The organism is Ruegeria sp. BHSC029 (assembly GCF_059613085.1).
Genome location: NZ_JBXWRU010000002.1, coordinates 166,743 through 276,775, shown reverse-complemented (window position 1 = coordinate 276,775; position 110,033 = coordinate 166,743). Strand labels below are relative to the sequence as shown.

General features: G+C 61.6%; 118 protein-coding genes and 1 tRNA gene (2 of these 119 cut by a window edge). 73 read left to right on the top strand and 46 right to left on the bottom strand.

Annotation, left to right across the window (positions count from 1 at the left end; translation table 11 throughout):
* Positions 1–878: the 3' portion of an aminotransferase class V-fold PLP-dependent enzyme gene (locus tag AC2FML_RS05015; RefSeq protein ID WP_496782238.1), read on the top strand. 250 nt of this gene lie to the left of the window's left edge; 878 of the gene's 1,128 nt are visible here — the last part of the coding sequence; the start codon falls outside the window, past its left edge; the stop codon is at positions 876–878.
* 13 nt (positions 879–891) lie between these two features.
* Here AC2FML_RS05015 and AC2FML_RS05010 read toward each other — a convergent pair whose 3' ends face one another.
* The 3 genes from AC2FML_RS05010 to AC2FML_RS05000 form a co-directional block, all read right to left on the bottom strand.
* On the bottom strand, positions 892–2,088 hold the full coding sequence (locus AC2FML_RS05010; protein ID WP_496782236.1) for a UbiH/UbiF family hydroxylase: 1,197 nt from the start codon (positions 2,086–2,088) through the stop codon (positions 892–894).
* A gap of 74 nt (positions 2,089–2,162) precedes the next feature.
* On the bottom strand, positions 2,163–2,411 hold the full coding sequence (locus AC2FML_RS05005; RefSeq protein WP_093962490.1) for a hypothetical protein: 249 nt from the start codon (positions 2,409–2,411) through the stop codon (positions 2,163–2,165).
* A gap of 123 nt (positions 2,412–2,534) precedes the next feature.
* Complete coding sequence (locus AC2FML_RS05000; RefSeq protein WP_496782234.1) at positions 2,535–3,179, bottom strand: pyrimidine 5'-nucleotidase; 645 nt, start codon at positions 3,177–3,179, stop codon at positions 2,535–2,537.
* A gap of 101 nt (positions 3,180–3,280) precedes the next feature.
* On the opposite strand from AC2FML_RS05000, the gene AC2FML_RS04995 reads away from it, so the two are divergent.
* The gene (locus tag AC2FML_RS04995) at positions 3,281–3,928 is read left to right on the top strand and encodes a GntR family transcriptional regulator (RefSeq protein ID WP_093962488.1); all 648 of its coding nucleotides are present in this window, start codon (positions 3,281–3,283) and stop codon (positions 3,926–3,928) included.
* Here AC2FML_RS04995 and AC2FML_RS04990 read toward each other — a convergent pair.
* Positions 3,885–5,804 carry a glycosyltransferase family 2 protein gene (locus AC2FML_RS04990; RefSeq protein ID WP_496782232.1) on the bottom strand — a complete coding sequence of 640 codons (1,920 nt, stop codon included), beginning with the start codon at positions 5,802–5,804 and terminating at the stop codon, positions 3,885–3,887. The genes AC2FML_RS04995 and AC2FML_RS04990 overlap by 44 nt on opposite strands.
* Positions 5,805–5,893: 89 nt before the next feature.
* Positions 5,894–7,060, bottom strand: a complete 1,167-nt coding sequence (gene carA / locus AC2FML_RS04985) for a glutamine-hydrolyzing carbamoyl-phosphate synthase small subunit (protein ID WP_480753560.1) — start codon at positions 7,058–7,060, stop codon at positions 5,894–5,896.
* A gap of 183 nt (positions 7,061–7,243) precedes the next feature.
* On the opposite strand from carA, the gene AC2FML_RS04980 reads away from it, so the two are divergent.
* Positions 7,244–7,729, top strand: a complete 486-nt coding sequence (locus tag AC2FML_RS04980; RefSeq protein ID WP_170338416.1) for a GatB/YqeY domain-containing protein — start codon at positions 7,244–7,246, stop codon at positions 7,727–7,729.
* A 6-nt stretch (positions 7,730–7,735) separates the two neighbouring features.
* On the opposite strand, the gene AC2FML_RS04975 is transcribed toward AC2FML_RS04980, so the two are convergent.
* The 3 genes from AC2FML_RS04975 to ctaD all read right to left on the bottom strand — a co-directional run bounded on the left by AC2FML_RS04975 (position 7,736) and on the right by ctaD (position 10,684).
* On the bottom strand, positions 7,736–8,227 hold the full coding sequence (locus AC2FML_RS04975; protein ID WP_170366421.1) for a DUF2244 domain-containing protein: 492 nt from the start codon (positions 8,225–8,227) through the stop codon (positions 7,736–7,738).
* A 43-nt stretch (positions 8,228–8,270) separates the two neighbouring features.
* A complete protein-coding gene (locus AC2FML_RS04970; protein WP_170438771.1) occupies positions 8,271–8,870 on the bottom strand; it encodes a 2-hydroxychromene-2-carboxylate isomerase in 600 nt (199 codons plus the stop codon).
* A gap of 155 nt (positions 8,871–9,025) precedes the next feature.
* Complete coding sequence (gene ctaD / locus AC2FML_RS04965; protein ID WP_170337942.1) at positions 9,026–10,684, bottom strand: cytochrome c oxidase subunit I; 1,659 nt, start codon at positions 10,682–10,684, stop codon at positions 9,026–9,028.
* Positions 10,685–10,976: 292 nt separating this feature from the next.
* On the opposite strand from ctaD, the gene AC2FML_RS04960 reads away from it, so the two are divergent.
* Positions 10,977–11,396 carry an HIT family protein gene (locus AC2FML_RS04960; protein WP_093962481.1) on the top strand — a complete coding sequence of 140 codons (420 nt, stop codon included), beginning with the start codon at positions 10,977–10,979 and terminating at the stop codon, positions 11,394–11,396.
* On the opposite strand, the gene AC2FML_RS04955 is transcribed toward AC2FML_RS04960, so the two are convergent.
* Positions 11,377–11,823: a MerR family transcriptional regulator gene (locus AC2FML_RS04955; RefSeq protein WP_496782231.1), complete on the bottom strand. Its 447-nt coding sequence runs from the start codon at positions 11,821–11,823 to the stop codon at positions 11,377–11,379. The two genes, AC2FML_RS04960 and AC2FML_RS04955, sit on opposite strands and share 20 nt — an antisense overlap.
* A 77-nt stretch (positions 11,824–11,900) precedes the next feature.
* On the opposite strand from AC2FML_RS04955, the gene AC2FML_RS04950 reads away from it, so the two are divergent.
* Complete coding sequence (locus AC2FML_RS04950; protein WP_496782230.1) at positions 11,901–12,854, top strand: cation diffusion facilitator family transporter; 954 nt, start codon at positions 11,901–11,903, stop codon at positions 12,852–12,854.
* Between the two features lie 314 nt (positions 12,855–13,168).
* Here the strand turns inward: AC2FML_RS04950 and lipB are convergent, their stop codons facing one another.
* Together lipB and AC2FML_RS04940 are read right to left on the bottom strand one after the other, a co-directional pair.
* Positions 13,169–13,825 carry a lipoyl(octanoyl) transferase LipB gene (lipB, locus tag AC2FML_RS04945; protein WP_093962478.1) on the bottom strand — a complete coding sequence of 219 codons (657 nt, stop codon included), beginning with the start codon at positions 13,823–13,825 and terminating at the stop codon, positions 13,169–13,171.
* Positions 13,826–13,864: 39 nt separating this feature from the next.
* Positions 13,865–14,524, bottom strand: a complete 660-nt coding sequence (locus AC2FML_RS04940) for a DsbA family oxidoreductase (RefSeq protein ID WP_496782228.1) — start codon at positions 14,522–14,524, stop codon at positions 13,865–13,867.
* A gap of 142 nt (positions 14,525–14,666) precedes the next feature.
* Here AC2FML_RS04940 and AC2FML_RS04935 point away from each other — a divergent pair.
* The 10 genes from AC2FML_RS04935 to AC2FML_RS04890 all read left to right on the top strand — a co-directional run bounded on the left by AC2FML_RS04935 (position 14,667) and on the right by AC2FML_RS04890 (position 23,162).
* Positions 14,667–14,753: transfer RNA gene (locus AC2FML_RS04935), tRNA-Leu, on the top strand.
* A gap of 139 nt (positions 14,754–14,892) precedes the next feature.
* The gene (locus AC2FML_RS04930; protein ID WP_170358622.1) at positions 14,893–15,738 is read left to right on the top strand and encodes an arsenate reductase/protein-tyrosine-phosphatase family protein; all 846 of its coding nucleotides are present in this window, start codon (positions 14,893–14,895) and stop codon (positions 15,736–15,738) included.
* Positions 15,735–16,733 carry an ArsJ-associated glyceraldehyde-3-phosphate dehydrogenase gene (locus AC2FML_RS04925; protein ID WP_496782227.1) on the top strand — a complete coding sequence of 333 codons (999 nt, stop codon included), beginning with the start codon at positions 15,735–15,737 and terminating at the stop codon, positions 16,731–16,733. The genes AC2FML_RS04930 and AC2FML_RS04925 overlap by 4 nt, the downstream gene beginning before the upstream one ends.
* A gap of 38 nt (positions 16,734–16,771) precedes the next feature.
* Positions 16,772–18,007, top strand: coding sequence for an organoarsenical effux MFS transporter ArsJ (gene arsJ, locus AC2FML_RS04920; RefSeq protein WP_496782540.1), 1,236 nt, complete (start codon positions 16,772–16,774; stop codon positions 18,005–18,007).
* Positions 18,004–19,047: an ACR3 family arsenite efflux transporter gene (gene arsB / locus AC2FML_RS04915; RefSeq protein ID WP_496782226.1), complete on the top strand. Its 1,044-nt coding sequence runs from the start codon at positions 18,004–18,006 to the stop codon at positions 19,045–19,047. Before arsJ ends, arsB begins: the two co-directional genes overlap by 4 nt.
* Positions 19,048–19,155: 108 nt before the next feature.
* Complete coding sequence (dusA, locus tag AC2FML_RS04910) at positions 19,156–20,193, top strand: tRNA dihydrouridine(20/20a) synthase DusA (protein WP_496782225.1); 1,038 nt, start codon at positions 19,156–19,158, stop codon at positions 20,191–20,193.
* Positions 20,194–20,226: 33 nt separating this feature from the next.
* Entirely contained in the window at positions 20,227–21,051 is an 825-nt protein-coding gene (locus AC2FML_RS04905; protein WP_170337959.1) for a sulfite exporter TauE/SafE family protein, read from the top strand.
* Between the two features lie 59 nt (positions 21,052–21,110).
* Positions 21,111–21,830, top strand: coding sequence for a hypothetical protein (locus AC2FML_RS04900; protein WP_480635554.1), 720 nt, complete (start codon positions 21,111–21,113; stop codon positions 21,828–21,830).
* 33 nt (positions 21,831–21,863) lie between these two features.
* Entirely contained in the window at positions 21,864–22,592 is a 729-nt protein-coding gene (locus AC2FML_RS04895; RefSeq protein ID WP_170358655.1) for a SpoIIAA family protein, read from the top strand.
* Positions 22,593–22,943: 351 nt separating this feature from the next.
* Positions 22,944–23,162 (top strand): hypothetical protein, encoded by a 219-nt coding sequence (locus AC2FML_RS04890; protein WP_170358657.1) that lies wholly within the window; start codon positions 22,944–22,946, stop codon positions 23,160–23,162.
* A gap of 3 nt (positions 23,163–23,165) precedes the next feature.
* On the opposite strand, the gene AC2FML_RS04885 is transcribed toward AC2FML_RS04890, so the two are convergent.
* The 3 genes from AC2FML_RS04885 to ccmI are packed head-to-tail and all read right to left on the bottom strand — an operon-like array spanning position 23,166 to position 25,108.
* Positions 23,166–23,399, bottom strand: a complete 234-nt coding sequence (locus AC2FML_RS04885) for a DUF1289 domain-containing protein (RefSeq protein ID WP_170337967.1) — start codon at positions 23,397–23,399, stop codon at positions 23,166–23,168.
* 18 nt (positions 23,400–23,417) lie between these two features.
* Positions 23,418–23,882, bottom strand: a complete 465-nt coding sequence (gene ruvX, locus AC2FML_RS04880) for a Holliday junction resolvase RuvX (protein ID WP_170449523.1) — start codon at positions 23,880–23,882, stop codon at positions 23,418–23,420.
* Complete coding sequence (ccmI, locus tag AC2FML_RS04875) at positions 23,879–25,108, bottom strand: c-type cytochrome biogenesis protein CcmI (protein ID WP_496782222.1); 1,230 nt, start codon at positions 25,106–25,108, stop codon at positions 23,879–23,881. The genes ruvX and ccmI overlap by 4 nt, the downstream gene beginning before the upstream one ends.
* A gap of 175 nt (positions 25,109–25,283) precedes the next feature.
* On the opposite strand from ccmI, the gene AC2FML_RS04870 reads away from it, so the two are divergent.
* Complete coding sequence (locus AC2FML_RS04870) at positions 25,284–26,528, top strand: sarcosine oxidase subunit beta family protein (protein ID WP_170446577.1); 1,245 nt, start codon at positions 25,284–25,286, stop codon at positions 26,526–26,528.
* Between the two features lie 2 nt (positions 26,529–26,530).
* On the opposite strand, the gene AC2FML_RS04865 is transcribed toward AC2FML_RS04870, so the two are convergent.
* Entirely contained in the window at positions 26,531–26,692 is a 162-nt protein-coding gene (locus AC2FML_RS04865; RefSeq protein WP_170358663.1) for a hypothetical protein, read from the bottom strand.
* Positions 26,693–26,742: 50 nt separating this feature from the next.
* Between AC2FML_RS04865 and AC2FML_RS04860 the strand changes: the two genes are divergently transcribed.
* From AC2FML_RS04860 to AC2FML_RS04850, 3 genes are all read left to right on the top strand, one after another.
* On the top strand, positions 26,743–27,072 hold the full coding sequence (locus AC2FML_RS04860; RefSeq protein WP_170418161.1) for a sarcosine oxidase subunit delta: 330 nt from the start codon (positions 26,743–26,745) through the stop codon (positions 27,070–27,072).
* Positions 27,073–27,139: 67 nt separating this feature from the next.
* Entirely contained in the window at positions 27,140–30,154 is a 3,015-nt protein-coding gene (locus AC2FML_RS04855) for a sarcosine oxidase subunit alpha family protein (protein WP_496782220.1), read from the top strand.
* Entirely contained in the window at positions 30,147–30,713 is a 567-nt protein-coding gene (locus tag AC2FML_RS04850; RefSeq protein ID WP_170595462.1) for a sarcosine oxidase subunit gamma, read from the top strand. The genes AC2FML_RS04855 and AC2FML_RS04850 overlap by 8 nt, the downstream gene beginning before the upstream one ends.
* A gap of 55 nt (positions 30,714–30,768) precedes the next feature.
* Here the strand turns inward: AC2FML_RS04850 and AC2FML_RS04845 are convergent, their stop codons facing one another.
* Positions 30,769–31,155 carry a hypothetical protein gene (locus AC2FML_RS04845; protein ID WP_170438830.1) on the bottom strand — a complete coding sequence of 129 codons (387 nt, stop codon included), beginning with the start codon at positions 31,153–31,155 and terminating at the stop codon, positions 30,769–30,771.
* 105 nt (positions 31,156–31,260) lie between these two features.
* Positions 31,261–32,022 carry an FkbM family methyltransferase gene (locus tag AC2FML_RS04840; protein WP_170438832.1) on the bottom strand — a complete coding sequence of 254 codons (762 nt, stop codon included), beginning with the start codon at positions 32,020–32,022 and terminating at the stop codon, positions 31,261–31,263.
* A 97-nt stretch (positions 32,023–32,119) separates the two neighbouring features.
* Between AC2FML_RS04840 and AC2FML_RS04835 the strand changes: the two genes are divergently transcribed.
* The 3 genes from AC2FML_RS04835 to AC2FML_RS04825 all read left to right on the top strand — a co-directional run bounded on the left by AC2FML_RS04835 (position 32,120) and on the right by AC2FML_RS04825 (position 34,282).
* Complete coding sequence (locus tag AC2FML_RS04835; protein WP_093962459.1) at positions 32,120–32,719, top strand: superoxide dismutase; 600 nt, start codon at positions 32,120–32,122, stop codon at positions 32,717–32,719.
* 3 nt (positions 32,720–32,722) lie between these two features.
* Positions 32,723–33,604 (top strand): metallophosphoesterase, encoded by an 882-nt coding sequence (locus AC2FML_RS04830; RefSeq protein ID WP_496734513.1) that lies wholly within the window; start codon positions 32,723–32,725, stop codon positions 33,602–33,604.
* Between the two features lie 216 nt (positions 33,605–33,820).
* Positions 33,821–34,282 (top strand): host attachment family protein, encoded by a 462-nt coding sequence (locus tag AC2FML_RS04825; protein ID WP_170338489.1) that lies wholly within the window; start codon positions 33,821–33,823, stop codon positions 34,280–34,282.
* A 48-nt stretch (positions 34,283–34,330) separates the two neighbouring features.
* Here the strand turns inward: AC2FML_RS04825 and AC2FML_RS04820 are convergent, their stop codons facing one another.
* Positions 34,331–34,882 carry an LOG family protein gene (locus tag AC2FML_RS04820; RefSeq protein ID WP_496782218.1) on the bottom strand — a complete coding sequence of 184 codons (552 nt, stop codon included), beginning with the start codon at positions 34,880–34,882 and terminating at the stop codon, positions 34,331–34,333.
* Positions 34,883–35,008: 126 nt separating this feature from the next.
* Here AC2FML_RS04820 and AC2FML_RS04815 point away from each other — a divergent pair, with 126 nt between their 5' ends.
* The gene (locus AC2FML_RS04815; RefSeq protein ID WP_496782217.1) at positions 35,009–36,424 is read left to right on the top strand and encodes a LysM peptidoglycan-binding domain-containing protein; all 1,416 of its coding nucleotides are present in this window, start codon (positions 35,009–35,011) and stop codon (positions 36,422–36,424) included.
* A 76-nt stretch (positions 36,425–36,500) separates the two neighbouring features.
* A complete protein-coding gene (locus AC2FML_RS04810; RefSeq protein WP_496782215.1) occupies positions 36,501–38,306 on the top strand; it encodes an ABCB family ABC transporter ATP-binding protein/permease in 1,806 nt (601 codons plus the stop codon).
* 60 nt (positions 38,307–38,366) lie between these two features.
* On the opposite strand, the gene AC2FML_RS04805 is transcribed toward AC2FML_RS04810, so the two are convergent.
* Both AC2FML_RS04805 and AC2FML_RS04800 read right to left on the bottom strand, forming a co-directional pair.
* On the bottom strand, positions 38,367–42,143 hold the full coding sequence (locus tag AC2FML_RS04805) for an efflux RND transporter permease subunit (RefSeq protein WP_496782213.1): 3,777 nt from the start codon (positions 42,141–42,143) through the stop codon (positions 38,367–38,369).
* Positions 42,140–43,366: an efflux RND transporter periplasmic adaptor subunit gene (locus AC2FML_RS04800; protein ID WP_170431999.1), complete on the bottom strand. Its 1,227-nt coding sequence runs from the start codon at positions 43,364–43,366 to the stop codon at positions 42,140–42,142. Before AC2FML_RS04800 ends, AC2FML_RS04805 begins: the two co-directional genes overlap by 4 nt.
* A gap of 226 nt (positions 43,367–43,592) precedes the next feature.
* Between AC2FML_RS04800 and AC2FML_RS04795 the strand changes: the two genes are divergently transcribed.
* From AC2FML_RS04795 to AC2FML_RS04775, 5 genes are all read left to right on the top strand, one after another.
* Positions 43,593–44,264 (top strand): hypothetical protein, encoded by a 672-nt coding sequence (locus AC2FML_RS04795; RefSeq protein ID WP_496734521.1) that lies wholly within the window; start codon positions 43,593–43,595, stop codon positions 44,262–44,264.
* A 46-nt stretch (positions 44,265–44,310) separates the two neighbouring features.
* Positions 44,311–45,633, top strand: coding sequence for a PQQ-like beta-propeller repeat protein (locus AC2FML_RS04790; protein ID WP_170358689.1), 1,323 nt, complete (start codon positions 44,311–44,313; stop codon positions 45,631–45,633).
* 48 nt (positions 45,634–45,681) lie between these two features.
* Entirely contained in the window at positions 45,682–47,136 is a 1,455-nt protein-coding gene (der, locus tag AC2FML_RS04785) for a ribosome biogenesis GTPase Der (protein WP_170338000.1), read from the top strand.
* Positions 47,137–47,299: 163 nt separating this feature from the next.
* The gene (locus tag AC2FML_RS04780) at positions 47,300–48,286 is read left to right on the top strand and encodes a fatty acid desaturase (protein ID WP_496782211.1); all 987 of its coding nucleotides are present in this window, start codon (positions 47,300–47,302) and stop codon (positions 48,284–48,286) included.
* A gap of 90 nt (positions 48,287–48,376) precedes the next feature.
* Entirely contained in the window at positions 48,377–48,907 is a 531-nt protein-coding gene (locus AC2FML_RS04775; RefSeq protein WP_496782209.1) for a helix-hairpin-helix domain-containing protein, read from the top strand.
* 57 nt (positions 48,908–48,964) lie between these two features.
* On the opposite strand, the gene serS is transcribed toward AC2FML_RS04775, so the two are convergent.
* Complete coding sequence (serS, locus tag AC2FML_RS04770) at positions 48,965–50,257, bottom strand: serine--tRNA ligase (RefSeq protein ID WP_170358697.1); 1,293 nt, start codon at positions 50,255–50,257, stop codon at positions 48,965–48,967.
* Positions 50,258–50,342: 85 nt separating this feature from the next.
* The gene (locus tag AC2FML_RS04765; RefSeq protein WP_496782207.1) at positions 50,343–52,004 is read right to left on the bottom strand and encodes a mechanosensitive ion channel family protein; all 1,662 of its coding nucleotides are present in this window, start codon (positions 52,002–52,004) and stop codon (positions 50,343–50,345) included.
* A 203-nt stretch (positions 52,005–52,207) separates the two neighbouring features.
* Here AC2FML_RS04765 and yajC point away from each other — a divergent pair, with 203 nt between their 5' ends.
* From yajC to AC2FML_RS04715, 10 genes are all read left to right on the top strand, one after another.
* Positions 52,208–52,495, top strand: coding sequence for a preprotein translocase subunit YajC (yajC, locus tag AC2FML_RS04760; RefSeq protein ID WP_093962445.1), 288 nt, complete (start codon positions 52,208–52,210; stop codon positions 52,493–52,495).
* Between the two features lie 33 nt (positions 52,496–52,528).
* Positions 52,529–54,190, top strand: a complete 1,662-nt coding sequence (gene secD, locus AC2FML_RS04755) for a protein translocase subunit SecD (protein ID WP_496782206.1) — start codon at positions 52,529–52,531, stop codon at positions 54,188–54,190.
* Position 54,191: 1 nt separating this feature from the next.
* Positions 54,192–55,160 carry a protein translocase subunit SecF gene (gene secF / locus AC2FML_RS04750; protein WP_170366356.1) on the top strand — a complete coding sequence of 323 codons (969 nt, stop codon included), beginning with the start codon at positions 54,192–54,194 and terminating at the stop codon, positions 55,158–55,160.
* A complete protein-coding gene (locus AC2FML_RS04745) occupies positions 55,153–55,899 on the top strand; it encodes a TSUP family transporter (RefSeq protein WP_496782204.1) in 747 nt (248 codons plus the stop codon). Before secF ends, AC2FML_RS04745 begins: the two co-directional genes overlap by 8 nt.
* Positions 55,900–55,907: 8 nt before the next feature.
* Positions 55,908–56,261 (top strand): Mth938-like domain-containing protein, encoded by a 354-nt coding sequence (locus AC2FML_RS04740; protein ID WP_496782202.1) that lies wholly within the window; start codon positions 55,908–55,910, stop codon positions 56,259–56,261.
* Between the two features lie 94 nt (positions 56,262–56,355).
* A complete protein-coding gene (gene ccmA / locus AC2FML_RS04735; protein ID WP_170587276.1) occupies positions 56,356–56,970 on the top strand; it encodes a heme ABC exporter ATP-binding protein CcmA in 615 nt (204 codons plus the stop codon).
* Entirely contained in the window at positions 56,967–57,623 is a 657-nt protein-coding gene (gene ccmB / locus AC2FML_RS04730; protein WP_093962439.1) for a heme exporter protein CcmB, read from the top strand. The genes ccmA and ccmB overlap by 4 nt, the downstream gene beginning before the upstream one ends.
* A gap of 59 nt (positions 57,624–57,682) precedes the next feature.
* Positions 57,683–58,456, top strand: coding sequence for a heme ABC transporter permease (locus AC2FML_RS04725; protein ID WP_170438863.1), 774 nt, complete (start codon positions 57,683–57,685; stop codon positions 58,454–58,456).
* A complete protein-coding gene (gene ccmD, locus AC2FML_RS04720) occupies positions 58,453–58,611 on the top strand; it encodes a heme exporter protein CcmD (RefSeq protein WP_005982370.1) in 159 nt (52 codons plus the stop codon). Before AC2FML_RS04725 ends, ccmD begins: the two co-directional genes overlap by 4 nt.
* Positions 58,604–59,143 (top strand): DsbE family thiol:disulfide interchange protein, encoded by a 540-nt coding sequence (locus AC2FML_RS04715; protein WP_170366346.1) that lies wholly within the window; start codon positions 58,604–58,606, stop codon positions 59,141–59,143. The genes ccmD and AC2FML_RS04715 overlap by 8 nt, the downstream gene beginning before the upstream one ends.
* An 8-nt stretch (positions 59,144–59,151) precedes the next feature.
* Here the strand turns inward: AC2FML_RS04715 and AC2FML_RS04710 are convergent, their stop codons facing one another.
* Both AC2FML_RS04710 and acnA read right to left on the bottom strand, forming a co-directional pair.
* Complete coding sequence (locus AC2FML_RS04710; RefSeq protein WP_170418207.1) at positions 59,152–59,853, bottom strand: SDR family NAD(P)-dependent oxidoreductase; 702 nt, start codon at positions 59,851–59,853, stop codon at positions 59,152–59,154.
* Positions 59,854–59,962: 109 nt separating this feature from the next.
* Complete coding sequence (gene acnA / locus AC2FML_RS04705; RefSeq protein ID WP_496782200.1) at positions 59,963–62,653, bottom strand: aconitate hydratase AcnA; 2,691 nt, start codon at positions 62,651–62,653, stop codon at positions 59,963–59,965.
* A 226-nt stretch (positions 62,654–62,879) separates the two neighbouring features.
* On the opposite strand from acnA, the gene AC2FML_RS04700 reads away from it, so the two are divergent.
* On the top strand, positions 62,880–63,581 hold the full coding sequence (locus AC2FML_RS04700; protein ID WP_170358715.1) for a DUF1223 domain-containing protein: 702 nt from the start codon (positions 62,880–62,882) through the stop codon (positions 63,579–63,581).
* Positions 63,582–63,589: 8 nt separating this feature from the next.
* Here AC2FML_RS04700 and AC2FML_RS04695 read toward each other — a convergent pair whose 3' ends face one another.
* The 5 genes from AC2FML_RS04695 to purB all read right to left on the bottom strand — a co-directional run bounded on the left by AC2FML_RS04695 (position 63,590) and on the right by purB (position 68,024).
* A complete protein-coding gene (locus AC2FML_RS04695; protein ID WP_170338026.1) occupies positions 63,590–64,513 on the bottom strand; it encodes a lysophospholipid acyltransferase family protein in 924 nt (307 codons plus the stop codon).
* A gap of 118 nt (positions 64,514–64,631) precedes the next feature.
* Positions 64,632–65,732, bottom strand: a complete 1,101-nt coding sequence (locus AC2FML_RS04690) for a flagellar motor switch protein FliG (RefSeq protein ID WP_496782199.1) — start codon at positions 65,730–65,732, stop codon at positions 64,632–64,634.
* Between the two features lie 66 nt (positions 65,733–65,798).
* Complete coding sequence (locus AC2FML_RS04685; RefSeq protein WP_170438875.1) at positions 65,799–66,338, bottom strand: tetratricopeptide repeat protein; 540 nt, start codon at positions 66,336–66,338, stop codon at positions 65,799–65,801.
* 101 nt (positions 66,339–66,439) lie between these two features.
* The gene (locus AC2FML_RS04680; protein WP_141138470.1) at positions 66,440–66,592 is read right to left on the bottom strand and encodes an adenylosuccinate lyase; all 153 of its coding nucleotides are present in this window, start codon (positions 66,590–66,592) and stop codon (positions 66,440–66,442) included.
* A 127-nt stretch (positions 66,593–66,719) separates the two neighbouring features.
* Complete coding sequence (gene purB, locus AC2FML_RS04675; RefSeq protein WP_496782198.1) at positions 66,720–68,024, bottom strand: adenylosuccinate lyase; 1,305 nt, start codon at positions 68,022–68,024, stop codon at positions 66,720–66,722.
* A gap of 87 nt (positions 68,025–68,111) precedes the next feature.
* Here purB and AC2FML_RS04670 point away from each other — a divergent pair, with 87 nt between their 5' ends.
* The 3 genes from AC2FML_RS04670 (at position 68,112) to AC2FML_RS04660 (ending at position 69,481) form a co-directional block, all read left to right on the top strand.
* Positions 68,112–68,444: a hypothetical protein gene (locus AC2FML_RS04670; protein WP_170358721.1), complete on the top strand. Its 333-nt coding sequence runs from the start codon at positions 68,112–68,114 to the stop codon at positions 68,442–68,444.
* 112 nt (positions 68,445–68,556) lie between these two features.
* Positions 68,557–69,111, top strand: a complete 555-nt coding sequence (locus AC2FML_RS04665; RefSeq protein WP_244952358.1) for a hypothetical protein — start codon at positions 68,557–68,559, stop codon at positions 69,109–69,111.
* A gap of 10 nt (positions 69,112–69,121) precedes the next feature.
* Positions 69,122–69,481 (top strand): hypothetical protein, encoded by a 360-nt coding sequence (locus tag AC2FML_RS04660; RefSeq protein ID WP_170338034.1) that lies wholly within the window; start codon positions 69,122–69,124, stop codon positions 69,479–69,481.
* Positions 69,482–69,503: 22 nt separating this feature from the next.
* Here AC2FML_RS04660 and AC2FML_RS04655 read toward each other — a convergent pair whose 3' ends face one another.
* Positions 69,504–70,742, bottom strand: a complete 1,239-nt coding sequence (locus AC2FML_RS04655; RefSeq protein WP_170443113.1) for a bifunctional alpha/beta hydrolase/OsmC family protein — start codon at positions 70,740–70,742, stop codon at positions 69,504–69,506.
* Positions 70,743–70,979: 237 nt separating this feature from the next.
* Between AC2FML_RS04655 and AC2FML_RS04650 the strand changes: the two genes are divergently transcribed.
* A complete protein-coding gene (locus AC2FML_RS04650; RefSeq protein ID WP_170449565.1) occupies positions 70,980–71,174 on the top strand; it encodes a hypothetical protein in 195 nt (64 codons plus the stop codon).
* 3 nt (positions 71,175–71,177) lie between these two features.
* Here the strand turns inward: AC2FML_RS04650 and dddP are convergent, their stop codons facing one another.
* Positions 71,178–72,521, bottom strand: a complete 1,344-nt coding sequence (gene dddP / locus AC2FML_RS04645; RefSeq protein ID WP_496782196.1) for a dimethylsulfonioproprionate lyase DddP — start codon at positions 72,519–72,521, stop codon at positions 71,178–71,180.
* Positions 72,522–72,656: 135 nt separating this feature from the next.
* Between dddP and AC2FML_RS04640 the strand changes: the two genes are divergently transcribed.
* Positions 72,657–73,388, top strand: coding sequence for a heme-dependent oxidative N-demethylase family protein (locus AC2FML_RS04640; protein WP_496782194.1), 732 nt, complete (start codon positions 72,657–72,659; stop codon positions 73,386–73,388).
* Positions 73,389–73,425: 37 nt separating this feature from the next.
* Here AC2FML_RS04640 and AC2FML_RS04635 read toward each other — a convergent pair whose 3' ends face one another.
* From AC2FML_RS04635 to AC2FML_RS04615, 5 genes are all read right to left on the bottom strand, one after another.
* Positions 73,426–74,334 (bottom strand): hypothetical protein, encoded by a 909-nt coding sequence (locus tag AC2FML_RS04635; RefSeq protein ID WP_496782192.1) that lies wholly within the window; start codon positions 74,332–74,334, stop codon positions 73,426–73,428.
* A gap of 198 nt (positions 74,335–74,532) precedes the next feature.
* A complete protein-coding gene (locus AC2FML_RS04630; protein ID WP_496782190.1) occupies positions 74,533–75,327 on the bottom strand; it encodes a lytic murein transglycosylase in 795 nt (264 codons plus the stop codon).
* Between the two features lie 16 nt (positions 75,328–75,343).
* The gene (locus AC2FML_RS04625) at positions 75,344–76,180 is read right to left on the bottom strand and encodes an amino acid ABC transporter substrate-binding protein (protein WP_496782189.1); all 837 of its coding nucleotides are present in this window, start codon (positions 76,178–76,180) and stop codon (positions 75,344–75,346) included.
* Positions 76,181–76,322: 142 nt separating this feature from the next.
* Positions 76,323–77,729 carry a type I glutamate--ammonia ligase gene (glnA, locus tag AC2FML_RS04620; RefSeq protein WP_093962421.1) on the bottom strand — a complete coding sequence of 469 codons (1,407 nt, stop codon included), beginning with the start codon at positions 77,727–77,729 and terminating at the stop codon, positions 76,323–76,325.
* Between the two features lie 31 nt (positions 77,730–77,760).
* Positions 77,761–78,099 carry a P-II family nitrogen regulator gene (locus AC2FML_RS04615; RefSeq protein WP_093962420.1) on the bottom strand — a complete coding sequence of 113 codons (339 nt, stop codon included), beginning with the start codon at positions 78,097–78,099 and terminating at the stop codon, positions 77,761–77,763.
* A 169-nt stretch (positions 78,100–78,268) separates the two neighbouring features.
* On the opposite strand from AC2FML_RS04615, the gene AC2FML_RS04610 reads away from it, so the two are divergent.
* The 3 genes from AC2FML_RS04610 (at position 78,269) to tig (ending at position 82,809) form a co-directional block, all read left to right on the top strand.
* The gene (locus AC2FML_RS04610; RefSeq protein ID WP_496782187.1) at positions 78,269–79,861 is read left to right on the top strand and encodes an NAD(P)H-hydrate dehydratase; all 1,593 of its coding nucleotides are present in this window, start codon (positions 78,269–78,271) and stop codon (positions 79,859–79,861) included.
* A 308-nt stretch (positions 79,862–80,169) separates the two neighbouring features.
* Positions 80,170–81,291 carry a porin gene (locus AC2FML_RS04605; RefSeq protein ID WP_093962418.1) on the top strand — a complete coding sequence of 374 codons (1,122 nt, stop codon included), beginning with the start codon at positions 80,170–80,172 and terminating at the stop codon, positions 81,289–81,291.
* A 186-nt stretch (positions 81,292–81,477) separates the two neighbouring features.
* Positions 81,478–82,809: a trigger factor gene (tig, locus tag AC2FML_RS04600; RefSeq protein ID WP_170509249.1), complete on the top strand. Its 1,332-nt coding sequence runs from the start codon at positions 81,478–81,480 to the stop codon at positions 82,807–82,809.
* 226 nt (positions 82,810–83,035) lie between these two features.
* On the opposite strand, the gene AC2FML_RS04595 is transcribed toward tig, so the two are convergent.
* From AC2FML_RS04595 to rpsF, 6 genes are all read right to left on the bottom strand, one after another.
* Positions 83,036–83,899 (bottom strand): acyl-homoserine-lactone synthase, encoded by an 864-nt coding sequence (locus tag AC2FML_RS04595; protein WP_496782185.1) that lies wholly within the window; start codon positions 83,897–83,899, stop codon positions 83,036–83,038.
* Between the two features lie 95 nt (positions 83,900–83,994).
* Positions 83,995–84,696, bottom strand: a complete 702-nt coding sequence (locus AC2FML_RS04590; protein ID WP_170338055.1) for a helix-turn-helix transcriptional regulator — start codon at positions 84,694–84,696, stop codon at positions 83,995–83,997.
* A gap of 226 nt (positions 84,697–84,922) precedes the next feature.
* On the bottom strand, positions 84,923–85,405 hold the full coding sequence (locus tag AC2FML_RS04585; RefSeq protein WP_170372326.1) for a lytic transglycosylase domain-containing protein: 483 nt from the start codon (positions 85,403–85,405) through the stop codon (positions 84,923–84,925).
* A gap of 149 nt (positions 85,406–85,554) precedes the next feature.
* Positions 85,555–86,175: a 50S ribosomal protein L9 gene (gene rplI, locus AC2FML_RS04580; RefSeq protein WP_093962414.1), complete on the bottom strand. Its 621-nt coding sequence runs from the start codon at positions 86,173–86,175 to the stop codon at positions 85,555–85,557.
* A gap of 12 nt (positions 86,176–86,187) precedes the next feature.
* On the bottom strand, positions 86,188–86,415 hold the full coding sequence (gene rpsR / locus AC2FML_RS04575; protein ID WP_005608650.1) for a 30S ribosomal protein S18: 228 nt from the start codon (positions 86,413–86,415) through the stop codon (positions 86,188–86,190).
* Positions 86,416–86,443: 28 nt separating this feature from the next.
* Positions 86,444–86,797: a 30S ribosomal protein S6 gene (gene rpsF, locus AC2FML_RS04570; RefSeq protein WP_093962413.1), complete on the bottom strand. Its 354-nt coding sequence runs from the start codon at positions 86,795–86,797 to the stop codon at positions 86,444–86,446.
* 280 nt (positions 86,798–87,077) lie between these two features.
* Between rpsF and AC2FML_RS04565 the strand changes: the two genes are divergently transcribed.
* The gene (locus AC2FML_RS04565) at positions 87,078–87,587 is read left to right on the top strand and encodes a hypothetical protein (protein ID WP_244952357.1); all 510 of its coding nucleotides are present in this window, start codon (positions 87,078–87,080) and stop codon (positions 87,585–87,587) included.
* A 127-nt stretch (positions 87,588–87,714) separates the two neighbouring features.
* Positions 87,715–88,287 carry a YceI family protein gene (locus tag AC2FML_RS04560; RefSeq protein ID WP_496782183.1) on the top strand — a complete coding sequence of 191 codons (573 nt, stop codon included), beginning with the start codon at positions 87,715–87,717 and terminating at the stop codon, positions 88,285–88,287.
* 66 nt (positions 88,288–88,353) lie between these two features.
* On the opposite strand, the gene AC2FML_RS04555 is transcribed toward AC2FML_RS04560, so the two are convergent.
* Positions 88,354–89,583, bottom strand: coding sequence for a cytochrome b/b6 domain-containing protein (locus AC2FML_RS04555; RefSeq protein WP_496782181.1), 1,230 nt, complete (start codon positions 89,581–89,583; stop codon positions 88,354–88,356).
* A gap of 172 nt (positions 89,584–89,755) precedes the next feature.
* On the opposite strand from AC2FML_RS04555, the gene fabD reads away from it, so the two are divergent.
* From fabD to mltG, 7 genes are all read left to right on the top strand, one after another.
* Positions 89,756–90,694, top strand: a complete 939-nt coding sequence (fabD, locus tag AC2FML_RS04550) for an ACP S-malonyltransferase (protein WP_170366319.1) — start codon at positions 89,756–89,758, stop codon at positions 90,692–90,694.
* Between the two features lie 41 nt (positions 90,695–90,735).
* The gene (gene fabG / locus AC2FML_RS04545) at positions 90,736–91,473 is read left to right on the top strand and encodes a 3-oxoacyl-[acyl-carrier-protein] reductase (protein WP_496782179.1); all 738 of its coding nucleotides are present in this window, start codon (positions 90,736–90,738) and stop codon (positions 91,471–91,473) included.
* A gap of 210 nt (positions 91,474–91,683) precedes the next feature.
* A complete protein-coding gene (locus AC2FML_RS04540; protein WP_005982462.1) occupies positions 91,684–91,917 on the top strand; it encodes an acyl carrier protein in 234 nt (77 codons plus the stop codon).
* Positions 91,918–92,055: 138 nt separating this feature from the next.
* Entirely contained in the window at positions 92,056–92,595 is a 540-nt protein-coding gene (locus tag AC2FML_RS04535; protein ID WP_170366317.1) for a GNAT family N-acetyltransferase, read from the top strand.
* A 123-nt stretch (positions 92,596–92,718) separates the two neighbouring features.
* Entirely contained in the window at positions 92,719–93,462 is a 744-nt protein-coding gene (locus tag AC2FML_RS04530; RefSeq protein ID WP_496782177.1) for a 1-(5-phosphoribosyl)-5-[(5-phosphoribosylamino)methylideneamino]imidazole-4-carboxamide isomerase, read from the top strand.
* A gap of 195 nt (positions 93,463–93,657) precedes the next feature.
* Positions 93,658–94,923, top strand: coding sequence for a beta-ketoacyl-ACP synthase II (fabF, locus tag AC2FML_RS04525; RefSeq protein WP_170338075.1), 1,266 nt, complete (start codon positions 93,658–93,660; stop codon positions 94,921–94,923).
* On the top strand, positions 94,924–96,084 hold the full coding sequence (mltG, locus tag AC2FML_RS04520) for an endolytic transglycosylase MltG (RefSeq protein ID WP_496736662.1): 1,161 nt from the start codon (positions 94,924–94,926) through the stop codon (positions 96,082–96,084).
* Positions 96,085–96,200: 116 nt separating this feature from the next.
* Here mltG and AC2FML_RS04515 read toward each other — a convergent pair whose 3' ends face one another.
* Together AC2FML_RS04515 and AC2FML_RS04510 are read right to left on the bottom strand one after the other, a co-directional pair.
* Positions 96,201–97,451: a DEAD/DEAH box helicase gene (locus tag AC2FML_RS04515; protein WP_170358751.1), complete on the bottom strand. Its 1,251-nt coding sequence runs from the start codon at positions 97,449–97,451 to the stop codon at positions 96,201–96,203.
* 309 nt (positions 97,452–97,760) lie between these two features.
* Positions 97,761–98,060 (bottom strand): hypothetical protein, encoded by a 300-nt coding sequence (locus AC2FML_RS04510; RefSeq protein ID WP_170390426.1) that lies wholly within the window; start codon positions 98,058–98,060, stop codon positions 97,761–97,763.
* Positions 98,061–98,652: 592 nt separating this feature from the next.
* On the opposite strand from AC2FML_RS04510, the gene AC2FML_RS04505 reads away from it, so the two are divergent.
* Complete coding sequence (locus AC2FML_RS04505; RefSeq protein ID WP_496782539.1) at positions 98,653–100,023, top strand: DNA-packaging protein; 1,371 nt, start codon at positions 98,653–98,655, stop codon at positions 100,021–100,023.
* Here AC2FML_RS04505 and AC2FML_RS04500 read toward each other — a convergent pair whose 3' ends face one another.
* The gene (locus AC2FML_RS04500; RefSeq protein ID WP_496782175.1) at positions 100,024–100,866 is read right to left on the bottom strand and encodes an SDR family NAD(P)-dependent oxidoreductase; all 843 of its coding nucleotides are present in this window, start codon (positions 100,864–100,866) and stop codon (positions 100,024–100,026) included.
* Positions 100,867–101,058: 192 nt separating this feature from the next.
* Between AC2FML_RS04500 and AC2FML_RS04495 the strand changes: the two genes are divergently transcribed.
* The 15 genes from AC2FML_RS04495 to AC2FML_RS04425 form a co-directional block, all read left to right on the top strand.
* Positions 101,059–102,231 carry a phage portal protein gene (locus AC2FML_RS04495; RefSeq protein WP_496782173.1) on the top strand — a complete coding sequence of 391 codons (1,173 nt, stop codon included), beginning with the start codon at positions 101,059–101,061 and terminating at the stop codon, positions 102,229–102,231.
* Positions 102,224–102,448 carry a GTA head formation protein, RCAP_rcc01685 family gene (locus AC2FML_RS04490; protein ID WP_170370669.1) on the top strand — a complete coding sequence of 75 codons (225 nt, stop codon included), beginning with the start codon at positions 102,224–102,226 and terminating at the stop codon, positions 102,446–102,448. Before AC2FML_RS04495 ends, AC2FML_RS04490 begins: the two co-directional genes overlap by 8 nt.
* 26 nt (positions 102,449–102,474) lie before the next feature.
* Entirely contained in the window at positions 102,475–103,020 is a 546-nt protein-coding gene (locus AC2FML_RS04485; RefSeq protein WP_496782172.1) for an HK97 family phage prohead protease, read from the top strand.
* 34 nt (positions 103,021–103,054) lie between these two features.
* Positions 103,055–104,233, top strand: coding sequence for a phage major capsid protein (locus AC2FML_RS04480; RefSeq protein ID WP_496782170.1), 1,179 nt, complete (start codon positions 103,055–103,057; stop codon positions 104,231–104,233).
* A 177-nt stretch (positions 104,234–104,410) separates the two neighbouring features.
* Positions 104,411–105,010 carry a head-tail connector protein gene (locus AC2FML_RS04475; RefSeq protein WP_170438903.1) on the top strand — a complete coding sequence of 200 codons (600 nt, stop codon included), beginning with the start codon at positions 104,411–104,413 and terminating at the stop codon, positions 105,008–105,010.
* A complete protein-coding gene (locus AC2FML_RS04470) occupies positions 105,007–105,345 on the top strand; it encodes a head-tail adaptor protein (protein ID WP_170390419.1) in 339 nt (112 codons plus the stop codon). Before AC2FML_RS04475 ends, AC2FML_RS04470 begins: the two co-directional genes overlap by 4 nt.
* The gene (locus AC2FML_RS04465) at positions 105,342–105,755 is read left to right on the top strand and encodes a DUF3168 domain-containing protein (protein WP_170432088.1); all 414 of its coding nucleotides are present in this window, start codon (positions 105,342–105,344) and stop codon (positions 105,753–105,755) included. The genes AC2FML_RS04470 and AC2FML_RS04465 overlap by 4 nt, the downstream gene beginning before the upstream one ends.
* A 20-nt stretch (positions 105,756–105,775) precedes the next feature.
* Complete coding sequence (locus AC2FML_RS04460; protein WP_170443078.1) at positions 105,776–106,189, top strand: phage major tail protein, TP901-1 family; 414 nt, start codon at positions 105,776–105,778, stop codon at positions 106,187–106,189.
* Positions 106,189–106,509, top strand: a complete 321-nt coding sequence (locus AC2FML_RS04455; protein WP_170358767.1) for a gene transfer agent family protein — start codon at positions 106,189–106,191, stop codon at positions 106,507–106,509. The genes AC2FML_RS04460 and AC2FML_RS04455 overlap by 1 nt, the downstream gene beginning before the upstream one ends.
* Positions 106,506–106,724: a rcc01693 family protein gene (locus tag AC2FML_RS04450; protein ID WP_170390416.1), complete on the top strand. Its 219-nt coding sequence runs from the start codon at positions 106,506–106,508 to the stop codon at positions 106,722–106,724. Before AC2FML_RS04455 ends, AC2FML_RS04450 begins: the two co-directional genes overlap by 4 nt.
* Positions 106,702–107,364, top strand: coding sequence for an RcGTA-type gene transfer agent tail tape measure protein (locus AC2FML_RS04445; RefSeq protein ID WP_005982489.1), 663 nt, complete (start codon positions 106,702–106,704; stop codon positions 107,362–107,364). The genes AC2FML_RS04450 and AC2FML_RS04445 overlap by 23 nt, the downstream gene beginning before the upstream one ends.
* Before the next feature lie 15 nt (positions 107,365–107,379).
* On the top strand, positions 107,380–108,012 hold the full coding sequence (locus AC2FML_RS04440) for a DUF2460 domain-containing protein (protein WP_170338102.1): 633 nt from the start codon (positions 107,380–107,382) through the stop codon (positions 108,010–108,012).
* Entirely contained in the window at positions 108,012–108,905 is an 894-nt protein-coding gene (locus tag AC2FML_RS04435) for a phage/gene transfer agent baseplate hub protein (protein ID WP_170443072.1), read from the top strand. Before AC2FML_RS04440 ends, AC2FML_RS04435 begins: the two co-directional genes overlap by 1 nt.
* Complete coding sequence (locus AC2FML_RS04430) at positions 108,899–109,342, top strand: C40 family peptidase (RefSeq protein ID WP_496735523.1); 444 nt, start codon at positions 108,899–108,901, stop codon at positions 109,340–109,342. Before AC2FML_RS04435 ends, AC2FML_RS04430 begins: the two co-directional genes overlap by 7 nt.
* Positions 109,342–110,033: the 5' end (the start) of a baseplate multidomain protein megatron gene (locus tag AC2FML_RS04425; protein ID WP_496782167.1), read on the top strand. The gene runs 3,274 nt beyond the window's last position; 692 of the gene's 3,966 nt are visible here — the first part of the coding sequence; its start codon is at positions 109,342–109,344; its stop codon lies off the right edge, out of view. The genes AC2FML_RS04430 and AC2FML_RS04425 overlap by 1 nt, the downstream gene beginning before the upstream one ends.

Below are 110,033 nucleotides of genomic sequence, written 5' to 3'. Positions count from 1 at the left end.
TTTCGTATCGTTGGAGCCAGATCATCGAAACCGGGGGGCTGACGGCCTCGGCCACCGTTTTGAAGGCCCGTCAAACGGGGAATTCCAGCCCGTCGCCCTTTGCGCCGGCGCCGATCGACGAGGTGGTCGAAACCATTCGCAGCCAGCGACCCAGCGTGGTGTTTGCGCCGCATGTGGAAACCTCGGCCGGGGTCATTCTGCCGGATGACTATGTCACCGCGATGGCCGCTGCCGCGCACGAGGTCGGCGCGTTGATGGTGCTCGACTGCATCGCCTCGGGCTGTGCCTGGATCGACATGAAGGCCACCGGCGTGGACGTTCTGATCTCGGCCCCGCAAAAGGGTTGGAGCGCCTCGCCCTGTGCCGGTCTGGTCATGCTGTCCGACCGCGCCGAGGCGCGGCTGACCGAGACCACCTCGGACAGTTTCGCCCTGGACCTGAAGAAATGGCGCCAGATCATGCAGGCCTATGAGGGCGGCGGCCATGCCTATCACGCCACCATGCCCACCGATGCGCTGCGGGCGTTCCGTGATACGATGCAGGAGACCCGTGACTATGGGTTCGACAAGCTGCGCGATGCCCAATGGCGGCTGGGGAACGCGGTGCGGGCGATGCTGCGCGACAAGGGGGTCGTTTCGGTCGCGGCCGAAGGCTTTGGCGCGCCGGGGGTGGTGGTCAGCTATACCGAAGACCCCGAGGTGCAGAACGGCAAGAAATTCGCCGCGCTGGGCATGCAGATCGCGGCCGGCGTGCCGCTGCAATGTGACGAGCCCGAAGGGTTCAGCACCTTCCGTCTGGGCCTGTTCGGGTTGGACAAGCTGTATGATGTCGATGGCACGGTGGCCCGGCTGAAGCGGGTGCTGGATCAGGTGCTGTAGGCCGGAACGGGCTTTAGCGCACGCCGAGGCCCATCTGCATCAGCGTCTTGCGCACCACGGGCTTCGAATAAAGCGCGTTGAGCCCTGCGGCGCGCGCATCGCGCAACGGCCGTGCCTCGACCATCGAGGCGCGGTTCAGCAGGTCGATCCCCTTGACGCGCAGTTCGATCTCGGCATGGCGGGCCTTGTGATAGGCCTCGAGCATCTGGGCATCTCCCAGACCGTCGGGCCGGGTCTGGGCCAGGTCCAGAAGGCTGCGCAGATCCCCCAGTGACATGTTCAGCCCCTGCGCGCCGATCGGGGGCACCACATGGGCGGCCTCGGCCATCAGGGCCACGCGCTGGGCCGACAGGCGCTCGGCCGATTGGCTGATGATCGGCCAGATTGTCCGGCGCGAGGCCAGTTTCAGCGGCCCGAACAGGCCGCAGGACCGCTCGGTCATCGCGGCCTCGAATTCGGCCTCGGGCAGGTTCAGCAGTTCGATCGCGCGCGGGCCGCGCTCCATCCAAACGATCGCCGACGAGGGCTGGCCCTGCCAGTCGGGCAGGGGGACCAGAGTGAACGGCCCGCCGGACCGGTGGATCTCGGTCGAGACGTTTTCATGGGCGATCGGATGCGTTACCGCAAAGGCCAGTGCCTTTTGCCCGTATCGCGTGGTGTGGACCTTGATCCCCGCAGCCTCGCGCATGGGCGAGTTGCGGCCGTCGGCGGCGATCACCAGCTTGGTGCGGATGCGCGTGCCGTCGGACAGGCCCACACGCGCCTCGGCGGTGCGGGTGAACAGGCTGACGGTGCCGGTGCCGGGGCGGAAATCGACATTCGGCAGTTCGTGCAGCCGGGCCACCATCTCGCGCCGCAGCAGCCAGTTGGGCAGGTTCCAGCCAAAGGGTTGATCCGAGATATCGGCGGCGTTGAAATCGCGCACAACGCGCGGCTCGGGGATGTCGCCGCCTGCGTCCACGATGCGCATGATCTGCAGGGGCGCGGCGTGGGGTTCCAGCCGGTCCCACAACCCGCAGTGCTGCAGTAGGCCGTGCGCCGGTTGCAGAAACGCAGTGGTGCGCAGGTCGGACCCGTCGGCGTCGCGGTCGGTGACGGGCGGGGTCGGGTCCACGCAGATCACGTCGAACCCTGCGGCGCCAAATACGGCCGCCGCGGTCAGCCCGGCGATGCCGCCGCCGGAAATCAGGATGTCACAACTGTCGGTCATCGCGTCACTCTCCGTTGCCTGCGGACCCTAGTGCGGTTCTAGGGCCTGCGCCAAGTGACATCCTGTCCCGTGGTCTAGCCGCGTGAAATCAGGACCAGAATCAGGAACATCACCGGCACCATCGCCAGGGCCGGCAGATACAGGCCCGGCAGGCCGAACAACAGGGCCGAACAGCCCCACATGCTGACCAGCGCCGCAACGGTATAGCCGAGATCCTCGGGCTTGCCATTGGCCGCATCGCGGGCCAGCCAGCCAAACAGGGGAATTGCAAAAAGCAGGCGCTGCCAAAAAGGCAGGCGGCCGGGCATCTCGATCGCGGTCATCGGGCGTCTCCAGTTCTGTTCGTCGCTGAGCCTGATGTAGGAACGACTTTGCAGCTGCAGAATGCGCGGATCGTCGCAGTTTCGGGCTGCGCGCAGGCGCATTTCGTCGCAGTTTCGGGTGATTCAGATCAGGCGCGCGAGAAAGGCGGTCAGGTCATCGGTGTGGTGGTGGATGTGATCCGCGTCATGCGGATCGGGGGCAACATGCACGGTACGCATGCCCAAGTCATGCGGGGCCTTCAGGTTGCGAGGCTCGTCTTCGAACATCGCGGCGCGGTCGGGGTGGATGCCGTCGCGGGAAAAGACCGTTTCAAACGCGGCCTTGTCCGGTTTGGGCCGATACCCCGCATGTTCGACCCCATAGATCGCGTCGAACAGCCCATCCAATCCGCGTGACGCCAGAACCCGCTCGGCATAGGGCGCGCTGCCGTTGGTGTAGACGATGCGCCGCCCCGGCAGAGCCCGGATATGCGCGGCCAGAGCAGGATCGGGTTCCATGTGGCTCAGGTCGACCTGATGAACCGCGTGCAAGTAGGGCTCGGGGTCCAGGTCATGTTCGGCCATCAGCCCGGCCAGCGTGGTTCCGTGTTCGCGCCAATAGTGCTGGCGCAGCCGGTCGGCCTCGGCTCGGTCGACGCGCAGGGCTTCGACCACGTATTCGGTCATCAGCACCTCGATCTGATCGAAAAGGCGCATCTGTGGCGGATAGAGGGTATTGTCCAGATCGAACACCCATTGGGTGACGTGTGAAAATGCAGGCTTGACCATAGGCTTGGGTTTAGGCCGCGGCCACCGGGTTTTCAATGGCGCACTTGATTGCAGGCCCATGGCCCGGATAGACAGGTCCGAACGAGGAGAGACCCGACCCAATGAACCAGTCCCGACAGCCCCAGACCGATGCCTACAGCCTGATCCTCGAAGCGATCGACGTGGGTGTGTACAAACCCGGCGACCGGCTGGTGGAAAGCGAACTGGCCGAGCGGTTCGGCGTGTCGCGCACCCCGATCCGCGAGGCGCTGCAGCGGCTCGAGACGCAGTCGCTGCTGGAACGTGACGGGCGGTCGCTCATCGTGGCCTCGCTGGACCACAACCAGATGGCCGAGCTGTATGTCGTGCGGCGTGAGTTGGAAGGGCTGGCGGCCCGACTGGCCGCGCGCCACGCCACGGATGAGGAAATCAAAGTCCTGCAGGATATGGTCGAAGCCGATGACGCGCTTGTGGATGATCCAGTGGCTCTTTCCCGGGCCAACCGGCGGTTCCACGAGCAGATCCACCTTGCGTCGCACAACCGCTACCTTGTTCAGCAATTGGACCTTGTCCATCGCACCATGGCTCTGATGGCAACGACTTCATTGGCCGCGCAGGGCCGCGGTGAAATCGCTCAGAGTGAGCATAAGGGGATCGTCGAGGCGATCGCGGCTCATGACGAAGAAGCCGCCGACCGGGCCTTGAAGGAACATATCTCGGTCGCGTTCATGACCCGGCTGAAGCAGGATGCAATCCGGCGCGAGAAATAGCTGCCTCATCTGGCTGCGCTTCTTCGCTGGCGTGCCCGTGCTGGGTCTTGTCCCAGAAGAACGGTCTGACCGCCAGTTCCCACAGCGCCTTGTAGGCGGCTGCCACGCCCAAGGGGTAGTAGAGTGCCATGGTCGGGACCCACGGCAGCAGGAAACGGCGACCTCCGGCCAGCACGCCCAAGCCTCCAACTAGGATATTCGCGGCCTCGGCGGTCAGGAACAGGTAGACACAGGCGTGCAAGATTTGCGGTGCCAATACAGCTTCGAAGGGGTTCGTCATCCCCAAAAAGGTCAGCCAGAAGACCCACAGCACGGGGGCAAGCAGGAATTGTCCGACCGTTCCCAGGAAAAAGGCTTGGACACCCAGAAAGCGCCACATCCCCAGATCGCGCATCAATGCCAGGGGCGAGCGCATGTGGACAAGGTATGTGACCATAAACCCTTTGAGCCAGCGCGAGCGCTGCTTCACCCAAGGCCAGGCGCGGAAATTGGCCTCTTCATACGTGGCGGTATTCACGATTTCGGTGCGATAGCCCGCGCGGCTGAGTCGAACCCCCAGATCCGCGTCTTCGGTCACATTATGAGCGTCCCAGCCCCCCAATTCCAACAGCTTGTCACTGCGGAAGAAGAACGTCGTTCCGCCCAGGGGCACCACAAGACCCAACCGCGCGATTCCGGGCAGGATCACGCGGAACCAACCGCTGTATTCGATGGTGAAGCAACGCGAGCGCCAGTTGGTGCGCGGGTTGTAGTAGTCCAGAACACCCTGCAGGCAGACCACATCATCGGGCGCGCGGGCGAATTGCTCCACCACAGTCTCGAGTTGGTCTGGAAGAGGCGCATCCTCGGCATCCCAGACGCCCAAAATATCTCCTCGGCAGAAATCCAGCGCATAGTTCATCGCCCGTGGTTTGGTGGTCAGGTTGCCAAGATCGGGCACCTCCAGCGTTCGAATCCAGCTGGGCAGGGTGGTCTGCGCAAGCGCTGACCGGGTGACGTCGTCATGCTCTTCCAAGACCAGGATCACGTCCAACAGCGCCTTTGGATAGGTCAGGCGTTTCAGCCGTTGGATCAGCGCACCGGCGATTTCCCGTTCCTTGTGCAGCGGCACCAGGATAGACACGCAGGGCAGGCGGTGTTGCGCAAGCAGACCGCCTGGTTTCTCGGCCTTTTTGGGGAAGAGATACGATATCAACCCGGCTAGCCGAAGTATCAGGAACAGGATCAGTGTTGAAACTGCGGCCCAGAACAGCACGGATAGCCCGGCATTCGGTTGCAGGCCCAGGCCCGCAAGCGCAGCCAGAGCCAAGAGGGTCGGCAGGAGACGCGAGCTCGCAGTCCATGAGCGGCAGCTTTGCGAAAGCGGCGCCCGTGTTTCCGACGCCTCAGCCAAAGGTTTTGCGTAATGTCGGGCAATGGCTTGGTCGATGTCATCGGGTGCGGCCAGCACCGGAAGGACTGTCTGGGCGCAATCCGCCAACCCGGACCTTATTTCATCAAAGCGGTCTGGGTAGGCTGTCGCGACCAAGAGCACGGGCCCGACTCGCAGCCACGGAATGGCGTTGTGCGTCAGCCAGAACTGCATTGGGCGCAGCGCGCAAAGGTCAGCGGGTGGCGGCGTGTTTTCCAGATCGGCGATCTGCAGCCCATGTTGTTGGCCCAGCGCCAACAACACATCGCCGCGCGAGGCCATATGCTCGCCAACCAGAATTTCGCCCAGAGGAGCGTTCTGCCGCTCCTGCAGTTTCAGGGCGTGATCCAGTTGAGCGGGGGTGATCACCCCCAAGTCGATCAGGCAAGTGCCCAAAGGTTTGCGCGGGCCAATGCCGGAAACCGGGGTCGCAGGCCCGTGACCCAGAAAATTCAATTCAACCATCATAGCACCCTGCCCGAAGTGTCGGGTCAGAGTTGCTCAATCAAGGTTAATTCCGGGTTAACGTTGACGCGGCCCGCAAACCTGCGGGATTAAGCGCGCACTTTTCGGTCGGCCATGGCCGCGGCAAACCGTTCAAACAGGTAAAAGCTGTCTTGCGGGCCGGGCGAGGCTTCGGGGTGATACTGAACCGAATACACCGGGCGATCGGACATGCGGATGCCGCAGTTCGAGCCATCGAACAGCGACCGGTGGGTTTCAACCACCCCCGCAGGCAACGATTGGGCGTCGACCGCGAATCCGTGGTTCATCGAGGTGATCTCGACCTTGCCGGTTTCCAGGTCCTTGACCGGATGGTTCGCGCCGTGGTGTCCGTGGTTCATCTTGATGGTCTTGCCGCCCAACGCCAGTGCCAGCATCTGGTGACCAAGGCAGATCCCGAAAATCGGCAGATCCGTGGTTTCAAGTATTTCCTTGATCATCGGCACAGCATAAGTGCCTGTCGCCGCCGGGTCTCCCGGGCCGTTGGACAGGAACACGCCGTCGGGGTCGTGCGCCAGCACCTCAGCCGCGGTTGCGGTTGCAGGCAGGACCGTCACGTCGCAACCGGCCGAGGCCAGGCAACGCAGGATGTTCCGTTTTGCGCCGTAGTCCAGCGCGACGACCTTGTGCACGGGCGCTTCCTGACGCTGGTATCCGTCCGGCCAGGCCCAACGCATCTCGTCCCAGCGGTAGCTTTGGGCACAGGTCACGTCCTTGGCCAGATCCATGCCCTCCAGCCCGGCGAAACCACGCGCCGCTGCAACCAGGGCTTCAATGTCGAAGTTGCCCTGCGGGTCATGGGCCAGCGCGACATGCGGAGCGCCTTGCTGGCGGATCGCGCGGGTCAGCCGGCGGGTATCGACCCCACCGATGGCGATCCGGCCACGGCGTGCCAGCCAGTCGGTCAGCCGCTCGGCCGAGCGCCAGTTCGACGGCTCGGTCGGGTCCCACTTGACCACCATGCCCGCGGCGACAGGATCGGCGGTTTCGTCATCCTCGGGATTGACGCCGACATTGCCGACATGTGGGAAAGTGAAGGTCACGATCTGCCCGGCATAGGACGGGTCGGTCATGATTTCCTGATATCCGGTCATCGCGGTGTTGAAACACAGCTCGGCCACGGTTTGTCCCGTGGCGCCGAACCCGGTTCCGAAGAAGAGTGTTCCGTCGGCCAGAGCCAGACATGCGGTGGGCTTGGACGTGGCTTGATGGGCCATGGCGCGACTCTCCTATCGGGTAAATCGGCGCATAACTAAGGGGGTTGGTGCCTCGGGTCAACCCTGTTCAAATTTTGGGCTATTGTTGTTTTTCAATGATTTAGCCTTATCTGTCTGCTGTTGTGCCTCGGATTTTGTTTAGATATGTTCGGGGTTCCGTTGCCATGGGGATGGACAGAACAGATGGATATGCGAACTCGGGTGACCACTGCCCTGAAGCAAGCAATGAAGGACAAGGATGCCGAGCGTCTGTCGACGCTGCGGCTGGTCAATGCCGCGATCAAGGATCGGGACATCGCGCTGCGCGCGGCCGGAAACGAAGAGGCCAAGGGCTGCGATGACGCGGATGTTCTTGAGATTCTTGGGAAAATGAGCAAGCAGCGCAAGGAAAGCGCGCGGGCCTATGAGGAAGGCGGTCGTTTGGACCTGGCCGAGCGCGAACTGCGCGAGGTGAAAATCATCGAGGAATTCCTGCCCAAGCAGTTGGATGATGATGAGGTCGCAAAGGCCATCCAGACGGCGATCACGGCGACCGGTGCCGGGTCGATCCGGGACATGGGCAAGGTCATGGGCGAGCTCAAGGCCAACTACACAGGCCAGATGGACTTTGGAAAGGTGGGGCCGCTGGTCAAAGACCACCTGTGCGCAGCGTCGAACGGCGACTGCTGACGCGCTTTATTCAAGCGCCGGTTCGCGCAGCCGTATTACCAGATCATCATACAAGGCAATGCGTTCCTCCTCTGAGAGGAACGCGCCAATCTCGACCACCCGTCCTTCACCCGACAGGGTCACATAGTTCGGGACGGGTCCGCCGGCCTTGTGCATTTCCGGACGGGCCCAGTATCGATTGCAAGTCCATTCCTGCTGGCCGGTCCGGGCGCTGTGATGGATCAGGCGTGCTTGGGTTCCGGTAAGGGTCAGTACCTCAAACACGTTACGGGACCGATAGTTCGCCTGGATCGCAAGCCATAGGCCCGCCACCGTCAACAAAAGGAACGGCAATAGCCCCCACAGCAGAACCGATCCCAGAACTGCAAGCAGGGGAATCAGTCCAAACAGGAAAACCGATAGCACGACGGCCATCGCGCCGCGCGGCGGCAGGGAATTGTGCGGCCAAAGGCGCAATTCCTGTTCCGAGTTCGAGCTGTCGTTCCAATGGTAGGGCATATTGCAAAAATAGCGCCTGCTGATCCGGTGTCGATTGCCAATTTCAAACGACGTGTCCGACCCTCGCCCAGGACAGCGCATCCTCAAGCCGGTCGTCGCCCCAGAACACTTCGCCCCGCGTGACAAAGCTGGGCGCGCCGAATACGCCCAGGCCCACCGCCGTTTCGGTTTCAGCTTTCAACGCGGTTTCGATTTCAGGGCTGCGCGCGCGGGCCAGGACGGGCAGCGGGTCTAGCTGGCAGCGGAACAGAGCCTCGGACATGGCGTTTTCACTGCCGGCTTCGATACCATCCTCAAACCAGATCCTGTAAAGGTTTTGGGTAAAGCTCTTGCCCCATCCTTCCCGGATTCCCAGCAGCGCGACCTGGTTGGCCAATTCGAGGTTCGAAATCGGATAGGGGGCGGGCAGCTTGGCGTGGATATGGTACTTGGCTGCGCGGCGTTCGATGTCGCGCCACATGTAGGCCGACTTGACCGGTTTGCCCGCAAACGGAATGTTCTTCTGTTCAGACATGACCGCGCGCACGTCGAAAGGGCGCCAGTTAACCTGCGCCTGATGTTCTGCGCACCAGTCGTCCAGACGCATGATGGTCAGGAAACTGTAAGTGCTGCCGATGGAGTACCAGAAATCAATATCGGGCATGGTGACCTCGGAGATTGGCCGGACATGCGGCGCCCCAAGGATACCCGATTTTCAACGATATTGCGACCGCCCGCGGAATGCGATGGCCGATAGAGCGCGAACAGTAAAAGAAAAACCCCGCCGTGAAGGCGGGGTTTTCTGTTTTCGGGAAGGGATCAGTGCGCGTGGCCCTTGTCCCAGTCTTCCTGCTTGGGCAGCTGCTCGAACGTGTGCTCGGGCGGCGGCGAGGGCAGGGTCCATTCCAGCGTATCCGCGTATTCGTTCCACGGGTTCGGACGTGTTTCCTTGGCGCCCCGGAACAGGGCGTAGAACACGATCCCGAAGAACAGCAGGAACGAAGCGAACGAGACGAACGCTCCGATCGACGACACGAAGTTCCACTGAGCGAAGGCTTCGGGATAGTCGATATACCGGCGCGGCATGCCCTGACGACCCAGGAAGTGCTGCGGGAAGAAGGTCAGGTTTGCACCGATGAAGAACATCCAGAAGTGTACCTTGCCCCAGAACTCCGAGTACTGACGGCCCGTCATCTTCGAGAAGTAGAAGTACACGCCTGCAAAGATCGCGAAGACTGCACCCAGGCTCATCACGTAGTGGAAGTGCGCGACGACATAGTAGGTGTCGTGGTAGGCACGGTCGATACCGGCCTGCGACAGAACCACACCGGTCACACCGCCGACGGTGAACAGGAACAGAAAGCCGAAGGCGAACAGCATCGGCGTCTTGAACTCGATCGAGCCGCCCCACATGGTGGCGATCCACGAGAACACCTTGACCCCCGTCGGAACCGCGATGACCATCGTGGCCAGCATGAAGTAGGCCTGCTGGCGCAGCGACATGCCCACGGTGTACATATGGTGTGCCCACACGACGAAGCCCAGTGCGCCGATTGCGATGATCGCCCACACCATCGGCAGATAGCCGAAGATCGGCTTGCGCGAGAAGGTGGCGATGACGTGGCTGATGATGCCAAAGCCTGGCAGGATTACGATGTACACCTCGGGGTGGCCGAAGAACCACAGGATGTGCTGGTACAGGATCGGGTCACCGCCACCGGCCGGATCAAAGAAGGTGAAGCCGAAGTTGCGGTCCATCAGCAGCATGGTGATCGCGCCCGCCAGAACCGGCAGCGACAGCAGAATCAGCCACGAGGTGACGAAGATCGACCAGCTGAACAGCGGCACCTTGAACAGGGTCATGCCCGGGGCACGCATGTTCAGGAAGGTGGTGATCATGTTGATCGCGCCGAGGATCGAGGAGGCGCCCGATACGTGCACGGCAAAGATCGCCAGGTCCATGGACATGCCGCCTTCGGTCGTCGACAGTGGCGGGTACAGAACCCAGCCCACGCCCGAGCCGGCCTGGTCGTTGCCGCCTGGGGCCAGCAGCGAGGCGATGCCCAGCGAGGTGCCGGCGACATAGAGCCAGAAGGACAGGTTGTTCATCCGGGGGAACGCCATGTCCGGCGCACCGATCTGCAACGGCATGAAATAGTTACCAAAACCGCCGAACAGGGCGGGGATGACCACGAAGAACATCATCAGGACACCGTGATAGGTGATCATCACGTTCCAAAGGTGTCCGTTGGGCGTGCAGGGGTCGGCCATGAAGCCTTCCAGGCACATGTACTGAACGCCCGGATGCATCAGTTCAAGCCGCATGTAGATGGTCATCGCGACCGAGATGAACCCGGCAAAGGCCGAGAAGATCAGGTAAAGGATCCCGATATCCTTGTGGTTGGTCGACATGAACCACCGGGTAAAGAACCCGCGCTGGTCTTCATGATCGTGACCATGAATGGCTGCGTCTGCCATTTAGGTGCCTCCTGTTGCAAATAGACCGCGCAGCCGGACCTCTCCGGCGCGCGGGATTCCTGCTGGTTTTAGAATGCAAGGGGGCGGCCTTCAATGGCCGAGTTTGATCTGTATCAAGAATAATTGTCGCGGGGCAGGAGGACACCCGCGCGATATCGGCCTTGGATGACCGGTATCTGGGGATGATCGGGCGAATTGCAAGGACAGGGGCTGTCCAAGGGCGGAATCACGCCTTGACCCGCTGCGGGCTTGGCCGCAGAACAGCACGCAGCCCCTTTGTCGGAGACCCACCATGACCGCTTATGATCCCGAAAACATCTTTGCCAAGATCCTGCGGGGCGAGATCCCCTCGACCCGCGTCTACGAGGATGAGGACACGCTGGCTTTCATGGATATCATGCCGCGTGCGGACGGGCACCTTCTGGTGATCCCGAAAACGCCTTGCCGCAACGTGCTGGATGCCACACCCGAGCAATTGGCCGCAGTCATGACCACGGTTCAGAAACTGGCGCGTGCGGTCATGCGCGCCTTTGACGCCGAAGGGGTGACCATCCAGCAGTTCAACGAGGCGGCCGGAGGGCAGGAGGTGTTTCACCTGCATTTCCATGTCCTTCCCCGGCACGAGGGCGTCTCTCTGCGCCCGCCCGGCAAGATGGGCGATTTCGACGAGATCGCCAAACACGCCGAGCGCATCAGGGCTGCGCTGGCGTGACGGGTGGGGGCGCCTGATGCGTCGCTGAACAGGCATCGTGATCCCCAAACGCCTGCAAGACTGAGCAAACGTGGTCGTGCTGCCCGTCGCAGGCGGCTGCGATCCGGGCAAGTTCGGTCTCGAGCCGGCGCAGTTTTGCAATACGATCTTGCAGGTCCGCCAGTTGCCGCTCGGCGATTTCGTGTGCCCGGTTCAGATCGGCGCCTTGGGCGCCTTCCAATGACAGCAGGGCCTCGACATCGGCCAGTGGCAGTCCAAGATCGCGCGTGTGTTTGACAAAGTGCAGCCGCTCGAGCGCGGCGCGGTCATAGCGCCTTTGGTTGCCAGCGCTCCGTTCCGGCGGTGGCAGCAGGCCCCTTTCTTCGTAAAACCGGATCGTGGCGACTTTGACGCCTGTGCGCCGTGACAAATCCCCGATCGAGAACATTTTCCGCAATCCCCCTTGAACCTCTAGTCACTAGAGGAATTAGGTATGGACCATGACCCAGACAAGGACACGACATCATGGCGCATGATCATTCCCACGCCGGACACAAACACCACGCCCAAATCGACGCCGATGCCGGAGACGCGCGGGTGGCATGGGCCATCGCGGTCAACATGTTTCTGACGCTGGCACAGGTGGTCGGCGGAATCTTTTCGGGGTCGCTGGCGCTCATCGCTGACGCGCTGCACAATTTTTCCGACGCGATTGCACTGATCATCGCGTTCTTTGCCCGCAAGATCGCGCGACGCCCAGCCGACCCGCGCATGAGCTTCGGATACGGTCGGGCCGAAGTGGTCGCGGCGCTGGTCAACTATACCGCACTGATCGTCATCGCCGCGTACCTGATGTACGAAGGGGTGGCCCGGTTCTTTCAGCCCGAGCCGATTGACGGCTGGCTTGTGGTCTGGATAGCCATGCTGGCGTTGGTGGTGGATCTGATCACCGCGCTTTTGACCTATAGCATGGCCAAAACCAGCATGAATATCCGCGCGGCTTTTTTGCACAACGTTGCTGATGCGCTGGGATCGGTTGCAGTGATCGTGGCCGGGGTGGCTGTGATCCTGTTCAACTGGACCTGGGTCGACCCGGCCGTCACCATTCTGATTTCGCTGTACATCCTTTGGCATGTCCAAAGCGAAATCGGAGGAACGATCCGTGTTCTCATGCTTGGCGCGCCGCCCGATCTGGACCCCGAGGAGGTCGCCTCGGCCATTGAGGCAACGGACGGCGTGCGCGAGGTTCACCATGTCCACTTGTGGAGCGTGCAGGAAAACCAGGCGGCTCTTACCGCGCATCTGGTGGTCGAAGACTGCGCCTGGTCGCAGGCTGAAGAGGTGCGCGGTCTGGTGAAACAAGCAATGCGCGACAGTTTTGGGATCGGCCACCTGACGCTTGAGGTGGAAATGGCCGGTCGGGCCTGCCCACAGACCATGCGGTTCGGCCATGCCGCGGACCAATCAGGCGAAAACTGAGGCCCCAAAAACGAGAATTGCCGTTCCGATATGGGGTCGGAACGGCAGACTCGTAACCAAACACTTGATCGATTTTCGCGGGCTGGCCGCGATCACCGGTTAACATACCACTCACTCTTGAACGGTATGTTCATGATACCTCAAACTGCGGCTGTTGTGTGGAAGGAAGAAGGAGATTCCCTAAATTTTAAGGCAATTCGCGGCAATCTTCGGAAATTTGCGACCGTATTGAGAAACAGAAGAACCCTGCATCGAGGATTGTCGTTCCGCGGGGTCAGATTCTGCGATTCGAGACCATGGTCGATGCGAGGGGGTCAGGCCGCCTCGGGGCCGAAAGCCTCAGTAAAGGTTTTGCGCAGAGCCACATCGACATCGGCCATTGTCACCGGCAATCCCAGATCCACCAACGAAGTCACGCCGAACTCCCGGATGCCGCAGGGAACGATGCCCGAAAAATGCTCCAGGTCCGGTTCCACGTTTATCGAGATGCCGTGGAAGCTGATCCATTTCCGCAAGCGGATGCCGATCGCAGCGATCTTGTCCTCGGCCGGTTCGCCACTGACGGTCAGCGGCTTGTCCTTGCGCGGCACCCACACACCGACACGGCCTTCGCGGATTTCTCCGTGGACGTTGAACTCGGCCAGTGCCGAGATCACCCAGGTTTCCAGCTGTTTGACAAAGCGGCGGACATCATGGCCGCGCTTTCCAACATCCAGCATGACATAGACGACCCGCTGGCCAGGTCCGTGATAGGTGTATTCGCCCCCGCGCTTGCTGGCATAGACCGGGAATCGATCCGGGTCGGTCAGGTCTTGGGGTTTGGCTGATGTTCCGGCCGTATAGAGCGGCGGATGCTCCAAGAACCAGATGCACTCGTCCGCGGTTCCGGCCGCAATCTCGGCCACCCGCGCCTCCATGAAGGCGACGGCGGTGTCATAGTCGGTCAGTCCGTCGGTGATCTTCCATTCCATGCGCGCCTCATAGCCGTCCTGCTGTCCAAGCGAAAGAGGTTAGGCGGCCTCGGCCCGGCATCGCTGCAGGACCTGAGCGTAGGTCTCGGTGCCCTGCGCACCCGCCAGCAGGTACTTGCCGCCAAAAACCATTGCCGGAACTCCGGTGATGCCTCGGCTGGTCCAGAATTGTTGCTTTTGCCTTACCTGGCCTGCATGCGCGCCCGATTCCAATGCCGCGCGGGCGGCGTCTGGGTCGAGGCCGGCGGTCTGAGCGGCATCCAGCAATACCTCAACTTTCGAAACATCCCGCTGATCTGTGAAATAGGCCTTGAACAAGGCCAGCTTCAGAGGGTGTTGCCTGCCTTGCGTTTCGGCCCAGTCCAGAAGTTGATGTGCAGCGAAGGTGTTCACTATGCGGCTGTCGTCATTGAAATTGAACGTGAAACCCAAATCCGCACCTAGCGCGGTCAGCCGGTCTCGGGCTTGCTGGCTCTGCTCGGCGGTCGAGCCGTACTTCTCCATGATGTGCTCTCGCAGGTTCTGGCCATCTGGCCCCATTGCGGGGTTCAACTCGAACGGGTGCCACCGGAGCTGCGCCAGCACGTTCTCCTGCTCCAGCGCCAGATCAAGCTGGCGAAACCCGACGATGCACCACGGGCATACGACATCGGATACGATGTCGACTTGGATGACGGGGCGGGGATCGGGTGTGGTCATCGGATGCTCCTGCTGCGATGTGGCATCGGGTTTCATGACCCCACAGATATGGTTGCAGGCCGGGAATTCCAATGCGGTTGCTTTTGCCTCTTCACATCCTTTTGCCAAGCGTCTATACGCCGCCTACCAAGTCACAGGCAGTGCGGCCGTGGCGGAATTGGTAGACGCGCAGCGTTGAGGTCGCTGTGGGGTAACACCCGTGGAAGTTCGAGTCTTCTCGGCCGCACCATTTTCTTCAATATCAATTCACCCGTCGTTCCGTTTTGGGCGAGGGGCATCTTTGTGGCCAATCGTAAAATCTTGCCTGCGGTTTAAACGCGCCAAAAACGGGCACTTGATTTCGTCTGTAATTCGAATATCCATGAATTATGGAAAAAGTGATTCCCGACCGCCTGTCCACCTTGGGTCATCCGGCTCGGTTGGCCGTTTTCCGGCTGTTGATGCGCCGGTATCCCGATCGCATACCCGCGACCGAGATTGCCATGGCGTTGGACCTCAAGCCGAATACGCTGTCCAACTACGTAAACGCGCTGATGCAGGCCGGCCTTGTGACGCAGGAAAGGGTCGGGACGTCCTTGCGCTACTCGGTGGATATGGACGCCGTGCGGCAGACGTTCGATTACCTTCTGCTGGATTGCTGCCGTGGGCGTCCGGAACTCTGCGCGCCCAGTCCACTCAACGGCGTTGACGCGCATGCGGCCAAGGCCCCGCGTACCTACAACGTATTGTTCATATGCACCGGGAATTCCGCGCGTTCGATTTTCGCCGAGGCCCTGTTGAAGCAGCTTGGCGGCGACCGGTTCAACGTGTTTTCTGCCGGTACACGTCCGCGGTCCCAGTTGAACCCAGCGGCGCTTGAGGTGCTGCGGCAGAATGGGCACGACATCTCGGACCTGCGCGCCAAGAATGTAAGAGAGTTCCAGGCCCCGGGCGCGCCGAAGTTCGATTTCGTGTTCACCGTATGCAATCAGGCTGCGAACGAAGACTGCCCCGCCTGGCCCGGGCAGCCGGTCAGCGCGCATTGGGGTATGCCCGATCCGGTGAAGGCCGAGGGAACAGAGGCCCAAAAACGCCTTGCCTTCCAGCAGGCCTACGGCGCGTTGCGCAACCGGATCCTGACCTTTTCGTCGCTGCCGTTCGAAACCCTAGACCGTATGTCCCTTCAGAAGGCCGTGGATGACATCGGCCAGACCCATACCGGAGAAACCGCATGACCGTTTATGCTCTCAACGGCCTTGGCCGCATCGGCAAGCTGGCCTTGAAACCCCTGCTTGAGAAAGGCGCGCAGATCGCCTGGATCAATGATGCGGTGGGGGACCCCGCGATGCACGCGCATCTTCTGGAGTTCGACACCGTGCATGGCCGCTGGGCCGCCGACTTCAGTCATGACGAAAACTCGGTCACCATCGACGGCGTTCGGTTGCCCTTCATCGGAACCCGCAACCTGTCGGATCTGCCGCTTGAGGGCGTCGACGTCGTCATCGACTGCACCGGGGTCTTCAAGACCGAGGCAAAGCTGGCCCCTTACTTTGACGCCGGTGTGAAGAAGGTGGTGGTCTCGGCTCCGGTAATGGATGTTGATGCGGCCAATATCGTCTTTGGCGTGAACGAAGGCACTTATGACCCGGCGCGCCACCGCATCGTGACCGCGGCCAGCTGCACCACGAACTGCCTGGCCCCGGTGGTCAAGGTCATCCACGAGAGCCTGGGCATCCGGCACGGCTCGATCACCACGATTCATGACGTGACCAACACGCAAACGATCGTGGATCGCCCGGCCAAGGACCTGCGCCGTGCGCGCTCGGCGTTGAACTCGCTGATCCCCACGACCACCGGCAGCGCCACGGCGATCACCCTGATCTATCCCGAACTGAAGGGGCGGCTGAACGGGCATGCGGTGCGGGTGCCGCTGCTGAATGCCTCGCTGACCGATTGCGTGTTCGAGGTTGAACGCGAAACCACCGCCGAAGAGGTGAATGCCCTGTTCAAGGCAGCGGCCGAGGGACCTCTGGCCGGCATTCTGGGCTATGAGGAGCGTCCTCTGGTCTCGACCGACTATACCAATGACACCCGGTCCAGCATCGTGGATGCACCGTCAACCATGGTGGTGAACGGAACGCAGGTAAAGGTCTATGCCTGGTACGACAACGAGATGGGCTATGCGCATCGGCTGGTGGATGTCGCGATGATGGTCGGGGCATCGCTTTGACCAGCGCTTCCCAACGTCCCGACGGGCTGTCGGCCTATATGGCCGTCACGGCTGCCTATTGGGCCTTCATGCTGACCGATGGCGCCCTGCGGATGCTGGTGCTGCTGCATTTTCACACGCTGGGCTTTTCACCGGTTCAGCTGGCCTATCTGTTCGTGCTGTACGAGATCGCCGGGATGGCCACCAACCTGGCCGCCGGGTGGATCGCCGCGCGGTTCGGTCTGACCGCGACCCTGTACGCGGGGCTGACGATACAGGTGCTGGCCTTGCTGGCGCTGGCGCAATTGGATCCGGGCTGGACCATCGGTGTGTCGGTCGCCTTCGTGATGGTCGTTCAGGGCGCCAGCGGGGTGGCCAAGGACCTGACCAAGATGTCGTCGAAATCGGCGGTCAAGCTGTTGGCCCCCACCGAGGGCAACGGACTGTTCCGCTGGGTCGCGGTGCTGACCGGGTCGAAGAATGCGGTGAAGGGGTTGGGCTTCCTGCTGGGGGCGGCCTTGTTGGCCGGGTTCGGCTTTGCCGGCGCCGTGCTGGGCATGGCGGGGGTCTTGTTCCTGATCCTGGTGGCGGTGCTGCTGGCGATGCCGCCGGGGCTGCCCAAGGGCCGCAAGGGCGCTAAATTTTCCGAGGTCTTTTCGAAATCGGCCAATGTGAACTGGCTGTCCGCGGCGCGGGTCTTCCTGTTCGGGGCGCGCGACGTCTGGTTCGTCGTCGGCATCCCGATCTATTTCTACGCCGTGCTGTCGGATGGCAGCGAAGTCGGCAACCGCTCGGCCTTTTTTCTGATCGGCGGGTTCATGGCCTTGTGGATCATTCTGTACGGCATTGTTCAGGCTGCCGCCCCGCGTCTGCTGCGGGCAGGGGCGCGGGATGAGGCCGATCTGGTCGCAGCGGCGCGCAGCTGGGCCTGGGGGCTGGCCTGCGTGCCGGCCGTCCTGACGGTGGCTGCGCTGATGTCCTCTGGGCCCGCGCCGTGGCTGACGCTGACGCTGGTGGGTGGCCTGCTGGCCTTTGGCGCGGTCTTTGCGGTGAATTCCTCGCTGCATTCCTATCTGATCCTGGCCTTCACCCGGGCCGAGCGGGTGACGATGGATGTGGGTTTCTACTACATGGCCAATGCGGGCGGGCGGCTGTTGGGTACGCTGCTGTCCGGCCTGACTTATCAATGGGGCGGGTTGCCCTTGATGCTCGGGACGGCGGCCGCCATGGTCGCGCTTTCCGCCTTGGCTGCGGGGCGCTTGCAGCCCCACACAACTTCGGAGATCTCTGCATGAGCGTATTTGAACGGTATCTGTCCCTGTGGATCGCGCTGGCAATGGCCGCCGGGATCGCCATCGGCTCATTCGCGCCGGGTTTGGTCCAGGCCATCGCGGCGGCCGAGGTGGCCAATGTCAACCTGGTGGTGGCGGTGCTGATCTGGGCCATGGTCTATCCGATGATGGTGGGGGTGGACCCAAGCAGCCTGCGCGACGTGGTAAAACAGCCCAAGGGGCTGGCGATCACGCTGGTGGTCAACTGGCTGATCAAGCCCTTCACCATGGCGGCGCTGGGCGTGCTGTTCTTCGAATACGTCTTCGCCGACCTGATCGCGCCCGCCGATGCCCAGCAATATATCGCGGGGCTGATCCTGCTGGGTGCGGCGCCCTGCACGGCAATGGTGTTCGTCTGGTCGCATCTGACCAAGGGGGACGAGAACTATACCCTGCTGCAGGTGTCGGTGAATGACATCGTCATGGTCTTTGCGTTCGCTCCGATCGTGGCCTTCCTGCTGGGTGTGACCGACATTTCGGTTCCGTGGCATACGCTGGTCCTGTCGGTTGTCCTGTTCGTGGCGCTGCCCCTGGCGGCAGGTGTCTGGACGCGCAACCGGCTGGGCTCGGCCGAGCGGATCGAGGCGTTCCGCGACCGGATCAAACCATGGGGCGTTGTTGGCCTGATCGCGACCGTCGTCATCCTGTTCGGCCTGCAGGGGCAGGTGATCCTGGACCGCCCGATGGTTATAGCGCTGATCGCCGTGCCGATCCTGATCCAGTCCTACGGGATCTTTGCGGTGGCTTATGCGGCGGCTTTTGCCCTGCGCGTGCCGCACCGGATTGCGGCGCCCTGCGCACTGATCGGCACATCGAACTTCTTTGAACTGGCGGTGGCCGTCGCCATCAGCCTGTTCGGCCTGAATTCGGGGGCGGCTCTGGCCACGGTGGTGGGCGTTCTGGTCGAGGTGCCGGTGATGCTGTCGCTGGTGGCTTTCGCCAACCGGACGCGCGGCAGTTTTGCCGAGCGTTCGGAGCAATCTCCAACGGACGTCCGGGCCTAGCAATCCGACGGTGGAAATCCGGCGTCAAACAGTGGTAGACGCCTAGCGCGGACCCGGCTTGGCCGGGCGCCGCACTTTTGTCTGGGCCACAAAAAGGAACGTGCACTGATGGCTGGGTTTCAATCTCGGGCACATGCTGATCGCAGCGAAGTCACTCGCGCTGCGCGCTTGTCGGTTGCGCCGATGATGGATTGGACCGATCGGCACTGTCGGTATCTGCACCGTTTGCTCAGTGCTGAAACGCTTTTGTACACGGAAATGGTGACGGCCCCTGCTCTGGTACGGGGTGGAGCGCTGCATCTTCTGGACCATAGCCCCGAGGAACATTCCGTCGCTCTGCAATTGGGCGGATCTGACCCGCAGGAGCTGGCTCAGGCGGCCGCATTGGGGGCTGAGGCCGGATATGACGAGATCAACCTGAACTGCGGCTGCCCGTCGGATCGGGTTCAATCAGGAACGTTTGGAGCCGTCTTGATGAAAGAGGCGGGCCGGGTCGCCGATTGCGTGGCCTCCATGCGGGAAGTTGTTGATGTCGATGTCACGGTCAAATGTCGGATCGGCGTGGATGACCAAAACCCCGAGGACGTATTGCCCGACTTTCTGGATCGGATTCGCGCTGCCGGCTGTCGGCGCGTGACGATCCACGCCCGCAAGGCTTGGCTTCAGGGGCTTAGCCCCAAAGAAAACAGGGACATACCGCCGCTGGACTACGACCTGGTTCACCGGATGAAGGCTGATTTTCCGGATCTCCACATCTCGATCAACGGAGGCATCACGACACTGGCCGAAGCCCAGGTGCATCTGGACGCCGGACTGGACGGAGTGATGATCGGCCGGGCTGCTTATCATCAGCCGACCGATATTCTGGCCGATGCCGACCTGCTGATCTACGGGTCGGGGCAAAAGGCGGATCCGGTTGAAGTCGTGATGAAAATGCTGCCCTATATCGATCGGCATCTTGCCGGCGGGGGGCGGTTGCACCAGATCACCCGACATATGCTGGGATTGTTCACAGGACGCCCGGGCGCTCGTGGTTGGAGGCGTGCTTTGTCCGAAGGCGCGGTCAAAGACCATGCCGGACCCGACGTGGTTCTGGGCGCGCTGTCCCGCGTGGCACCGGATGCCGAGGCGGCGCAAGTAATTTAAGACGGCCCACGGGCCGGGGACCAAGGGGGACGGATGCCCGATACGATGTTGCTGGCCCAGATGCTGGGCCTTTTGCTTGTGATCGGCGCGCTCGCCGGTGTTTTGGCTGGCCTTCTGGGAGTAGGTGGCGGGATCGTTCTGGTGCCGGCCTTCTTCTACGCGTTTCAAACGCTAGGATATGGTGGCCCGCAGCTGATGCAGCTGTGTCTTGCGACGTCACTTGCCACGATCATCGTGACTTCGGTTCGTTCGGTGCTGAGTCACAACAAGAAAGGCGCTGTCGATTGGGATATTCTACGCGGTTGGGGTCCGGGTATCGCTGTCGGTGCGATTGTTGGCGTACTGGTCGCCTCGGCCCTGCGCACGGAAGCGTTGCAGGCGCTGTTCGGTATCCTTGGAATGGTGATTGGCGCCTATCTGGGACTTGGCAAGTCCGAATGGCGATTGGGTGATGCCATGCCCGGCGGGCTGAAGCGGTTGGTGATTTCGCCTTTGGTCGGGTTTCTGTCGGTGCTGATGGGAATTGGCGGCGGCAGCTTTGGGGTGCCCCTGATGAGCCTCTACAACACACCGATCCATCGGGCCGTTGCGACGGCCGCGGGTTTTGGCGTGATCATCGCCGTACCCTCGGTACTGGGCTTTCTGTTTCTGCCGATCGCAGCTGAACACCGTCCGCCGCTGACCATCGGCGCCGTCAATCTTGTGGCCTTTGGTGTGGTTGTTGCGATGACGATGATCACCGCGCCCTGGGGGGTGAAACTGGCCCATGCGATGGACCCCAAGCCGCTCAAACGCGTGTTTGCCGTGTTCCTCACGTTGGTGGCGCTGAATATGCTGCGCAAGGCAGTGGGGTGGTAAGGCCTTTTTGGTCACGGGGGTGGGAAGTATTCCCCTACGACCAGCCCATAGCAGACTGGGTGGCCCACGCCCTACCACTGGCGCAGCAGGCCGCCAGTGACCCAGCCCACCGGCAGTGGTTGGATTGCGAAGGCACCTGGTTCATCGGCGTCGATGCTCTGCCCAATGACGGGGCAGGGCGTGTCGGGGCCTCAGCCCCGTTGAGCGGGCAGGCTGTCGCGTTTCTGGATGAACACTATGGATCGATCGAATTGCACAAGGGGCAGGTCTCGGTCGTCTATCCCGGCTATCCGCGCCCGCGCAGGGGCGAGAACGAGGCGGCGGCCCGATACCGGGCCAAGCGCGACGCGGCGCATGTGGATGGCCTGAAACCCGGCGGCCCGGACCGTCGGCGCAAGATCGACGAACCTCACGCATGGGTCCTGGGTATCCCACTGACACAGGCGAGCGCAGATGCCGCGCCTCTGGTCGTTTGGGATGGCAGCCACAGGATCATGGGCGCGGCATTCCGGGCTGCGTTGGCCGGTGTTCCTCGCGCTCAGTGGGCGCAGACCGATATCACCGAGGCCTATCAGGCTGCTCGTCGCGAAGTGTTCGAAACCTGCCCGCGTATCGAAGTGTCGGCCTCGCCCGGCGAAACCTACGTGTTGCATCGCCATTGTCTGCATGGGGTCGCGCCTTGGGGGGCGGGGGCAACGGCGGGGCCGGACGGACGGATGATTGCCTATTTCCGGCCCGAGCTGCCGGGCGGTGTGGCCGAATGGATCGAATCCCCGTAACCTTCTGCCATTCTTTGGCTTTGGAGGCTCAAAATGATTACGGTCCACAAGAATTCCGACGGTGCATTGATCGAAATCGAATTGTCCGGCGAAGTTACAAGCGCCGATTACACAAGCACTCTGGTTCCCGCAATCGAGGCTGCGCTGGCGGAACATGACGCCGTCCGCCTCCTGGTTATCGTCGGCCCCGAGTTCAAAGGCTATGATCTGGGCGCTGCTTGGGAAGATACCAAGCTGGGCCTAAGCCATTGGCGCGGCTTCGATCGCGCCGCGGTCGTCGCAGACAAGGGATGGGTCCAGACCAGCGTGCGCCTGGCTGCGCCGCTGATGCCCTGTCCGGTGCAGGTATTCGAGCTGGCCGAGCTGGAAGAAGCGCGCCGCTGGATCCGTGAATCCCTGGGTGCGATCCACATTGTGGATTTGGGCGGGCCATGCGTGCAGGTCAGCCTTATGGGTAAGCTGGACCCCGAGGAATACGAAAAGGCCGAAGCCGATTTGGATTCCATCCTGGGTGACAGGGATGCGTTCCGGTTGCTGATCGATCTGAGGGAATTCGATGGCTGGCAAGGGCTGACCGCTCTGGCCGCGCATTTCCGTCTGGCCCGCGGTCACGTGGGAATGCTGGATCGGGCAGCCATCGTCGGCGACAAGGCATGGCAGAACATCGCGCAGCGCGTGGGTGGTCACATTCTGGGTACACGGACCCAGTTTTTCCCGTCCGAAGAGATTGAAAACGCCAAGGCGTGGCTGGCTGCCGGATGACGATGGCGCGCGGCCCGAATGATTGGGCCGCGCTGCGCGTCCGGGGCAAATCCTGGATTGACACATGACGCTGTCGCGGGCCGGTCCAACTTGTTACGTTACGTCCTTTTCGCCCAACCGCGAGGCGCGAAGGCATTGTAACTGTTGAGTCTCTCCGGCTGATTTGTCTAATTGGTAAAAAAATTGAAGCGCGACGGCAGGTTTTCCCCCTTTCTCAAGAGCCTGACTCCGGTATGCGCAAATCGTCGCTGCGGGCCGCCACTCACTCACGCATAGTCATACGGCTCGACCCCCCTTTTCCCGAGCTCTCGACCGGCCCGCAGCGACGCAGATTTATTCGGGAAGGCTCGTATGCGGCTGATCAAGTTTTTGAAAAGAAAATCCATGACCAGCGCGGCTGTCGAAGTTGATTTTCAGGAAGCCAGTCTTCGGCGGTCGCAGACCAGCAAGTCGGAAATCACCCGTTTGTTCCGCAGTGAATTGAAGGCCGGGCAACGGTCCGGTGTGAAGACATGCGCAGACTCTGCGAAAGATGAAGAAGACGGTCGGAAGACCGACAAAGCCCTTTGATTGTCAGGATTTGTCCAGACGGGCCGCGCGACCACCCCGTCTCTTGGCCAAGCGAGGCTTGCGGGCAGGCAGGTCATTCATGATTTCGGCGCGTTCCGAACTGTCCATTTTCGACCAGCGCGTGATTTCGTCGATGGTGCGATAGCAGCCGGTGCAGATACGCTCGGTCGGATGCACGACGCAGATCTGGACACAGGGGCTTTCGACCTCGTTCCTTTTCCAAATCATGTTCGTCATCGCCGGTCTCCGGGCTCGTTAAAGAAAGCGCAGCCTGTCCAGCGCTCCTTGCAGGATATAACCCGCCGCGACGTGGTCGATAACCTGTCCGCGACGTTTTCGTGTCGTATCCGCCTCCAAAAGTGCCTTTTCTGCCGCAACTGTGCTCAGACGCTCGTCCCAGAATCCGATCGGGATGTCGGTCAGTTGGGACAGGTTGCGGGCAAACGCGCGGGTTGATTGGCACCTTGGACCCTCGGATCCGTCCATATTCATGGGCAGGCCAAGAACGATCCCTCCGATCTCGCGGTCGGCAGCGATTTCCAGAAGACGGGCAGAGTCCAGCTTGAATTTCTTGCGGCGCACGGTCTCAAGTGGGCTGGCGACGCCGCGCATGCGGTCGGAAACAGCCACGCCGATCGTCTTTTCGCCGAGGTCCAGACCCATCAGCGCCTGCATCGGGGGCAGTGCGGCTGCGAAATCCTCGAACACATCGTGGATCATTGCGACAGACCAGCTTGTTGTGCGGCCGAGTTGATCAGTTCAAGCGCGGCAGGGTCTTCGGCAAACTTGGTCGCGGCTTCATCCCGGATCGCGGCGGCCTGCTCGGTTTCTCCCAGCACCCCCAACGCCGAGATCAGTCGGGCCCATTCCTGCGGAGAACCACCTTCGGACGCCAGCCGGTCCGACAATCCGTCAACCATGCCACGGATCATCTCTTGGCGCTCCTCGGGCGTCATTTCCGCCGCGGCTTCCATATCCGACTGGCTGGGGCCCGGACCTGCTGGTGCAGCCGCCATTTCGGGCGCGTTGAAGACGCCGGCGCGCCAGGCAAGTTCGTCGATCTGGGCGCGAATGGCGTTGGCCCAAGGCGCCCCCGGTGGCGCCGTGCGCAGCGTGTCCATCCAGACGCGATAGGCCTGGTCCGGCCGTCCGATCTGCAGCAGCATCTGTCCCCAGTAATAGCGGGCCGGTCCCGATTGCGGGTCGCGTTCCAGTGCCTGACGCAAGGCCGCTTCGGCTTCGGGCGAGACATAGCCCCCCGCCGCTAGGATCAGCATTTCTGCCAGGTTCGAATAGGCGTCCGCCGGGGCCTCATCCCCCATCAACTCGATTGCACGGTGTTGGGCTGCATAACCGGCCTGAAAATTGCCCGTGTTGGTTTCGTGTTGCGCCAACAGAATGTGCCCCTGAAGATCGTCCGGTCGGTCGGCCACGGTCGTGCGCAGCTGGTTCAGAAGGTTGGCATAGCTGTCTTCAAGCTGAGGCGCTTCGACGGGCGGGGCCATCTGCTCGGCCTCTTCCTGGCCGGGTCTGTTCTCACGCAGTTCGGCGGCCATCTCCATGCGCGCTGAAAGCGGCTGATCAGGGTATCCGGCAGCGCCCAGTTGGTGGTACAAAGCAAACGCTCCGCCGATCAGAACCAGGGCAACGAACCCGATGGCGGCCAACCGAACAGTGGTCGACGGCCCGGTCGTCGCGTCACCGGTACTGATTTGCGCGTCGGCGGCCAGGATACGGCGCGAAATCTCGGTTCGAACTCGCTCGGCGTCGGCTTTGGCGATCACTCCGCGGGCCAGATCGCGATCAACGCTGGCCAGCTGTTCCTTGTAAACCCGCAGATCGTAGGCCGCTGGATGTTCCTGTCGCCGGCGGGTTCGGGTCAGGCCAAAGGCCAGGAATGCGGTGATCGACAGCGCAAAGAGCAGAAGCAGAACCCAGAATGTCATGATCTCTCCGGAATTGTTGCCCTCACTTAGACCTGCGCGCGCCCAGAAAAAAGGGACAAATGGCCGCGAATGGCCTACATGTCGCAATAGTGCGATATTGCGGCGCTGTACGGCAGGGGTAATCTGTCGCCGCACGGCATATCTTCGGCCAATCACGAACCGGACGGATTCGCTCATGAAACACTATTCAGCCTTTGCCGTAGCGCGAGAGGCGCTGCGCTATCACACCGGATGGGAGCGCGCCTGGCGTTCGCCAGAACCCAAGAAACGGTATGACGTGATCATCGTCGGTGCCGGCGGGCACGGTTTGGCGACGGCGTATTATCTGGGCAAGAACTACGGTATCCAGAACGTCGCAGTGATCGAAAAGGGCTGGCTGGGCGGCGGCAATACCGGGCGGAACACGACCATCATCCGCTCGAACTATCTCCAGGACCCGTCGGCGGCGATCTACGAAAAATCGCGCAGCTTGTACGAGGATCTGAGCCAGGATCTGAACTACAACGTGATGTTCAGCCCGCGCGGCGTGATGATGCTGGCGCAAACCCAGCACGAGGTGCGCGGCTATCAGCGTACGGCGCATGCCAACGCCCTGCAGGGGGTCAAGACCGAATGGATCGAGCCCGAGCGCGTAAAGCAGCTGGTCCCGATCATCAACATCGACGGCCCGCGCTATCCGGTCCTTGGCGCGCTGTGGCAAGAGCGCGGAGGTACCGCACGCCACGATGCGGTGGCCTGGGGTTATGCGCGTGCCTGTTCGAATATGGGTATGGACATCATCCAGCAGTGTGAGGTTACGGGCGTCCGGTCTGAAAACGGTCGCGTCACAGGGGTCGAGACGACCAAGGGCGCCATCGAATGTGACAAGCTGGGCATCGTGGTCGCGGGCCATTCGGGCCAGCTGGCCGAGATGGCGGGCTTCCGCCTGCCGGTCGAGGCGCTGGCCCTGCAGGCGCTGGTGTCCGAGCCGATCAAACCCTGCATGGACGTGGTGGTGATGGCCAACACCGTGCACGGCTACATGTCGCAATCCGACAAGGGCGAAATGGTGATCGGCGGCGGCACTGACGGGTTCAACAACTTCACCCAGCGCGGTTCGTTCCATCATATCGAAGAAACCGTCCGCGCCCTGGTCGAGACCTTCCCGATGATCTCGCGCCTCAAGATGCTGCGCCAGTGGGGTGGCATCGTGGACATGACCGGCGACCGCTCGCCCATCCTGTCCAAGACGCCGCTGGGTGGTTGCTTCATCAATTGCGGTTGGGGCACCGGCGGGTTCAAGGCCATCCCGGGTTCGGGCTGGGGCATGGCGCAGCTGATGGCCACCGGACATTCCCCGCTGACCGAGGCGTTCTCGCTGGACCGGTTCAAAGAGGGCCGCTTCATCGACGAAAGCGTCGCCGCCGGGGTCGCGCACTGATGTCAGTCGCCCCAATGTGCTCCGTGAATGGTTTCAGAACTCTTCGGGCTGTCAGATTTTGGCTTGATGGCCTTCTTTTCCTCAGACCGGAAAATGAAAAACGCGATCAGCCCAAAGACGGCAAGCGTGCCGGCAACGGTCAGAATTATGGTCAAAATATCCATACCCTCGACTTGGGCGTGTGGTCGAAAGAATTCAAGCAAGGAGTAGCCACATGCTGATCCTGAAGTGCCCCTATTGCGGCGTCGACGCCGAAGAGACCGAACTGACCGCCGGTGGCGAAGCGCATCTGAAACGCTTCGGTCCCGGGGCGTCGGACGACGATTTCCATGACTATCTGTTCATGCGCGAAAACCCCAAGGGCGTGCATTTTGAACGCTGGCGCCACAGCAACGGCTGTGGCAAGTGGTTCCATGCCGCGCGCTGCACGGCGACGCTCGAGGTGTTCGGCACCTATTCGGCCCAGGTCACCGAGCCGCCGCAGGAGATCCGCGATGCGATTTCGGCCAAACGGCCGGGTTGGACGTGGAGAGAGTTCTCCTGATGCTTCGTCTTTTCAAGAACACATCCGCCGGAGGTCTTGGTGCCTCCACCTGCGAAAGGTCCGCAACATGAGCACCCGTCTCGCAAATCAAGGTCGCCTGATCGACAGATCGAAACCGGTCACGTTTTCATTCAACGGTACCGCGATGCAAGGCTATCAGGGCGACACGCTGGCCTCGGCCCTGCTGGCCAACGATCAGATGATGGTCGGCCGGTCATTCAAATACCACCGTCCGCGCGGCGTCGTGGCCAGCGGCGCCGAGGAGCCCAACGCGCTGGTCGGTTTGGGGCAGGGCAACCGGTTCGAGCCGAACCAGCGCGCCACTACGACCGAGCTGTTCAACGGCCTGACCGCGATCTCGCAGAACCACTGGCCCAGCCTGGAATATGACATCGGCGCGGTGAACACGGCTCTGGCGCGGTTCCTGCCGGCGGGGTTCTACTACAAGACGTTCATCCACCCCAAGCCGTTCTGGAAACATGTGTACGAGCCGTTCATCCGCCAGTCCGCCGGTCTGGGCAAGGCGCCCGATAAGGACAGCCGCGACGCGGATACCTATGAACACTTCTATGCCTTCACCGACGTATTGGTGATCGGCGGCGGTGTTGCGGGCCTGCAGGCGGCCAAAGCCGCCGCGCAATTGGGCGCCAAGGTCATGCTGATCGAGCAGACCGCCTATTGGGGGGGGCGCGCGCCTGTCGACGGCGGCACCGTCAACGACGAGCCTGTGGATAAGTTCGTGGAACAATTGGTTTCCGAACTCGAAACAATGGGCAACGTCACCATGCGGTCGCGCTGCATGGGGGCTGGGGTCTATGATCACGGTTACGTGCTGGGATACGAGCGTCTGAACGACCACAAACCGGGCACCCAGGGCCCGCGCCACCGCCTTTGGCGCATACGCGCCAAACAGGTCGTTACGGCGACCGGTGCGATCGAGCGCCCGCTGTCCTTTGCCGGCAATGACGTGCCGGGGGTGATGTTGGCCTCGGCCATGCGCGACTATGTGGTCAACTGGGGCGTGACCCCGGGCGAGCGCGTGATCGTCGCCACCAACAATGACGACGCCTACCGCACCGCGATCATCCTGAAACAGGCTGGCGTGGATGTGTTGCGCGTCGTCGATGCCCGTCCCTCGGCCGGGCCGCTGGCGGACGAGGCGCGCAGCCTCGGTATCCGGGTCGATCCCGGCAAGGCCATCGCCAAGGTCAAGGGCGGCAAGCGGGTCAAGAAGGTCGCGATCTGCAACCAGGAAGGCATCGGCGGCGCTCGGGAAGAGGTCGAATGTGATGCGGTCGCCATGTCGGGCGGCTGGTCTCCGGTGGTGCACATGTGGTCCCATTGCGGTGGCAAGCTGATCTGGGACGAAGCCAACGCCCATTTCCGCCCCGACCCCGACCGTCCGCCGCTGGGCGCGGATGGCGCAGGCTTTGTTGTGGCCGCAGGCTCGGCAAGCGGGCCGCTGGCGCTGGGCGAGGTGCTGGCCGATGCCCACGCCGCGGGTAAGGCCGCGGCCAAGGCAGCCGGCTTCAAGCCGAAGAACACCAAGGCACCGCAGGGCGAGGCCGAGACCGAAGCGCCCATGCAGGCCGTTTGGCTGATGCCCGCCAAGGCCGAGGTGCAGCTGCGCATGAAGTCGTGGCTGGACTTCCAGAACGACGTGAAGGTCTCGGATGTGCAATTGGCCGCGCGCGAAGGCTATGAAAGCGTCGAGCACACCAAGCGTTATACCACGCTGGGCATGGCGACGGATCAAGGTAAGCTGAGCAATATCAACGGTCTGGCGATCCTTGCTGATGCGCTGGAGTCGGAGATTCCCAAGGTCGGCACCACCACTTTCCGCCCGCCTTATACGCCCATCTCGATGGGAGCCATTGCGGGCGAGGCGCGCGGCGAGGTGTTCCAGCCGATCCGCCGCACGCCCATGCATGACTGGCATGACCGGAATGGTGCCGATTGGGAGCCGGTGGGCCACTGGCGTCGCCCTTACGCCTATGTCCGAGCCGGGGAATCCGTGCATGACGCGGTGAACCGCGAGGTCAAGAACACCCGTGAAAACCTCGGGCTGTTGGATGCCTCGACCCTGGGCAAGCTGATCGTCAAGGGCCCGGACGCGGGCAAGTTTCTGGACATGATGTACACCAACATGATGTCCACGCTGAAGGTCGGCAAATGCCGCTATGGCCTGATGTGCTCGGAAAACGGCTTCCTGATCGACGACGGCGTCGTGGCCCGCATCGACGAGGACACCTGGCTGTGCCACACCACCACCGGCGGAGCCGAACGCATCCATGCCCATATGGAGGAGTGGCTGCAGACCGAGTGGTGGGACTGGAAGGTCTATGTCGCCAACGTGACCGAGCAATACGCCCAGGTCGCCGTGGTGGGCCCAAACGCCCGCAAGGTGCTGGAGAAGCTGGGCGGCATGGATGTCAGCCGCGAGGCGCTGCCCTTCATGGAATGGCGCGACGGCCAGATCGGCGGCTTCGACTGCCGGGCCTACCGCATCTCGTTCTCGGGCGAGCTGTCCTATGAAATCGCGGTTCCCGCCAGCCAGGGGCAGGCCTTCTGGGATGCCCTGATGGAGGCCGGGAAAGAGTTCGGCGTGATGCCTTATGGCACGGAATGTCTGCACATTCTGCGGGCCGAGAAGGGCTTCATCATGATCGGCGACGAGACCGACGGCACCGTGATCCCGCAGGATCTGGGGCTGCACTGGGCGATCTCGAAGAAGAAAGAGGATTTCCTGGGCAAGCGGGCGCAGGAACGCTCTCACATGACCGACCCGGACCGCTGGAAACTGGTGGGTCTGGAGACTGTGGATGGATCGGTTCTGCCCGACGGTGCCTACGCGGTGGGCGAGGGCGTGAACGCCAACGGTCAGCGCAACGTGATCGGGCGTGTGACCTCGACCTATTACTCAGCCAATTTGGGCCGGGGCATCGCCATGGGGCTGGTCAAGAACGGGCCGAACCGCATGGGAGAGGTGATCGAATTCCCGGGCACCGACGACAAAATCTACAAGGCCAAGATCGTGGACCCGGTGTTCTACGACAAGGACGGGGAGAAGCAGAATGTCTGAACCCATCAGCGCACTGAACCACGCAAGCTTTGACGGCATCGCCCGGATCGAGGAATGCGGCCTGCAGGGGATGATCACCCTGCGCGGCGATCTGTCCGACAAGCTGGTGACCAAGGCGGTCAAGGATGCCACCGGCCAGAAGATGCCCGGCCAGCGCGAGGCTTTCGTCGATGGCGAAAACGGCGTCTGCTGGATGTCGCCGGACGAGTTGCTGGTGCTTGTTCCCTACGCCGAGGTCGAGGCCAAACTGGCCGCCATGCAGGACGCGCTGAGCGGTGTGCATGCCTTGGCGGTCAATGTCTCGGACGCGCGGGCGGTGTTCCGGGTCTCGGGATCGACCGCGCGTGAGGTGCTGGGCAAGGTTGCGCCCGTCGATTTCTCGTCCGATGCGTTCCAGCCCGGCCAGATCCGGCGCACGCGCCTGGCGCAGGTTGCGGGGGCGTTCTGGATGGACGACGCGGAATCCTTTCGCGTGGTGTGCTTCCGATCGGTGGCGGATTACGTGTTCAAGCTGTTGAAGGTTGCGGCGCAGCCCGGCAGCGAGGTCGGATACTACTGAACCCGACCCCACCTTGGCAGAAAGAGCAAGCCCCGGACATCACCGGGGCTTTTCATTATTTGAAGGCCTCGCATCTGCCGGTTCCGTAAGGTTTGTTCGATGCCCCGACATTCACGAAACTGCCGCTCACCTTCAGCCCGCCATCTGCCGCAAGATTCGCCTGATAGCGCATGCGAATGGCCTGACCTTCGGTGCTTTTGAGCGTCACGTTCCAGATCATCCGATAGCCCTTGGACCCACGATCCCGAAGCTGCGCGTTGGTCCAGTCATGGTAGTTGCTGGCGGCTTGGGCCGTGCCGGCCTCGGGGTCGATTTGAAAGGCATATTCGGGTGCAACCCAGCCGTGGCTATCCTTTTTCGTAATCGTGCACTTGTAAGCCGTGGGGGATGCGGCAGCCGCCTGTGCTGTCAGGGCCGCGGCGAGAAATGGAATAAGTCGCAAGTCAATTTTCCTGTAATTTCAATGATCAATACAGGAAAATGAACACTGCGTCGTCGGGTGTTCAAGGGCAAACTCTCGTTTGCGTAGAGTTTCCGTGACGGAACTCTATTCCGTGAACAGGACGCTGCGGTACTGGGTCAAGGCGCTCGGGCTCAGCAAGTCCTGGGCCGAGATTGGGCGCCCGGCTTCATCGTGCATGTTCGAGTAGAAAGACAACGTCGCAAGCAGGGCTTCGACCTGTTCGGCGCGATTGTTTTCGCCCAGCAGGGGCGCGTGCAGCGACAGATACAGGGCTGGCTTCTGCTCCCGCAGCCAGTCGGCGAGCGTCGGCAGCACCGCAAACTCCGCCCCTTCGATATCCATTTTGACCAGCGAAATGCCTGTCAGGTCCGTCGCTGTGGCGAACTGGTCCCAGATGATGGTCAGGGCATCGGTTCCATGCGCGCCGTCATGCAGCAGCGAACTGGTCGAGTCGCCGCGCTCGCCCCTGACTGAAGCCATGCGCGCCACGCCGAACCGGTCGGACAGCGCGACACCGAAGGCCGAGGCATTGCGGATGTCGTTCAGGTCGAGGTTCCAAGCCAGATGGCGAAAGGCGGTGGGGTCGGGTTCGAAACACCAGACATGTCGGGCTTTGCGCGCGCCATAAAGAACCGTGGGCCCGATCCAGGCGCCGATGTCCAGATAGTCGCGGTCGGGCGACAGGTGCTGGTCCAGGACCGCGAAAGTCTCGGGCTCCCACGCGCCGCTTGAGGCCTTGCGCCAGAATTTCGAATGGTAGGGGTCCAGCCGGAACGGCTCGCCGTTCAGGTTGCCTGCACAATGACCGCGGGCGCGGTAGAACATCTTGCGCGCCTGCGTCAGCATCGCGGACCTCCGGGTTTTCTGCGCTCGGGCCTTGACCTGCGGCGGTTGCCAAAGCATTTAACCTTGGGAACGCAACACAAATTTACAGGGGGCCGAGATGGCTTTTGAACTTCCTGATCTTCCTTATGCACATGACGCGCTGGCAGCCAAGGGCATGTCGGCGGAAACGCTGGAATATCACCATGATCTGCACCACAAGGCCTATGTCGACAACGGCAACAAGCTGATCGCCGGGACCGAGTGGGACGGCAAGTCGCTGGAAGAGATCATCGTCGGCACTTATGACAAGTCGGCCGTCGCACAGAACGGGATCTTCAACAACATCAGCCAGCTTTGGAACCACAACCAGTTTTGGGAAATGATGGGGCCGGGCGAGTCCAAGATGCCGGGCGAGCTGGAAAAGGCGTTGGTTGAAAGCTTCGGTTCGGTCGAGGAATTCAAATCGCAGTTCAGCGCGGCCGGTGCCGGTCAGTTCGGTTCGGGCTGGGCGTGGCTGGTCAAGAACGCCGACGGTTCGCTGGCGGTTACCAAAACCGAAAACGGCGTGAACCCGCTGTGCTTCGGCCAGACGGCGCTTCTGGGTTGCGACGTGTGGGAGCACTCCTACTACATTGACTTCCGCAACAAGCGCCCGGCTTACCTGTCGAACTTCCTCGACAACCTGGTGAACTGGGAAAACGTTGCATCGCGGATGTAACTCTTGACCCGACGAGGGTTTATCAAGGGCCTGCTGGCGGTGACGCTGGCAGGCCTTGTTGTTTCGCTGTACGGGTTCTTTATCGAACCGGCTATGCGGCTGCGGGTTCGCAAATGGAAGCTAAAGCGCGCGGACTGGACGGCACCTCCGCTGCGGATCGCGGTCATCGCCGACCTACATGCCGGCGAGCCATTCGTTACCCTGAAGCGTATCAAGCAGGTCATAAGGCGCACAAATGCGCTGGATGCCGATCTGGTCTTGCTGCTGGGGGATTTCACCGCCAGCCACAGGATGGTTTCGAAACCTGTCGCGATGGCGGACATCACCGCGGTTCTTGCCGAGCTGACCGCGCGCCACGGGGTTTTCGCGGTTCTGGGAAACCATGACTGGTGGGATGATACGGCCGCGCAACGCCGGGGCGGTGGGCCCAACTTATATGCCGATGCATTGGCTGCGAGTGGCATCCCGGTCCTGTCCAATTCTGCGCAGAAACTGGATGGTCCGGGAATCTGGCTGGCAGGCCTCGAAGACCAACTGGCGATCGTGGAGGGCAATGGGCGATACCGCGGCCTGGACGATCTGTCCGGCACGTTGCGGCAGATTACCGATGACGCGCCCGTCATCCTGATGGCGCATGAACCGGACATATTTCCCCAAGTGCCAGATCGCGTTGCCTTGACACTGTCCGGTCACACGCATGGTGGGCAAATCAGACTGTTTGGGTGGTCGCCCGTGGTGCCCTCGCTGTTTGGCAATCGCTATGCCTACGGCCCGGTGCGCGAAGGTGGAAAGGATCTGGTAGTTTCCGGCGGCATTGGGTGCTCGATCCTTCCGGTCCGGTTTGGTGTTACACCCGAGATTACGCTTGTCGAAATTTCGGCCTGATCCGCGCTTCGGGTGGAAACTTGCCGACACGTCAACTTTTGCGCGCATGCGCCGTTGCAAGACGCCAAAGAGTGATTAGCTGATAGTTGCGGGAGGAGAGAACCGCCAAAACCAAAACAATGAGGGAATAGCTGCCGAATTGTGCCGTGGGTGCAAGGTGTTGGCTGTTCTTGTTAGGGCGGAGGACGGCCACGAAAACCACAACAGGAGATCGCAATGGTCGCACTTGCACAGGGTACTTGGGTCATCATCGCCGACGGGGAAAAAGCACTGTTTACTGAAAACGTGACGGATGCCGAGAACCCCAATTTGGTGGTCGTATCGGTTGAGGAACATGATCATCTCGCCGCGCGGAGCAAGCCCTCGGATCGGGCGGGACGGCGAAATGATACCGGGCCGAACCAGAAATCTGCGGTGGAGGAAGACACCTGGCGCACTCACGCCAAATCCCTGTTCGTCCAGGATGTGGCCAACCTGCTCAACAAAAAAGGGCTGAAGGGCGCGTACAAGCGGCTTGTTCTGGTTGCCAGCCCACAGGTCCTGGGCCTGCTGCGCCGGCGCCTTCACAGCGAAGTTCTGGCCAAAGTCGTAGCCGAAGTCGACAAGACCCTGACCAATCATCCACTGCACAAGGTCGAAAAGGTGCTGCAACGCCAACTGCGCACCTCGACCGCATGATCTAGCTAGTTCGGGACTCACGGGCGGGGAAGCCGCCCGTGACGCCTATTATTTCAATAACTTGCGCAATTCGTCCATCGCGGACTCGGCGTCGTCGACCCAGGTAATGAAACGGGCCAAGGAGGCATCCGCAAAATCTGCGTCGATCACCTGATCCAAAAGCGTGTGAAGCGCGTCCCAGTATCCGTCCACATTCATCACCAGAATGGGTTTGTCATGCAGGCCCAACTGGCGCCAGGTCAGTGCCTCGAACAACTCGTCCAACGACCCGGGTCCGCCGGGCAGCACGACCACGGCATCCGCATTCATGATCATGACTTTCTTGCGCTCGTGCATCGTTTCGGTGACCACGAAACGCGTCAGATCTGTTTTTCCCACTTCCCGCCGGAGCAGATGAACCGGTATCACGCCGAAGGTTTCGCCTCCGGCCGCTTGCGTGGCCCGGGCGACTTCGCCCATCAGGCCCACGTCACCCGCACCGTAGACCAGCCGCCAGCCTTCGGCGGCCAGCAGCCGTCCAAAGGTGCCTGCGGCCTTTGTGTAGGCCGAATTCGCGCCATTGCGTGACCCGCAATACACACAGATCGATTTCTGGGACATCAAACAGCGACTCCGGGGTTGTGTCAGAGGTTTTGACCCGTGATAGCGGGATTGGTAAATTGGCTCAACCGTTCGGCGGAAAGCTTTTGAGTCAAGGCATTTGCGCTGCGGAGTGAAGGAAAAAACATGGACGCCAAATCGGGAAGCGGTAGGTCGGGTGCATTCGTCTGGGGTATCCTTGCGGGTATCTTGGCTGTGATTGGCGCCGGGGGCTTGTATCTTTCGGGTGTCTTCGGTCCTGCGCCGCAGTCTGAACAGTCCACTACGGAAGAGGCCGTCGCCGAAAGCGCCAGCGAAGAGACGACTGAGCCAGCCGCTGCACCGGCACCAAGCCCGGATGCAGAGGACTCGCAGGTCGTTGCGGAACCTGACAACGCGGACGAGGTTCAGACCTCGACCGAGACCGAAGAAGCAACCGCGCCGGAAGCCGAAGAGAAAACTGCGACTGACGAGCAGACTGCGCAGGACGCGACGGTTGAAGAACAGCCGGCAGAGGCTGCTCCCACACCCGAGGCTAACGCGGCCGCAACTGCTCCTACGCTCGACCAGATATTCGTGGAGCCTGACGGCAATGCGCTGCTGTCCGGCAAAGGCGACCCGGGCAGTCAAATTCGTATCCTGCTGGATGGCGAGCCGATCCACAGCTTCACTGTCGATGGCAGCGGCCAGTTCGCCGAGTTCGTCACCATCCCCTTCAGCGAGGCCGCGCGAGGTCTGGTTCTTGAAGCCGGTGACGGTACCCGGTCTGCGCAATCGGATGACTATCTGATTGCCGCGTTGCCCAAGCCGCCTGCGCCACCCGCTAAGGACGAGCAAGTCGCCAGCACGGACACCGAAGCGCAGGATGAAACGGCGGAACAGCCGTCTGCGGCCGCAGTCGCAGAGGACACCGAGGTCGCGCAAGCGGACGAGACCGTTTCCGGGGCGCAGGACGAAGAAGCAACCTCACCCGAGGCCACGACCGAGACTCAATCCAGCGAAAGCCAGCAGGTGGCCGTTTTGCGGTCCGGTGAGGAAGGGGTTGAGCTTGTCCAGTCGCCGTCGTCCGAAGACGCGTCGCCCGAGCAGGTTTCGCTTGATACGATCGGCTATTCCGACGCTGGCGATGTCCAATTGTCCGGCCGTGTGTCCGAGGGTGCTGCGGTTCGGCTCTATCTGAACAACAAGCTGGTGGCCGACATCACGCCAGAGCAGGACGGTGATTGGCGCGGGGAAATCCAGGAAGTCGATCCTGGTGTCTATACCCTGCGCGTTGACGAAGTCGACACGGACGGAACGGTGCTGAGCCGTCTGGAAACGCCATTCAAGCGCGAACCGGTTGAAGTTTTGCAGGCGGCCGAGGCGCAGGATGCGGTGCCGGGCGCCGACCAGAGCACGCCGATCCGGTCCGTTACCGTGCAGAAGGGCGATACCCTGTGGGCGATCTCGCGAGAGCGTTTTGGCGACGGTGTTCTGTATGTCCGCCTGTTCGATGCGAACCGCGACCTGATCCGCGACCCCGACCTGATTTATCCGGGCCAGGTCTTCACCATCCCGGAATAAAGGCTTAGGTCTTGCGGGGCCGGGTTTTCGTCCGGCCTCGAAGCTTTCCGGGTCAGACATGAGAAGACTTGCGCCTATGCATTCCGCAGACATGCCACAGATGGACGAACGCAAGTCGGGTTGGCTGACTATCCGAAAAGTGGCTCCGTACCTGTGGCCCGAAGATGAGTCGTGGGTCAAACGGCGGGTGGTCTTCGCGATGGCCATGCTGGTTCTGGCGAAGTTGATCGCGGTCTATACGCCGATCCTGTACAAAGGCGCGGTTGACGCGTTGGCGGGCGAGGGCGTGCCGCCTTTGGCGCTGGGCGCCGTAGGGCTGACCGTGGCCTATGGCGTGGCGCGGATGATGACGGTGGGGTTCCAGCAGTTGCGCGATGCGCTGTTCGCGCCGGTGGGGCAACGCGCGCTGCGGGCGCTGGCGCTGGAAACCTTCCAGCACATCCACCAGCTGTCGATGCGCTATCATGTGACCCGCCGTACGGGCGGCCTCAGCCGGATCATCGAGCGCGGGGTCAAGGGCGTGGAGTTCCTGCTGCGCTTTCTCCTGTTTTCGATCGGCCCTCTGATCCTTGAACTGCTTCTGGTGGCGGTGGTTCTGATGTGGCTGTTCGACGTCTGGTACCTGGTCGTGGTGGCCGTCACCATCGCGCTGTACATCTGGTTCACCTTCACGGTCACCGAATGGCGCGTGAAGCTGCGGCGCGAGATGAATGACCAGGATACTGAGGCCAACCAGCGCGCCATCGACAGCCTGCTGAATTTCGAAACCGTCAAGTATTTCAACGCCGAACGGCGCGAAGCTGAACGATATGACGTGTCGATGAAGGCCTATGCGCAGGCCGCGTTGAAAACGGCATACTCGCTGGCCTTCCTGAATTTTGGACAGTCCTTCCTGATCACTTGTGGCCTGATCGGAGTGATGGTTTTGGCTGCGATCGGCGTTCAGAACGGATCGCTGACGGTGGGTGATTTCGTGATGGTCAACGCCTACATGATCCAGATCACCGTGCCGTTGAACTTTCTGGGCACCGTCTATCGCGAGATCCGGCAGGCCTTGGTTGATATGGGCCAGATGTTCCAGCTGCTGGAGCAGCCGGCCGAGGTAGGGGACAAGCCAGACGCCAAACCGCTGCAGATTACCGAAGGCCGGGTCGAACTGGACGATGTGCATTTCGGCTATGACCCGGACCGCGAGATCCTGCGCGGCGTCTCTCTGGTGGTGCCGGGGGGGCAGACCGTGGCCATCGTGGGCGCGACCGGCTCGGGCAAATCCACCATCGGTCGGTTGCTGTTCCGGTTCTACGACGTGACCCAGGGCGCGTTGCGGATCGACGGGCAGGATGTGCGCGACGTGACGCAGGAAAGCCTGCACGCCGCCATCGGCGTGGTGCCGCAGGATACAGTGCTGTTCAACGACACTATACGGTACAACATCGCCTATGGCCGCGAGGGGGCCTCGCAGGCCGAGATCGAAGCCGCCGCAAAAGCCGCCCAAATCCACGACTTCATCATCTCTCTGCCCGAGGGGTACGAGACCAAGGTGGGAGAGCGTGGCCTGAAGCTCTCTGGCGGCGAGAAGCAGCGCGTGGGCATTGCGCGGACGCTGTTGAAGAACCCGCCGATCCTTCTGTTGGACGAGGCCACCAGCGCGCTGGATACCGACACCGAGCAGGACATCAAGGATGCCCTGGCCCGCGCCGGCGAGGGGCGTACGGTGATCACCATCGCCCACCGCCTGAGCACGATTGCCGAGTCCGATCAGATCGTCGTTCTGGAAAAGGGCGAAATCATCGAGCAGGGCACCCACGACGAACTGCTGCGCCGTGAAGGGCGTTATGCCCAGCTGTGGAACCGCCAGCAATCGGATACGCAGGCGGCCTGAAACCGCTTCAGCTAGGGTTTCAAATGAAAACGGGCCGGCAGTACCGGCCCGTTTTTTTTGTTACTCTGCCGCTTTGAGCGGATGCCCCGGTGTGTCGCCCGGGCTTTCCTCGGCATCTGCAGCCTCATCCTCGGTCCAGACGATTTCCGTCGCCTGCATCCGGCGGGCCGAGTCTCCGATCGCCATATCCTGCGCGATCTGGCTGGAACGGCCGGCGGTCACGCGGGCCAACAGTTTGCCCAGCCATATGGCATAGGTGGTCACCCACACCCGCAACGCCAGGAACGAGGGCGTCACGATCAGCGTCAGAACCGTGGCGATCCCCAGGCCAAACACCACTGCCGTCGCCAGCTGCTTCCACCACAGAGCGGTGGGGCTGTCGATGGAATAGCCGCCATTGATGAAGTCCAGCGACAGGCCGAACATCATCGGTGTCAGGCCGGCCATCGTGGTCAGGGTGGTCAGCAGAACCGGACGGATCCGCGCCTCGGCCGTGCGCACGATGGCGTCGATCCGGGGCATGTAGCGGCTGTATTCCTGATAGGTGTCGATCAGAACGATGTTGTTGTTCACCACGATCCCCGCCAGCGCCACGATGCCGGTGCCGGTCATGATGATCGAGAAGGGCTGTTGCATCACCATCATCCCGATCAGCACCCCGGTGGTGGACAGAACCACCGCCAGCAGCACCAGCACCGAGTTGTAGAACGAGTTGAACTGCGCCAACAGGATCACGAACATCAGACCCAGCGCGGCCAGAAAGGCGCTGGAGAGGAAGGCCTGGCTCTCGGCCTGGTCTTCCTGGTCTCCGGTCCATTCCCAGGTGATCGTGTTGGCAAAGGGCTGAGTGTCCAGCCACTCGGTCAATACCGCGATCCGCTCGTTCGGGTTGATCAGCGTCAGGCGGGCGTCGCCGTCATCAATAGCGGCCTGCACCTCCTGCAAGCTGTCCTCACCGGTCAGCTGAACCAGAGTAAAGGCCGTACCATCGGCACCGTTGATCGTCGCACCTTCAGGTTCCGAGCCTTCGGTCACTTCGCGTACAACGGCCAGTCGCTGTTCTCCGTCCGGGGTGTCAATCACCACTTTGCTCAGGCCGGACTCCACGTCGGCCTTGACGTCGTAATAGCGCTCCTGATCCACGCGGTTGATTTCGGCCAGCTTTGCCACCGGTTTGCGGGTGATGAAGTTCGACAAGGGCACCAGCCCGTCCGGAGTACGCACCTTGAGCGTATCCAACGTGGACAGGACCCGATCCTGATCGGGCAGGCGGACGCGGATCTCGATCTCTTCATCCACGCTTTCGGGGCGCATTTCGCCCAGCAGGATGCCACGGGTCACCAACTGCACCATCGCGCCCACGGTTGCCACGTCGGCCCCGAACCGTCCTGCCTTGGCCACGTCGACGTCGATCTGCCAGTCGATACCGGGCAAGGGCAGGGTGTCCTCGATCTTGATCAGTCCCGGGGTGTTTTCAAACACCTCGCGCGCGGTCAGCGTCGCGCCGGTCAGGTCATCCCAGTTGTCGCCCTTGATCCGCAGGTGCACGGGCTTAGCCGAGGCCGGACCTTGTTCCAGCGGCAGGATCTCGACAACGAAACCCGGCAGCTTGGCCAGTTCGGCGTTCAACTGCTCGATCACGAAATCGCCGTCATACTCGGGCGCGACGGTGTGCTTGTCGAACAATCCGCCTGCGACAGGTTCTGACACGTTCGGGCGATCCTCCCACGGGATGATCTCGAACTGCACGCGGCCCACCGTGTCCGCCGGAGCCTGCGCCCCACCGTTGTTCTGGTTCAGGCCGCCTTCACCGGCGAACGAGAACACGTTGATCACTGCCGGATGCTGGCTGATCACCTGTTCGGCCTCGAAAACCAGCGCGTCCTTTTCGGCCAGCGACAGGTTGCCCCGTGCGCGGACATAGGCGGTGGCCTGTTCCGGCTCGCTTTCGACGAAGAATTCAACACCGCGGTTGTTCTGACCGTACATGGTCATCACCGTCATCACCGCGAAGCCCACCGCTACGATCGAGACGATCGGCATGATCGGATTGCCGACGAGGAACTTGATGACATACCCGAAGGGAGTATGTTCCTTGGCCGTGTGGACACGTTCGTCCGGCTTGCGTTCGATCCGGGCTGCGCTCAGCGTGACCGATCCGGCGAAGGCGCCGAACAGGAACAGAACCGCGCCCAGCAAGAACCCACCGCCTGCGCCTTCCGGCAGCAGATACGTGGGGTTCAGCAGCTGCATTGCGCCCAGGAAGATCATGTAGACCGACGGCGGAACCAAGACGGCACGCACCCACCACGGCGTCCGCGCGCGCAACCAATCCGAGCTGCGGTCGAACACGCGGCTCAACCGGCCCGAGACACCGCCCATCACCGGCAGGTAGATCAGCGCCACGATCAGCGAGGCCGACAGAACGAAGATCAGCGTGACCGGCAGCATCCCCATGAATTCACCCGGAATGCCCGGCCAGAACAGCATGGGCAGAAAGGCGCACAGCGTCGTAGCGGTTGACGAGACGATGGGCCAGAACATCCGCTGGGCTGCCTCGACATAGGCGTGCATCGGGCCGACGCCTTCCTTGATGCGTTTGTCGGCATACTCCACGACCACGATGGCGCCATCGACCAGCATCCCCACGGCCAGGATCAGGCCGAACATGACGATGTTCGAGATGCTGACCCCCATGATGGCGAGGAATGCGAAACACAGCAGGAACGAGGTCGGAATCGCGAAGCCCACCAGGAGTGCCGCACGTGTACCCAGCGAAGCCAGTACCACGATCATCACAAGCGCGATGGCTGTCAGGACCGAACCTTCCAGCTGGCTGACCATCGAGCCGACGATGCGGCTCTGGTCATTCGACGTGCCGACATTCACGGCAGCCTGCAGCTCGGCCGGCCACTTGGTCTCGGCCTTGGCGACGGTCTCTTTAACCTGCGCCACGGTGTCGATCAGGTTGAAACCCTTGCGTTTGACGACCTGCAGCGCCACGGTCGGTTCGCCGTTGAACCGGGCGGTCCCTTCGCGGTCTTCGAAGGTGTAGTTGATCTCGGCCAGTTCGCCCAAGGTCACGACCCGGTCGCCATTGACCTTGATCGGCAGTCCGTAGACATCCTGTGCGGTCTTGAAGGACGAAGGAATCTTGACCGAAAACGCACCCTGTTCGGTCTCGACCTCACCGGCGGCGATCAGCTGGTTGTTGTTCTGCACGACGTTGATCAGCTCGGCCGCGGTGACGTTGTACGCCTCAAGCCGCAGCGGATCGATGACCACTTCCAGCATTTCATCGCGATTGCCGGCGATCCCGGCCTCAAGGACCGAATCCAGCGCCTCTAGCTCATCCTGGAGGTCCTTGGCGACCCGCGCCATCGTGCGTTCGGGCACGGCACCCGAAAGGTTCACGATGACGATCGGGAATTCCGAGAAGTTGATCTCGGTCAGCGTGTATTGCTCGGCGCCTTCGGGAAAGTCGGCCTGTGCACTGTTCATCGCGTCGCGCACGTCAGCGGTAATGGCTGTCTTGTCCCAGCCAAAGTCGAACTCAAGCGCGATCCCCGCATAGCCCTCGGCGGCGGTGGCGGTCATCTCCTTCAGGCCGTCCAGATCCGCAAGCTCGGTTTCCATCGGCTTGATCAGCAGGTTTTCACTGTCTTCGGCCGAAATGCCCGGAAACTGAACCGACACGAACAGGGCCGGAATCTCGATGTCCGGCTCGCCTTCTTTGGGCAGGCTGACATAGGCAAACCCGCCGATGATCAGCGAGATGGCAATGAATGCCAGAACCATTCGGGCCCTGTCGGCGGCCCAGCTGACTATGCCAGTCATTGGGAAACGTCCTTGTAGGTGGGCGCTACGACCACACCGGCGGTCACGAACTCTTGTCCGACCACGATGATGTCTACGGTTTCCGCAAGACCGCCGACCCATACACCGTCGGCCGTGTCACGCAACAGGCGGATGGGTACGAAATCGACCACATTACCGGCTCCGACCGTCCGAACGCCCAGCTGACCTTCATTGTTCAGCGTCAACGCCGATTGCGGCAGCAGGTGAGCCTTGGCGCCTTCGGCCGCGATGCGGATACTTGCGGTCTGCCCGTCCCGGATCAGAAGCTCGGGGTTCGGAACGGTGATTTCCACCTCGAATGTGCGGGTGGTTTCGTCCGCCGAACGGCTGAGGAAGGTCACACGGCCCTCGACCTGCAGTCCGGTCACCAGTTGTGCCTGCGCCGGAGCGCCGACGGTGACACGGTTCACTTCGGTTTCGGGAACGAAGCCGACCAGCTTGATCGGATCAAGCTGGATCACGGTCGCGCACAGCGATCCGGGCTGCATCAGGCTGCCCAATTCGGCGGCATCGCTTTCCAGAAGGCCCTGAAACGGGGCCTCGATGGTGATGCGGTCCAATTCCAGTTCGGCAGCCGCAACCGCCGCTTCTGCGGCCTCGATGCCGGCTTCGGTGGCCTTCAACTCGGCCTCGGCCGCCTTGATACCGGCCTTGGCGGCGCTCATCTCGGCCTCAGCCGCGATCCGCCGGGTTTCAGAGCCGAAGCCGGTTTCCGAGAGTTTACGGGCGGCAGTCAGGTTGATTTCGGCTTCGGCAACGCGCGCATGCGCTTCCTCCAGTCGTGCTTCGGCTTCGGGCACACGGCTTTCCGCCTCCAGCTTGGCGGCCTTGGCCTGGGCCAGCTGTGCCGGGCGTGAGCCGGGATCCAGTTCGCACAGCAGATCGCCGGCCTCGACGAAGGTGCCTTTGCGCTTGGGTTCCGAAATGACGGTCGACGTGGTTTCGGCCAGAACTTCGACCTGACGGATTGCTTTGGTTTCACCGCGCAGTAGAACGGCGCTGTCGATTTCGCGCGCAGTGGAGCGCAACGCAACAACCCCAACGGCCTGCACAGCCGAGGCGTCGTTTGCCTCAGCGCCGGCGTCAGACTGGCTCGCAGCATCTTCGCGACCGGCAAATGCAAACAGGGCATCGCGCTCGAAAACCACGAAATACAATGCAACGATGACCAATACGGCGTTGACGAGGGATATCAATCGCATGCCGCTATTCTCCTTAAAATATTATGTCCGCACAAATGCCGGTGGGCACGCAATGACATGGGGGCGTGCGTGCGCGAAGTCCATACTGAACTGAATAGTTTGGTTTGATTTTTTTCGCAAGAGCGCCCTGACGCTGAGCAATTGTGCATTTCGGGTACTTGGCTTGCTGATGGCGCCGGGGTATGACATGGCGCCAGAAAGCTGAATGCAACGCCCGGGGGCAGGAATGAGCGACGTCGACAGTTTCATTGATGAGGTCACCGAGGAGGTGCGCCGCGACCGGCTTTACCTGCAGCTGCGTCGATGGGGCTGGGTCGGTGTTCTGGCCGTTGTTCTGATCGTGGGCGGTGCGGCTTTCAATGAATATCGCAAGGCGCGCGACGCCAGTCAGGCGCAGAAGCTGGGCGACGATATTCTGGCCGCGATGCAGCTGAACGACGCTTCCGCACGTGCCGGTGCGTTGGCGCAGGTCACGGCCAATTCGGCCGGCGAGCAGGCTGTTTTGGGCTTTCTCCTCTCGGGCGCATTGTCCGAGTCGGGATCGGCCGAACAGGCCGTTGAACAGCTGAACGCGATTGCTGTTCAGGGTGATCTGCCGGAAATCTACCGCTCGATCGCTGCATTCAAGGCCCTGTTGTTGCAGTCCGAAACCATGCCCGCCGCCGAGCTCCGGCAACAGTTCGAGTCGCTGGCCGCTCCGGGCGCGCCGCTGCGTCTGTTGGCAGAGGAGCAACTGGCCCTGATCGACCTCACCGATGGTGACACTCAGGCCGCGCTGGAACGTCTGCAGGCCATCCGTCAGGATGCAGAGGTCAGTGCCGACATCCAGCAGCGTGCAACCCAATTGATCGTCGCGCTGGGCGGAACGCCCGAACCGATCACCGCACAGCAGGGTTGATACGCGGCCCATTTCAGTGAACCAAGACAGGCGAGTTCGGAGTTTCATGGAAAAAAGATTATTTTCCCGATTTGGTTTGCCGGTCGCAGCCCTGGCGCTGACGGCGCTGAGCGCCTGCGAGGAACCCGAAGTGATCCTGCCGGGCGAGCGTGAAGACATCCGCCCGGCCCAGGATCTGGAAACCGTTCAGACAACCGGTGCCAAACCGATCAGCCTGCCGGCCGCAAAGCGCAATGCCGAATGGTCGCAGAGCCCGGGAACCGCGGCTTTCCGTACCACCAACGCGGCGCTCAGCCCCGCGCCGCAGCGCATCTGGTCAACCTCGATCGGGGCCGGCGACGGGCGCAAACAAAGGATCACTGCTGATCCGGTTGTCGCAGGTGGCCTAATCTACACCTTGGACGCGGCGGCAACCGTTTCCGCGGTTTCTCCTCAGGGGCAACTGGTCTGGAGCACAAACCTGGTCCCGGCCACGGATGGCGAAGAGCAGGCAACCGGGGGCGGCATCGCCTATGCAGACAACACGTTGTACGTTTCGTCCGGTTTCGGCCGTCTGACCGCTCTGGATGCGCGCACCGGCGGTATTCGCTGGCAAAAGAAACTGAACGCGACCGGTAGCGGAGCGCCGCTGGTATCTGGCGGCCTGCTTTACCTTGTGGCGGGGGATCAGACTGGCTGGGCGGTTGATGCAAAGGACGGGCGCATTGCCTGGCAGATCGAGGGCACGCCCAGCGTCGGCAATGTCCTGGGAGCTCCGGCGCCGGTATTGGCGAACGAGTTTGCAGTCTTTGCGTTTGGGTCCGGTGATGTGGCGGCCGCTTTCCGCAAAGGCGGTATCCGTCGCTGGAACGCGTCGGTCGCCGGCGGCCGCAGGGGGCGGGCCGCAGCGCAGATCGTGGATGTGACGGGCGGCCCGATCGTATCCGGAAATTCGATCTACATCGGCAACCACTCAGGACGCACGGTCGCCTTCGACGCCAGCTCGGGCGAACGGATCTGGACCGCTTTCGAAGGCGCGGTCGATACCGTCTGGCCGGTCGGCAACAGCGTATTCCTGATCAGCGACCGCAGCCAGTTGGTGCGGTTGGACGTATCAGACGGGTCTGTGGTCTGGGCCATCGACCTGCCGGGCTTCGTCAAGGACAAGCCCAACCGTCGCGGACCGATCTTTGCGCATTACGGCCCCATCATGGCGGGTGGACGCATCGTCATCGGCTCGAACGACGGTTATCTGCGGTTCTACAACCCTGTCGACGGCACGCTGGTGCATCAGGTCGAGGTTCCGGGTGGGGCGACAACGGCACCGGTGGTTGCGAACCAGACCCTCTACGTGGTTTCGACCAAAGGGCAACTGCACGCTTTCCGTTGACGACGAGATGCGTTAAAGGACGCGTCTGAGTCTTGAAAGTTGAGTATCATGTCTTTGACCCTCGCCATCGTGGGGCGCCCCAATGTGGGCAAATCCACCCTGTTCAATCGCCTTGTGGGCAAGCGCCTTGCGCTGGTGGACGACCAGCCCGGCGTTACCCGCGATCTGCGTGAGGGCGAAGGGCGGCTGGGTGACTTGCGCTTTACCGTGATCGACACGGCCGGGCTGGAGGATGCCACCGACGACAGCCTGCAGGGCCGGATGCGGCGCCTGACCGAGCGTGCCGTGGACATGGCCGATGTCTGCCTGTTCATGATCGACGCCCGTGTGGGCCTGACCCCGACCGACGAGATGTTTGCCGAGATTCTTCGCAAGCGGTCCAAGCATGTGATCCTGGCGGCCAACAAGGCCGAGGGGGCGGCGGCGGATGCCGGTGTGCTCGAGGCGTACAACCTGGGTCTGGGCGAGCCGATCCGCCTTTCGGGCGAGCATGGCGAAGGCATGACTGACCTTTATGCGGCGTTGATGCCTTTGGCTGACGCCATGGAAGAAAAGCAGCCAGAGGACGTTCCGCAAACGGATATCGATCTGGACGAGGATGGGGAAACCGAAGGCGAAGCCCCTGCAATTACGCCGGACAAGCCGCTGCAGGTGGCCGTTGTCGGGCGTCCGAATGCGGGCAAGTCCACGCTGATCAACAAGATCCTGGGGGAAGATCGTCTTCTGACCGGTCCCGAGGCCGGCATTACCCGTGACGCCATCAGTCTGAAGTTGGACTGGGGTGGCACCCCCATGCGCATCTTTGACACCGCCGGTATGCGCAAAAAGGCCAAGGTACAGGAAAAGCTCGAGAAACTCTCGGTGTCGGACGGCCTGCGCGCCGTCAAGTTCGCCGAAGTCGTGGTTGTCCTGCTGGATGCGGCGATCCCGTTCGAGCAGCAGGACCTGCGCATTGCCGATCTGGCCGAGCGTGAAGGACGTGCCGTGGTGATCGCGGTGAACAAGTGGGATGTCGAGGATAACAAGCAGGAGAAGTTGCGCGAGCTCAAAACCTCGTTCGAACGCCTGCTTCCCCAACTGCGCGGCGCGCCTCTTGTGACCGTGTCGGCCAAGACGGGCAGGGGGTTGGAGCGGCTGCGTGATGCGATCCTGCGCGCCCACGATGTGTGGAACCGTCGGGTTCCCACCGCGGCCTTGAACCGCTGGCTGACCGCCATGTTGGAGCAGCACCCACCGCCAGCCCCCCAGGGGCGCAGGATCAAGCTGCGCTATATGACTCAGGCAAAGACGCGCCCGCCGGGTTTTGTCGTCATGTGCTCGCACCCGGACAAGATGCCGGAAAGCTACTCGCGGTATCTGGTCAACGGTCTGCGCGAGGATTTCGACATGCCCGGAACCCCGATCCGGCTGACGCTGCGCGGGCAGGGGGACAAGAACCCCTACAAGGGGCGCCGCAAGAAAAACGCGGGTGCGCTGGCCAAACATCTCAAGGGCAAGGCGTAACTGCGCCAATTTTCAGCATTTTCGGGCTTGGGGCGTGACAGCCCCCAAGCATCGCGCTAGCATTCGCATGCGTGCATTCATTTCGCGCGCGATTTGCGCGTGCCTGTGACGTGCAAAATTTCGCAAGGACTATTGAACCGGACCATCGTGGGGAGCGGGCTGGATGGACCTGAGAGAATATACGAGACAGTACGCGGTGCAGGACAACCGGCTGGCCGCGCTCAGCTATTTCGGGACGTTCGTGGTGTATTTCGCATCGCTGACGCTGGCGATCGTCTATGTGGATCGGTGGTTCATCATGATCCCGGCCGGGATCGTGTTCGCCTTTTCGGCAGTGCGTCTCTATGTTCTTCAGCATGATTGCGGTCATCATTCGCTGTTCGAAACCCGACGGCAGAATGAATGGGCTGGCCACGTGCTGTCGCCGTTCACCTTCGCTCCGTTCGAGGTGATGAAACAGAACCACAATCTGCATCACGCGGGCATCGGCAATCTTGAACATCGGGAGACCGGTGAAATCAACACGATGACCTTGCGGGAATGGAATGAAGCGGATTGGAAAACCCGTCTGTTCTACAGGCTTTACCGCAATCCCTTCATCTTGGTGCCGGTCGGGGCCCTGTTCACGTATTTCATCCGCTATCGCTGGCCCAAAAACACGGTGCGGTTCGGCGTCCGTGGGGTCGTGCTGCACAACTTGTCCATCGTGGTTTTCCTAGGGCTGTTGTATTGGATTGCTGGCATGACAGGCATACTCGTCTGGCTGGCCTTCTCGTTTCTCGGCGGAATGCTGGGTGTGTTTCTGGTGTATCTTCAGCACAATTTTGAGGACACCTACTGGGATCGCCGCCCGGATCTGGACCCGCAGCTGGCGGCGCTTCAGGGTTCGTCAGCGCTGGATTTCGGATGGTGGTTTGACAATGCGGTCGCCTGCATCACGCTGCATGACATCCACCATTTCAATGCGCGCATCCCGTCCTACCGGCTGCGCGCCTGTCACTACAACCTGCCACCCGAATACACACCCCGCCGGATCAAGTTTCCCGAGGCGGTGGCCGCGCTGAACCTGAAGCTGTGGGATGAAGATGCCAAGCGGCTGGTTCCCTTTCCGCGACAGGGTGAAACCGGTGAGCTGGCACGGGGCAGTTAAAGGCGGTTCTCCAAAGGTTGTGCAGACCGAGGCCTTGTCTTGCCGCCTACCGGACGTAGTTTTTAAGTTGGATCGTTTAGGAGTTTTGGAATGACAGCGGTGACCAAGATTCGCGGCATCGGAGAAGCACTTGGCCGCGCTCTCAACGACAATGGCTTCAAGACGGCCGAGGACCTGGCTAGGGCCAAGCCGGCTGTGCTGGTCGCCGTTCCCGGTATCGGAGCGCGCCGGGCGCCCGGATTGATCGCCGCCGCCAAACAGGCCACCTCCGGCGCTGCACCCGTGGCCAAGACCCGACCACCGAAGGCCCCAACGCGCCAGACGGCGCAATCTCGGACCTCAGCTGCTGCGCGCAAGGCCGACGCAGAGGCCAAGGTGGCAGCCGAGAAAGCCGAAGCAGAGGCCAAGGCCCGGAAGAAGGCCAAGGCCAAAGCCAAGGCCGAAAAGGCAGCAAAGAAAAAGAAAGAGATGGAAGCGGCGATCTCGAAGGCGAAGGAAAAGATAAAATCCAAGGCCAAGTCGAAAAAAGACAAGAAATCCAAGAAGGAAAAAGAGAAGGCCGGCGGTAAGTCCAAGAAAGACAAAAAGGACAAGAAGGCCAAGAAAAAGGCAAAGAAGTAGTCACTTCCTTGCCTTGATCTGAAGCAATGCGGTCGCGGCTGGGGTGACCGCCAAAGGTTACGCCAGCGTTCCGTCAGCCTGCAGGGTCAGCTTGCCGCCAAGATACGGCGAAAGAACCTCGGGCAAGGTCACGGTGCCATCGGCGTTCTGGCCGTTTTCCAGGACCGCGATCAAGCAGCGACCCACAGCCAAGCCTGATCCGTTCAGCGTGTGCACGAATTCAGGTTTGCCACCGCCCTCAGGCCGGAAGCGCGCATTCATGCGACGGGCCTGGAAATCACCGCAGGTCGAAACCGAGCTGATCTCGCGATAGGTGTTCTGGCCGGGCAGCCAGGCCTCGATGTCGAAGGTTCGGCGCGCGCCAAACCCCATGTCGCCGGTGCACAAGACGACGGTACGATAGGGAATGCCCAGCTTTTCCAGGATGCCTTCGGCACAGCGCAGCATGCGCTGCTGTTCGTCGTCCGATTTGTCGGGATGCGTGACCGAGACCATCTCGACCTTTTCAAACTGGTGCTGGCGCAGCATGCCGCGCGTGTCCTTGCCGGCCGAGCCCGCCTCGGAGCGGAAGCACAGCGAATGTGCCGTGTAGCGGCGCGGCAGATAGCTTTCCTCGATGACGCAATTGTTGACGATGTTGGTCAGCGACACTTCGGACGTCGGGATCAGCCACCACCCCTCGCGGGTTTGGTAGCTGTCCTCGCCGAACTTCGGCAGCTGGCCGGTGCCCTGCATCATCTCGGAGAGCACTAGAACCGGACCATTCACTTCGGTCAGACCGTTCTCATTGGTATGCGTATCCAGCATGAACTGCGCGAGCGCCCGGTGAATGCGCGCCACACCGCCCGACAGCAGCACGAAACGAGATCCTGCCAGTTTGGCCGCGGTTTCGAAATCCATGCCGTTCTGAACCGAGGCGATCTCGAAGTGTTCTTTCGGTTCAAAGTCATAGTCCCGCGGCGTGCCCCAGCGTTTAACTTCGACATTGTCATTCTCGTCTTTGCCGTCGGGTACGTCCTCGGCCGGCAGGTTCGGGATGCGAACCAACTGGTCAGTCAGAAGGGCGTCGATATCCTTGGCCTCGGTCTGCATACGGGCGATTTCGGCCTTTTTCTCGGCCACAAGTGCCCGAAGACGCTCGAACTCGGCTTCGTCGCCGCGCGCCTTGGCTGCGCCGACTTCCTTGCTGGCCTTGTTCTGTTCGGCCTGCGCCGTTTCGGCTGCCAGGATCTTTGCCCGGCGGCTTTCATCCAGGCGCAGCAGGTCTGACGATACCGGAGCTTCCCCCCGGCGCGCGAGCGCGGCGTCGAAAGCTGCTGGGTTTTCGCGAATTGCGCGGATGTCGTGCATAGGTCAGATCCTTGGCAAATGAATCACTAGGGCCGCTTATGCACCATCTGACGGGCAGGGTGTAGCACCGGGTTGGAAAAACGGCCTAGTTGTCCGTGTCTTCAACCGTGTCATGTGCCAGTCGACCGTCCCATGGATGGGGCGGGATCTTCGGCTCGGGAGGGTCGGCAACGTAGGACGGCGTCATGATCTGAACACCGTTCTCGTTGAACACTTCAACGATGTTGCGGTGCAGGTCGGACTTGATCCGCGGGATCGAGTTGCCACGTGTCGTGTAGGCGTTGATCTGGTAATTGATCGCGTAGTCGGCCAGCGCGGTCCACAGGACAAAGGGCTCGGGGCGGGCGCGAAGCCCATCAGTGCGACGGGCTGCCTCGATCAGCATCGCTTCGACCTTTTCGGGGGGCTCTTCATAGCCGATCCCGACCGTCGTGTGCAAAAGCAGGCCCTTGCCGTCGGTCTGCTTGGAAAAATTGACCACATCCGAGTTCATCAATTGGGCGTTGGGGATCGAGATCAGCTCGTTCTTGATGGACTTCAGGTGGGTTTCCATAAGTTTGATCTGCACCACATCACCGATGTGTTCACCGATTTGGATGCGGTCACCGATCGAGGTCGACCGGCGATAGATTACGAACAGTCCAGCCAGCATGTTGCTGACAACCGAGTTCGCGCCAAGAGAGAGCATTGCGCCAACCAGGATGGTCAGACCCTGAAAGGCCGCCGAATCCGAGCCCGGAATGTAGGGAACCGCAAAGACAAGGGCGATCAGGATCACCACGACACGCGCGATATTGAACGTGGGATTGACCCAGTGTTTCTCGAAATCGCCCATGTCGAAAGTGCCGGCCTCGACCGCGTCGAAGAACACCCGCATGCCTTTGATGATGTACATCGTCACCCAGGCGATCAACGCCAGCATGATCATGTTCGGGATGTAGCTGAGGATACCCCGGAAGATCAGCAGAACCGGTTCGGTCAGGTAGGTGAGTAGCAGCTGCGCAAAGTACCGCGACTCGGCAAATGCCAGCAGGACGAACGACAGATAGTAATAGAAACCCAGAAAGAAGATGATCAGCAGGCCAAAATTCAGCCCGTATCGGATCAGTGCGGCAATCGCCTCGGCCTGTACACTTTTCGCGGTGGCTTCCTCCACGTCCCTAAGGTATCGCCGGACAAAGATCAGCGTGCGTCGCCGAATGCGCCTGTGCAGCCACAGGATCACCAGGACGAAGACGATGAACCCCAACGTCCACGCCGCCGCTTCGATCGCACCGGACACACGTGCCTCGTCCGTGCGGTTTGCCCGGTAAGCCATGATCGCGTCCCGGATGGCGTCGCCATGCAAGACCGTCAGGACGCTCAGTTCCATTTGCTCCAGCTCGGCATCGGCCTCGGTGACGATGGTGACCATCTGACCGTCCGCCAGAATGCGGGTGCCTATCTCGGTGTCCTGATAGGTGATGTCGACATCCGTGGCATCCGAGGATTCGGCGACCTTGATGATCGCGTCCTGAATGTTCTCGGCCCTTTCCGGCGCGGGCAGGGCGCTGGAGCCTCGAATGTGGAACAAGGTGTCGCCGTCAACGATGACCGGTGCCATGAAGGTCTCGGCGGCGGCGCTGTCGGCTTCGGGTCCGTCCTGCGGGGCATCCTGCGCCATGACAGGCACCGAAAAGGCCCAAGCCGCAAACAGCATGGACAGCAAAACACCCAATGGAAATGGGGCCTTGACGATACTCCGCATGGGTCCTCCCTGACTTTGACTATAGCCAAAGCCCCGCACCATCCTAGTGGATATCTGCGGTGTAATTCATCATCTTCGGGGATCGTGACACTGTTGCACGGCATGCCAAGTCGGCCATCGCTTGCAAAGGTTGATTTCAAGGCATAGTTTCCCGGCAAATTCGCGGTGCTCACTCCGCGACCTCAAGAAAAAAGGAATGTCCCATGGAAGGTGGCGCAATCGCCCAGTTTCTCCCGCTCATCCTGATCTTCGCGATCATGTACTTCCTGCTGATCCGTCCGCAGCAGAAGAAGATGAAGGAACATCAGGCCATGGTCGAGGCAGTGCGCCGCGGCGATCAGGTCGTCACTCAGGGTGGCCTCATCGGCAAAGTGTCGAAGGTCAAGGAAGGCGAAAACGAGATCGAGGTCGAGATCGCGGACGGCGTCCGGGTTCGTGTGGTCAAGTCGACCATCGCTCAGGTGCTGAACAAGACCGAACCGGCGAAGTAATTTCGCGTCGCAACTTCCTGAAAAGGCAGGGTAATGCTGCAAATTGATACCTGGAAACGGGTCCTGATCTGGCTGGTCTGCGTGGTTGGCCTGCTGATGGCCCTGCCGAACGCGTTTTACACGCGGGTCGAACAATCGAACGACGCCAAGGCCGCCATCGAACTGGGCATCGACACGCCCGAGATGCAGGCGCAAGCGGGGCAATGGCCCGATTGGCTGCCGTCGTCATTGGTCAACCTGGGGCTTGATCTTCGCGGTGGGGCGCATCTGTTGGCCGAAGTTCAGGTTGGCGATGTCTACGAGACGCGGATGGAGGCCATGTGGCCCGAAGTTCGTGATGCCCTGCGGGACGAACGGGCGACGGTCGGAACGATCCGCCGTCAACCCTCGGCCCCGGATGAGATTCGCGTTCGTATCAGCCAGCCGGACGGAATGCCAAGCGCTCTGGAAGCGGTGCGCGGGCTGGCCCGTCAGGTGCAGACGCTGACCGGGGTCGGCGCCACGGATATCGAAGTCAGCGCCGACGGCGACACCCTGATCGTAAAACTGTCCGAGGCGGAGAAACTGGCCTCGGATGATCGAACGGTGCGTCAGGCACTTGAAATCGTGCGCCGCCGGATCGACGAGGTTGGCACTCGTGAGCCGACCATCCAGCGTCAGGGCACCGACCGGATCCTGATTCAGGTGCCCGGGATCGGCAGTGCCAGCGAGTTGAAGGACATCATTGGTACCACGGCGCAACTGACCTTCAATCCGGTCGTGGCCCGCGGCACCGATCCGGACGTCGTGCCCGGCGTCGGTGAAGAGGTCGTGCCGTCGATCGACGAAAACGGCGTGTACTACACCATCGAATCCGCACCCGTCGTGACGGGCGAGGAATTGGTCGACGCGCAGCCTTCCTTCGATCAGAACGGACGCCCGGCGGTCAGCTTCCGGTTCAACACATCCGGCGCCCGTAAATTCGGCGATTACACCCGCGACAATATCGGTGCTCCGTTTGCGATCGTGCTGGATGACGAGGTGATCTCGGCCCCGGTGATCCAAAGCCATATCCCCGGCGGTTCCGGCATCATCACCGGCAACTTCACCGTCGAAGAAAGCACGAACCTTGCTGTTCTGCTGCGTGCAGGCGCGCTGCCGGCGGGACTTGAGTTCCTCGAAGAACGTACGATCGGCCCCGAACTGGGCCAGGACAGCATCGACGCGGGTAAGGTCGCCACCACAGTCGCTTTTGCAGCGGTCTTGATCTTCATGGCGCTCAGCTATGGTCTTTTCGGCATCTTCGCCAACATCGCTTTGCTGATTAACGTCGGGCTGATCTTTGGGCTGTTGTCACTGATTGGCGCGACACTGACGTTGCCGGGCATTGCCGGGATCGTGTTGACGGTCGGTATGGCGGTGGATGCCAATGTGCTGATCTTCGAACGTATTCGAGAAGAGCTGAAATCGGCCAAAGGCCCCGCTCGGGCAATCGACCTGGGCTATGAAAAGGCCCTGTCGGCCATTCTGGATGCCAACATCACGACCTTCATCACCGCCGTTATCCTGTTCGCCATGGGCAGCGGCCCGGTTCGCGGCTTTGCCATCACGCTTGGCCTGGGCATTCTGACGTCGGTCTTCACCGCGATCTTCGTGACGCGACTGATGATCATCATGTGGTTCGAACGGCGCCGCCCGAAAACGATCGAGGTTTGACATGAGACTGAAACTCGTACCCGAAAACACCTCGTTCGATTTCTTCAGCCGCTGGAAGGTCTGGCTGGGCATTTCGGGCCTGATGATGGTAATCGCATTCGCTTCGTTCATGCTCCAAGGTTTGAACTTCGGGATCGACTTCCGGGGCGGTACCACGATCCGGACCCAGAGCACGCAGGAATTGGATGTCGGTGTTTACCGCGACGCCATTGCGCCGCTGGGCCTCGGGGATGTCACCATCACCGAAATCTTCGACCCGACATTCGGGCCTGATGAGAACGTGGCCATGATCCGCATTCAAGCGCAGGACGGTGCCGAATCTGTCACGGCCGAAACCATCGCGGCAGTCGAAGGCGCCTTGCAGGCGGTAGTCCCAGATATCCAGTTCGTTTCGGTGGAATCCGTGGGCCCGAAAGTATCGGGCGAGCTGATCCAAACAGCCGTGATTGCTGTGGTTCTGGCGATCGGAGCGGTGCTGGTCTACATCTGGCTGCGGTTCGAATGGCAGTTCGCGCTGGGGGCGGTCGCCGCGCTGGTGCATGACGTGTTGCTGACGATCGGTATTTTTTCCGAGCTGCAGATCCGCTTCGACCTCGCGATTATCGCCGCGCTTCTGACAATCGTCGGTTACTCGCTGAACGATACCGTGGTCGTATTCGACCGGGTGCGTGAGAACCTGCGTAAATACAAGAAGAAGGACCTGAAAGAGGTGCTGAACCTCTCGATCAATGAAACGCTCAGCCGAACCGTCATGACCTCGGTCACCACGTTGCTGGCGCTTGTCTCGCTGTATGTGCTCGGCGGTGACGTGATCCGCGGGTTCGTCTTCGCGATGATCTGGGGCGTGATCGTAGGGACCTATTCGTCGGTTTTCGTGGCCTCGACCATCCTGCTGTGGCTGGGGGTCAAACGCGATTGGTCCAAGCCATCGAACACGGCCGGCAACCAGTTTGCCAATATTGATGCCTGATGTGTTCGGCCAATCCCCAACGGGATTGGCCGTCATCATTTTTGCAGCCCTCGCGGGTGGAATCGTTCGAGGGTTTTCCGGGTTCGGCACCGCGCTGATCTTTCTGCCGCTGTCGACGCCTTATCTTGGTCCGTTCGGGGCTTTGATCGCGTTGACCTGCATGGATGTCTTCGGGCCACTTCCCAATCTGCGCCGCGCCTGGGTTGATGTCGACAAACGCGATCTCGTGCGACTTGTCGTCGGGTGTGCACTTTTGCTGCCGGTCGGACTGTCGATATTGACCCGAGTCCAGCCTGAGGTTTTTCGCTACGCCGTCAGCCTCGTGACCCTGTTCATGCTGGTCGTGCTGATTTCGGGGCTGCGGTACAACGGCGAAGTCCGGCGCAACATGGTAACTGCCATCGGCGCTGTGGCCGGCTTTTTGGGGGGCGTTGCAGGCATCCCGGGTCCGGCGGTAATCCTGTTCTACATGTCTCGCCCGTTGCCTGTGGCAGTTGTTCGGGCCACGATCCTGCTGTTTCTTCTGGCCTTTGATTTTCTGATCTTCGGATATCTCGCTGCGTTCGGGCAATTGACCTGGTCAACGGTTGGGTTGGGGCTGGCGCTTGCCGTTCCGAATCTGGCAGGAAATTGGCTGGGCGGCTGGATGTTTCAGCCTGCCAGGGAACGGGTCTACCGCGTGATCGCGTATGCAGTCATCGCTGCTGCGGCCTTGTCGGGCTTGCCGCTTTGGGGATAGAAGATCACATGCGTCTGAACGAGATCACATATACCAACGCAGTTCCGATTGATGGCTATGGGCCGGGATTTTTTCGGATAGGCGGCGAGGTTCACGAAGGCAGTGTTCTGACAGGCCCCGGAGGGACCGGACCGTGGGGCGGTTTTGCGGACAGCGAGAGCCTTGTTGAGCTGGCCAATCAGGTCGACGTTCTGTTCATCGGCACTGGCGCTGATCTGTCTCACATACCCTCTGATTTGCGGTCGACCCTCGAAGACGCCGGCATCGGGGTCGAGATCATGAACTCGCCCTCCGCCTGCCGCACCTACAACGTGCTCTTGTCCGAGGGGCGCCGTATCGCTCTGGCCCTGTTGCCGGTCTGACCGCTTCATCTGGCCCCTCACATCCCACACCGTCAACAGGCCCTGCGGCAAATCCGTCCTTTTTCCCCCGCAACCAATCGGATAAGCGGGTCTCATGACACTTACCGTGACCGACCTTGCCATCGCCCGAGGGGGTGTGCCCGTGCTCGAAGGCCTCAGTTTCGCGCTGCCCCCGGGCAAGGCGCTGATCCTGCGCGGCCCGAACGGGATCGGCAAGACCACCCTTCTGCGCACGCTGGCCGGGCTGCAACCGCCGCTCTCGGGCCGGATCGAGGGGGCAGAGGACCGGATCGCCTATGCCGCCCATTCCGACGGGCTGAAACCCACCCTGACCGTGACCGAGAACCTGACCTTCTGGGCCTCGGTCTTTGGCACGCGTGACATACAGCCGGCGCTGGATGCCTTTGCCCTGAACGAACTGGCCGATCGTCACGCAGGCAACCTGTCGGCGGGCCAGAAACGCCGCCTGGGTCTGGCCCGAATGCTGGTGACCGGCCGACCGATCTGGATGCTGGACGAACCCACCGTGTCACTGGACAAGACCGCCGTGGCAATGTTCGCCGATGCAGTGCGGGCGCATCTGGGGCAGGGCGGCTCGGCCCTGATTGCCACCCATATCGACCTGGGTCTCGATGGTGAGGTCCTGGATGTCGGCCCCAACAAGGCGCGCCCGAAGGCGCTGGATGACTTCGACGGAGGCTTCCTGTGATCGCCCTGCTGCTGCGTGACCTGAAACTGTCCTTCCGCGCGGGCGGAGGGTTCGGCCTCGGGCTAGCCTTCTTCCTGATCGTCACCGTTCTGGTGCCGTTTTCGGTGGGTCCGCAATCCTCGCTGTTGGCGACCATCGCGCCGGGGGTGCTGTGGCTGGGCGCATTGCTGGCCTGTCTGCTGTCGCTGGATCGTCTGCTGGCACTGGATTGGGAGGATGGGTCGCTCGACCTGCTGGCCACCGCGCCGCTGCCGCTGGAATCGGTGGTCACGATCAAGGCGCTGGCGCATTGGATCACCACCGGCCTGCCGCTGGTGCTGGCCGCGCCGGTGCTTGGGGTGCTGCTGAACCTGCCCGGCCCCGGTTTCGGCTGGCTGGTCGTCTCGCTGCTGATCGGCACGCCCGCGCTCAGCGTGATCGGCACTTTCGGCGCAGCCCTGACCGTGGGGCTCAAGCGCGGCGGCCTGCTGCTGTCGCTGCTGGTGCTGCCGCTATACGTGCCAACGCTGATCTTCGGGGCCGAGGTCGCGCGCCGTGGTGCCACCGGGATGGAGGTCCAGACCCCGCTGCTGATGCTGGCCGGGATCACCGCCGCCACGGTCGCCCTTCTGCCTTTTGCCAGCGCGGCGGTGCTGCGCATCAACCTCAGATGATTGGGGCACGTTGACCGATGTCAATTGAGAACGCCCCCGACTCGGACTAGATAAGGCCCATGTCGATAGCAGCCAAAGCCAACGCCCTGTGGGAATACGCCAACCCGCGCAAGTTCCTCGCCACCAGCGAGCGGGTCCTGCCGTTCTTCTGGATCAGCTCGGCCCTGTTTCTGGTCGTCGGGCTGGTGTGGGGGTTCTTCTTCACGCCGGATGACTACAAGCAGGGGTCTACCGTCAAGATCATCTACCTGCATGTGCCATCGGCGCTGATGGCCATCAATTGCTGGCTGATGATGCTGGTCACCTCGCTGGTCTGGCTGGTGCGCCGCCACCATGTCAGCGCCCTTGCCGCACGCGCCGCAGCGCCGATCGGCATCGTGATGACCCTGATCGCGCTGGCCACCGGCGCCATCTGGGGGCAGCCCATGTGGGGCACCTGGTGGGCCTGGGATCCGCGCCTGACCTCGTTCCTGATCCTGTTCCTGTTCTATCTGGGCTACATCGCCCTGTGGGAGGCGATCGAAGACCCCGACACGGCGGCGGACCTGACCTCGGTCCTGTGCATCGTGGGCTCGGTCTTTGCCATCCTCAGCCGCTATGCGGTGAATTTCTGGAACCAGGGCCTGCATCAGGGCGCATCGGTGATGCGCGCAGGGGCGATAACCGGCACGGACACCACCGAGAAGGTCAGCAACGTGTACTTCTACCCGCTGCTGACCTGCATCATCGGCTTCGTGCTGCTGTTCATCGCGCTGGTCCTGTACCGGACCGGCACCGAAATCCGCGCGCGGCGCATCAAGGCGCTGCTGGCACGGGAAAGGGTAAACGGATGATGCCTGATCTGGGAAAATACGCGGAAACGGTTCTGTCTTCCTACGCGGCCTCGATCGTTTTGCTGGTGGCACTGGTGGTTTTCAGCATCCTGCGTGGTCGCAAGGTCCGGGCCGAGATGGAAAAGATCGAACAGAGGATGTCGCGCAATGGCTAAGATCTCGCCGTTGATGATTGCTCCACCACTGATTTTCGGAGCCTTTGCAGTGCTGGCGGCCATTGGCATGTTCCGCGAAGATCCCAACGCGCTGCCCTCGGCCCGCGAAGGCCAGCCCGCGCCGCCCGTTGTTCTGGCCGAGTTTCCGGGGAAACAGGGGTTCGACGATGCAACCCTGCGCGACGGCCAGGTCAAGCTGGTGAACTACTGGGCCAGCTGGTGTGCTCCCTGCCGCGCCGAGCATCCGAACCTCGAGAAGCTGGCGCAGGAAGATATTCCGGTCTACGGCATCAACTACAAAGACAAACTGGCCAACGCCGACGCTTTCCTGAGCGAACTGGGTGATCCTTATGCCGCCATCGGGCGCGATGAAAATGGCCGCATGGGGTTGGACTGGGGCGTCTACGGCGTGCCCGAGACCTACGTGATCGATGGTGACGGCACGATCATCCTGCGGTTTGCCGGCCCGATCACCCAGCGCGTGATCGAGAGCACTATCCGACCCGCATTGGAAAAAGCCGCCGCGCAGTAACGCCGGGGTTAAAGGCGATACCCGCCAGAGACGGTCAGCACCTCTCCGGTGATGAAGGACGCGTCTTCGGATGCTAGAAAGCGAACTGCGCGGGCTATGTCCTCTGGTATCCCAACACGCCCCAGCGCTGTGTTCTGAACGAACAGGTCGGTCAGATCGTCGGGCCTTGGGGCTTCGGGGATGTTGATCGCGCCGGGTGCCACCGCGTTGACGCGAATGCCGTCCGGACCCAATTCTTTCGCCATAGCGCGGGTCCACAGGTTCAACGCGGCCTTGCTGGCCCCATAGGTCGCGGCATCGCGCGGGGGAAGTTCGGCGTTGACTGATGAGATACTGACGATCGACGCTCCCCGCTGCAGGTGAGGCAACGCGGCAGCCAGCAGCGCGGCCGGAACCAGCAGGTTGAGGTCAAGAATGGCGTGGTGGTCCGTTCGGCTGAAGCTGTCCTTCGGCGTGGCCTGAACCAACCCGGCATTGTTGATGATCACATCCAGCCGGCCGAACCTGTCGATGACGCGGCGCACCACGTCTTCGGGCTGACCTTCTTGCGTGAGATCGCTGTGCAGGGTCAGGGCCGGTCGGTCATCGGGCAAGGGCTGCGGTTCGGTCTTGTGCCACGCCAGGGCGACGCGATGATCCACGGCCAGATCAACCGCGATGGCCCGGCCGATTCCGCGAGCACCACCAGTTATCAAGGCAACTTTTTCCATGCCCTCAGCAGACCGCTTATCTGCACGGAACACAACGCGATAGTGGCAGACCTGAAACGAAAAAGGGCGCCCGTCCGGGGCGCCCTTGCGTTCTTGGCTTTGTGCCGGCTTAGCTGGCCTTGGCCAGGTTCCGCAGCACATAGTGCAGCACGCCGCCGTTTTCGATGTATTCGATCTCGGGCGCGGTATCGATGCGGCACTTGAGCGTGACGGTCTTCTCGGTTCCGTCCGCATAGGTGATGGTGCAGGGCACCTCTTGCAGCGGCTGGATCGTGTCCAGACCGTGGATCGAGAAGGTCTCGTCGCCTTTCAAGCCCAGCGTCTTGCGGTTGTCGCCGGCGGTGAACTCGAACGGGATGACGCCCATGCCCACCAGGTTCGAGCGGTGGATACGCTCGAAGCTTTCTGCGATCACGGCCTTGACACCCAGCAGCGCGGTGCCCTTGGCCGCCCAGTCCCGCGAGGAACCGGCGCCATACTGCTCGCCGCCGATCACGACCAGCGGAGTGCCTTCTGCCTGATAGGCCATCGATGCGTCATAGATCGAGGTCTGCTGCCCATCGGGGCCTTTGGTGTAACCACCCTCGACACCGTCCAGCATCTCGTTCTTGATGCGGATGTTGGCGAAGGTGCCGCGCATCATGACCTCGTGGTTGCCGCGGCGCGATCCGTACGAGTTGAACTCGCGTGGTTGCACCTGGCGCTCCAGCAGGTATTTGCCCGCGGGGCTGGTGGTTGCAAACGAACCAGCCGGCGAGATGTGGTCGGTGGTGACCATGTCACCCAGAATGGCCAGAACCTTGGCGCCTTCGATGTTCGAGATGGTGCCCGGCTGTGCCCCCATACCCTGGAAGTAGGGCGGGTTCTGGATGTAGGTCGACGTCGGCGGCCAGTCATAGGTCTCGGCATCGGTGGTTTCGACCGATTGCCATTTCTCGTCGCCCTTGAAGACATCAGCATATTTCGACTGGAATGCCTCGCGGGTTACGGTTGCCTCGACCAGTTCGGCGATCTCTTTCTGGGTCGGCCAGATGTCTTTCATGTAGACGTCGTTGCCGTCCTTGTCCTGACCGATCGGTTCCGAGGTCAGGTCGATGTCCAGCGTACCGGCCAGCGCATAGACCACCACCAGCGGCGGCGAAGCCAGGTAGTTGGCGCGCACGTCCGGCGAGATCCGGCCTTCGAAGTTGCGGTTGCCCGACAGGACCGAGGTCGCCACCAGGTCGCCCTCGGCGATGGCTTCCGAGATCTCTTTCTGGATCGGGCCCGAGTTGCCGATGCAGGTGGTGCAGCCGTAACCAACGAGGTTGAAGCCGACCTTGTCCAGATCTTCCTGCAGGCCAGCGGCCTCAAGATATGCGGACACGACCTGCGATCCCGGCGCCAGCGAGGTTTTGACCCACGGTTTGCGGTCCAGGCCCAAAGCCGCCGCCTTGCGTGCGACAAGGCCCGCACCGATCATCACATAGGGGTTCGAGGTGTTGGTGCACGACGTAATCGAAGCGATCACGACCTTGCCCGATTCCATGGTGTAGTCTTCGCCTTTGACCGGCACTTCCTTGCCCATCGGGCGCTTGAAAGTGTTTTCCATCTCCTGGCGGAAAGCGGCCTTGGCGTTGGTCAGCGGCACATAATCCTGCGGACGCTTGGGGCCCGAGATCGCGGGAACGATCGTGCTCATGTCCAGGGACAGCGTGTTGGTGTAGACCGGAGCATAGTCCGCCCCACGCCAGAACCCGTTTTCCTTGGCATAGGCTTCGACCAGCGCGATGCGGTCCTCGTCACGGCCGGTGTTGCGCAGGTAGCGCAGGGTTTCGTTGTCGATCGGGAAGAAGCCGCAGGTCGCGCCGTATTCCGGCGCCATGTTGGCGATGGTTGCGCGGTCGGCCAGCGGCAGGCGGTCCAAGCCTTCGCCGTAGAATTCGACGAACTTGCCCACCACGCCCTTAGCGCGCAGCATCTCGACGACCTTCAGAACCAGGTCGGTGCCGGTGGTGCCTTCGACCATCTCGCCGGTCAGTTCGAACCCGATCACTTCGGGGATCAGCATCGAGATCGGCTGACCCAGCATCGCGGCCTCGGCCTCAATCCCGCCGACGCCCCAGCCCAGAACGGCCATGCCGTTGACCATGGTGGTGTGGCTGTCGGTGCCGACCAGTGTATCGGGGTAGGCGACTTCTTCGCCGTTCTGGTCGGTGTCGGTCCAGACGGTCTGGGCCAGGTATTCCAGGTTCACCTGGTGGCAGATGCCGGTGCCCGGCGGTACCACGCGGAAGTTGTTGAACGCGCTCTGGCCCCATTTCAGGAACTGGTAGCGCTCCATGTTGCGTTCATATTCGCGGTCCACGTTCATCTGGAACGCGCGCGGGTTGCCGAATTCGTCGATCATGACCGAGTGGTCGATGACCAGGTCTACGGGGTTCAGCGGGTTGATCTTCTGCGGATCGCCCCCCAGCGCCTTGATGCCGTCGCGCATCGCGGCCAGGTCGACAACGGCCGGAACGCCGGTGAAGTCCTGCATCAGCACGCGGGCAGGGCGGTAAGCGATCTCGCGCGGGTTCTTCCCGTTGTTGGCGCCCCATTCGGCAAAGGCCTTGATGTCATCGACGGAAACCGAAAAACCGCCGTCCTCGAACCGCAGCATGTTTTCCAGCACCACTTTCAGCGCGGCGGGAAGCTTGGAGAAATCGCCCAGGCCGGCCTCTTGCGCGGCGGGGATCGAGTAATACGAGATGGACTTGCCATTCACGCTCAGGCTGCGGCGTGTCTTGGCGGTATCCTGTCCGACTTTGATGGGCATCTGTGGCCTCCCTCTCAAATGACGTGGAATTGGGATTCGCTGAGCGGTATCTGCATCACCATGGCCTGCGGTTCAAGGTCCAACAGGGCGGGTGCGGCAATTTTTGTATACCATTGCACACATTTTTGCGAATTGCCGCCGAAACCTGTCTCAAGAAACCTTGATTGGCGCTTGATCCGGTGGCGGAGTACACCGGTGCTTGCAGGCTCCTCAAACAGAGAGTGAAATGAAAAGATCAGCCCTGACCACAGTTCTTGCGTCCGTATTCCTGTCGGCGTCTTCGGCCTGGGCGGACAGCCCGGTGGTGGTCGAATTGTTTACCTCGCAGGGGTGTTCGTCCTGCCCGCCGGCAGATGCGATCATGCACGATCTCGCCAAGCGCGACGACGTGATCGGCTTGGCGCTGCACGTGGACTATTGGGACTACATCGGTTGGAAGGACGAGTATGCCGATCCGGCGCATACGGACCGTCAACGAGCGTATGCGCGGCGCGGCGGCCGTTCGATGATCTATACCCCTCAGATGGTGATCAACGGACAGCAGGATGTCGTTGGCGCCAAATCCCGTGACTTGAACCGATTGATCGACGCGCATTTGACTGCTGCGCCCACCGCGTCGGTTTCGGCGCAGAGGTCCGGGAACACGGTTACGGTCCGCGTTGCCCCGGTCGACCTCGTCGACGCCAAAAACTATGACGTCGTGGTCGTGCAATACACGCCCTTGCGCCACGCGTCGATTCGACGGGGCGAGCTGGCCGGACACGATCTGGACTACGCGAATGTCGTTGAGGAATGGCACGAAGCGGGCCGATGGAACGGGTCGGCTGAACAGGATTTTCAGATCGAACTGTCTTCGGACCTGCCCGCGGTGGTTCTGATTCAGGGCACCGGCAGTGGCCCGATCATCGCCTCAACAAGGGTGAAGTAGAGGGCGGCTCAGGGCATGTCCTGAGGCTGCACACCCAGCCCATTCCAGGCTTTCCACCGTCGGTGAATCCAGAACCACTGGCCCATATGTTTCCGCACCATGCCTTCGAGGTCATCGTTGATGAATTGGGTCATGGTCTTGGGGTCCGTATGCGGCACCGGATCATGCAAAACGATCTCGAAATCGATACCGTTGGCTTGGCGCACCGCATAACAAGGAATGAGAACGGCATCGTATTTCATTGCCAATTCCGCGTTCAAAACCGACGTGACTGCGGGTTTGCCAAAAAACGTCAATTCTTCACCGCCATGGGCGTGCAGGTCCGATACGATGGCGATGATGCCGCCCTTTTTCAGGGACCGAACCATTTCCACCATGCCGCGCCGACCTTGTTCGAACATCGGCTCGCCGGTTTTGTGGAAGGCGTCGACATACATCTCGTTGAAATACGGATTGGCCATGCGGCGGTACAGGCAGCCAATCGGCTTGCCGCTGCGCGCCTGCAAAGCGATCCGCGCAGCAAGGTAGTGGCCGAAATGTGCGGTGATCATCATCACCGGCCGACCTTCGGCCACCGCTTGTTCAAATGCGGCGATTCCTGAACCTGATACTTTTGCGTTCTTCTGCCGTTCAGTGAAATCCTCGGGCGAGAAGTGTTCCATGATCGCGCGGCCTGCGTTGTCGGGCACCGCACGGCAAATGCGTTTGACTTCGGCTTCAGGCAGGTCAGGGCAGGTCAGTTTCAGGTTGCTTCGCACACGTTTGGTGAACCCAACTGCCGGGGCCAACCCGCGCACGATCGCCCCCATCGTCGCAATGCGCCGTTCATAGGGCAAAAGGCGCATTGCGCCGATCATGCCTTTCAGGAACAGGTTGGCGACATAGTATTGACCAAGCTCAAAGCGGCTCAGTTCCGACTTTTCGACGGGCATCGGGGGATCTCACCGGGTGTTGTGAATTGCGGATTCAGACATACAGCCGGCGCGCAACAACCACAAGCATTGTCCCGAGCCCTGGTTCTACGGCATCCGAGCCAGCGGCGGGCAGCCCTTAGTCCTCGTTGCCATCGGCGTCCGCTTCGACCAAGGTGATTGTGCCTGCGTCCACGAGTGTGCGGATCGCACCGACAATCTGGGTCATGGCCTCCTCTGCTTCGGCCTGCTTGACCTTGCCGCGTTCAGCAATTTCCTCGCGCAGGTTGTCGGCCATCCGTGCGGATATGTTGGACAGCAGATGGTCGACCGAGGCCTTGTCATCCTCGGTTCTTGCGCCAGCCAGAGCAGTTATCAAAACCGGCTGATCGACTTCGCGCAGGATGGCAGGCACATCCCGTGCAGCTATACGCGTGGCGATGTGCGCAAAGGTGAAGATGGACTTTCGAACAGCGCTGGCGAACTCAGTATCCTCCTCATCGAGCGCGTCCAGCAGCCCGTCACGCGTGGATGGGGGGGATTGGTTCAAGATCGCCCCGACGCGCGTGTCGGGTGAATCGGTGAAGGCCGGAACTGGGCGTTGATCGAGTTGCGCGGCCAGGGACCAGCCGATCCGCTCCACCGCCTCGGGCGTCACGTTGGCGGTTTTTGAAACGGCATAGGTAATCCGTCTGGCCACCGGCCCGGGCAATTGCGCCAACAACTGTGCTGCCTTCGCCGTTTCGAGCTTGGATAGCATGACGGCCGCAACTTCGGTGCTTTCGGCCTGAGCCATACGCGCAAGGTCTTCGGCAGGGGTGTCACGCAGGCGCAGCCATGGATCGCCGACCTGGCGCACACCCGCGACCTTGCGCAGCCGGGCGGCGGTTGCCGGGGCAATCTTGCCATTTACCGCGTCCAGCGCCCCGGCCAAGCCGTGCGGAAAAGCAAGTCCGACGCTGTCCAGCGCATCCGCGAATTCTTGCGCGACCGCAGCGAGGGTCACGCGGTCTACCAGCCCCATCCGGCCCAGTTGGAGGGTCAGCCGTTCCTGCAGTTCGTCGGGCAACTCCTCCAACGGAAGATCGGCCCCCTCGTTCAACAGCAGGCGTACGATGATGGCGGCCTTCTGGCCGGGCGTGAGTTGGCGAGGTACGACGCGAGGGGCGTCATCCGTCTGTTTCTCGGCCGGAGCAGAATTACCCGGTGCGGTCTGTACCAAAGCATGTGAATCTTGCATCTGCCTGCGGTGTCAATTTTTGTTCCGCAGGCAGATTAGCGAGAGTCGAGTAAAGAAAGACTGAACCTAGTAGCTGTAAGTCAGCCCCGTGTGGATCGCCTCGCGCAGAGACGCTTCGGCCCAGGTGCCTTCTCCTCCGCGTGACTTGATCTCGCGCCATTGCGCGATGGCCAGTTCGGTTTTCCCTTCGGTGACATATCCTTGGCCCATGTAGCTGCGGGCCAGGATGTTGTCAGGATTGGATTCGATTGCGCGTTGGTAATAGGTTTCGGCCAGCTCGGCTTCGCCCATTTTGCGGTAGGTGAAACCCCAATACGTCAAAACGCGATCATCGTCTTGATCCATAACCCGCAACACGTTCTGCGCATTTTCGAACTGGCCGTCATAAGCAAGCTCGCGCACGGCCTGATACAATTGCTCTTCGCTGAAATTGGTCTTGTTCGGCTTTACGCAACGGCCGGCTGCTTCGTCATAGACGCGGCCGAACAGGCATTTCTTGGTGGTATTTGTCGGTTTTGGGGGGCTGCTGTCACCGCCGGCGGCACTGACCGCGGGGGCAAAGGCAAATGTCTGAAGGGCTAGTGCCGTGGCCATCAAAAGGCGCATTGTCCTACTCCGTTCCAAGGGCTGCTCGCAAGAAGCATAGTGCGTTCTTCAAAAAAGCTAACAGCCAATGGCTCGCTTTTATTCACAAGTAGGACAAGAATTCAGCTGCTGGCGTTTTTCACGCAGCTTTCCGAGGCCGAATCCCAAGTCGTGCCGGGCGCACAGGACTGCGACTGCTTGCTGTGGCCTTGGCAGGCGAATGCGGACGAGGCGGACAGGGCAAGGGCCAGTGCGCAGAGGGTCGTGCGGATCATGGTGGGCTCTCCTTGAACGGAAATTGCCCACCCAGCATAGCCGATTTCGGACGTTTCCGCAAAAGACAGGGGCCCGGATCGCGCTGTGCGACCCGGGCCCCGGCAAAAGCCGTTCCTGCGTCGAGGGTTACTCGCCGAACACTCGCTCGAAGATCGTGTCGACATGTTTGGTGTGATAACCAAGGTCGAATTTTTCTTCGATCTCTTCCTTGCTCAGCGCCGCGGTCACGTCCGGGTCGGCCAGCAGTTCGGTTTTGAAATCCTTGCCTTCTTCCCAGACCTTCATCGCGTTGCGCTGCACCAGGCGATAGGCGTCCTCGCGGCTGACGCCGGCCTGAGTCAGGGCCAGCAGCACGCGCTGGCTCATGACCAGACCGCGGAACTTGTTCATGTTGGCCAGCATGTTGTCCGGATAGACCACCAGCTTGTCGATCACCCCGGTCAGGCGCGACAGGGCGAAATCCAGGGTCACGGTGGCGTCGGGGCCGATGTTGCGCTCGACCGAGCTGTGGCTGATGTCGCGCTCGTGCCATAGGGCCACGTTCTCCATCGCCGGGATCACGGTCATGCGCACCAACCGGGCCAGGCCGGTCAGGTTCTCGGTCAGCACCGGGTTGCGCTTGTGCGGCATCGCCGACGAGCCCTTCTGGCCTTTGGAAAAGAACTCCTCGGCCTCCAGAACCTCGGTGCGCTGCATGTGGCGGATTTCGATCGCGATGTTCTCGATGCTGCTGGCGATCACGCCCAGCGTGGCAAAGAAGGCCGCGTGGCGATCGCGCGGGATGACCTGCGTGCTGATCGGCTCGGGCACCAGGCCCAGCTTTTCGCAGACATGTTCTTCGACGCGGGGGTCGATATTGGCGAAGGTGCCGACCGCGCCGCTGATGGCGCCGGTGGCGATCTCGGCGCGGGCGTCGCGCATCCGCGACAGGTTGCGGTCCATCTCGGCGTAGAAGCGCGCGAAGGTCAGGCCCATGGTGGTGGGTTCGGCATGAATGCCGTGGCTGCGGCCGATGCGGACAGTGTCCTTGTGCTCGTAGGCGCGGCGCTTGAGCGCGGCCAGCAGGCCTCCGAGATCGGCGATCAGGATGTCGGCGGCGCGGGTCAGTTGCACGTTGAAGCAGGTATCCAGCACGTCCGAGCTGGTCATGCCCTGGTGGACGAAACGGGCCTCATCGCTGCCGACATGCTCGGCCAGATGGGTCAGAAAGGCGATGACGTCATGCTTGGTCACGGCCTCGATCTCGTCGATGCGGGCCACGTCGAATTCCACGTCCTTGGCCTTCCAGACGGCCTCGGCGTTTTCGCGCGGGATGACGCCCAGATCGGCCATCGCGTCGCAGGCATGGGCCTCGATCTCGTACCAGATGCGGAACTTGGTCTCGGGCGACCAGACGGCAACCATTTCGGGGCGGGAATAGCGGGGAATCATGGGCGGCGGCACCTTTTTCGGTTGGCAATGGGTGTTGGCGCGGGTGATAGACTCGCCGGACCGTTGGGACAAGGCAGGAGACGCGGGATGAGACGGTTTGCCCTGATTTTGTTGGTTTGGCCCGGAATTCTGGCGGCCGACACGTTCCGACCGCTGACGGGCGCGCAGATTCTCGACGCCCTGTCGGGCCGGACGCTGGCTTATGACAACGGAGCCACACAGGTCTTCGAGCCGTCTATGGCCACGCAGTATTTCTCGGGTCGACCCAGCTCGGGGCGCTGGGCGGTGCGGGATGACAGATACTGTTCGATCTGGCCACCGTCTGACTTTTGGGCCTGTTACGATGTTCAGTCGGACGGTACGCGGATCCGATTTGTGGGAGAGGCCGGCGATGCGACAGTCGGCGTATATGCAGACTAGGCGGCAACGCAGGTCGGGCGGGCCCCCTGAGCAAAACTCTTTAAAAACTGGACAAGCGCGGGTTGCATCGCTCATCCTCAGGACGATGACACTAACAAATAGAGATATCAGCTTGTTTAAGAAAAACCTTTTTGCCATCGGCGCGGCTTTTTGGGTCGGCATGACGGGTGCGGGGCTGAGCGATACGCCGGTCACCTACACCGAAGGGGGGCGTGCGCTGTTTCAGTTCGATGTCCCGGATTTCTGGATGCTGCGCACGGGCGGCCCACGCGATCTTGAGGATACACAACTGGGCGATACCCGGTCCGTAAGCCGGGTGATGGCTGCGCGCCCGGTCACAGATGACTCGGTCTGGATCGGATTCGTTTCGCCGTTCGGCGTTGCCAGCATCGAGGACGGGGTCCGTTACTTGCAGGATGTCGACAAGTTTCTGGTGAAAAACCCAGAGGTGACAAGTGATGCGAACATGCGCATTGGCGGTTTGCCGGCCCGGGTCATTCGCGGCACCGGCACTCGTGACGGGCGCGGGATCAACTTCACTGCGACGGTGATCGACCTGCCGCGCAACCGTGTCGCGGTTGTGGTGACCATCTTGCGCGATGGTGCAGATCCTGGCTATGTCGAGGATCTGAATGCCATCTTCGCGTCATTCCGGTCAGTGCAGTGAGGGCGTGAAAATGGCAGGAACATTTTTAAAGCGATCCGTCATCGTTCTGGGGCTTGGGGCCGGGGGATTCACCCTCTCGGGCTGTGAGGGCGTCACGGTCGGCGTAGGATACGGATATGACCCGTTCTATGACTCGATGCTGTGGAACGACTACTACCGCAACGTGAATGTCGACATTGACGTGGACCGTCCTCCGCCGCCGGGTAAACCGCCGGGTGGAAAACCGCCGCCCAAACCCAAGCCGCCAATTGCGAAGCCGCCCGCGCGACCGAAACCTCCGATCGCCAAGCCGCCGGCGCGTCCTCGACCGCCCGTGGCCCGCCCACCGGCGGCACGGCCCCCGATCCACAGGCCTGCGCCACGGCGATAGGCCATCCGGAACGGGTAACGGTTCACGCCGGAGCCGCAACAGGTTCCGGCGGCAGCAGTTCGGTGGTGATATGCGCTGAATTTTCAAGCGTGCGGTGCACCGGGCATTTGTCGGCGATCTCAAGAAGCTTGGTCCGCTGGTCATTGTCCAGCGGTCCGTCCAGTCGGATCTTGCGGCGGAACTGGTCGACCTTTCCATCCCCGGCCAACCCCGCGTCCTGCGCGTGCACCTTGTTGTGACAGACATCCACGCTGATCCCGGTCAGGGGCCATTGCTTGCGTCGCGCATACATTCGGATGGTCATCGAAGTGCACGCCCCAAGCCCGGCAGAAACAAAGCCATAAGGCGACATGCCGCGATCAGTCCCGCCGTAAGAGGCCGGCTCATCCGCCACGGCATGATGGCTTGGACCTGATTGAATGTCCTGAAGAAAACCACCCGGGTCCACTTCGGTCACGCGCACAACGCCTTCGGGCGCGCCCGGCGGCGGGGCGGGCGGCGACAGCGGCACATAGCGCGATACCCAGGCGGCGATGACGTCGGCGGCGTATTCTGCATCCTTCGGACGGGTGATCAGGTGGTCTGCGTCGTCCAGCGTTACAAAGCTTTTAGGGTGCTTGGCGGCCAGAAAGATCGTGCTGGCATTGTCGATGCTGACTGTTTCGTCACGCGGCGCATGCAGGATCAGCAGCGCGGCCTTCAACTCGGAAATCGAGGGCGTCAGTTCGGATTCAGAGATGTCGCGCACAAACTCTCGGCCGATGCGGATGGGGCGCCCACCCAGCAGAACTTCGGCGCTGCCATCCTGTTCGATCTGGCCCCGCGCGTCTTCAAAGTGATGAGCCACATGGCCGGGATCGGCCGGGGCGCCGATCGTGACCACCGCCTTTACCGAGGGTATACCGGCCCGCGCCCGTAAGACCGCGGCCCCGCCCAAAGAATGCCCGACAAGCAGGTCAGGCGCCATGTTCCGACCCGCAAGAAACTGCGCAGCGGCGATCAGATCCTCAACGTTCGAAGTGAAAGTCGTGTTGGCGAACTCGCCTTCGGAATGGCCCAGCCCGGTGAAGTCGAACCTTAGAACGGCAAATCCCATCGCTGCAAGCCGCGCGCTGATGCGCCGGGCCGCGGGAATGTCCTTGGAGCAGGTAAAGCAATGCGCAAACAACGCAGTTGCCAGCACCGGCCCATCGGGGAGATCCAGCCGAGCAGCCAGCTTGCCACCATCGTGACCGGAAAATGTGACGCGTTCTGTGGGCATGTAGGGTCCTCAGGCTGTGATGCTAAGCGCAATACTGTGAATAAGGCAGTGCAGTCTCAACCCTTGTGACAGGACCGTCACGGGAAGGTGAGGGCGCAGGCGGTGATCGTGAGGTGCCCTTTGTCAGCGCGTTGATCACAATTTGTGAAGTCTAGGCGAACAACAATTGGTTTTAATAATGAGTCAGAAGCTCCCATGTTCGGCCTAACCGAAACCAAAAGATCAAGGAGCGCGGAGATGACACATTCGACAAACGTGGCGCATTTCGAAGTTGCACAGGTCGGTACGGCGGTTGCCGTCTTTCTGGCCACGGCCATCGGATTTGCCGCCGGACTGCACTGGCCCCAAGACACGTTTTCGCCGGGCGCATCGGCAGAGCCGGTGCTTGAGGACTGGCACGGAAATGTACGTCGCTCTCACTGGAGGGATTGAGACCTAGTCGAGCCCCATAAGAGCGGCATCGAACGGGTAGGTGGTCAGGTTTTCGTATCCATCCTCGGTGATCAGCACCTGATCCTCGAGCTTGATCGAGAAATCGCCGCCGACTTCGCCCACGGCTGCCTCGACGCACAGCACCATGCCGGGTTCCAGCGGATAGTCATAGGCGCCGGGCACCGCCTTGTCGGGATAGGCCACCAAAGGCCACTCGTCGCACAGGCCCACGCCATGCATCAGGCAGCCGTATTTCTGCGCCTGGAACTTGTCGTCCAGCCTGTGGCAGTTGGCGGTCAACTCGGGGATCATCACGCCGGGCTTCAGCATGTCCATGTTGGTCATGATGTGCTCATGCGCATGCTGCATGGCATAGACCATGTCGGGCCGGGGTTTTTCATCCCCGATCCACCAAGTGCGCGAGATGTCGACGCAAATGCCGTAGCTGCCGATCAGATCGGTATCAAAGGCGATGATTTCATTCTTCTGAGTGATCCGCGGCCCGCATTCCTGAAACCACGGGTTGGTGCGCGGCCCCGAGGCCAGCAGGCGCGTTTCGATCCACTCGCCGCCGCGCTTGATGTTTTCGGCGTGCAGAACGGCCCAGATGTCATCTTCGGAGGTCTTGCCGTCGCCCACATGGGCGCGGGCGAACTTCTCCATCTCGGCCACGGCGGTTTCGCAGGCGTGGCTGGCGCAACGCATGGCAAGGATCTCGTCAAGGCCCTTGATGGCGCGGGTCTTTTCGGTGACTTCCTCGCCCTCCATGATCTCGAAGCCCTGTGCCTCGAGCGCGCGGAGGCCGTGCAGCATGATCTTGTCCACCGCCAGCCGAGTGTGGCCGGGGGCGTGGTCTTGCATCAGTATGCGCACCTCGTTGGCGAACACGTCCGCCTGTACGTCCACCTTGTCGCCCCTGTCGAAATAGAACAAGTCCGCGCCCGAGCGCTGTTCCCGCACCAGCGGGTTGAATTTCGACAAAAAGGGCGAGTTCTTGTAGTCCCAGATCACCATGTAGCCATCGGCGCACAACAGCACCGCCCGGAACGGGTTGTGTGTGTTCCACAGCTGCATGTTGGTGCTGTCGGTCGCATAGCGGATGTTGAGCGGGTCGAACATCAGCAGCCCGCCATAGCCTCGATCGACGATTGCCTGGGTCAGCCGTTTCCAGCGATAGTCGCGCATCCGGTCCAGGTTGGGCAGTTGCAACCCGGCGGCGGCCCATTCGCTGAATGCAAGTTGGGTGGGGCCGATCTCGATCCGGTCATTGTCGTTCGGCGTGCCGTCGCCCAGCTTCGCGCCGCGGCTGGGGTCGATCTTGCGGGTGTCTCGGTAGTGGTGGTTCACGGCGCGCCTCCCTGCTTGCCGGTTCAGCGTGACCGGGCAGGGCGGCCCCGTCTGGGTGAATTGCGACGATTTGCCAGTCGCTTTTTGACCGACATGGCCTGTTTCGGGTGCTAACCCAAAGCCATGACAGTCATTGTGCAACAGACTCTACCCTACGATCCGACCCACCAGCGACCGCTGCCGGGAATCGCGCCGACCACGATGGACGACTGGTTGCATCGCGATGATGCCTTCGCCGCGCAGATGCGCCACCGCCAGCACCTGCTTGAAACCCGCCGGGACGACGTTCTGGCGCTGGACGCGCAGGCGCACCCGGCCGCCGTCGAGCTGCTGGACCTAGTTCTGGCGCAGGTCTATCCCGAGGCGGCCGACACCGCGCAGCGCCCGGATGGGGCCGCCGTGCCGATTGATCGCGACAATCCTTTGGATACGCTTTGCCTGCTGGCGCAGGAGGATTTCTGCATCCTGCAGAAACAGGGCGACGGGCATGTGCTGACCGGGGCCATCCTGTGCTTTCCCGCCAGCTGGCGTCTGTCCGAGAAATTCATGCGACCACTGATCGCCATTCACGAGCCGGTCGACAGCTATGATCCCAACATCGCGCGCCGGGTGCAGCGCCTGTTTGACGGGATTCAAATTGCTCGGCCTTTGTGGCGGTTCAACGCGCTGTGGTACGATGACCCCGAGTTGCACCAGCCCCGCAGTGCCAGCGCCCCGCGCGAGATCCGTGACCGTGGTACCACCCGGTATCTGCGCAGCGAGCGGCAAACGCTTTTGCGGTTGCCCGAGACACGGGCCGTGGTGTTCTCGATCCACACCTATGTCGTGCCGGTCGAGCACCTGCCAGAAATGGAAAACCCCGCCTGATGGCGGGGCCTCCAAGGAGGGTCTTCTGGTAATTCAGTTACAGTCCGATCGCATTGGCGACATCGGCAAAGGCACCACTTGAGTTCAGCGACACGATGGCGACCGTATAGGCCAGGACCTGAGTGTTCAGGCGAAAGTCTTCGCCCCGGATGAGGTTCACAGCGGCCATCGACAGAGCGATCGGCGCCGACAGGCTGGCAACGGCACCGGTCAGGGCCCAGCTGGTCAGTCGCAACGCGTCACTGGGCCGGTCTTCATCGCCATCCGTCGCGGCCGGTGCATCGGAAACGGGTGCGTCGGCCTCGTCGGAACGGAAGGCGATGCTGAGCAATTGCTCATCGGTCAATTGAATCGGGCGCGGCGGCTTTGCCGGCGATTTGACGGCCTCCTGGTCATCAGTTGCAGCGGGCTCAAGGCCCGCGAAAGGTCCGCTGACCGCCTCGAACGCCTCGCGGCGGTCCCGCTGCTTGCGTGGCATCAACGAGTCAAACGCGCCCATGAACTGTTCGATCGTCAAAACGGTTTTCGGCGACAGCCATTCCACTCGTTGCGTCGAGCAGATGTCGACCATCCGATACAGCATGACGACAAGCATCAACTCGGAGATCTCGGGGTCATCCACCAGGCCGGAAACAGGCGAGACCGAAATCACCAATCGGTTGCGCGGTCGTGCCGCCGATGGGCGCACCATAGTCTTCAGGCCAACCGTACGGTCCAGACGCCCATAGCGGTCGCTGGTCTCCCGGGGTTCGGACTCGAGGGTCAAACGGACAAGGTACTGGCTGGACACGATGGTTGCCTCGGTCTGGCTCAGCAGGGTCTTGCGTTCCACAAGATGCCCGTAGTCCTCAAGAGTTGCCACCACGATATGGCCGAACCGCTCCAACGCGCCGTTCGTGTCGCCGTTGAATTGCAGGCCACCGTGGTATCTGTGCTTCGTGGTCACAGTCTTGCCCTCTGCCGTACGAATACTGAACCAACACTCTAGTTGGTGATGAGGGTCAAATTTTGACCATATTGCAAAAAAATGAATTTTTGCGACGATTGATTACGCTTTGGAAACCAAGAAATTAGAGCTTTCCGCCCGACACTGTGGCAGCAATGTGGCGGAATTGAGTGCGGCGGTCAGGTTGCTGACAAAGCCTCAGTTGTCGATTCGAGCGGCCATGATCGCAATTGATTTTTGGTAAACCGATGCGGCATTCCATTGCTGGATCACCGCAAAATTCGGTTCGCCGGGTTGATAGCCCCGGCCGGGTTTCCACCCTTTCTGCCGAAGAAAATTTGCGGTTGAGGCCAACGCATCCGTCATGTTGTAGAAGTCCACGCGCCCGTCACCCGTGGCGTCCACGCCATAGGTCAGAGCATTGCCGGGCAGAAACTGGGTGTGGCCCAACTCGCCATGTTTTGCCCCTTTTGTTGCCACCGTGATCGCCCCCTGATCGACCAGTTTCAGCGCTCCGATGGCATGGGGAACAAAGAAGTCGGACCGGCGACAATCGTAGGCCAATGTTGTGATTGCGGAAACAACCTGGCTGTCGCCCATGAAGTTTCCGAACCCGGTTTCCATGCCGTGAATGGCAATCAGAACACCAGCCGGGACACCGTACTGACGCTCCAGCGCCGCGTAGAATTCCGGGTTTCTGGCCTTGCGCTTGCGCCCCTGGGCCACGATCGTATCCGCCCCTCGGACCTTCATGAACTTGTCGAGGGAGTATTTGAAGCTTTTCTGCCCCCGATCCGCGGCGATGGTTCGCGTGGCGTATTGGGTTTGCGCCAGAGCCTGCAGCCCTTTTTTCTTCACTCCGGCTTTGCGCGCCTGCTTGGCAAAATCGGCCTTCCAGACTTCAAAGCCGGCGCCTGTATTCCCGCAGGGAGCGGACTGCGCCGCCATGGGTGCACTCAGTGCAATGAAAACGGACAGGACCGTAAGGCGCATGGGGACCTCCTGGAAATCAGGGCAGGGTGGGTGCGATAACGTACAGGGCTTTCAGGGCCTCGCTGGGTTCAATCCCGGGCAGCGCGGCGCGAAAGAGCTCTTCCATCGTGCCTTGGGCATACATCTGCGACAGGATCTCATCGACCATCAGGCGAAAGTCATCATCGCCCCGCGCAAGGGCCAGGCCTTGCTTTTCAATCGTCAGAATCTCTTGCGAGATTTTGAAGTCGTCCTTCAATCCAGCTGCCAGATAATTCACCAAAAGGATGGATTGGTCGGCGAAATAGGCGTCGATCTCTCCGTCCCTCAAAGCCTTGATCCCGTCGGGATGTGAGGCGAACCGAACGAGCTTTGCCTCGATCCCCGCTGATCCGAACGAGTTGAACACGGCTTCTTCGGTGGTCGTGCTGCTGCGCATGCCGACTTTCTTGCCGGAAAGCGATGCCATCGTGGTTTCCGCATCTATCGGCAGCAAAACCGATGTTCCGTCTACGAAGATCGGAATCGAAAAATCGACGGTTTCCCGCCGCGACAGTGTGATTGTCGCCGCGCCGCATAGCAGGTCGATCTGGCCAGAGGCGACCATGTCAAAGCGCGTATCCGACTGCACCGGAATGAACTGTGCGGTGAGGTCATCCGCACCAAGTCGGCTGGCGATAGCTCGGGCAACCTGGTCGCAGACCATCACGGACAACCCGTCGGGTCGCTCCTTGTCGTTGATGAACGAAAGCGGGGCAGCATCTGTACGAAACCCAAATCGGATTTCGCGAGTTTCTTTGATCCGGTCGATCGTCTGCGCAGCAGCGCCTGAAACAAGAAGTGCAGCAGAGAGGGTCAGGGCGAGAAGGCGCATGAAAAATCCTGATAATTGAATTGATCTTCAGCCTAGCGGCAAAGGCGCCTGTCACAAAGGGAAATATCGGGGCCTTGCACCACTGAAAAGGGGCGCCCGACAGGACGCCCCCAAGGTCTTTTCATTGGACTTCCGACCGGGGTCAGCAGCTGTAGTACATGCCGTATTCGACCGGGTGCGGAGTGTGCTCGTAGGTTTCGACCTCTTCCATCTTCAGTGCGATGTAGCCGTCGATCTGGTCTTTGGTGAACACGTCGCCCTGCAGCAGGAAGTCGTGATCGGCCGCCAGACATTCCAGCGCCTCGCGCAGGCTGCCGCAGACGGTCGGGATACCGGCCAGTTCTTCGGCGGGCAGATCGTACAGGTTCTTGTCCATGGCTTCGCCCGGATCGATCTTGTTCTTGATGCCGTCCAGGCCGGCCATCAGCAGTGCCGCAAACGCCAGGTAGGGGTTTGCCGACGGATCGGGGAAGCGGGCCTCGACGCGCTTGGCCTTCGGCGATTCAGTCCACGGGATACGGACGCAACCCGAACGGTTGCGGGCCGAGTAGGCGCGCAGAACGGGGGCTTCGAAGCCCGGGATCAGGCGCTTGTAGCTGTTGGTCGACGGGTTGGTGAAAGCGTTCAGGGTCTTGGCGTGCTTGAGGATACCGCCAATGAACCACAGGGCTTCGTCCGACAGATCGGCATATTTGTCGCCTGCAAACAGCGGCTTGCCGTCCTTCCAGATCGACATGTTGACGTGCATACCGGTGCCATTGTCGCCTGCGATCGGCTTCGGCATGAAAGTGGCCGACTTGCCGTAGGCGTGCGCGACGTTGTGGATGACGTACTTGTATTTCTGCAGCTCGTCGGCCTGCTTGGTCAGGCTGTCGAAGATCAGGCCCAGCTCGTGCTGGCACGAGGCCACTTCGTGGTGGTGCTTGTCGACCTTCATGCCCAGACGCTTCATGGTCGACAGCATTTCCGAACGCAGGTCCTGCGCCTCGTCGATCGGGTTGACCGGGAAGTAGCCGCCCTTGACGCCCGGACGATGGCCCATGTTGCCCATCTCGTATTCGGTGTCGGTGTTCCAAGACGCATCGGTTGCATCAACTTCGTAGGATACCTTGTTGATGCTGTTCGAGAAGCGCACGTCGTCGAACAGGAAGAACTCGGCCTCGGGGCCCATGTAAGCCACGTCGCCAACGCCCGAAGACTTCAGGTAGGCTTCGGCCTTCTGCGCGGTGCCGCGGGGGTCACGCTCATAGGCTTCGCCGGTATCGGGTTCCACGACCGAGCAGTGCAGGCAGATAGTCTTTTCCGCATAGAAGGGATCGACATAAGCGCTTTCGGTATCGGGCATCAGTTTCATGTCCGATGCTTCGATCGACTTCCAGCCGGCGATGGACGAACCGTCGAACATGAAGCCTTCCTCAAGGAAGTCTTCGTCGACCTGGTCGGCCATGACGGTCACGTGCTGAAGCTTGCCACGCGGATCGGTGAAGCGGATGTCGACATACTCGGCACCCTCGTCTTTGATCAGCTGAAGAACTGCGTCCTTGCTCATTACTATGTTCCTCTAGATTGCAGAATTGGTTTTACAGCGCGTCCGAGCCGGTCTCGCCGGTCCGGATGCGAATGGCTTGTTCAACGGACGAGACAAAGATCTTGCCGTCCCCGATCTTGTCGGTCTTGGCGGCCGACACGATGGCTTCGATGGCCGCATCGACCTGATCGGCATCCAGAACGACCTCGACTTTGACCTTGGGCAGAAAGTCCACCACATATTCCGCGCCGCGGTACAGTTCGGTGTGTCCTTTCTGGCGTCCGAAGCCCTTGACTTCGATCACGCTGAGGCCCTGGACACCAACGTCCTGCAGGGCCTCTTTCACTTCGTCCAATTTGAACGGCTTGATGATCGCTTCGATCTTTTTCATCCGGGCTCACCTCGCATGGTTGTCAGAATGGCAGTGATCACGTCTAAGATCGGGCGGCAATGCGATTGCCGAATTGACCGTCTGCTGGTGAAGGGATTCTGGGCGGCGGGCCAATTTTTAGGCAAGTTGCACAAAAAGTAATCAAATTTGAATCGCGCGAGGGTTTCGGATGCCAAAACTGTTGAGTTCGTCCCAGATGAGGGCGGCTGAACGCGCCGCAATTGAATCCGGCCTTGTCACCGGCCTGGAACTGATGGAGCGCGCAGGTCGCGGTGTGGTCGAGGCCGTCTTTGAAACCTGGCCTGACCTCGCGGCCGGGTCCGGCCGGGCCGTTGTGTTCTGCGGGCCGGGCAACAATGGCGGCGACGGTTTTGTAGTTGCGCGCATTCTGAAAGAGTGGGGGTGGGTCGTGGACCTCTTCCTGTTGGGCGACCCCGAGAAGTTGCCTGCAGACGCGCGGGCGAATTATGAGCGCTGGTGCGCGATGGGTTCGTGCCATGGGCTGTCTGATGACGCGCTCGATGCCTACGCAGCGGCCTGTTCGGATACTGTTCTGGCGGTTGATGCCTTGTTCGGAACCGGGCTGACGAGACCGGTAGCAGGGCTGCCCCGCACAATGCGTAAATTGGGCCAGTGGAAAGCGTCACTGTCGGAAGGTGGTTGCCCACGTGTCGTCTGTGTGGACATTCCCAGCGGCCTATGCGCGGACAGTGGTCGGCGTCTGGTGTCAGAGGGATTTGCCCCCGAAGACTGCGCCGTGTCGGCCAACCTGACGGTGACGTTTCATACCGCAAAGCCGGGCCATTATCTGGCCGAGGGACCAGAGTGCTGTGGCAGGATGTCCGTTGTCGATATCGGTCTGCCGGCTCTGTCAGTTGAAGAAACGGCAGATGACCGGCCGAGCGTGTTGTTGGGCCCCGAAGATCTGCCTGATCTGCGGAAATCGGCTTTCGATCACAAATACGGCCACGGTCATGCGCTGATCCTGACAGGCGACACAGGTAGAACAGGTGCCGCGCGATTGGCTGCCCGCGGAGTGTTGCGCGTGGGCGCCGGTCTTGTCACGCTGGGTGTCCCTCCCGCCGCATTGCAGGAAGTCGCCAGCCAAGTCACCGCGGTCATGATTGAGCAGATCGCAGGCGCGGATGGGCTGGCCATTGCATTGCGGGACCAACGCCTGAACGCGCTGTGCCTAGGGCCCGGATTGGGCCTGGACAAGGCCCGATCGCTGGTCCCCGTGGCATTGGAGTCCGGAAGGGCAACCGTGCTGGATGCTGACGCTCTTTCGGCATTTGCTGAAGATCCAGCGTCACTGATGGCGATCCTGCATGAAAACTGCGTCCTGACACCTCACGGCGGTGAATTCGCCCGTCTGTTCCCCGACATCTCGGCCAAGCTTTCCTTGCACCCCAAGGATGGACCAGCTTTCTCAAAGGTTGATGCCGTGCGCGAGGCGGCCGGCAGGGCAGGGTGCGTGGTTCTTTTCAAGGGACCGGACACTGTGATTGCGGGTCCGGAAGGTCGGTGCTCGATCCATTCAGCCCAATATGACCGGGCCGCGTCGTGGCTGGCGACTGCAGGAGCGGGCGACGTGTTGGCGGGTTTTTTGACCGGGCTGCTGGCACGTGGATTGCACCCGCTGAATGCCGCCGAAACCGCCGTCTGGCTTCACGTGGAGTGCGCGCGCGCTTTTGGCCCGGGATTGATCGCGGAAGACCTTCCCGAGCAACTGCCCGGAGTGCTCAAGCGTCTTCAGATATGAAGTTCTTGCGTGTTCCCAAGGCGCAAGGCTAGAATATCGGCAGGATTTTGCTGTCAAGACTGCGCAAATGCATAGCGAGTGTTTGCCAAACGCATGGCCGGATGGCAGAATTCTCTTGCGGGCCGTCTGAAGCCTGCACGCGTTTGTTGTTAAAATATTGATAACACGGACATTTTGCATTGTTGCCACTCTGTCTTTGTGGCGGATTTGCAATGATCGAGCTGAATGGCGTAGGGGCCTCTGGAACCGGACAGTTCCACTGAACATCTGGGCAGTACCTGAAACCCGAACCTTTCATGGTGAGTGCTATGACATTGAATATCAAACTCTCCTCAGTCGCCGCTGTTCTTGCGGCCACCACGGCCATCCCCGCCGCGGCAGAGCTGAAATACGAGAACAACAGCGGTGGCTATGTTCTGCTATATGGGCAGTTCAACCCGGCAATCATCTCGGTTGACGACGGCCAAGAGACCGATACCCGCCTGCTGGACAACGACCTGTCCAACAGCCGCGTCGGCCTGAGCCTGATGCAGCCGTTTGGCCAGAACGAATTCACCTTCCGCTTTGAAACCGCGCTGGGTCTGCCGAACTCCAGTGAGTGGAACCAGCTGGGTACCGATTTCAGCGGCTGGACCCGGGAAGACATTCGTCACGTGGATTTTGCGCTGAAAGGTGGCTGGGGTAAATTCTCGGCCGGTCAGGGCAGCATGGCGTCTGACGGTGCAGCGGAAACTGACCTGTCTTATGTCGGCACCGCGCTGTATTCGTTCACCAACGATGAAAACTCGGGCTTCTTCTACCGCGGAACCGACGGAACCCTCAGCGACATCACCGTCGGCGACTCCAGCAGCAACTTTGACGGCGCGCGTCGTGGCCGCGTGCGGTATGACACGCCGGATTTCAGCGGCTTTTCGGCAAGCTTCGCCTATGGTCAGAACATCCTGTCGAGCAGTGATGACGACGACTATTACGACGTTGCTCTGAACTACAACAACACCTTTGCCGGTGGCGTCGAGTTCGCGGCAAGCGTTGCCTATGCAGTGCGTGATTTCGACGATGGTTCCGGCGACCGTGAAGACACGATCGGCTCGGCATCGGTGCTGCTGCCCAGCGGCTTCAGTTTCACCGCTGCTGCCGGTACCCGAAACAACGTGTCGGGCGAAAGCGATCCCAACTTCTGGTACACCAAGATCGCCTACGAGGATAATTGGGTGTCCTGGGGTAAGACTGGTATCGGCATCGACTACTATGATGGTTCCGATTTCAACACGGACGGGTCCAGCACCGAGTCTTGGGGTATCGCAGTGGTGCAGCGCATCGACAGCATCAACACCGATGCCTACCTGAAGTATCGCAACCACGACTTCAACGACGGGACGTCGTTTGACAAGAACGAAGCTTGGGTCCTGGGGGCCCGCTGGAAGTTCTGATCCAGTTGTTGTTGTGAATTCATGGCGCCCCGGCTCTGTCCGGGGCGTTTTTTGTGGGGCAGGGTGGCAAAACAAGGCCAATCTGGCACCTTGCCCCTTGCCCTTCGGCGGCTAGGCAAATAGAAGGCGTCAAATTTGCCCGGCGCGCCCGTTTTGCGCGCCCCGAATCCTATGGGGACTACCAGAATGCAGGTTACCGAGACGCTGAACGAGGGTCTGAAACGCGGCTACAACATCGTTGTTACCGCCGCCGAGCTGGACGAGAAGGTCAATGAGAAACTGATCGAAGCTCAGCCGGAAATCGAGATGAAAGGCTTCCGCAAGGGCAAGGTTCCCATGGCACTGCTGAAAAAGCAGTTTGGCCAGCGCCTGTTGGGCGAAGCAATGCAAGAAACCATCGACGGTGCGATGAACAAGCACTTCGAAGACAGTGGTGATCGTCCGGCGCTGCAGCCCCAGGTCAAGATGACCAACGAAGACTGGAAAGAAGGCGACGACGTTCACGTAGAAATGTCCTATGAAGCCCTGCCGAAAATCCCCGAAGTTGACCTGAAATCGGTCGAGCTGGAAAAGCTGGTCGTCAAGGCGGACGACGCAGCCGTGGAAGAAGCCCTGCAGAACCTGGCTGAAACCGCTCAGGATTTCAAAGCCCGCCGCAAGGGATCAAAGGCGAAGGAAGGCGATCAGGTCGTCATCGATTTCGTCGGCAAGGTTGACGGCGAGGCCTTCGAAGGCGGTTCGGCCGAGGATTACCCGCTGGTGCTGGGCTCGAACAGCTTCATCCCCGGTTTCGAGGATCAGCTGGTTGGCGTGAAGGCCGAGGAAGTCAAAGACGTCACCGTTACCTTCCCCGAAGAATACGGTGCCGAGCACCTGGCCGGCAAAGAGGCCGTGTTTACCTGCACCATCAAAGAGGTAAAGGAACCTGTTGCCGCCGAGATCAACGACGAACTGGCACAGAAGTTCGGCGCTGAGGATCTGGCTGCGTTGAAGGCACAGATTGCCGAACGTCTGGAAGCCGAATACGCAGGTGCGTCGCGCGCGGTGATGAAGCGCGCTCTGCTGGACGCGCTGGACGAGAAAGTGTCGTTCGACCTGCCGCCGACCCTGGTCGAAGCCGAAGCCAAGCAGATCGCACATCAGCTGTGGCACGAAGAAAACCCCGAGGTGACCGATCACAACCACGATGAGATCGAGCCGACCGAAGAGCACAACAAACTGGCTGAGCGCCGCGTGCGTCTGGGCCTGTTGCTGGCCGAGCTGGGCCAGAAGGCTGAAGTCGAAGTCACCGACGCCGAGATGACCCAGGCGATCATGAACCAGGCTCGCCAGTACCCGGGTCAGGAGCGTCAGTTCTTCGAGTTCGTTCAGCAGAACGCTCAGATGCAGCAGCAACTGCGCGCGCCGATCTTTGAGGACAAGGTTGTGGACTACGTGGTCGAGCTGGCCAAAGTGACCGAAAAGGAAGTCAGCAAGGAAGAGCTGCAGAAGGCAATCGAAGCCCTCGAAGAGGAATAAGCCGCGTTTACTGGTCGGTCCGGGTGCCGCCGCACCCGGTCTGTCAAATGGCGATTGTCCGGACAGAATGAAATGAAAACAGGCCCTCTTCGGAGGGCCTTCTTTGTTGCTGCCGAGAACCGGAACGTATGGCGCCAGCGGCGGATCGGTTGCAAAAATTAGAGCGGAGCCGCCTGGAATGAGACGGCTCCGCATGGGTGGCTTTTGGACTTATGAGGTGAGGGGGTCAGGCCTCATGAGCAAAAGCACGGGGGGTTTGCAACAGAGCGGTTTTCTGCTCTGGGGTGAAGCGGTCCGACAGGCTCTCGATCAATTTGAGTACGGCCTGGACTTCTTCTTTCGTCGTCGCAGCGTGCATCTGCTCGACGAAGTATTTCTCAAGATCGGTCAGTGGCTGGTGGTCAAGATTGGCGGCACCGGCCAATGCAAGCTTGGCTTGCTGACCCGAATTGAACAGGTCGAGCGCCTGATCGTCGGTCAGGAACACGTCGTAGTCGATGCTCGAATACTCGCGGATCGATTGGATGCGCTCGTCCGAACAATCCATCAGAGCGGCCATTGCGACCACTTTGCCCATCGGCTTGGCCGTTCCGACATAGTCGTACGGAGCATTTCCGGACCGTTGCAGTACCCGGTTCATAACCGGATCAATGACCGCGACCGAGTCGAGCACTCCAGCTTCCTGGGCGTATTCGAATGACCCAATCATGACCTCGCTGGTCACGTAGGATACGGAATTTTTGCCGCGTCCCCGGCCGAGCCGTTTCGTGTCGACGCAGAACCGCGTGGCTTCCCAAACCTGGGCGCTGCGGATCGGCGGCTCGCCATCAAGGATCGAGCTGAACACATCGGCCAGCATGTGCGGGCCGGTCGTCTGCAAGAGGCGCATGCACCCAACGACGTCCCCCTCGTCGTTGATGCTGACCACGTGTGCAGGATTGAGCGAGTCGAATTGATCGAATTCGCGCCCGTCCTGGATGTTCACTTCCCAGCCCAAGCGATCCCCGAACACGCGTGCTCGCAGCTTGAACATCTCATCCAAGACGTCTTTGAACTTATGCTGGTTGATGCCATCAATAACGATGATCATTCCATCCCCCTACAGTTTGGTTACCGTAAGGAGCAGATTAACCAAGTTTCGAAACAAGACTATTGGGGATATCCCGTATTTTTCTGCCTTAATTGTTAACCGGGGTAAATTAACCCCAGACCAATGGCACGGCCGATCGCCTGGGCGGTTGTAAGTGCGCCCAGTTTCTCTCGCCCGGAACGCATGTGCACCTCGACCGTCCGGTGCGAAATGCACAGAATATCTCCGATATCCTGCTGGGACTTGCCCTCGGCGACCCATTGCAGGATTTCTTTTTCGCGCGAGGATAGGGTCGGAAGGTATAGAGCCTTGGCCAGAAGGCCAGATTGCATGACGGTGTCATGTGCGTGAACCGCGGCCATCTGGAGGTCGCCCATCACGTGCTTTTTAAGCTTTTTCCATTCCTCGTCCGTGCAATCCTTGGTCACGCTGAGCAAGCCAGTTTCGCCATAAGGCCCCCGAACCGGAACCGTTAGGCCACGGTCGGTGATCCCGAAATCATGAGCGTCACGGAACACCGCGTTGAACTTGTCGTCGTGATTGAAGCGACCCCAGTCCACCGGCGCGATGCTGAGCGCCGACTGATACAGGGTGGGATCAAGGTGATGGTAGCCTTGCGTGGCGTAGTGAATCTTCCACTCGTCCGGGTAGTTCGCGTAACCTTGGACATCACCATTCACGGGATGGGTCGTCGCATAGGACGCATAGTCGAACCCAAGTTCGTTGCAGACAGAATTGATGATGTCGTAAGCCGACCGTTCATCATGATCAATTGTGGCCAAGTCAATAAGTTTCACTCGTCCAACCTTTGTCCCATCGGCATTTCCCCCGAAAAATGCCGTATCTGTCCGTATCACAGCCTACGTTGCGTCAATCTGAACAGATTGCGCAACCCATTTGTACATATCACATGGAGTTATTGAGTGCTAATGGCAACAGACAACCTCCGGATTATTTCATCCTGTGAGGTATTCTCGGTCAAATTGAACACAGTCTAGACCGGTGTCGATTGCCCCTTTCACGCTATTCGGACCGCAAGCCGGTTTCAACCAGCATTCCGCGAGCCTTGGCTTCGGGGTAGTACCCCTTTGCATAGAGGAAGATCGCGCGCTGCTGGTCGCCGTCGGCCAGCATCCAGGCCCCGCGAAGATACTTGCCCGCATATTCCAGATTGGTGTCCGCATCCAGAAGCCCCTTGGCGTCGCCCTTGTAGCCCATCGAACGAGCGGTGGCGGGAAGGATCTGCAGCAGGCCGTAATATGGCCGGTTCGTCGCCCAGGGGCGATGCGTGCTTTCGCGGATCGCCAACTTATGGACCAGTTCCCGCGGCAGTTCATAGTGATCAGCCCATTTGTTGATCGACTCGCGCAATTCGGGCGTTTCGTTAGGGTAGAGCGGCGGCTCGAATGCCTGTTCCTTCGTCGCTTTGCCAGACGGGTCGCTGCAGGCGGCAATCGGGGCAGCCAGAAGCACTGAAAGCAATATTCGACGCAGGACCTTTGCCATGCAACTTCTCCGGGTTGTTACGCGGCTGGATGATACGAAAGTGGCCCCGGGTCGCAAGTCCGGCGCGCTGCGGCGGCCAAAAATTGCCAGTAGAAAGAAAAAGGCCGCGCAATGCAGCGCGGCCTTTTAGATCAACAGACCTGATCGGATCAGGCTTTGGGTTCGTCTTCCTCGGTCGAAGCATCGGCGGCAACCAGTTCTTCGTCTTCCGAAGCGGCCGAGCCGATGTCGTCGAACAGTTCCGCGATTTCAAAATCTGCGGCGGCCTCTTCTTCAGCGGCCAGTTCCTGGATCGACTTGCCCGATGCCTGAAGTTCGGCTTCTTCTTCCGAGCGGGCAACGTTCAGTTTTATTTCGACTTCGACTTCGGGGTGCAGCTTGACGGAAACCGTGTGCAGACCCAGCTCTTTGATCGGCGAGACCAGAACGACCTGCTTCTTGTCAACAGTGAAACCAGCAGCGGTCGCGGCATCGGCTGCGTCACGCGGGGTGACCGAGCCGTACAGCGCACCGGCGTCCGATGCCGAGCGAATCACGATGAACTGCTGACCGTCCAGCTTTTCAGCCAGAGCTTCAGCTTCTTTCTTGGTTTCCAGGTTGCGGGCTTCCAGCTGCGCTTTCTGGGCTTCGAACGAGGCGATGTTGGCCTCGGACGCGCTCAGCGCTTTGCCTTGCGGCAGCAGGAAGTTGCGGGCGTATCCGGGCTTGACGTCGACGACATCGCCCATCTGACCCAGTTTCGCAACGCGTTCCAGAAGGATAACTTGCATATCAGTCTCTCCTTACTTCACGGCGTAGGGCAGCAGGGCGAGGAAGCGGGCGCGCTTGATGGCGCGGGCCAGTTCACGCTGCTTCTTTGCCGAAACGGCGGTGATGCGCGAAGGCACGATCTTGCCACGCTCGGAAATGTAGCGCTGCAGCAGACGGGTGTCTTTGTAGTCGATCTTCGGCGCGTTCTCGCCCGAGAACGGGCAGACCTTGCGGCGGCGGAAAAACGGTTTTGCGGCCATGGTTTGGTGTCCTTTCCTCAGGCGTTGATCAACGGCGCTCGCGGCGGCCATCGCGCTCATCGCGCTTCTGCATCTGGACCGAGGGGCCCTCGGGATGTTCGTCGACCTTGATGGTCAGAACGCGCATCACGTCTTCATGCAGGCGCATCAGGCGCTCCATTTCCTGAACGGCGCCCGACGGAGCGTCGGTCTTCAGGAAGGCATAGTGGCCCTTGCGGTTTTTGTTGATCTTGTAGGCCATCGTTTTGACGCCCCAGTACTCGCTGTCGACGATCTTGCCGCCGTTGTCAGCCAATACGGTGCCAAAGTGTTCGATCAGGCCCTCGGCCTGCGCGTTGGACAGATCCTGACGCGCGATCATTACATGCTCATACAGTGGCATGTTCACTCCTGTTTATTTCAAGGCGCATTTCATAGGCGGGGCCAGCAACCCTTCGCGACCCTGCCACGAGAGGCTGCGCGGTTCATGCGTATTGCGAAGGATGGCCCCGTATACACGTTTCTGGATGGGGGGCAAGCCCTGCCATGAATGCCTTTCTCACGCCGCCCAATTACCTTTGGGCTGCCCAAATCCTGACGCTTTTCGGCTTGAGGTTGTTTGCAAGCCCGGCGTTACCCGGGGGGTCTCAAGAAACTTGGACAGGGCAAAAGCGATGGCCGTCATGAACACGAACACATTTCAACAGTCCGCAGCCGGCGCAGCATACGACAAGTCCGTGCCCGTGCTTATTTCCTTTGCACCGAATTGGAAGGCCCGGTTGGTCCTGTTCCGTGTGCTGGGTGCATTTCTGATCGTATCGGCCTTTTCGATGTGGCTGATGCCGGGTTCGGTCATCGGGGCCGACGTCTGGACCATCAAGCTGGTCGCATCGCTGATGTTCCTGATCCTCGGGGTGAGCCTGCTGACCATCGAGGTTCTGGATCCGCGTCCCGACGCATATTTCGACCCGATCCGCCGCGAAGTTCGGGTGCTGCAGAAGAACGAAAACGGGCGTCCGCAGACCGTACTGCGCCGCAGCTACGATACGTTGGGCGGAGCCCGGTTCGTGGACGACCAGGTTGAACTCTTTGAAGTCGATGGCAGCCTTCTGATGAAGCTGCCGCTGGAATCGGCGGATGTCAGCCGAGCGCTGAAAGGGCAACTCAGCGGAAGCGTAACAATTTTCGCCTGAATTTTATTCTGTTCATTGAGGAACAGAATTTGTGAGAGAATGAAGGTTGTGTGCCGCCCATGGGCGGCACATCTTTGTTTTGGAGCAACCCAACCGGTTTGCGCTTTGAAAACTTTCGGAGATTGTCATGAAATCCACCCTTATTGCAGCAGCAATTGCCACGGCGGCGACCTCGGCCATCGCGGCCCCGGAAAAATACGTTCTGGACCCAAGCCACAGCCAGGTTGTTTTCAGCTACAACCATCTTGGCTTTTCGACCACCACCGGCATGTTCTCGGGTTTCGAGGGCGAAATCATGTTTGACCAGGAAGATCCCGCCGCGTCGAGCGTGACGGTTTCGATGCCCGTGGTCGAGATGATCACCGGCTGGAAACCCCGTGAAGATCATTTCATGTCCGAAGACTTCTTCGCGGCGACCGCCGAGGAAATGGTGACATTTACCTCGACCTCGATCGAGGTGACGAGTGAGAACACCGCAAAGATCACCGGGGACCTGACCTTGAATGGTGTGACCAAGCCAGTGGTTCTGGATGCCAAGCTGAATCAGGTCGGCGAGCATCCGATGGCGGGCAAGCCTTGGGCCGGGTTCGATGCCACCACCACCCTGGTGCGCAGCGATTTCGAACTGGGCAAGTTCGCGCCTTTCGTCGGAGATGAAGTTGCTGTCGCGATTTCGATCGAGGCGCAGAAGGCCGACTGATCCGGGCTTCAGAATCAGAGAAACCGCCGGTGGCCGAAGCCCCGGCGGTTTTTTCGTGTTGTCGGCTTACTGAGCGTTGCGTGTTGCCGTCAACTCGATCGAAACGGTGACGGCGAAGGCCAGCGAGTCCTCTTTCGGCATCGATTGGCCAACCCCGAAGTCGAGGCGGTTGAGGTCCATCGTGCCGGACATTTTGGCAGTCTCGCCTTGGATGTCCAAAGAGAAGGGCAATACAACGTCCAGTGTTTGATCGCGGATGGTCAGCGGTCCCCTTGCTTCATACCTCGTTTCGGTTTTGTAGATCTCGGCATCGAACTTGGCCGTCGGGAATTGCGCCTTGTCGAAGAAATCAGCCCCCATGGCCTGATCGGTTACCGTACCCAGGCTCAAAGATCCGATGGAGACCGTGACCTCTACCGACCCGGCCGGACCGGGTTCGACGGGGTCGTCAAACGTAATCGCGGCGGTCCAGTCTGAAAACTGACCGGTAACAGGGTTGCCCAACTGAGTGATCGTGATGGTAAGCGTGCCTTCTTCCACCTGCCAATCCGATTGAACCGCCGCCAACTCGGCCGTTTCAACCTCGGCATCAGGCTTGTCTGAAAAACTGCCGGTCAGCAGGCCGGCTGACAGAACGCCAACCCAGACAAGCCCAGCAGCCGCGGCGGGAACCATCGAGTGCTTCTGTTCCGGCGGAACCGGCGCAGCGGACGTCCCGGGCAACATTCGCCGCAGGGTGCTGTCCTTGTCGATGACGTGGTGTTTCAGTGCTCCGGCGATGTGCAGGGTCAAAGCTGCGACGAGAACCAGCATGAAAAGCCAGTGCAGCGTTGCCATCACCTCGGCCAGATGCTCGGACTTGGGCACCAGTGGCAGGTTCTGCCCAAATGGCCAGAGGATGGGTGCGAAGCCTTCGGTAGCAGCGTGGTCGATCCAACCCGACAGAGGAACCAGAACCAAGGACCCGTACAGCAGCCAATGGACCGTTTCAGCCGCAAAGGCCTCGGGCTTGTTGTCGGCGTTCAGCAGTCCGGGCTTGGTTTGGGTGAGCGACCAGAGAATGCGTGCCAGCGCAACGAAGAAGATGGTGATCCCAACGGTTTTGTGCAGGGAAAACAGCCGTGCGGCTTGGGCAAGATCGGCCTCGGTGGTGGGGATGGTCGGGTCATAGATTGCATGGGCCAGGTTGTTGGCGAACCACCCCAAGGGCAAGGCGGTGAAGATCAACAATGCGGTCAGCCAGTGGAATGTCTTGGTCACGCTGCCATAGCTGACATTGGTGTTGGTTAGGGACATTGATCTTGCGCTCCGGGTTTTCTGCTGTGGCCAAGGTAACCGTGTGACGCACATAGACAATAGCGTGTGGCGCACAGACCCGGTGCCGTCACGCAGAGTGCAGGCAGTGCTTGTGCCGGACCCTCACTCGGTTTACACCCCGGCGCAACCTAACGTCATCCAAGAGGTTGCAATGACACTTGCGTTCGTTTTTCCGGGGCAGGGCGCCCAGACCATCGGCATGGGCAAGGCGCTGGCCGACGCTTATCCGGCCGCCAAGGCCGTGTTTGACGAGGTGGACGAAGCGCTGGGCGAAAGCCTCAGCAGCCTGATCTGGGATGGCGACATCGAGACCCTGACTCTGACGCAGAACGCGCAGCCGGCGTTGATGGCCACATCGATGGCGGCGATGCGCGCGCTTGAGGCCGAAGGGGTCGATGTGACAAGGGCCGCCTTCGTGGCCGGTCATTCGCTGGGCGAATACTCGGCCCTTGCCGCAGCCGGCGCGCTGAGTGTCGCGGACACTGCTCGCCTGCTGCGCACCCGCGGTCAAGCCATGCAGAGCGCCGTTCCGGTGGGCGAGGGCGCGATGGCCGCGATCCTGGGACTGGACCTCGACGCCGTTCGCGCCGTGGCCGAAGAGGCCGCACAGGGCGAGGTGTGCCAGGCTGCCAATGACAATGACCCTACGCAGGTCGTGGTTTCGGGTTCCAAAGCCGCCGTTGAACGCGCCGCTGAAATCGCCAAGGAAAAGGGCGCGAAGCGCGCCGTGATGCTGCCGGTCAGCGCTCCGTTCCATTGTGCCCTGATGCAGCCTGCCGCCGACGTGATGGCCGAAGCTCTGGCGGGTGTCGAAATCAAGGCGCCGGCGGTTCCACTGGTTGCCAATGTCCGCGCCGAGGCGGTGACCGATCCCGACCTGATCCGGCAATTGCTGGTCGAACAGGTCACCGGTTCGGTCCGGTGGCGCGAATCCGTTCAGTACATGGTGGCGCAGGGTGTGACCGAAGCGTGGGAGATCGGTGCGGGCAAGGCTCTGTCGGGCATGATCCGCAAGATCGACCGAGCCGTGGCCTGCTCCGCCGTTGGTACGCCGGAAGACGTTCAAAAAGCGCTGCAGGCAGGCGACTAACTCAAAGCTGGTCCGACAGGACACTTGAAAAGGATACCGGTATGTTTGATTTGACTGGAAAATGCGCCCTTATCACTGGGGCTTCGGGCGGGATCGGGGGCGAAATTGCACGCACCTTGCACGCCGCAGGGGCTACTGTTGGTCTGTCCGGCACGCGCGTCGAACCGCTGCAGAAGCTGGCAGATGAACTGGGCGAGCGCGCTCATGTCCTGCCGTGCAATCTGAGTGATCCCGAGGCCGTGGCCGCGTTGCCGAAACAGGCCGCCGATGCCATGGGGTCCGTTGATATTCTGGTCAACAATGCAGGCATCACCCGCGACAACATCTTCATGCGCATGTCCGACGAGGAATGGCAGAGCGTGATCGACGTGAACCTGACCGCTACCGCCAAGCTGTGCAAGGGCGTTCTGCGGGGCATGATGAAGGCGCGCTGGGGCCGCATCATCAACATCTCGTCCGTTGTCGGAGCAACCGGCAACCCGGGTCAGGTGAACTATGCTGCGTCCAAGGCGGGCATGGTCGGCATGACCAAGTCGCTGGCCTACGAGGTCGCGAGCCGTGGCATCACCGCCAATGCCGTCGCGCCGGGTTTCATTACGACCGCGATGACCGACAAGCTGACCGATGAGCAGAAATCCGGCATCCTGACGCAGGTTCCCGCCGGTCGGATGGGCAAGCCATCTGAAATTGCGGCGGCCGTGTTGTACCTTGCAAGCCCCGAAGCGGGCTATGTTACCGGAACCACCTTGCATGTGAACGGCGGCATGGCCATGTTGTAGGCGCAGCCAGAGGCAGATGCGAAAGCGTTTGCCTCTTGCGTCGTCTGTGCTATAGGCGGCGCATGTAATCAGGGGTCGGTCGTTCAGGTCGGCCTTCTACTTTCCCGGAGACCCGGGACCCAAACCGCCCGGATCGGGCAAACCAAGGCCACCCCGAGCGGGCAAGGGCAGAACCGGGCAGACCGCCCTGAAATGGAATGAGGAATAGACATGAGCGACGTCGCAGATCGCGTTAAAAAGATCGTTGTTGAGCACCTGGGTGTTGAAGAGGACAAAGTCACCGAGAACGCGTCCTTCATCGACGATCTGGGCGCGGACAGCCTGGACACCGTTGAGCTGGTCATGGCTTTTGAAGAAGAGTTCGGCATCGAGATCCCCGATGATGCAGCCGAGACCATCCAAACCTTCGGCGACGCCGTGAAGTTCATCAGCGAAGCTTCCTGATCGCTTTTAATTTGACCGAAAACGGCGCTTCCGGGCAACGGAAGCGCCGTTTTTTTTTGCCCGCTCGAATTCCCGCTTGCCTCGTGGAAAATCGGTTTGCACTGTTTGCGATGAGGCAACAAAACGCCGGGTAAGGGCATGAAAAGATCCGCCCCGATGATCAACACCGCGCGCCTGATGATGTGCGCAATGCGCCCCGAGGACTTTGAACGGTTCGCGGAGATTTGGCGCGACCCCTGCGTGGTACGTCATATCGGCGGCAAACCCCGCACCCGGGGCGAGGCGTGGGACGCGTTCCTGCGCAATGCGGGACACTGGCAGATGGCTGGATTCGGGCAATGGGCCGTGTTCTTGCAGGCGAATCGCAAATTGATAGGTCAGGCCGGGTTCTTTTACGGCAACCGCTGTCTGGGAGAGGATTTCGACACCTTCCCCGAGGCCGGTTGGGTGTTGGCGCCCGAGGCGCATGGCCTGGGATACGGGCACGAGGCCGTTCAGGCCGCGCATGACTGGTTCGACCGGATCATGCCCGGGCCCTTGGTGTCGATGATTGACACGGATCATAAGGCCTCGCAAAAGCTGGCGGCCAAGCTTGGATATAAATTGCTGCGCGAGACAGAGTATCGGGACAGCCCGGTGAAACTGTTTCGACGCGACGGCCCTCCGGCCCGGAACTGAAACGCTTCTTTTTTTGCGGTGCCGCAAACGGATCGTCGTTTGCCGAAACTGAGAAACGCGAACCTGCGCGCGACCAGTATGCTATCATGGATATCCGGAACGATTGAGCGGAGGAGTGTGCTCATGAGGGTTTATCCTACAATGGAATTGCAGAGCGGCCGCTGTGTCACGCTGGACAAGGGCCGTCTGGACGAACCGATGATCTGGCATGTCGATCCGGTGGAAACGGCCCAAGGCTGGGCCGCCGCAGGTGCCGAGTGGATGCACCTGACCGATTTCGATGCGATCGAGGGGCGGGACACGAACTCTGCGCTGGTCGAACAGATCATCCGCAGCGCCGAGCTGCCTGTTCAACTGGCGGGCGGGTTCCGCTCGCGCGAGCAGGTCGAGCGTTGGATCGACAAAGGGGCAGGCCGCATCGTGATCGGCACCCTGGCGGCGCGTGATCCCCATCTGTTCAAAGAGTTGGCCAAACTATACCCAGACCAGATCGTGTTGGCCGTGGACGTGTGGCAGGGTTACGTGATGACCGACGGCTGGCGCACCCAAAGCGCGTTCACCCCGGAGGCTTTCATCGAAGCTTTTGCCGATGCTCCGCTGGCTGCCATTCTCGTCACCGATATCGACAGCGACATGGTGGATGTCGAGGCGCAGCTGGGCCAGATTTCGGGGCTGGCCGCGCATTCGCGCACACCGGTGATCGCCAGCGGCGTCGTGCGCAGCAGCGACGACATCTCGCGTCTGGCCTACATTCCCAATATCTCGGGCGCGTTGGTCGGGCGGGCGCTGTTCCGTAAGACGGTCGACCTGTCCGAGGCATTGGCAGTGGCCAAAACCGCCCATGAACCAGTGGCACAGTTCCAGTAACGCAGCCTAATCCATCCGAGCCGCCCCTGACAGGTCGTCGGGGGCGACCCGCGTAGTTCTCCTCTGGCCGGGCGCGGCGTATGGCGCGGGGGCAGGCGGCAAGCTGCCGGTGCGGAATACGCTGTTGCTCTTGCCCCCGGACCCCGGGCCGGGGTATGAGCGTTTCTCAAACAGGAAGCAGGCAAGAGGCATTTCATGCGCAGAGTCGTTGTAACCGGTCTGGGATTGGTCACTCCACTGGCCAGTGGGGTCGAGGAAACCTGGTCGCGGCTGCTGGCCGGAGAGTCAGGTGCCGGCCCGATCACCTTGTTCGATGCCGAAGCCGCAGGGGTCACCACGACCTATGCCTGCGAGGTGCCCCGCGGTGACGGGACCAACGGGACCTTCAACCCCGATGACTGGATGCCGCCCAAGGAACAACGCAAGATCGAGGATTTCATCCTGTATTCGATTGCTGCTGCCGAGATGGCCTGCAAGGACGCGAACTGGTTGCCCGAGGACGAGGAAGAGCGTCTGCGCACCGGCGTTCTGATCGGGTCGGGCATCGGTGGTCTGGGCTCGATCGCGGAAACCGCCAACCTGATCCGTGACAAGGGTCCGCGCCGCGTGTCGCCGTTCTTCATCCCGGGCGCGCTGATCAACCTGGCCTCGGGTCAGGTTTCGATCCGCTTTGGCTTCAAAGGGCCGAACCACTCGGTGGTGACCGCCTGTTCGACCGGTGCCCACGCGATCGGCGATGCCAGCCGCATTATCCGATCGGGCGATGCCGACGTGATGATCGCCGGAGGCGGAGAGGGCTGCATCTGCGAGATCGGGATTGCCGGTTTCAACGCCTGCAAGGCGCTGTCGACCAAATATGCCGACAACCCAAAGGCCGCCAGCCGCCCCTATGACGTCGACCGCGACGGTTTCGTGATGGGCGAGGGCGCCGGTATCGTGGTTCTGGAGGAATACGAGCACGCCGTGGCCCGCGGCGCCAAAATCTATGCCGAGGTTCTGGGCTATGGCATGTCGGGCGATGCCTATCACATCACGGCGCCGGCCGAGGATGGCGACGGGGCGGAGCGCTCGATGAAGGCGGCGCTGCGCAGCGCAGGGCTCGAACCGAAGGATCTGGACTATATCAACGCGCATGGCACCTCGACCATGGCGGACACGATCGAACTGGGGGCCGTTGAACGGCTGCTCGGCGAACATGCCAGCAAGGCGACGATGAGTTCGACCAAATCGGCCACAGGACACCTGCTGGGGGCCGCGGGCGCGATCGAGGCGATCTTCTCGATCCTGGCGATCCGCGATCAGGTGGCCCCGCCGACGATCAACCTGGACAACCCGGCGGTGGAAACGCCGATCGACCTGGCGCCGAATGCCAAGCGCGAGCGGGAAATCAACGTGGCGCTGTCGAATTCATTCGGCTTCGGTGGCACCAATGCCAGCGTGATTTTCGGGAAAGCATCGTAAATGTGGCGGGCTCTGGCATCCAATGCGCTGACCTTTCTTGTGGTCGCCATGTTTCTTCTTGGCGGTCTGATCCTTTGGGGGCAGTCGCAGTACAAGGCCGAGGGCCCGCTCGATACCGCCATTTGCCTTCGGGTGAAGGGTGGTTCGAACATGAACAAAGTCAGCCGTGATCTTGAAGATCAGGGCGCGATCAGCAGCGCAACGATCTTTCGTATGGCGGCAGACTACACCGACAAGTCGCAGCAGCTGAAAGCGGGTAGTTTCCTGATCTCCGAAGGCGCTTCGATGGCGGAAATCATCGACGAAGTCACCCGCAGCGGCGCCAGCACATGCGGAACCGAGGTCGAGTACCGCATCGGTGTGACCCGCACTCAGACACGGGTTCGCGAGCTGGACCCTGCAACACTGAATTTCGTCGAGGTCGCATCATTTGTCGTTGGTGAGGACGAAGTCCCTGAAGTCTATCAGGAAAAGCGGAACCAAGCCGATACGCGATACCGCGTTTCCTTGGCAGAAGGTGTCACCAGTTGGCAGGTCGTTGAGGGGCTGAAGGCCGTGGATGCCCTGACCGGAGAGGTCTCGGAAATTCCGCCTGAAGGCATGTTGGCCCCGGACAGCTACGAAATCTCACCGGGTGATGAGCGAACGGCTTTTCTGCAAAAGATGCAGGACCGACAGCAAGAGCGGATTGCCCGGGTTTGGGAGACGCGTCAAGACGGGTTGCCCCTGTCCAGCCCCGAAGAAATGCTGATCCTCGCCTCGATCATCGAGAAGGAGACAGGCATTCCGGAAGAGCGCGGTCAGGTTGCCAGTGTCTTTGTGAACCGCCTGAAGCAAGGCATGAAGCTGCAGACGGATCCCACAGTGATCTACGGCGTGACCAAGGGTCAGGGTACGCTGGGCCGAGGCCTTCGCCGCAGCGAGCTTCGGCGGAACACGCCCTGGAACACCTATTTGATAGACGGTTTGCCGCCCACGCCGATTGCCAACCCGGGACTGGCCAGCTTGCAAGCTGCCGTGGCTCCAGACGAAACCGACTTCGTGTTCTTCGTCGCAGATGGAACTGGCGGCCATGCCTTCGCCAAGACGCTGCAGGAACACAACCGAAACGTTGCCAAATGGCGTGAGATCGAAGCCGAGCGGAACAATTCGGGTAACTGATCCGCTCGTTGGTCGAGAGCAGGGCCAGCATAAATCAGGCGGACAACCCGCCTGAGAAATGAAAAGTCAAAATCCTGGAAAAAGACTGCGCGCAAGGAGACATGCGCGCAGTTTTTTTATGCGGCCGATTTGCGGCGCGGACGGCGCCGACGGTTGGCGAGGCCATTTGTGCCCTGCGGTTTCGGGCCACGGCGTCGATTGCGCTGGCGATTGCCGGGCTTGGCGGCCTCTGCGGCTTCGGGTGCCGCTCCGCTGGCGACCGGGATCTCGATCTTCATCAATTTCTGAATCTGACGCAGCAGATCAAATTCATCCGGTGCGCAGAAGGCGATGGCTTCGCCTTCGCGGCCGGCCCGAGCGGTGCGGCCAATGCGGTGCACATAGTTGTCAGGAACGTCCGGCAGGTCATAGTTGATGACATAGGCCACCCCTGGAATGTCGATGCCACGGGCTGCCACGTCGGTGGCAACCAGAACTGTGATCTCGCCGGCGCGGAAGGCCTTGATGGCGCGATCCCGCTGGCCCTGGCTCTTGTTGCCATGGATCGATGCTGCGTTGTAGCCGTCGGCCACCAACCCTTTCATCAGCTTTTCCGCACCATGCTTGGTCCGGGAGAACACAAGCGTCAGGGCGTCGGTATCACGCGAAAGGATCTCGCGCAGCTTGGCGGGTTTTCCCGGCTTTTCAACGAAATGCACCGACTGGGTGATCTTGTCGGCCGCCTTGCCCGGAGGCGAGACCTGCACCCGTTGCGGGTTGGTCAGGTAGGCGCGGCTGAGTTCCTCCATCTGCTTCGGCATGGTGGCCGAGAACAGCATGGTCTGGCGCGGAGTGCCCAGTTGCGGCGCGATTTTGCGCAGAGCGTGGATGAAGCCGAGGTCCAGCATCTGGTCGGCCTCATCCAGAACTAGGTGCCGAACCGAGCCGAGATCGACCGCGCCACGTTCCATCAGGTCGATCAAACGACCGGGGGTCGCGACAAGAATATCGGTCCCACGCGACAGGAACATGATCTGTTTGTTGATCGACTGTCCGCCCACAACTGTGGCCACGCGCAGTTTCGTCTTTTTGGTAAGCGTGCGGAGGCTTTCAGCGATCTGGTTCACCAGTTCGCGGGTTGGGGCGAGGATCAGCGCCTTGGCGGTTTTGGGTGCCGGTTTGCCGGGCTGCGCCAGAAGGTGGTCGATCAGCGGCAGGCCAAAGGCCAGCGTCTTGCCGGTGCCGGTCTGTGCAAGGCCCAGAATGTCATGTCCTTCCAAGGCCAACGGGATGGCCTGGTTCTGGATCGGTGTGGGTTGAGTGAAATTTGCGCGCTCGAGCGCGTCGTTCAGTGCCGGCGCGAGGCCGAGCATGTCGAAATCGAACAAGTCGTCTTCCTTTGTGATCCGCACCGGCATTGGCCGTACGCGAACAAGAGTAGCTGGCCGCGCGGATTGCACGACCGGCAGGGAGTGTGCGCAGCCTCAGGATTTGCGGGCGAGTCCCGCAACGTCCGGCTTTTGCGTCAAGAACCCTGCGTGAATGGGAACTGGGAAATTTGGGCGCTATCTCGGACCTCGGTTCGGTCCGCGTGCTCACGCGGCAGCGCTGTGGCGTAGATGAGCGCTGCTGAGGCGAATGTCAAGCCAACACCGGCAGTCAAGGCTGCCGGTGTCCTATCCGTTGCAAATGGATGGTCAACGACGAGGCGTCGGGGCGGCGGCAGCCAGCGCCTTTTCGACTGCCTGTGCGGTGGAGGGGTGCCCGGCCTTGGACAGGCACGAAGCAATTATACCCGCGTCAGGGCGCTCGGGGCGCTTGCCGGGCTTGGGACGATCGCCCAGGCAGCTTTGGAGCGCAGATTGCGGAACGCCAATCTCGCTGGCGATCTTGCCAAGATCAGGTCCGCGGTGCCCTGTCTGAGCCTGCGCCACTGTGCCGAAGAGCATCAGGCCTCCCAGACAGATTACCGAGACATAGCTGAGGGGATGGTACATTTTTTGTCCTTCAGAAGTTTTTCGTATGTTTGCGGTTCTTGGTGTTTATGCAGATTGCGTGTGCAATGCGTTTTTGAAACGCACGACGGGAATTACTCCGTCGCGGAAATCTTGCCGATCACAGAATTGGTTGCGGTCCCTGAGCTGAATTAGGATTTTGTTAAAACTGGCAGTGCGTTACTTGTTGCGCGCTGTTGCGTCGGAGCTTGACTGAGCGCCCGGTTTCGCGTATAAGTTGTGTCATGCTAGAAGAAGTGGGCAACGGCCCCGGGGCGACCCGGCGGCCGTTTTTCATTTCTCTCGTGCGGAGATCACTCACGCATGAGGTCACAGGCAAACATGACTTTGATTACCCCGGAAGAGCGGATGTCCCGGACGGCCGAGCTATTGCAGTCGTTGGAAGTGTCCATTCGCGGTTTGCGGCAAGCGGCGGAAGACCTGCGCAGGCGGATCGAGGCCGGGGAGGATGAAGACCTGGCGAGTTCAGCCAGACAACTCGGACAGCTAGAGGGGCTGATCCGAAGTTGCCAGAAAGTGGAGACAAGCTTTGTCGAACAGTGTCACAGACAAGCGGGAATTGCCCAAGGGGGCTATGCGCTCGACCTGGAGCGGGCCCGATCTGAGATCGGGTGCCGATTGGCTCGCCTCCGCGCCTGCTGCGGTGCGGGACAGATTTCTGAGTGAGATCGGGGAGGGGGGGCTGTGTGCCCTCCCTTTCCTGTTCGAGTTCTGGGCGTTGCCGCATCAATTGCCGCCCGAGGGCGACTGGCGGTCATTGGTGATCATGGGCGGGCGCGGCGCGGGCAAGACGCGGGCCGGAGCCGAATGGGTGCGGTCGATGGTGGAAGGGTCGAAGCCGTTTGATGAGGGTGAGGCCCGGCGCGTGGCGCTGGTGGGCGAGACTTTTGACCAGGTGCGCGACGTGATGATCTTTGGCGACAGCGGGATCATGCAGTGCTCTCCGCCTGACCGGCGGCCGCAGTGGAAGGCGTCGGAACGCAAGCTGGTCTGGCCCAACGGGGCCGAGGCGCAGGCCTTTTCGGCGCATGATCCCGAGGGGCTGCGGGGGCCGCAGTTCGATGCGGCCTGGGTGGATGAGCTGGCCAAGTGGAAAAAGGCGGGCGAGACCTGGGACATGCTGCAATTCGCGCTGCGGCTGGGCGAGCGGCCGCGGGTCTGTGTGACCACGACGCCGCGCAACGTGAAGGTGCTGAAGGATCTGCTGGCGGCGCCGTCGACGGTGATGACCCATGCGCCGACCGAGGCGAACCGGGCCAACCTGGCGGAGTCATTTCTGGAGGAGGTGCGCGCGCGTTATGCGGGCACACGGCTGGGGCGGCAGGAGTTGGACGGGGTGCTGCTGGCCGATGCCGAGGGGGCGCTGTGGACCGGTTCGATGCTGGATGCGGCGCGGGTCAAGGCGGTGCCCGAGCTGGACCGTGTTGTGGTGGCGCTGGACCCGGCGGTGACGGGCGGATCGGGCGCGGATGCCTGCGGGATCGTGGTGGTGGGCGCGCAGTTGCAGGGGCCGCCCGAGGAGTGGCGCGCCTATGTGCTGGCCGACGGGACGGTGCAGGGCGTTGGCCCGGCGGGCTGGGCGCGTGCGGCGATTGATGCGATGGACGAATTCGGGGCCGAGCGGCTGGTGGCCGAGGTCAACCAGGGCGGACAGTTGGTCGAAGAGGTGGTGCGGCAGGTGGACCCTCTGGTCCCGTTCCGGGCGGTGCGGGCCTCGCGCGGAAAGGTGGCGCGGGCCGAGCCGGTGGCGGCGCTCTATGAGCAGGGGCGGGTGTTCCATGTGGCCGGGCTGGACGCGCTGGAGGAGCAGATGTGCCAGATGACCGCGCGGGGGTTCGAGGGACAGGGCTCGCCCGACCGGGTCGATGCGTTGGTCTGGGCGTTGCATGAGCTGGTGGTGGCGCCGGCAGCGGCATACCGGCGGCCGAGGGTGCGGGTTTTGTGATCAGCCCTCGGGCTTTTCGAACTTGGCGAAGGCCTCGGCGTAGTCGGGGTGCCAGCGCGAGAGGGCGGGGCGATTGTGGATGATGTCCTCGGCAGCCCATTGAACGCGACGGCGGTCGCGTTCGGCATCGACGTCGTTGTCAGGGCAGAGGATGTAGAAATCGCCTTGGGCCATGCGGTCGAGGAAATAGTCGACGGTCTGCTCGCTGGTCCAGGCGGCGGCCGGTTTTTCGGGCAGGAATGACGCGACCATGCCGGTATAGGTAAAGCCCGGAACGAAGAGATGCGCGGTGATCGGTGCGCCGGCCTCGCGCAGCTCGTGCGCGAGCTGTTCGGTCAGCGTTTTGACGGCGGCCTTGGACACGTTGTAGCCGGGGTTGCCTGGCGGGGAGGTGATCCCCTGCTTTGACCCGGTGTTGATGACGACGGCCGGGCGGTCAGCCTCGATCATGCGGGGCAGGAAGGCGTGGATGCCGCGCAGGACCCCCAGAAAGTTCACGTCGAGAATTTTCTGCCAGTTGTCGAATGACTCCCATGTTTTCGTAGGCAGGCTGATCCCTGCATTGTTCATCAAGACGGCAACCTGCCCTGCGGCGAAAGCTGTGTCGGCCAGGTTTTCCATTTCGGCTTGTGAGGTGACATCCGTCGGCACCGCAGTGATGTTTACCGCGTCAAGGCCTGCCTTCAGGTCTTGCGTCGTTTCGTCCAGCGCCTGTCCCGGAAGATCGGCCAGTATCACGTTTATCCCGGCCTGGGCAAAACGCTGAGCCGCGACGCGCCCGACTCCGCTGGCGGCGCCGGTCACGACGGCGATCCCTCCGGTTTTCACTGCGCTTTCATACATGGCTGACCCCTCCTGAAGCTCCGATGCAGAGGGTAGCGCATTTCCGTCGGATGCCGAGGTTTATCCTGCGGGCACAGGTTCCAAAGCCGTTGCGCAACCGCCGTACGCCCCATTCCCGAGGCCTAAAGATCTTTCCGTCATAACTCCTTTCAACAAGCCGGGCAGAGCGGCGGCAGAAAGGAGCATCTGGACATGGTATTCGATTTCTTGCGTCGTGGATCGGCTGAGAAAGCCCCCGAGGCAAAAGCAAGCGCGGCTGGGCCAGTGGTGGCCTGGCAGACCGGCGGCCGCGTTGCCTGGAGCCCGCGGGACACAGCCTCGCTGACGCGCACGGGGTTTTCGGGCAACCCGGTGGGGTTCCGGTCGGTCAAGCTGATTGCCGAGGCGGCGGCGGCGCTGCCTCTGGTCCTGCAGGACGATGCACAGCGGTACGAGACGCACCCGGTTCTGCGCCTGATGCGTCGTCCGAACGCGGCGCAGGGCAAGGCCGAGCTGCTGGAGGCGCTGTTCGGGCAGCTGCTGCTGTCGGGCAACGCCTATGTCGAGGCGGTGCAGGCCGAGGGCGGACTGCCGGTCGTGCTGCATGTGCTGCGCTCGGACCGGATGAGCGTGGTGCCGGGGGCGGATGGCTGGCCCAGGGCCTATGATTATACCGCCGGGGGCAAGACGAACCGGTTCCCTGCCGAGGCCATCTGCCACATCAAGTCGTTCCATCCGCAGGATGACCATTACGGGTTCTCGCCCATGCAGGCGGCGGCGATGGCGATCGACGTGCACAACAGCGCCTCGCGCTGGTCGAAATCGCTGCTGGACAATGCCGCGCGGCCCTCGGGGGCGCTGGTGTGGAAAGGCGGCGACGGGCAGGGCGTGATGGCCGAAGAGCAGTTCCGCCGCCTGAGCGACGAGATCGAGGCGAACTATCGCGGGGCGCGCAATGCCGGGCGTCCGATGGTTCTGGAAGGGGGGCTGGATTGGAAGCCGATGGGATTTTCGCCCTCGGACATGGAGTTTCAGAAGACCAAGGAAGCCGCCGCCCGCGAGATCGCGCTGGCCTTCGGTGTCCCGCCGATGCTGCTGGGGATCCAGGGTGACGCGACCTATTCGAACTATCAGGAGGCCAACCGGGCGTTCTATCGCCTGACCGTCCTGCCCCTGGTGACGCGGGTGGCGGCGGCGTTGTCGGACTGGCTGTCGGGCTTTACCGGAGAGGATCTGCTGCTGAAGCCCGATCTGGACCAGGTGCCGGCGCTGGCGGCGGAACGCGATGCGCAATGGGCGCGGGTGGCCAATGCCGATTTCCTGACCGATGCCGAAAAGCGTGCTCTGCTGGGCCTGCCGGCGCTGGCGGAGACGGCGGATGGCTGATGCGCCGGGATACCCGCCCTTTGACTGCGCGCCGGGCCTGCGTCTGGCCGCGCATGAGAGGGTGGCCGAGATCCAGCATGCGCATCTGTGCAGGCGGCTGGATCAGATCGAGGAAATGATGGAACGGCTGGAGCGGCGGTTGTGGCTGACGGTCTATGGCGTGGCGGCGGTGATCCTGGCGCAGGCGTTCCAGTCTTTTCTGACAGTGGCGCCATGAATTCAGTGGTTTACGAGGAGTTGTTCATGGATTTGGAACGCAAGTTCGCGCGGTTCGGCGATGGGCTGTCGGTGACCGAGGATGCGGTGATCGAGGGCTATGCCAGCCTGTTCGGCCAGGTCGATCAGGGCCGCGATGTGGTGCAGAAAGGTGCCTATGCCGCATCGCTGGCCGGGCTGAAGGCGGCCGGTCAGCGGGTCAAGATGCTGTGGCAGCACGATCCGGCCCAGCCCATCGGCGTGTGGGACGAGGTGCGCGAGGACGAGCGCGGCCTGTGGGTCAAGGGGCGGTTGCTGGAAAGCACCCAGAAGGGGCGCGAAGCGGCCGAGCTGATCCGCGCGGGTGCGCTGGACGGGCTGTCGATCGGCTATCGCACCAAGCGGGCCGTGAAGGATGACAAGGGCCGGCGGCTCTTGACGGAACTGGAGCTGTGGGAGGTGTCGCTGGTGACCTTCCCGATGCTGCCCAGTGCGCGGGTGGCGGCAAAGGGGACGGACCCCGATGCCGAGGACACCTGGCGCAGTATTGCCGAGGTGTTCCAGAGCGCCCGGCAGGAGCTGGCGCGAACCTAGCGCGCCTCGACCCCCACCCAGAAAGGAAGTGCTGATGAGCAAGACCGAGACCGCGGCCTTGACCGGAGAGGGTGTGCCCCTGGTTCAGGAGGTGAAGCAGGCGATGGCTGGCTTCGTTAGTGAATTCAAGGGCCTGAAGGCTGAAGTTCAACACAAACTGCAACAGACAGAAGAGCGACTGACCATGCTGGATCGTAAATCAACCATCGCGGCGCGCCCGCATCTTGCGGCCTCGACCCTAGAGGAAGCGCCGCACCAGAAGGCCTTTGACGCCTATGTGCGCTCGGGCGATGACGATGCCCTGCGCGGGCTGGAAATCGAGGCCAAGTCGCTGTCGGCGGCCGTCAACAGCGATGGCGGCTATTTGGTCGATCCGCAGACCGCCGAGATGATCAAGTCGGTGCTGAAATCCACCTCGTCGATCCGCTCGATTGCGTCGGTCGTGAATGTAGAGGCGAATTCGTTCGACGTGCTGATCGACCACACCGATGTGGGCGCGGGCTGGGCTGCCGAGAACGCCACCGCCGCCGAGACCGGCACCCCGTCGATCGACCGCATCTCGATCCCGCTGCACGAGCTGAGCGCGCTGCCCAAGGCTTCGCAGCGGCTGCTGGATGACAGCGCATTCGACGTCGAGGGCTGGCTGGCCGGCCGTATCGCCGACAAGTTCGCCCGCGCCGAGGCGGCGGCTTTCATCAACGGTGACGGCATCGACAAGCCCAAGGGCATCCTGAGCCATCCGGCGGTGGACAATGATGTCTGGACCTGGGGCAACCTGGGCTATGTGCCCACCGGTGTTGCGGGCGGCATCGACGCGGATGCGATCGTGGACGTGGTCTATGCGCTGGGCGCGCAGTACCGCGTGAACGGTACCTTCGTGATGAACTCAAAAACCGCCGGCGTGATCCGCAAGCTGAAGGATGCCGACGGCCGCTTCCTGTGGTCGGACGGCCTAGCCGCGGGTGAGCCCGCGCGCCTGATGGGCTATCCGGTGCTGATCGCCGAGGACATGCCCGATCCCGGCACCGACAGCTTCTCGATCGCCTTCGGTGACTTCTCGGCCGGCTACACCATCGCCGAGCGCCCCGACCTGCGCGTGCTGCGCGACCCGTTCAGCGCCAAGCCGCATGTCCTGTTCTATGCCACCAAGCGCGTGGGCGGCGACATCAGCGACTTTGCCGCGATCAAGCTGGTGAAATTCGGCACCGTCTAAGCGGTGACGGATCCGAGGGGCCGGTGGGCCGGTCCCTCGGGCGGCGGGCGCGGGCCGGGGTGAGATCTCCCGCGTTGTCTAGCTGCTCCCCTCCGTCCGAGCAACGTGGGGCGGCACGTGCCCGCCATTTTCCAAGGATGCGGCCCCCGGAGGGGTCCGAGATTGCGGAGTGAATGGATGATGTTGATCGAAGAAACCGCCATCGCGGATGCGGCGCTGCCGGTGGATCAGTTCAAGGCGCATCTGCGGCTGGGCACGGGATTTGCCGAGATCAGCCTGCAGGACGACGTGTTGAAGGGGTTCCTGAGGGCGGCGATGGCCGCGATCGAGGCGCGCACGGGCAAAGTGCTGATATCGCGCAGTTTCACCTGGACCCTGAGCCGCTGGCGCAACGACGCGGGCGAGGTTCTGCCGGTCGCGCCGGTGACGAGTATCTACGCGGTGACGCTGACCGACGCGCAGGGCGCCCAGCAGGTGGTGGCGCCCGGGGCCTATCGCCTGGAGCGCGACAACCAGCGCCCTTGCCTGCGCCCGATGGGGGCTTGCCTGCCCGCCATTCCCACCGGTGGAGAGGTGACCATCGCGCTGACGGCTGGGATGGCGGCGGATTGGGGCGGGCTGCCGGCGGATCTGGGGCAGGCGGTGCTGCTGCTGGCGACGCATTACTATGAGTATCGCGACGAGACCAGCCTGAGTGATGGCTGCATGCCCTTCGGCGTGACCAGCCTGATCCAGCGCTATCGCATGGTGCGTTTCGGCGCGGGGGTGATGCAATGAGCGCGCCCCGCCCGAACCGGCAGCTGGTGCTGGAGGCCCCGGTGCGGGTAGCCGATGGCGCGGGCGGCTATGCCGAGACGTGGGCGCCTCTGGGCACGCTGTGGGCTGAGGTGACCGCCCGGACCGGCACCGAGCGCGCGGTCGCGAATGTGCCGGTGTCGCGCGTGAGTTACCGCATCGTTGTGCGTGGCGCGCCCGAGGGGTCGTCGATGCGCCCGGCACCCGATCAGAGGTTTCGCGAGGGCGAGCGGCGCTTCGTGATCCGCGCCGTGGCCGAATACGACCCGGCCGGTCGCTATCTGACCTGTTTCGCGGATGAGGAGGTGGCGGCATGAGCTATGGCGTTTCGGCCGCGCTGCAGGCGGCTGTGTTCCAGCAACTTGTCAACGACAGGGGCATTTTGGCCCAGGTCGGCGACGCGGTTTATGACGCGGTGCCTTCGGGGACATTGCCGCAGACCTACGTCACCCTGGGTCCGGAAGAGGTGCGCGACGCCTCGGACAAGACGGGGCAGGGCACTTTGCATAGGTTCACCGTATCGGTGGTCTCGGAGGCCGCCGGCTTCGGCGCGGCCAAGACCTTGGCCGGGGCCGTGTGCGACGCGCTGGACGGGGCCGCGCTGACGCTGGATCGGGGGCGGCTGGTGGGGCTGTGGTTCGAGCGGGCCTCGGCCCGGCGCACCGGGACAGGTGGCGCGATCCGGCAGATCGACCTGAGATTCCGCGCCCGCGTGGAAGACAACTAAGCAATCATTGGAGAGAGCATATGGGTGCCCAGAACGGTAAGGACCTGCTGGTCAAGGTGGACATGAACGGCACGGGTCTGTTCGAAACAATCGCGGGGCTGCGGGCCACGCGGATCAGTTTCAACGCGGAAAGCGTGGATGTCACCTCGTTGGAGAGCCAAGGCGGCTGGCGCGAGCTGCTGTCGGGGGCGGGGGTCAAGTCGGCCTCGATTTCCGGATCGGGCGTGTTCAAGGACGCCGGCACGGATGAACGCGCGCGGCAGCTGTTCTTTGACGGCGAAACGCCCGCCTTTCAGGTGATCATCCCCGATTTCGGCATCGTCGAAGGACCGTTCCAAGTGACCGGGATCGAGTATGCCGGCTCACATAATGGCGAAGCGACCTATGAGATGAGCCTGGCCAGCGCCGGTGCTCTGACCTTCGTGGCGTTGTGATGGTCAATCCGTGGGCGGGAGAAGTGGCGCTGGTGGTCGATGGCCAGCGCCGGGTGCTGAAGCTGACGCTGGGCGCGTTGGCCGAGCTGGAGCAGGAGCTGGGCGCAGGGTCTTTGGTGGAACTGGTGCAGCGGTTCGAGAGCGGCGCCTATTCCAGCGGTGACGTGCTGGCGCTGATCTTGGCGGGGTTGCGCGGTGGCGGGATGGATGTGACCCGCGCCGACATGTTGCGGGCCGAGATCGAGGGCGGACCGATGGCCGCCGCGCGGGCGGCGGCCGAGCTGCTGGCGCGGGCCTTCATGGTGCCGGGTGAGTCATGAGCGGCTTTGACTGGCCCGGCCTGATGCGGGCCGGCCTGCACGGGTTGCGGCTGACGCCGGATCAGTTCTGGCGTCTGACCCCGGCGGAACTGCGGCTGATGCTGGGGCAGGGCCGCGGGATTCCGGCAATGAACCGGGCACGGCTGGACAAGCTGCTGGCCGCCTGGCCCGACAAGATACAAGGAGAGCGTGATGACGGATCGGGACGGGTTTGACGACCTGCAGGAGCGCGGCGAGGCGCTGGGCGATGCCCTGGGCGATGCCGCCACGATGGCGGCGGCCTTCGACGCCCAGATGAAGCGGATCAGCGCCGCCTTCGAAGAGACCGGGAAGGATGTCGCCACCCTGGAGCGGGGCATGTCGAGCGGCCTGCGAAAGGCCTTCGACGGCGTGGTTCTGGATGGCATGAACCTGTCGGACGCGCTGGACGTGCTGAAGAACTCCATGATCCGCACGGCCTATTCGGCGGCGATCAAGCCGGTGACGGATCATTTCGGCGGCATGCTGGCCAATACGGTCGGCGGCCTGGTGCAGGGGCTGCTGCCCTTTGCCGACGGCGGCAGTTTCGCCCAAGGACGCGTCATGCCTTTTGCCAATGGCGGAGTGGTCACCGGGCCGACCACCTTTCCGATGCGCGGTGCGACCGGGTTGATGGGCGAGGCCGGCCCCGAGGCGATCATGCCGCTGGCGCGCGGACCCGACGGCAAACTGGGGGTGCGCAACTCGGGCGGCGGACGGGCGGTGAACGTGGTGATGAACATCACCACACCCGACGTTCAGGGCTTTCGCCGCAGCCAGGGCCAGATCGCAGCCCAGATGAGCCGTGCCCTGGGGCGCGGAAATCGCAACCGGTAGTTTAGGGAGCAGGACATGAATTTCCACGAAGTCAGATTTCCCGCCAGCCTGAGTTTCGGCTCGGTCGGCGGCCCCGAGCGGCGCACGGATATCGTGACGCTGGCCAACGGGTTCGAAGAACGCAACACGCCCTGGGCGCATTCGCGGCGGCGTTATGACGCCGGTTTGGGGATGCGGTCGCTGGACGACATCCAGACGCTGATCGCCTTTTTCGAAGCGCGTCAGGGTCAGATGTACGGGTTCCGCTGGAAGGACTGGTCGGACTACAAGTCCTGCGCCGCCACTGCCGAGTTCGACAAGGGCGACCAGGTGATCGGGCAAGGCGACGGGGTCACGACCGAGTTCCAGTTGGTCAAGATCTATGCCTCGGGCGGGGTCAGCTATGTCAGGCCCATCGTCAAGCCGGTACTGGGTACGGTCAAGATTGGGCTGGATCAGGATGAGGCCCGAGAAGGCGTCGATTTCGAGGTGGACCTGAATAGCGGTCTGATCCAATTCGTCGTCCCGCCATCCGAGGGGGTCGACGTGACCGCCGGGTTTGAATTCGATGTGCCGGTGCGGTTTGACACCGACAGGATCCAAGTCAGCGTGGCCAGCTTTCAGGCAGGCGACGTACCCAATGTTCCGGTGGTGGAGGTGCGGGTCTGATGAGCGGCGACAAGCAGGCATTGCTGACCCATCTTCAGTCCGGCATGACTACGGTCTGCCGCTGTTGGGCGATCACCCGAACCGATGGCATGTCCTTCGGGTTCACCGACCATGACCGCGAACTGGCCTTTGACGGGCTGGTTTTCAAGGCAAGCACCGGTCTCACAGCCTCGGCCATCGAACAGGCGACGGGCCTGTCGATCGACAATTCCGAGGCCATGGGGGCGCTGTCTGATGCGGCCGTGCGCGACGAGGATATCGAAGACGGCCGCTTTGACGGTGCCGATGTCCGAGCATGGCTGGTCAACTGGGCAGCGCCGGAACAGCGCATGTTGCAGTTCCGTGGCTCAATCGGCGAGCTGCGCCGCGCAGGGGGCGCGTTTCACGCCGAATTGCGCGGGCTGACCGATCTGCTGAACCGACCCTTGGGGCGGATCTACCAAAAACCCTGTACGGCTGTTTTGGGTGACAAAGCCTGCGGCTTCGACAGGTTGACGCCCGGCTACTGGGCCGAGGCCGAGATTGCCGAGATCGACGAGGGTCCGATCCTCAGACTGCAGGGGGCGGAGGCGTTTGAGGACGGCTGGTTTGAACGCGGCCGCGTCGATGTGCTGACCGGCCGCTCTCAGGGTCTTTGGGCTTCGGTGAAGACGGACCGGTGCATCAAGATCGGGCGGGAATTGCACCTTTGGACTGCTCTGGGCTCGGGTCTGGACGTCGGTGACCGTGTGCGGGTGCTGGCGGGCTGCGACAAGCGGATGGAGACCTGTCGGTTGAAATTCAACAACATTATAAATTTCCAAGGTTTTCCGGATCTGCCGAGCGAAGACTGGGTGATGGCCGTGCCGAAACAGGGCAACGCGAACAATGGAGGCAGCAGGCGGTCATGGTGACGGCGCAGGATATCGTGGACGAAGCGCGAGGCTGGCTGGGAACGCCCTATGTGCATCAGGCCTCGGTCAAGGGAGCGGGAACCGATTGCTTGGGATTGCTGCGCGGTGTCTGGCGATCCGTCATCGGCCGCGAGCCCGAGGCGGTGCCTACCTACAGCATGGACTGGTCCGAACCGCAGGGCGAAGAGCGCATGTGGGCGGCTGCGCGGCGCAATCTGGTCGAACGTCCGCGCAACTTTCTGGCCCCTGGATGCGTGCTGCTGTTCCGGATGCGCGATGCCGGTGTGGCCAAACACCTTGGTATCGTGAGTGAAGCCGACGCCGTGCCACGCTTCATCCATGCCTATTCCGGACATGGCGTTGTCGAAAACGCACTGAGCGACCCCTGGCGCCGCCGGGTGGTCGCCTGCTTTGAATTTCCTTTGGAGGGCAACTGATGGCGACGATAGTTTTATCTGCGGCGGGGGCTGCGCTGGGCGGGTCCATCGGTGGAACCGTTGCTGGGCTGTCAACGGCCATCGTGGGCCGGGCAGTCGGCGCGACGCTCGGGCGGGTTATCGACCAGCGATTGATGAGCCAGTCGGTCATGGGTGCCGGAAGCGAGGTGGTCGAGTCTGGCCGGCTGGACCGGTTCAGACTTACGGAAACAGGCGAGGGCGCGCCGTTGTCCACCGTGTTCGGCCGAATGCGGGTCGGTGGGCAGGTGATCTGGGCGTCGGATTTCCTTGAGACCCGCAAAACCACGACGTCTACGCAGTCTGCTGGCGGCAAAGGAACGCCAAAACCAGCCGAAGTCACCACGACCACCCATAGCTACAGCTACTCGATATCACTGGCGATTGCTGTCGGCGTCGGAGAGATCGCGGACATCGCGCGGATATGGGCCGATGGGGAAGAGCTTGAGCGCAACAGTCTGAACATGCGGGTTTATACCGGTAGCCAGGATCAGCTGCCGGATCCATTGATCGAAACGATCGAAGGTGCCGGAACGGTTCCGGCCTATCGCGGCACTGCGTATGTTGTGATTGAAGACCTGCCGCTGGCGCAATTTGGCAATCGCGTTCCCCAGTTCTCTTTCGAGGTTGTTCGGCCTGATCAGAAATCCGCACCAGACTACGAATCCGAATT

Bases quoted from the DNA above. Each gene is read 5' to 3' on its own strand.
- AC2FML_RS05010 (WP_496782236.1), bottom strand. From the start codon at position 2,088: ATGACCGACAGTTGTGACATCCTGATTTCCGGCGGCGGCATCGCCGGG.
- AC2FML_RS05005 (WP_093962490.1), bottom strand. From the start codon at position 2,411: ATGACCGCGATCGAGATGCCCGGCCGCCTGCCTTTTTGGCAGCGCCTG.
- AC2FML_RS05000 (WP_496782234.1), bottom strand. From the start codon at position 3,179: ATGGTCAAGCCTGCATTTTCACACGTCACCCAATGGGTGTTCGATCTG.
- AC2FML_RS04995 (WP_093962488.1), top strand. From the start codon at position 3,281: ATGAACCAGTCCCGACAGCCCCAGACCGATGCCTACAGCCTGATCCTC.
- AC2FML_RS04990 (WP_496782232.1), bottom strand. From the start codon at position 5,804: ATGGTTGAATTGAATTTTCTGGGTCACGGGCCTGCGACCCCGGTTTCC.
- carA (WP_480753560.1), bottom strand. From the start codon at position 7,060: ATGGCCCATCAAGCCACGTCCAAGCCCACCGCATGTCTGGCTCTGGCC.
- AC2FML_RS04980 (WP_170338416.1), top strand. From the start codon at position 7,244: ATGGATATGCGAACTCGGGTGACCACTGCCCTGAAGCAAGCAATGAAG.
- AC2FML_RS04975 (WP_170366421.1), bottom strand. From the start codon at position 8,227: ATGCCCTACCATTGGAACGACAGCTCGAACTCGGAACAGGAATTGCGC.
- AC2FML_RS04970 (WP_170438771.1), bottom strand. From the start codon at position 8,870: ATGCCCGATATTGATTTCTGGTACTCCATCGGCAGCACTTACAGTTTC.
- ctaD (WP_170337942.1), bottom strand. From the start codon at position 10,684: ATGGCAGACGCAGCCATTCATGGTCACGATCATGAAGACCAGCGCGGG.
- AC2FML_RS04960 (WP_093962481.1), top strand. From the start codon at position 10,977: ATGACCGCTTATGATCCCGAAAACATCTTTGCCAAGATCCTGCGGGGC.
- AC2FML_RS04955 (WP_496782231.1), bottom strand. From the start codon at position 11,823: ATGTTCTCGATCGGGGATTTGTCACGGCGCACAGGCGTCAAAGTCGCC.
- AC2FML_RS04950 (WP_496782230.1), top strand. From the start codon at position 11,901: ATGGCGCATGATCATTCCCACGCCGGACACAAACACCACGCCCAAATC.
- lipB (WP_093962478.1), bottom strand. From the start codon at position 13,825: ATGGAATGGAAGATCACCGACGGACTGACCGACTATGACACCGCCGTC.
- AC2FML_RS04940 (WP_496782228.1), bottom strand. From the start codon at position 14,524: ATGACCACACCCGATCCCCGCCCCGTCATCCAAGTCGACATCGTATCC.
- AC2FML_RS04930 (WP_170358622.1), top strand. From the start codon at position 14,893: ATGGAAAAAGTGATTCCCGACCGCCTGTCCACCTTGGGTCATCCGGCT.
- AC2FML_RS04925 (WP_496782227.1), top strand. From the start codon at position 15,735: ATGACCGTTTATGCTCTCAACGGCCTTGGCCGCATCGGCAAGCTGGCC.
- arsJ (WP_496782540.1), top strand. From the start codon at position 16,772: ATGGCCGTCACGGCTGCCTATTGGGCCTTCATGCTGACCGATGGCGCC.
- arsB (WP_496782226.1), top strand. From the start codon at position 18,004: ATGAGCGTATTTGAACGGTATCTGTCCCTGTGGATCGCGCTGGCAATG.
- dusA (WP_496782225.1), top strand. From the start codon at position 19,156: ATGGCTGGGTTTCAATCTCGGGCACATGCTGATCGCAGCGAAGTCACT.
- AC2FML_RS04905 (WP_170337959.1), top strand. From the start codon at position 20,227: ATGCCCGATACGATGTTGCTGGCCCAGATGCTGGGCCTTTTGCTTGTG.
- AC2FML_RS04895 (WP_170358655.1), top strand. From the start codon at position 21,864: ATGATTACGGTCCACAAGAATTCCGACGGTGCATTGATCGAAATCGAA.
- AC2FML_RS04890 (WP_170358657.1), top strand. From the start codon at position 22,944: ATGCGGCTGATCAAGTTTTTGAAAAGAAAATCCATGACCAGCGCGGCT.
- AC2FML_RS04885 (WP_170337967.1), bottom strand. From the start codon at position 23,399: ATGACGAACATGATTTGGAAAAGGAACGAGGTCGAAAGCCCCTGTGTC.
- ruvX (WP_170449523.1), bottom strand. From the start codon at position 23,882: ATGATCCACGATGTGTTCGAGGATTTCGCAGCCGCACTGCCCCCGATG.
- ccmI (WP_496782222.1), bottom strand. From the start codon at position 25,108: ATGACATTCTGGGTTCTGCTTCTGCTCTTTGCGCTGTCGATCACCGCA.
- AC2FML_RS04870 (WP_170446577.1), top strand. From the start codon at position 25,284: ATGAAACACTATTCAGCCTTTGCCGTAGCGCGAGAGGCGCTGCGCTAT.
- AC2FML_RS04865 (WP_170358663.1), bottom strand. From the start codon at position 26,692: ATGGATATTTTGACCATAATTCTGACCGTTGCCGGCACGCTTGCCGTC.
- AC2FML_RS04860 (WP_170418161.1), top strand. From the start codon at position 26,743: ATGCTGATCCTGAAGTGCCCCTATTGCGGCGTCGACGCCGAAGAGACC.
- AC2FML_RS04855 (WP_496782220.1), top strand. From the start codon at position 27,140: ATGAGCACCCGTCTCGCAAATCAAGGTCGCCTGATCGACAGATCGAAA.
- AC2FML_RS04850 (WP_170595462.1), top strand. From the start codon at position 30,147: ATGTCTGAACCCATCAGCGCACTGAACCACGCAAGCTTTGACGGCATC.
- AC2FML_RS04840 (WP_170438832.1), bottom strand. From the start codon at position 32,022: ATGCTGACGCAGGCGCGCAAGATGTTCTACCGCGCCCGCGGTCATTGT.
- AC2FML_RS04835 (WP_093962459.1), top strand. From the start codon at position 32,120: ATGGCTTTTGAACTTCCTGATCTTCCTTATGCACATGACGCGCTGGCA.
- AC2FML_RS04825 (WP_170338489.1), top strand. From the start codon at position 33,821: ATGGTCGCACTTGCACAGGGTACTTGGGTCATCATCGCCGACGGGGAA.
- AC2FML_RS04820 (WP_496782218.1), bottom strand. From the start codon at position 34,882: ATGTCCCAGAAATCGATCTGTGTGTATTGCGGGTCACGCAATGGCGCG.
- AC2FML_RS04815 (WP_496782217.1), top strand. From the start codon at position 35,009: ATGGACGCCAAATCGGGAAGCGGTAGGTCGGGTGCATTCGTCTGGGGT.
- AC2FML_RS04810 (WP_496782215.1), top strand. From the start codon at position 36,501: ATGCATTCCGCAGACATGCCACAGATGGACGAACGCAAGTCGGGTTGG.
- AC2FML_RS04805 (WP_496782213.1), bottom strand. From the start codon at position 42,143: ATGACTGGCATAGTCAGCTGGGCCGCCGACAGGGCCCGAATGGTTCTG.
- AC2FML_RS04800 (WP_170431999.1), bottom strand. From the start codon at position 43,366: ATGCGATTGATATCCCTCGTCAACGCCGTATTGGTCATCGTTGCATTG.
- AC2FML_RS04795 (WP_496734521.1), top strand. From the start codon at position 43,593: ATGAGCGACGTCGACAGTTTCATTGATGAGGTCACCGAGGAGGTGCGC.
- AC2FML_RS04790 (WP_170358689.1), top strand. From the start codon at position 44,311: ATGGAAAAAAGATTATTTTCCCGATTTGGTTTGCCGGTCGCAGCCCTG.
- der (WP_170338000.1), top strand. From the start codon at position 45,682: ATGTCTTTGACCCTCGCCATCGTGGGGCGCCCCAATGTGGGCAAATCC.
- AC2FML_RS04780 (WP_496782211.1), top strand. From the start codon at position 47,300: ATGGACCTGAGAGAATATACGAGACAGTACGCGGTGCAGGACAACCGG.
- AC2FML_RS04775 (WP_496782209.1), top strand. From the start codon at position 48,377: ATGACAGCGGTGACCAAGATTCGCGGCATCGGAGAAGCACTTGGCCGC.
- serS (WP_170358697.1), bottom strand. From the start codon at position 50,257: ATGCACGACATCCGCGCAATTCGCGAAAACCCAGCAGCTTTCGACGCC.
- AC2FML_RS04765 (WP_496782207.1), bottom strand. From the start codon at position 52,004: ATGCGGAGTATCGTCAAGGCCCCATTTCCATTGGGTGTTTTGCTGTCC.
- yajC (WP_093962445.1), top strand. From the start codon at position 52,208: ATGGAAGGTGGCGCAATCGCCCAGTTTCTCCCGCTCATCCTGATCTTC.
- secD (WP_496782206.1), top strand. From the start codon at position 52,529: ATGCTGCAAATTGATACCTGGAAACGGGTCCTGATCTGGCTGGTCTGC.
- secF (WP_170366356.1), top strand. From the start codon at position 54,192: ATGAGACTGAAACTCGTACCCGAAAACACCTCGTTCGATTTCTTCAGC.
- AC2FML_RS04745 (WP_496782204.1), top strand. From the start codon at position 55,153: ATGCCTGATGTGTTCGGCCAATCCCCAACGGGATTGGCCGTCATCATT.
- AC2FML_RS04740 (WP_496782202.1), top strand. From the start codon at position 55,908: ATGCGTCTGAACGAGATCACATATACCAACGCAGTTCCGATTGATGGC.
- ccmA (WP_170587276.1), top strand. From the start codon at position 56,356: ATGACACTTACCGTGACCGACCTTGCCATCGCCCGAGGGGGTGTGCCC.
- AC2FML_RS04725 (WP_170438863.1), top strand. From the start codon at position 57,683: ATGTCGATAGCAGCCAAAGCCAACGCCCTGTGGGAATACGCCAACCCG.
- ccmD (WP_005982370.1), top strand. From the start codon at position 58,453: ATGATGCCTGATCTGGGAAAATACGCGGAAACGGTTCTGTCTTCCTAC.
- AC2FML_RS04715 (WP_170366346.1), top strand. From the start codon at position 58,604: ATGGCTAAGATCTCGCCGTTGATGATTGCTCCACCACTGATTTTCGGA.
- AC2FML_RS04710 (WP_170418207.1), bottom strand. From the start codon at position 59,853: ATGGAAAAAGTTGCCTTGATAACTGGTGGTGCTCGCGGAATCGGCCGG.
- acnA (WP_496782200.1), bottom strand. From the start codon at position 62,653: ATGCCCATCAAAGTCGGACAGGATACCGCCAAGACACGCCGCAGCCTG.
- AC2FML_RS04700 (WP_170358715.1), top strand. From the start codon at position 62,880: ATGAAAAGATCAGCCCTGACCACAGTTCTTGCGTCCGTATTCCTGTCG.
- AC2FML_RS04695 (WP_170338026.1), bottom strand. From the start codon at position 64,513: ATGCCCGTCGAAAAGTCGGAACTGAGCCGCTTTGAGCTTGGTCAATAC.
- AC2FML_RS04690 (WP_496782199.1), bottom strand. From the start codon at position 65,732: ATGCAAGATTCACATGCTTTGGTACAGACCGCACCGGGTAATTCTGCT.
- AC2FML_RS04685 (WP_170438875.1), bottom strand. From the start codon at position 66,338: ATGCGCCTTTTGATGGCCACGGCACTAGCCCTTCAGACATTTGCCTTT.
- AC2FML_RS04680 (WP_141138470.1), bottom strand. From the start codon at position 66,592: ATGATCCGCACGACCCTCTGCGCACTGGCCCTTGCCCTGTCCGCCTCG.
- purB (WP_496782198.1), bottom strand. From the start codon at position 68,024: ATGATTCCCCGCTATTCCCGCCCCGAAATGGTTGCCGTCTGGTCGCCC.
- AC2FML_RS04670 (WP_170358721.1), top strand. From the start codon at position 68,112: ATGAGACGGTTTGCCCTGATTTTGTTGGTTTGGCCCGGAATTCTGGCG.
- AC2FML_RS04660 (WP_170338034.1), top strand. From the start codon at position 69,122: ATGGCAGGAACATTTTTAAAGCGATCCGTCATCGTTCTGGGGCTTGGG.
- AC2FML_RS04655 (WP_170443113.1), bottom strand. From the start codon at position 70,742: ATGCCCACAGAACGCGTCACATTTTCCGGTCACGATGGTGGCAAGCTG.
- AC2FML_RS04650 (WP_170449565.1), top strand. From the start codon at position 70,980: ATGACACATTCGACAAACGTGGCGCATTTCGAAGTTGCACAGGTCGGT.
- AC2FML_RS04630 (WP_496782190.1), bottom strand. From the start codon at position 75,327: ATGCGCCTTACGGTCCTGTCCGTTTTCATTGCACTGAGTGCACCCATG.
- AC2FML_RS04625 (WP_496782189.1), bottom strand. From the start codon at position 76,180: ATGCGCCTTCTCGCCCTGACCCTCTCTGCTGCACTTCTTGTTTCAGGC.
- glnA (WP_093962421.1), bottom strand. From the start codon at position 77,729: ATGAGCAAGGACGCAGTTCTTCAGCTGATCAAAGACGAGGGTGCCGAG.
- AC2FML_RS04615 (WP_093962420.1), bottom strand. From the start codon at position 78,099: ATGAAAAAGATCGAAGCGATCATCAAGCCGTTCAAATTGGACGAAGTG.
- AC2FML_RS04610 (WP_496782187.1), top strand. From the start codon at position 78,269: ATGCCAAAACTGTTGAGTTCGTCCCAGATGAGGGCGGCTGAACGCGCC.
- AC2FML_RS04605 (WP_093962418.1), top strand. From the start codon at position 80,170: ATGACATTGAATATCAAACTCTCCTCAGTCGCCGCTGTTCTTGCGGCC.
- tig (WP_170509249.1), top strand. From the start codon at position 81,478: ATGCAGGTTACCGAGACGCTGAACGAGGGTCTGAAACGCGGCTACAAC.
- AC2FML_RS04595 (WP_496782185.1), bottom strand. From the start codon at position 83,899: ATGATCATCGTTATTGATGGCATCAACCAGCATAAGTTCAAAGACGTC.
- AC2FML_RS04585 (WP_170372326.1), bottom strand. From the start codon at position 85,405: ATGGCAAAGGTCCTGCGTCGAATATTGCTTTCAGTGCTTCTGGCTGCC.
- rplI (WP_093962414.1), bottom strand. From the start codon at position 86,175: ATGCAAGTTATCCTTCTGGAACGCGTTGCGAAACTGGGTCAGATGGGC.
- rpsR (WP_005608650.1), bottom strand. From the start codon at position 86,415: ATGGCCGCAAAACCGTTTTTCCGCCGCCGCAAGGTCTGCCCGTTCTCG.
- rpsF (WP_093962413.1), bottom strand. From the start codon at position 86,797: ATGCCACTGTATGAGCATGTAATGATCGCGCGTCAGGATCTGTCCAAC.
- AC2FML_RS04565 (WP_244952357.1), top strand. From the start codon at position 87,078: ATGAACACGAACACATTTCAACAGTCCGCAGCCGGCGCAGCATACGAC.
- AC2FML_RS04560 (WP_496782183.1), top strand. From the start codon at position 87,715: ATGAAATCCACCCTTATTGCAGCAGCAATTGCCACGGCGGCGACCTCG.
- AC2FML_RS04555 (WP_496782181.1), bottom strand. From the start codon at position 89,583: ATGTCCCTAACCAACACCAATGTCAGCTATGGCAGCGTGACCAAGACA.
- fabD (WP_170366319.1), top strand. From the start codon at position 89,756: ATGACACTTGCGTTCGTTTTTCCGGGGCAGGGCGCCCAGACCATCGGC.
- fabG (WP_496782179.1), top strand. From the start codon at position 90,736: ATGTTTGATTTGACTGGAAAATGCGCCCTTATCACTGGGGCTTCGGGC.
- AC2FML_RS04540 (WP_005982462.1), top strand. From the start codon at position 91,684: ATGAGCGACGTCGCAGATCGCGTTAAAAAGATCGTTGTTGAGCACCTG.
- AC2FML_RS04535 (WP_170366317.1), top strand. From the start codon at position 92,056: ATGAAAAGATCCGCCCCGATGATCAACACCGCGCGCCTGATGATGTGC.
- AC2FML_RS04530 (WP_496782177.1), top strand. From the start codon at position 92,719: ATGAGGGTTTATCCTACAATGGAATTGCAGAGCGGCCGCTGTGTCACG.
- fabF (WP_170338075.1), top strand. From the start codon at position 93,658: ATGCGCAGAGTCGTTGTAACCGGTCTGGGATTGGTCACTCCACTGGCC.
- mltG (WP_496736662.1), top strand. From the start codon at position 94,924: ATGTGGCGGGCTCTGGCATCCAATGCGCTGACCTTTCTTGTGGTCGCC.
- AC2FML_RS04510 (WP_170390426.1), bottom strand. From the start codon at position 98,060: ATGTACCATCCCCTCAGCTATGTCTCGGTAATCTGTCTGGGAGGCCTG.
- AC2FML_RS04505 (WP_496782539.1), top strand. From the start codon at position 98,653: ATGCGCTCGACCTGGAGCGGGCCCGATCTGAGATCGGGTGCCGATTGG.
- AC2FML_RS04500 (WP_496782175.1), bottom strand. From the start codon at position 100,866: ATGTATGAAAGCGCAGTGAAAACCGGAGGGATCGCCGTCGTGACCGGC.
- AC2FML_RS04495 (WP_496782173.1), top strand. From the start codon at position 101,059: ATGGTATTCGATTTCTTGCGTCGTGGATCGGCTGAGAAAGCCCCCGAG.
- AC2FML_RS04490 (WP_170370669.1), top strand. From the start codon at position 102,224: ATGGCTGATGCGCCGGGATACCCGCCCTTTGACTGCGCGCCGGGCCTG.
- AC2FML_RS04485 (WP_496782172.1), top strand. From the start codon at position 102,475: ATGGATTTGGAACGCAAGTTCGCGCGGTTCGGCGATGGGCTGTCGGTG.
- AC2FML_RS04480 (WP_496782170.1), top strand. From the start codon at position 103,055: ATGAGCAAGACCGAGACCGCGGCCTTGACCGGAGAGGGTGTGCCCCTG.
- AC2FML_RS04475 (WP_170438903.1), top strand. From the start codon at position 104,411: ATGATGTTGATCGAAGAAACCGCCATCGCGGATGCGGCGCTGCCGGTG.
- AC2FML_RS04470 (WP_170390419.1), top strand. From the start codon at position 105,007: ATGAGCGCGCCCCGCCCGAACCGGCAGCTGGTGCTGGAGGCCCCGGTG.
- AC2FML_RS04465 (WP_170432088.1), top strand. From the start codon at position 105,342: ATGAGCTATGGCGTTTCGGCCGCGCTGCAGGCGGCTGTGTTCCAGCAA.
- AC2FML_RS04460 (WP_170443078.1), top strand. From the start codon at position 105,776: ATGGGTGCCCAGAACGGTAAGGACCTGCTGGTCAAGGTGGACATGAAC.
- AC2FML_RS04455 (WP_170358767.1), top strand. From the start codon at position 106,189: ATGGTCAATCCGTGGGCGGGAGAAGTGGCGCTGGTGGTCGATGGCCAG.
- AC2FML_RS04450 (WP_170390416.1), top strand. From the start codon at position 106,506: ATGAGCGGCTTTGACTGGCCCGGCCTGATGCGGGCCGGCCTGCACGGG.
- AC2FML_RS04445 (WP_005982489.1), top strand. From the start codon at position 106,702: ATGACGGATCGGGACGGGTTTGACGACCTGCAGGAGCGCGGCGAGGCG.
- AC2FML_RS04440 (WP_170338102.1), top strand. From the start codon at position 107,380: ATGAATTTCCACGAAGTCAGATTTCCCGCCAGCCTGAGTTTCGGCTCG.
- AC2FML_RS04435 (WP_170443072.1), top strand. From the start codon at position 108,012: ATGAGCGGCGACAAGCAGGCATTGCTGACCCATCTTCAGTCCGGCATG.
- AC2FML_RS04430 (WP_496735523.1), top strand. From the start codon at position 108,899: ATGGTGACGGCGCAGGATATCGTGGACGAAGCGCGAGGCTGGCTGGGA.